This is a genomic window from Rhizobium sp. BT04 (assembly GCF_030053135.1).
Classification (GTDB): Bacteria; Pseudomonadota; Alphaproteobacteria; order Rhizobiales; family Rhizobiaceae; genus Rhizobium; species Rhizobium binxianense.
Genome location: NZ_CP125650.1, coordinates 230,686 through 346,028, shown reverse-complemented (window position 1 = coordinate 346,028; position 115,343 = coordinate 230,686). Strand labels below are relative to the sequence as shown.

Here is a 115,343-nt window from a genome sequence, read left to right as displayed (position 1 = left end):
GCGTCGCGATAGGTCTCGATGATCGGGTCGTTCCAGGCCAAGCCCTGCAGTGAGCGCCGCCAAGGGATTGACGGTATCTGCGCGAAGGCTTTTGTCCCCGGTAGGCCGCTGGCGAGCAGGCCTGCTGCAATGACGCCACCCTGAACGATGACATGTCTGCGTGTGATGCTCATCTTACTCTCCCTTGGATTTGAATTGTCCTTCGCCAAGATTAATGCCGCTTTTAGGCCGGTTCCGCGCCGTCTGGGCGCGGGAGCAGTGGGCAATTCGCACCACCATAGAGCTTGCGTTGGCTCTTTCTGAGTTTCGGTGAATCGGCGGCACGAGAAATGAAGCAAGCGACGTGCCACTCGAAAATGCAGCGTAAAATGCGAGCTAAAAACGCTACTACCGATCGTATTCCTGCATTCCAGTTGGAATCCAGATTCCGGAAAACTTAGTATCGCATTCCATGATCGTTCGAGCGACGGCTTGCCGACCAGCCACGGCAAGCACGTTCGGTTGCGAAAACCTCAAATGATCAAGCTGAAACAGTTGTTCAGACCGGTGAGAGGGCCCAAGATGCTGAAAACGCCCTGTGCGACGATAGAGAAGCACGCATCTCGAACAGGCTTTCCCTATCGGACCCCCAGCAATGACGGAGCCGTAGCCCGCTCGCTCTCAAATTCAAAGCTGCGAAGCAGGCACCACTCCGTGGCTTGACGGGTGCGTAGAGCAGAGCGGGACAAACCGATTGTCGTGATCTCGACAAATGCGACAAAGGGCGGCGGCTGTCCGACATTTGCGAGAATAGCGGCGGGAACTCCGCGCGGGAACAACGGGCTCACCAAGTGATCCCACTTTCAGTCCCATTGTGCCCACTCATTCGGGCTTACTGTCGGACCCTATCGAGACCTCGCCGCAGCTGCGAAGCCCCACTCATATCCGTTTGAATTTGGCATCAAGGCTTGACGCTTGCCGTCCACACGGGGCAATTCGGGCAGTGTATTAGCCTGCTGTCCCGCTCGTTTCCTGACCCGACATCACAGCGGGGCAGGCTGATTTGGGGATCATCGCTCATTTGGGCCATGGTCTCAAGCGTCATATACCTGGCGCGTTGAACGGCCCATTCATCATTCTGTTCGAGCAGCAATGCACCGACGAGACGGACGATGGCTTCGTCGTTCGGAAAGATGCCGACGACCTCGGTGCGTCGCTTGATTTCGCCGTTGAGACGCTCAATTGGATTCGTCGAGTGCAGCTTTGCCCGGTGCTCTTTGGGGAAGGTCATGTAGGCGAGCACGTCCTCTTCAGCGTCGTCCATGATGGTGGCAAGCTTCGGCACTTTCGGCCTGATTTGATCGGCGACACTGCGCCATTGTGCGCTTGCTGCCTCCGGGGTCTCCTGGGCAAAGGCCGTCGCGATGAAGGCGGATACGACCCGCCTGCCGCTCTTTCCAGCATGCGCGAGCACGTTCCTCATGAAGTGAACCCGGCACCTTTGCCAAGTGGCATTGAGAACCTTGGAAACGGCGGCCTTGATGCCCTCATGTGCATCAGAGACAACCAACTTCACCCCGCGTAGACCGCGGCGCGTTAGCCTGCGCAGGAATTCCGTCCAGATCGGTTCGGCCTCCGAGGTGCCAACTTCCATACCCAGGACCTCGCGCCGACCGTCGTTATTGACGCCGACCGCGATAATGACGGCGACTGAGACGATGCGGCCGCCACGCCGGACCTTGAGATAGGTCGCATCCACCACAGGTCGTCGACAGAACGAGTCGAGATTCCCTGGATATACGCTTCCTGGATAACGGCCGTCAGAGCTTTCTCTGCCATGCGGCGCGGTTCAAGGAAGCTCGGAAAGTAGCTGCCTTTGCGCAGCTTCGGAATGCGAAGCTCGACGGTGCCAGCCCGCGTCTCCCAATCGCGGTCACGGTAGCCATTGCGTTGAGTGAGCCGCATGGGGTTCTTCACACCGAAGTCAGCACCCGTGGCCGAGCCGACCTCCAACTCCATCAGCCGCTCGGCGGCAAAGCCAATCATCTCACGCAACAAATCTGCATCGGCACTCTTCTCAACAAGCGAACGCACGTTCATCATGTCATTGGTCATCGGTGATCTTTCCGTCAGGTTGGTCTTGAACAACCCGACCCTAGCGGAAAACACTGATGGCCGCCCGCAAAGCCGATCACCCGCTACAGCGCAACGAGAAGCGCGCGGGCGCTCGGCTTTACTCCCTACCGTCAGCTACACCAGGTGCTGGGACACGATCCGCGTTGCCGGTTGCTCACACCGCGCCACTTGGCGTATTCAAAACCGCCGAGGCTCTAATCGCCGCTGGATGAAAGTTCAGTGGCAGGTCACGCAGGCTCAAGACCCTCAAGGGCCTCACACTACGAGTTCGTCTGCAAGACATAGACTTCGCAGCCTGAACGTTTCACCCTCGATCCGCTCCATGAAAATGCCGGGACTGAACAACGACGGCTGAGTGCAGGCATCAAGACTTAAGTCTGTCGTAAAGCAGACAAAGCGAATACAAACGTGGTGCGAACTGTCGGCTATTGGCTGACACGAAGATGCAGAACCCTCGACGTGCTGGAGGTGCCCCAGGCACCTGCTATCATCGCAGGTTGGGGCCAAGGCTGGCCTGCTCTGATCCCCGGTAGTGGGCGGGGTACACCCTGCCGATTTCAATGAAGCTACGCCTTTTTTCCCGGCTGATCTCGTCCACCGTTCAAAGGCCCAACCGCCACGTCAGCAGCGTTTAGGCGAATATACGCTCCAGCATCTCTCTTAACTGCAGCGCTTCGCCGCCATCTGAGGTTTCGCGACCGCACGCGCTTGCCATGGCAGGTCCCGCAATCCGTCGCCCAAAGCCGTTATGGATGCAATACGAAATTTCCCGGCAATCTGGACATCTGCCGCGTGAGACCTGGAATGCAATATTCGAGTTCTGGTGCCTATTCAGCTCCCATTCGTGCTGCATGTCCGAGTGGCACGTCCCTTGCTTCACTTCATGCTACTGATTCACCGCAGAGAGCGAGGATGAACTGACGTAAACTCTATTTCTATCGCCCCAGTCGCTTTGTCGGAGATGGGTCACGAGCCGCATCGACGGGGCAGGAAGGCCTCAGATCGGGATTTAGCCCCAACGAAGCTGAAACCAGGGAGGCGCTCGGCCGTGCTGGCCTTCGCGCCAAGGGCCGGCGAATTCTCCTGCGATATCGTGGCGCGGATGCACTCTGAGCCTCGAGAGGTAAGTGCTACCCTGCTCGTCAACGAGACGCCATGAGCGTGCGGCGTCACGGAAACATATGGCACGGATTTTTTCCACGGTAAACGTCCGTACTTTCGAAAGCTGGCAATGGTGAATCCTTCAACATACTCTGCGCAACTCGCCGACGGCACTATCTCGGTTCACGTGGATCGAAGCCTTGTACCCCCCATCGAGATGTTCGGCTTCGGGCAGCGAATCAACCCGAACCGCTCGTTTCTGTTTGTTTCCAAGGTTCTTGGTCGATTCCTGCCGATCCGCCCTTCGGTCATGGGAAATGCATTCGACCTCCTTGCACGTCAGATTCCTGCCGATATTCCTGGTCCGGTTTTGTTCATCGGAATAGCCGAAGCGGGCATTGGCCTTGGTGCGGGTGTCCATCGGCGGTTCCGCGAACTCACTGGTCGCGGCGATGCAATATATATCTGCTCCACTCGCCATGATCTTAAACTGCCGCTGCTGTGCGAATTTGAGGAAGAGCATAGCCATGCCCCGCGGCACCTCCTGCACGAACCATGCGAGGCAAGGCTCCGCGACTTGGTTCATGGTGCGACCGGCTTGGTACTCGTTGACGATGAGGCTTCGACAGGTAAGACATTTGCCAACATCTTCGCTGCCCTTCCTGCAAAAATTCGTTTGAAGCTGAAGCACACAGTCCTACTTACGCTTACCGACTGGTCAGAAGGCGCTGCCCGCGCGGAGATCACGGGAACAGTCAGTGAGGCTACTATCGTTTCCGGACGGTACAGTTGGACTCCGCGTGGGGATTTCACGGCAGCTACTCCGCAGGTCCCTTCCTGTGACCGTCCTAAGCGGCCCGAGGTCTGTCCCGACGTCGCTCGAGACTGGGCGCGTCTCGGCGTCGTCGATCACTTGCAGGGTCTCAATGCAAACGCTGCCGATGACGGGATTACCCTCGTACTCGGAACGGGCGAACACGTGTGGCAGCCCTTCCTGCTTGCGGAGCGCTTGGAAAAGGAGGGCGCTGAGGTTTTCTATTCATCCGTGACGCGTTCTCCCCTGTCGAAAGGCCACGCGATCGGTTCAGTACTTTCGTTCTCCGACAACTACGGCGGAACGGTTCCACATTACCTCTACAACGTCGATCCAGCGCTGTACTCGAAAATTATACTCTGCTCGGAGACAGGCCCGGAAAATGTCTGTGCCAGCCTGATGTCCGCACTGGGCGATCCCATTGTCCTTTCAGACGTAGAAGGTGAATGAAGCCGCCTTAGGCCATGCGGTCTGCCGCTTCGAAATCGGCTCACTCGATCGGACATTTCCGCCAGTCCACAGCGACACAACACTGCTGTCGCGTTACCTAAGGACATCACTCCCATGGGGGATACCTATGACAGCATCGCCTCCCCTGCCACACTAGGCTCCTACGCCGAATACGACGTGACGCTCCTTCTCAAGAGAGTGGATATTCAGCCTACTGACACGGCCACGAGGGAAGAGGCCATCCAATCCGGGCGGCGGCATTACTCGGAAATGATTTCCGCCGAGATGGCCCCGACCCGCGAATACATGGAGCTGTTTGCTAAGGCCATGGCCACTGGTGGCCCGCGCATGGGCGCCGAGACGGCACGCCTCGCCCTCGCGATCGTGCAGTCGGTCGAGGGTCCTATTACCCTTGTCAGTTTGGTCCGCGCCGGCGTGCCCTTCGGCATCCTTCTCAAGAGGGCCATCGCCTTACTCGGCCGGGACGTCGGACACTACGGGTTGTCGATCATTCGCGACAAGGGCGTTGACGACGAGGCTATGCGCCACATTCTTGCCAGGCGTCCTGTCGAGAGCATCGTCTTCGTAGATAGCTGGACGGGCAAAGGAGCAATTGCGAACCAACTCGAAAAGAGCTTCAAGGACTACTCAGACCGGCCTGCGCGGCTAGTTGTATTGGCCGACCCCTGCGGCTGCGCATGGCTCGCCGCATCGGGCGACGACTGGCTTATTCCCTCCGGAATGCTAGGATGCACCGTATCCGGGCTTATCAGCCGCTCGATCCTCAACGCTGCCCTCGTCGGTCCCGGTGACTTCCACGCCTGCGTCCAGTGGGATAATCTCGCGGAACACGATATTTCCCGATCATTCGTGGATGGTATGTGGAATGATGTCTCCACTGTGATTGCAACCGAAATCCCGAGCGTCTGGAGTATCGAGACCCGCCGGGCGCATCGCGATGCCGCCGCCGCTGCCGTCGCCTGGGTGATGGGGGAGGACGCCGTAACGAACATCAACCGAGTAAAGCCGGGCATTGCGGAGGCGACCAGAGCCATCCTGCGACGTGTGCCGGAAAAGGTGTACGTCTCGTCGCCAACCGATCCAGAACTCGCGGCCCTCATGTACCTGATCGACAACAAAGGCGTCCCGTATGTCGTCTCCCCTAGAAAGATCGCCCCCTACCGCGCCGTCACGCTGATCCGGCACGTCTCCTAATCTCCACGTATGTCTACTTACGAGCTCGGCGCGCAGGTCAAGGAAACTGAGATGTGACAAATTCCGTATCGTAAAATTCATTGCCAATGGAGAATCCGCGAAAGCTCACATCTGGCAATCGATCAGATATTTAACCAGTCGCATTTTGGAGTACGCATATGAAGCCCATTGCTCTGGTGGACCTCGACGACACCTTGTTTCAAACCAAGAAAAAGATACCGGAGATTGCGGAAGCCGATCTGGTATTGGCGTCCAAATCCATTAATGGAAGCAACTCCTATATGACGAAGATTCAAGCTGCCTTTGTCGAGTGGCTGCTCGTCTCCACGGAGGCCATCCCGGTTACGGCGCGCGGCTCTGAGGCTCTTTCGCGCGTTACGATCGCGTTTGAAAGCTACTCAATCGTATCGAACGGTGCCGTCATCCTCAAAAAGGACGGCAAGCCTGACGCCGAATGGCATGAGGTCGTCGCAAGGGAGCTCCGGCCGCTTGCCGGCTTTTTCGATAAGCTCCTCGATGAGGGCAGGACCAAGGCGAGGGAACTTGGCGTCCACATCCGGTGCTGGTCGGTGATGGAAGCTGATCTCGCGACATATGTTGTCTTCAAAGAGATTGACGGAGACGGCTCACGCCTTGAAGAGATTGTGCCGATCATTCGAGAAAAACGGGGTTGGGTTCGACACCACAACGGCAATAACCTTGCGCTAGTTCCGCCTGCGATCTCAAAACGGGTGGCCTCACAATTTCTGCTCAAAAAGCTTCGGACGGAGCATCCAGGTCGCCCAGTGATCGGCTACGGTGACAGTGTGAGCGACTTCTCCTACCTGTCCCTCTGCGACTGGTGGGGCGCTCCGGGTAACTCTCAAATGACAGACCTTGTCGTTTCCGCTGTTGCGCGTGAGAGATAGGTGACACGCGTACTGCGAACGTGGTGATATGTGAGGAGGGTGCAGGAATGATCCTGCACCTCCAGTCTTTCAGTAGAAACTTCCTATGGGTAAAACGCCGCGCCATATCGCGGTAAGAACCATGGCAAGCGCGGCGAGGATCGCGAGATTCCCGTCGGCTTTTACCACGAGTACGTAGAGCTTGTATTTCAGCATGATATGACCTTTCGATGAGCTCATTAGGAACTGCCGTCTCGACGGTTCGTGCCTTACTTGCGCAGAGCGAAATTTCGCGCCCATGATCCTCTCGGCGTCGATCCGCCGGAAATGGTCGACGATGGGTTGATCGTCATAGACCATGGCCGCGCTCTTGACGCAGCCGAACATCATGGCCTTCAAAGACGCGACCGGGCCCTCGCCCGCAGCCGGCGCTGGAGATAGGAAAACTTGGTTGCTTGCCACACGCGTCCTGTCGATCTTATAAAAACGCAACGTTAGCCGAAGCGGGATCCATTTGGGATCCACGGCAACCAGCCGCCGGTCTCCCGCTCGAAACAGCAGCACATCGGCGCGCATGTCCGGCGTGAACCGTTTGCCGAACCAGCCAAGATCTTCGAGCACACCATCGAACGATGCCCCGTCGATTGGCGACTGTCTATCCATTCAAGCGGCCAGTGCGGCTGCTCGGCGTCACGCTTTCAACGCTGACGACCTCCGATCGGCAATGCACGACCCCAGTCCCAACTTGATCTCGGGCTCTGACGGCCCATCGCCCCGAAATAGAAAAGCCTGCCGCGGGAGGAGGTGCGGCAGGCTTTCCTAAAAGAACCGAACGGCGACCTGGGAGGAGGAGTGCCGCTGTTCCCACAGACGTCCCTTTGGGAGGAGGAGTGGGCCGTCTAAACTTCGAAGCGTTGCGGGAGGAAGCATCGCTTCGATGAAAATAGCAATACTCGGGCCAGCGCCATGAAGCCAGCGTCTATGTTGCACTGCAGCTATGCACCCGCCGCAACAATCGGCAGGACATCGAGCATTCCTACCCCTGATTTTGTCGGCGGCTCTGCCGCTGTTACAGAGTGGAACCGCTACAACGTCAATTTCGATATCGAAAGCCCCAAGAAGGCCGTGACAGTTCGCGGCGGCCCTGCCGTCATGGAAAGTAGCGCCGCTGGAGACGGTGGCCGGCAGCTAAGCTGGATCGGTGCGGTTCGCGACAGTCATTAGGGGACACCCGGTGACAGACAGTATGAAGTGGCAGTCGCTCCCAGAAGCGCAAGATGTTCTGCGGGTATGTTTTCACCGTTAAGACCCGGCTGTACAATCCCGATCCGGTACTCGATGAACTTGCGTCGGGCAGCCTTTCGAAGCGTGGCCAAGTCATTCAGGCTGCCTCGAATGAAACGGGCCCGGCCCTTAAGATGTGATGTTTCTCTCACGGTCAGGTGGTTGATGAGGTTCTTCAAGCTCCATGTCCCCTTCACCCCCTTCTGTGCTTGACCGCAAACGAGGTAAAGATCGTCCGCCCGGCGCCCCATTACTGCCTGCGAGTATTTCAGATGCCAGAGAAGTACGGTGACGGTATCGTCCGTCTCCTCGATCGCCACGACGTCCGCGCTCTCCCAGGTGTCATCGTCATCTCTTCCGGGAGAGTGGGCAGACAATCCTCGCAATGGGCGTTCCGCTGATCGCACCTCCTTTGGTTTTCTGACCACTTTACCGCCCGAAGCGTGACCTCTCGCTTTTGAGGCAAGTGTCCGAGCGTAAAGCGAAGCTATTGAATCTTGTAAAGAATTCGGTTGCGCAGCGGGCGGATTCCCGCTATCTTTTTCGATAGGGCAGTACGCGCTGCCCTGGGGTGTGGAAACCCCTACACGTGGTTGATGCCGGCCGTAACGGCATCACACTCCTTGACCTTCGGTCGAGGAGCCTGTGGCGTATGTCCAGGTTCCTCGGAACTAAAGGCCACAGGACCGTCGTGTACGGTTTCCAACTCCCCGATCAGTGGGTTTAGCGAGTTTTCAGCGGGGGCGCACCGCGTGAAACTCTCCATCGGGGTGTCCACCATGAAGCGCTATGCAGCAGCACAGGTCCGGACTTCGAGGCCTGCGCAAGCCGAACAGTCGAATGTAGCGCGCGAGTTGGTGCATCCAGTTGATCGGCATGTCGGACAGCAAATCCGTATCCGCCGAATGCAGTCGAATGTATCCCTAGGGGATCTCGGCGCCGGCATCGGGGTCAGTTTGCAGCAGGTACAAAAATATGAAAGCGGTAAGAACCGCGTCAGCGCTTCGATGCTCTACGAGCTTGCCAATTGCCTCAAGATCCCTGTTTCGAGGTTTTTCGAAGGTCTTCCAGATCCCGAAACCACTCAGGGCCAGCAAATCATAACAGAGATCGATGAGAAGATTGCCTACATTTCCACGGCGGAGGGACGGCGTCTGATAGACGACGTTTTGCTCCTTTCTCCGCGTGTGCGCAGCCGGGTCGTTGCCCTCGTCAGCTCGATTGTCGATGAAGAGATGGAAGAACAGAAGCCGGTTGGTTCATCTGCTGGTTCTTAGCTCCCTACCGGTCGATTTTCTCCGCTGCTTCAAGCGAAAATTCGACGCGCAATACCGCCTTCTGTGCTCGCGAAAAATCGGCGGCGACGTGTTCTGCCCGCTCTTGCGCGGCGCGCCGGGCGGCTTTGTGTTGCGCAAGCGATAGGCCGGCATCGGCTTCATGGCTGCGCAATACGGATTGTCGCATCAGCGCGTCCTGAAGCTCGGCGGCGGCGATGACACCACTCTTGCGCAATACGTCGACGACAGGATTGCCGGCGGCCCGGCTTGCCGCGATGTCGAGCGCTTCGGAGGCTTTCGTTTCCCGCTCCCGCGCGCTTTCGGCATCCGCCCGCGCCTCGGAGAGGCTGCGGGAAAGATTGTCCGCCCGCAGGCTGCGGATCTGCAGCAACTGCCTGAGAGATTTCAACGCCTTCATATCAGCCGCTCAGGCACCGTTGTTCGTCGTCAGGATTTCCAGCTGGCCGCCCTTGATGACCTTGATGCTGTCGGCTTGCTGCCGGCTCAGCACGTCTTCGACGGCCTTGGTGAAGACGGCGGGCCCGCGCACCAGCACCAAGCCGCTGGCGGGATCTTCACGCAGCGCATCGTCCGGCAGCAGCGGGAACAGCGCGCGAATGGCGTTTTGCTCGGTCTTCCAGCTGCGGCCGCCGCGATCGAGGACAACGGTGGAGACCTCCTGCTTCGGCGCGATGATGATGCGGCTGCCGTCATAGGCGACGAAGAGATTGCTGGCATCGCCAAGCTTGACAAAGGCCTTGGCTCCGCTTTCCCGGACGGACCAGTGCTCGACCTTGCCGCTCAGCGTCCCGACTGTCGTGACCGGGATGCCGGACATGAAGGACAGCGTCTGGACGACATCGCCAAGCGGCAGGGAGACGACATCCAGGCGCACCTCCCGCTCGCTGGCGCCGGCCGGTGGAGGAAAGGAGGCCAGCAGTCCGATAGCGGCCATGTAAACAAAACGCGCAAACATCTGAGTTTACCTCACGATCCGGATATCGCCCGACAACTAATGAACGAATGAAGGCAGGGCTGCGAAATCCAATCTATTAATAATTATCTGATCTACTGTTGCAGATCATCGGTCCGCTGGGAACAGGACGGATATCCATTTCGCGCATTTGTTGTACATATCGCGAATTAATAACTTTTTAACATAAGCTATTGAATTCGATCTTGAATTCTGCAAGGCTCTGGCCGCCAAAACCATGCAAGGAGTTCAAGACATGGCTAGTACTTCGACACTTGATGCGGGCATCGGCTCGGCGATTTCCGCCTTCAAGTCGGCCCAGAACGAAGCGACCGAGCAGAGCCTGAAGGTTGCAACCGAAATCACCAAGATCAACGGCGTCGCAAACGCCATCAAGAAGATCGGCCCAGGCTGATTGAAACAATGGCGAGACGGGTTCGCCCGTCTCGCTTCCCCGCTCTCGAAGACAATAAAAGCCGCTCGACGGACGGTTCGGGAACAAGATGGTTATGGATCTAGATTCCTCTTCGCCGACATTCAGAGGTAACGCCGGCAACGCTGCGTCAGGCAGCGGCGGACCGGTCTTGCGCATCACGCGTGCCGGGCGCAGCTCCAATCTGCCGCTGACGGCGGAGCGGCAGGTGGTCGGCGGCAGCGCCGATTGCGACCTGATCATCCTCGGCGCCAAACCAGAACCCGCCTTTACCATCAGTTTGCAGCGCTCCCGCGGCTCCGACACGGTGTCGTTGACCGCGCTGCGGGATGACGTCGTGATCAACGGTCGTTCCATCCCACGCGATCGGACGATGACCCTTACGAAGAGGCAGACCATCTCCTTCGACGGCACGGCCTGCGAACTCGAAGGTCTCGGCGCCGGGCGCGTGCGGTTCGCGCCACGCCGGATTGCGGCTGCCGGCCTTCTCGGGCTGGCGGCGTTGCTTTTGCTGGCCGGGCTTTACAACAGCGATGCGCCGGCTCACGAAGCCCCGCTCGTCAGGGTTTCCGCCGCGCCGGAACCGGCGCCGTCATCGGCGGCAATTGCTGCCGAAATCCGCCAGGTCATTCGTATGGCTCAGCTTCCCCAAGATCTGAGCATCGTCGCCACCGCCGACGAGATTCGCATCGGCGAAGGATCGCGCCCTCTCTGCCTGCCCGACAAGGCCAAGCTGCGCAGCATCATCGCCTCGATGAGCCGGCGCGGTTCCGTTTCCATCGTCGATCTCACCGCCCTCTCTTCCGGTCTCGACGGCTTCGTCGCCGCCGCCGGCTATACGCCCGTCAGATTCATCATCGGCTCCGACGGCCGCCGCTACGAGGAAGGCGATGTCGTTTCGAGCGGCTGGCGGATCAAGGAGATCGGCAAAGACCAGATGACCGTTTCCCGCGACAGTGAGGACGATACGGTCAATTTCGCCCCCGCCGGCAGTGCCGAGCCGAAGCTCGCCGAAATTTCCAGCAGCGAACAAGAATAGGCGATGGCGTCGGAAGCCGGATCATGAAGGTAAGGTCATCCGCCATCGCCATGCTTGCGCAACGCACCGATATGCTGCTTGCGGTGTTTTTCGCCTCCGTCGTGACGATGCTGGTGCTGCCGCTTCCGACAATCGTTCTGGACGTGCTGATCGCTTTCAATCTCTCCTTCGCTTTCGTGGTGCTGATCACCACGACCTATCTGAAGAGCGTGCTTGAAATCTCGACCTTTCCCGCGGTCATTCTGATCGGCACGCTGTTCCGCCTGGCCTTGACGATTTCCTCGACCCGGCTCGTGCTGGCGGACGCCGATGCCGGCGAGATCATCATGGCCTTCGGCGATTTCGTCGTTGCGGGAAATGTCGTCGTCGGGCTGATCATTTTCCTGATCGTGGCGCTGGTGCAGTTCATCGTGGTGACGAAGGGCGCCGAGCGCATCGCCGAGGTCGGCGCGCGTTTCACGCTCGACGCCATGCCCGGCAAGCAGCTCGCCATCGACAGCGACCTGCGTAACGGCCATATCACCACGGAAGCCGCGCAGAAGCGCCGGTCGCGCCTCGAACAGGAGAGCCAGTTCTTCGGGGCGATGGACGGCGCGATGCGCTTCGTCAAGGGCGATGCGGTCGCAGGATTGGTGATCGTCGCCGTCAATCTCATCGGCGGCCTGGCGATCGGTATCTTCCAGAAGGGCCTGAGCTTCGCCGAGGCCGCCCATCTCTATACGCTGCTGTCGATCGGCGACGGTCTGGTGTCGCAGATTCCGTCCATTCTGATGGCAGTCTCGGCCGGTATCGTCGTGACCCGCGTGTCCGATGACGGCAACGGCAGTCTCGGCAGCGATATCGGCCGCGAACTCTTCCGGGAGCCCCGTGCATTGGCGATTGCGGCGGCGCTGACGATCTGCGCGGGCTTCGTGCCGGGATTTCCCACAGGCGTGCTCGGCGCGATCGGCCTGTGTCTGGCGGGCCTTGCCTTCATGGTGCATCGCCGGCGCGCCGGCCCAGCCGCGGCCGGATCGGCAAATGCCGTGGAAAGCGCCAATTCCTATCCGCTCGACAGGACGAAATATGGCGATCCCGTCATCGCCACCGTCGCGGTGGAAACGCTGGCGCGGCTTGAGGCGATGCGACTCGGCGAAATGCTGGACGGGCGGATCCGCATGGCGGCGCGCGCCGTCGGCGTCTCCGTGACGGTGCCGACGTTCAACGCCGATCCCCGCATGGCCGAGGATCTGATCCACCTTCAGGTCGAAAACGTGCCCGCCGGTCTCGTCAGCTGCGGTCCCGAACGGACGGCCGAACAGATTGCCGACGACATCGTGCGCATCGTCCGCCGCCATATCGGCGCCCTGTTCAGCGTCGACGACGCGGCACAATGGCTGGGCAGCCTCGAACCGCGTCTCGGCAAACTGGCGATCGACGTCGCCACCCAGGTGCCGCTGATGCTGACGGTCGCGGTCGTCAGACGCCTGCTGGATTCCGGCGTGACGCTTTCCCAGCCGCGCGGACTGCTGGAAGTGATGCTGCACGCCGGCACCGATCACGCGCCGGATGCCCTGGCCGAAATGGCGCGCGCCGCGCTGGTCAAGCAGATCGCCTTCGGGCTTCTCGACCGGCGCGGATTGCTGCCGGCGCTGGTGCTTCCCGCCGAATGGGACCACTTCATCCGCTCCTATGACGCCGCTGGAGCGACCGAGAAGATCGAGATAGCCGAAAGGCTGCGCCTGCTGGCCGAGAAAGCCAGGCAGGCTCTCGAGGACGCCAACGAGCGGGGATACGATCCCATCATCATCGTGCCGGGCGAGTGGCGCCTGCTCACCCAGACGCTGATGATCCACCACAACTGCCGCATTCCGGTGCTGGCGGCGGAGGAGATCGACAGGGATATAACGATCGAAACCATCGGAGAGATCGGGCAAATCCGGAACGCTGCCGGCTCCAAACAAAGGCCGGGCTGATAGAGCAAGTGAAGTAGACGAGACCAACTGGGGATGAATGCAATGTGTGGCGTAGATGGACAAAGGCCCATAGACTTCGACAGAACCTCCCGTTTCGACCTTGAGTCCGATTGCCTTGGCGGCAGCAATAGGGCCGACACGGATTTCACCGCCATCCGAACCCGCAAGGTCTCGCCCTTCGAAGATTTCTCCGGCAACCCGCCGACGCTGACCTCCTATGTGCCGAAGTCGCGGGAAACGTCGGAAAACGGCATGGATTCCGACCCCAAGGATCTGCTGCGCAAGCACATCAACTGGCAATCCCACTCCAAGAAGGTGGATCCATCCGACGAGAAACAGGCCACGACTTTGCAGACCACGACGGAAAAACCCGACCTCTCGAAAGAGGGCAGCGTCATCGTCGTCAACGAGCCGATCGTCGTGGATGGCGGCGTGTTCGACGGCAAGGGCGCGACCTATACGGCCTCGTCCAAGCTCGGCGATGGCGGCCAGTCCGAAACCCAATCGCCGCTGTTCATTCTCAAGAACGGCGCGACGCTCAAGAATGTCAATCTCGGCGAGAATGGCGCCGACGGAATCCACGTCTATGGCGGCGCGACGCTCGAAAACGTCAATTGGCAGAATGTCGGCGAGGATGCGCTGACGGTAAAAAGCGCCGGCGACGTCACTATTGTCGGTGGCTCCGCCAAGGGCGCGACCGACAAGATCTTCCAGATCAATGCCGACACGAGGTTCTATCTGAAGGATTTCGTCGCTGACGGCTTTACCACGCTCGTGCGCACCAACGGCGGCAAGCAGATCGACGCCGACGTCACCATCGACGGCGGGGCGTTCTCCCACGGCAGCAACGTCTTCCGCACCGACAGCTCACTTGCCAGCGTGACGTTCCTCTCCGATATCACGCTGGACGATGTGAAGAACTGGACGCGTGTAGGTGACAACCAATCGGGCGTCTGAGACGCCCGACCACCGGAACCGCAAAGCGAAGATCAAGCGGGCGGCTTAGGCTCCCGCTTTTCATTGCCGGCCTGGTCCTTGCCTGCGCGGCGGGCTGCTGCGCATTTCCGCGCCGATTTGCCGGCGCGCCGATTTCAGCTTCGGGTCGCCCTGGGTATCCTTGTATTCGCGCCGCGCCTCGGTCTTGGTCATGCGGTGTTCGTGCCTGAACAACGCGCGCGAAATGCGGATATCGAAAAACGCCGCGGCCACCATGATGCCGGCGGCAATGACGAGGATCGAGCCGAGGAGATGGGCTGTCGCGGAGAGCGTGCATGCTTCTCCGCAAAGAGGCGACCAGAAGATGCTGTTGAGGAAATAGAGGATCGCACCGCCGCCGGCGGTGGCGAGCAGGACAAACTTGACGAGCCCCTTGACGAACTCGGCGATGCTCGCGAGCGAAAAAAGCCTCTTGATGCCCTCGAACGGATTGAGCCGGGTGAAATCGAAGCTCATATGTTTGAACGATACGGGAAACCCCTGCCCGTCGAGGATCGACACCAGGATGGTCGCGGCAAGACCCGTGGCAAGCGGCAGCCAGATGAGATCGAGCAGCGCCACGCCGGTTTCGCTCAAGCCGACAGTGACGGCGTCGGAGAGGTCGGCCCGTCCGGCGGACTGCAGGCCGCTATCGAAACTGCGGGTGAAATCCTCGAGGATAGCAGGCAAGCCCCAGGTGACGTAGACGGCGATGGCAAGGACGGAGATCGCAACCGGGATTTCCTTCGAGCGGGGAACCTGGCCCTCGCGCCGGAGCCGATCGAGCTTCACCCGGCTCGGCGGCAGGGGTTTTTCCTCGGTATCGTCATTTTTGGCCATGGGTCACCTCCAGCATGGCTTTCACCTCGTTGAATCCGTCGATCCAGAGATCGTGGAAATAGCTGGAGATAAAGGCCGTGTAGATGACGAGAATGACCACGACCGCGAAGTTCTTGATGGCCGGCAGGCTATCGTTCAGCGGGAATTGTTTCGACGAGCGGCCAACGAAGGCCAGCGACAATTCGAGCGCGCAGGTGACGATCATGAACGGGGCGGCAAGCAATCCGGCCGCTTTGAACAGCCGGCCGAATACACCGAGGATCATGTCGAGCGGATCGTCGGGCATGGCGGGCATGAGCTTGAAGAGCGGCCAGAACTCGAACGACTTGTAGAAAATCGCGACCAGATCGATGATGCCGCCGGCGCTGACGAAAAGCACCAGGGCGATCGACATCATCAGCGAACCGAGCGGCGCGGTTTCCAGCGCGTTGATCTGGTCGAAGAGATTGGCGGCATTGGCGCCGCGATAGACATCGGTCATATCACCCGCCGCCTGGGCCGCCCAAAAGGGAATGCCGAGCCCCATGCCGATAAGCGCCCCGAAGCAAAGTTCCTTCATCGAAAGGGCGGCCAGATCGAACCAGGACGTATCTCCGAGAGCCAGCACCGAATAGGCGAAGGCGACGGAGGGCGCCGAAAGGCCGATTGCCAGGCCGAAACGCAGAATGCCGACGATGCTGAACAGCGAGAAGATCGGGAAGATCAGCAGGATCCCGAGCGCGCGGGCGGCGCCGAGCATCGCCGCGGCCGGTGCCGCGACCTCGATGCCGACGATCGGAAGATGATCCGGCCCCATCCGCCCCGCCTCACTGAACCATGGTCGGGAAGTCGTTCAGGATATGAACGGAATGTTCGATCAGCGGCGTTGCCAGCACCCGGCCGAACAGCAGCAGGGTGATGGAGATCACGAAAATCTTGACGATCTGCGCGATGGTCTGCTCCTGGATTTGCGTTGCCGCCTGGAAAATGGCGATGATCAGCCCGAGAAGCGCGGCCAGGCCTAGAATGGGGCCGGCCAAGGCGAAGGTCGCCATGACGGACATGCCGATTTCGGCTGCGACCTGGTCTTCACCCATGACGGCAGGCCTTTCGCGTGGGCGCGGCAGGCGCTCGAACCGGGGCTTTCGTCAAGGCGCGATGCTCACTGCGCATAGGACAGCACCAGACCTTCCAGCAATCGCCGCCAGCCGTCGATCGAGACGAACAGCAGCAGCTTCAGCGGTGTCGACACCACGGTCGGGGACATCATCTGCATGCCGAGCGCCACCAGAATGGCGGAGACGGCGAAGTCGATCATCAGGAAGGGCAGATAGATCAGAAATCCGATTTCAAAGGCCCGCGTCAGTTCCGAAACGAGGAAGCTCGGCGTCAGCACGGTGATATCGTCGGAGGCAATGGGGGTTGCCGGCGCGTTTGCCCAGATCTTCTGCGACGCCTGCACGAAAAAGTCGCGCACCTCGGCGTCGGAAAATTTCAGCATGAAATCCTTCAGCGGCGCTGCCACTTTGATCATGCCGTCCGCCATGCCACTGACCGTGCCGAAATCGCCGCTATGGGCGAGCAGCAATTGCCAGCTGTTTTGCAGCACCGGGTTCATCACGAAGGCCGAGAGCACGATGGCAATCGCAAAGACCAGGAGATTCGGCGGCGTCTGCTGGATGCCGATCGCATTGCGCACGATCAGCAGGACGACTGAAATCTTGGTGAAGGAGGTTGCGATCACGGCAATGACCGGCAGCATCGAGATCGCCGCCATTGCCGCGAGGCTCTGGGCAAGAGGAAAGCTCTGTTCCATCAGTCGTGCAGCGCCGTGACGCGAACGGCGCTCAACCCATCCACGGAAATGATTTCGCCCCGTCCGATAATGCGGCCCTGGGCGATGATATCGACGGCGTCCGACAATGGCCTGTCGAGGTTGAACACATAGCCCTCGCCGATCGTCTCGAGTGTGCGCAGCGGCAACTCCAGCCGTCCGGCATCGAAGACCAGCTTGATCGGGATGCTGTCGACAGGCGACGGACGCGGCTCGCCCTGCAATTCCTGATCGACGGTGTCATTCGTCATGAAATGCCTCATTGGTCCGGTTGGCGTCGACAGGAGCGGCTCGGTGAGGACCGCGCCTTTGTCCGAGCGCATGCAGGTTGCAAGGTAACGTTCACCCGTGATCGCGACCACGGTCTCCGGTGCCCCCCCATCGATGACGATGCCGTCCCCCAATCGCAGGGATTTGATCTGACCGACCGACAGCACGGCATAACCGCGCCGGATGTTGACCGCCGTCGTCAGGGCATTGAGCGTGCGGCGCGGTAGGCGGCTTGCCCAGCCGACGAGGCCGGCAAGGAAGGTTTCATCGAAACGGCCGCTCAAGGGCAGGCTCATGCCGCTCCAGCCGATTTCGAAGCCGAAATTGCCGCTAAAATCCGGCTCCGGCTGCGCGCCGATCTCCAGCAGCGAAAGGCCGATGCCGATCTTGTTCTCGATTGCCTCGAAGGCCTCGGCGAACTGATGTTCCACCACCGCCGCCTTTTCATGCGGTGACAGTTTTTCCCAGAGGAGCAGCGGTTCAAGCCTTTCGGCCAGCAACCACAATGCGCCGGCCGACGCAATCAGCGTCTGCTCCCGTTCGCCGACGCGGCAGAGAATGCCGACTGGATCGGCAATCCGCGCGGCTGCGATATCGGGGGACAGCGGGCGAACGGAAAGCGTCTGCTCCCGGACCGGAATTTGCCAGGCGGCGCGCATCGTCGTGCCGGAACGGGAAAAGAAGCTCCCGGCCATCGATGAGCGGGGCCATGCGGGCGCGGCGATATTCATCGGACAAGCTCCTCGAGCGCTTCGACGATCGCGCCGAACGGCTGCGGCTTGCCCTGGCCGTCAAACAGGAAGCGCTGGATGAGCCCGTGTTTGGCGACGGCCTCGTCGACGGCTGCGTCGCGCCCCTGGCGATATTCGCCGACGCGGATCAGCAGTTCCACCTCGTCATAGAGGGCAAGCAGGGCGCGCAGCCTGTCGGCTGCCTGGCGATGGCTCTCGCTCACCACTGCGCTCATCGTCCGGCTTCGGCTGGCCAGCACATCGATCGCCGGAAAATTGCCTGCCTTGGCAATCTTGTCGGAGAGCACGATATGGCCGTCCAGCAGCGATCTGGTTTCTTCGGCAATCGGATCGTCTTGCTCTTCGCCTTCGACGAGCACCGTATAGAAAGCCGTCATCATGCCGTTTGCGCTGTTGCCGGCACGCTCGAAGATTTGCGGCAGGACGGCGAATACGGAAGGCGGAAAGCCGCGCCGCACCGGCGGTTCGCCGGCGGCAAGCCCCACTTCGCGCAAGGCGCGGGCCATGCGGGTGACGCTGTCGATGACGAGCAGCACGTGTTTTCCCTGCTCGCGAAAATATTCGGCGATCGCCGTTGCCGTCATCACCGCCTTGAACCGCTCCAGCGCCGGGCGGTCGGATGTGGCGACAACCAGCGTCACATTCGAGGGGACGCCTTCCGGCATGTTGCCGGCAACGAATTCGCCGACCTCGCGTCCGCGTTCGCCCACCAGGGCGCAGACGATCACATCGGCCTTGTTGTTGGCGACGATCTGGGACACCAGCGTCGACTTGCCGGCGCCAGGCGCGCCGAAAATACCGATGCGCTGGCCCTGCCCGCAGGTCAGCAATCCGTCCAGGGCGGCAATTCCCGAGGTGAACGGCTGGCGGATGGGACGGCGCGACAAGGGGTTGACCGGCTGGCCGTAGAGCGGCTGCAGGAAACGCGCGTCCTCGCCGGCCGGATTGGCGGAGGGACGCAGGACGTTGCCGTGCGCATCGACGATCGCGCCGAGCAGGAAGTTGCCGACAGAGATCGCCGGCTCCCGGCCGGTCGGGACGATTTCCGTGCGCTGGGAGATGCCGCGGGTTTCGCCGTGAAGCGAGAGAAGTGCCGTCTCGCCGTCGATACCGACGACATCGGCGAGGCCGATGCGGCCCCTGCCCGGCTCATGCAGTTCGCAGAGCTCGCCGATCCGAACCGAGGGGATGAGCGCCCGCACCAGCAGGCCCGAAACACTCGTCACGCGGCCGCTCTGCCGTCGCACGTCCGTCTGTTCGAGCGTCCGCTCCATGCGAAGCAATGCGTCAGCCATGGACGAGGGCCTCGATCACGGTGGCGAGCTGGTCTTTCAAGCCGATCTGGCTTCGTCCCGCCGATGTCTCCAGGACGATCTCGCCGGCAGACATCAGCGGATCCGTTTCGATAGTGATGCGATGATCGATATCCGCAATTGCCTGGGCGATCATGGCGGCATCCTCGGGGGCGACATGGAGGGCGATCTCCTGGGCCTCTGCGGTCTGGGATATGGCGTGGCGGACCAATCGCCTGGTGCGTTCGTCGGCCTCCATCGATCCGAGGATCAATCCGACCGATTTCAGAACCACCGCCTCGACCCAGCTGTCGAGATTGGCAATCTCCTGTTCGGCTTTTCCGAGCGAGGCGGCAAGCCGTGCGGCGGCATCACGAACGCCCTGTTCGAACCCGTCGCGATAGCCGTTTTGGGCGGCCTGCTCGCTGGCGGCTGCAAGTGTGGCCTGGGATTGGGCGGCGTCCTGGCGGGCAGCCGCCAGAATTTGCGCCGCCTCCCTGATCTGGCCGAAGTTTTCCGCCGGAATGATGCGGTCGTGGCGTGCAAATCCCGAGCTCATCGTCCGGCGCCTTCCTGTGTGGAGGCGACCTCGTCGACGGCGGCCGTCGCCAGAACGAGCGCCGGGCTCTTCAACAGGGAAGCCGAGCCGTTTTCGGCCATGTCGCGCCAGCCCGCCCACCGCCATGCCGCAGAGATCCGATATTCGTCTGCCAGAAGCGTCAGCATCGACCAGCCATCGGCCTCGACGACATGCCTTGCCTGCTCGCTCAACAGATCAAGCGGCGGCGTTGCCGTGGAAAGATTGATGTGGCCGAGGGCGAATGCGACCGCTTCCTCGCCGTAGGCGGCCCTGAGCCTCGCAAGGGTCGGGCGATCGACCGCGGGGCAGAAGGCTGCGAGATGATAGGCGAAGCCCGCCCGGAACGCGGCCTTTGCGAGTCCGTCCGCGTCCATGGAAATCAGGCGGCGGGCGCCGTCGGCAAATGTGGCGGGGTCGCCATGGGCTTCTGCGATCTCCGTGAAAAGCCGCCGGTGCAGCCGCCGCGACAGGGTAGACCCATCGGCAAGGAGCGGCGCGGTCCCATCCCATCGGGCGGCCGTCAGCATATCCGCGGAAAGCAGCGCTGCCCTGCGGATCCTCGCCGCATCCGAGATCGCCTCGCCGTCCGAACGCGGCGTGCGCATGCTCAGCGCTCCTTCCGCTGCGGCAACAGCAGCAGCAGGCATGCCCCGATGGCGAGGATAATTGCGCCGATCACGGCCAGATTGGGGGCCTTGAAAGCCGAGAGAGCGCTTTGCACCATCGAGAATGGCGCTGCGGCGGGTGCCGGCGTCACGGTTGCCGCCGGGGCCGATGCTGCCGTTGCCGGCGGGGCCGCCGGCGCGCCGACCTCCGACCAGGGGCTGACCACCACCGAGACATCTTCGTAAGAGAGATCACGGATGCTGTTGACCAGAACGGACCGGCTTTTCATGTCGATCTCGTTGAGATTGGCGCCGGGGCGATATTGCAACACGGCCGCCGCCCTCGCCTTTTCCTTGATGAGCCCGCGGCCGTTTTCCTCCGGCAGCACCACATGGACGCGCGCCGTCGCCACGCCGTCAAGCCCCGAAAGCGTTTCGGCAAGCTGCTGCTCGATGGCGTAGCTCATCCGGGCTTTTTGTTCGTAAGGCGTCACAAGGAAGCCGTTGCCGGGAAAGAGTTCGGCGACATTTCCGAACGACTGACGCGGCAGACCGGCGCCCGCCAGCAACTCGATCGCCCGGGCATGATCGGCTGATTCAGCGGCGATCGCATAGGTCCCGCCCTTTTCGCTCCTCATGGTGACGGAGATGCCGGCGCGTTCGAGCAGGACCTGAGCATCCAGCGCATCGCGCTGATCGAGTCCCGTCAGCACGTCCTGGCTGCAGGCGGCGAGGAACAGGCAGAGGGCGAGCATGGCGGCCTTCGGAAGGACTTTGCGCGCGGGCGAAGTGATCGGTGATCTCGCAAGGGCCGATGTGATCATGATATTCACTGGCCCTGCGTCAGCCGTTTGGACGACGACATCACCGACTGGGTGAGTGACGACAGCAGCGTCGTGCCGGTCGCGAATTGCTGTGATTTCTCCAGCCGGTCGATCGATGTCGTGATGTCTTCGATCTTCGGGCCGCTGTGATCCTTGTCCGCGGCAAATCGCACCAGCGGCGTCTCCGGCTGGCCGTTCCCGGCCACCGGCATGAAGAATGCCGACAGCCGGTCGAGAATGCTGGAGGGCCTGGTATTGCCTTCCGGTGAATAGGAGGGCGGGACGGCGTCGGACTCAGGCGCGATCTTGCGGCCCTGGATGTTGGGAATGGAGGTGAGTTCGGTTGGCCGAAGGCCGGCGAAATCCGCCGGCTGCAGCCCGATCCGCTCCGCCACGATCTCCGAGGTCTTCAGCACATTGCCTGTCGATACGCCATCAACGGGCGGCGTAAAGGCGCGGCCGGTAAGTTCTTCTCCGCTCATTGCAATTCCTCAACTCGGTACACGTCAACTGCAAACGATGAACGGGAACGCTACTCGTCGCTGCCTTCGTCGATCGCCTCCTTGGCGAAATTGAAAAGCGAATTGTTCAGCATCAGGGTGTTGGAAATCATGCCTGGCAGAAACGCGTCCACGGCAGCGGAGAGTATCTCGCTCTCGCTGTTCGGATCGACCTTTTTCGTCGTGCTGCCGGTGGTGTCCTTGGAATCTGTCTTATCAGTCGTCAGCTCCACCGAGACAGGGTTTGCAGGCGCCAGGTTCAGGTCGGAATTCACTGCATCTACGGCCATATGAGCACTTCCATCAAGGAGTTATCAAAATGAATGCATGATTTGATATGGATAAAAAAACGGCCGGTCAATTGTTTAAACTTAACCGATGGTTAATTTTCGGAAATTACAATCGCTTTGACAACTTTCTCGACCTTTATATTAAAATTGAACGTTTTTATCCATAAAGCGCAGCAGATATCCAGATTGCGCATGAAATTCATACTTAAATTTATTGCTATCAAATATTCACAGGCCCGACCGCCTCTACGCCAACCGGGCCTGTGAGTACCCAGATATTTGGTGTTGCGAAAGCGTCCCGGATCAGCCCACCGCCGTACCGCGGCGCTTCTCGATATCGGCGATGATCGCGTCCCAGTTCTCAGGGGTCAGCTCGCGCTGTTCCGGGTCGCGGGGCGCGGGGGCGACGCCGCCCTTGGCGCCGACGCGCTGACCTGTTTTGGCGTAGATGCCGACCGTGTCGTTGACAGTGCGCTTAAGCATGTCGTTCATCATGTCGGTCTGCTTGTGGAAGGCTTTTTCCTGCTTGATGCTCTGGTAGATGGCAAAGCCCGCCCAGGCCGCCCAGGACACCGCGCCGGCGATCGCGAAGGCGAGCGAGAAGCCGCCGGAGACGAGCGCTACCGTTGCGCCCGTGCGCCCGAGGAAGGTGGAATTCACCAGCATATTGGCAACGCCTGCGATGCCCTCGATCGCGCCGACCGTGTCCGCCGCGGTTCCGATACCCATGAAGATGAGATCGACCGGATCGCCCTTGCCACTGGTGAGCCCCTGCAGGAACTGGTAATATTCCACCGGCAGCCAAGCGACGCCGGCAACGGCGCCAACCGTCGTCCCGGTATTCTTGAAAAAGGCGGAGAGCACGCTGCGCTGCGCCCGCGCCAGCTCGTCGGAAACGCCGACGAGTGAACTGATCCCATCCAGCAGCGAAAAATTCGAGGCTTTGATCGCCGAGCCGAGCGCACTGCCCATGTGCGCGAGAGCGCCAAGGGCGTGCAGAACCACGATGCCGATGCTGTCCCAGGTCGGGCTCGTCATGTTGAGGCCGGCATAGATGGAGCGGGATGCGGTAAGCACCGACATCACGCCGGAAGAGAGCGCCGCCTTGTATTTGACAGGATCGACCCCTGCCGGCGCCGCCGTCGCGGTCTTGTCGATCAGCTTGGCAAGGTCGGCCTTGATCGTTTCGACGCTGCCGCCCGGTCGCATCGTCGCCCAAAGCGCGGTGAAGATCGTCGTGAAATTGGTCTTGTATTGCGCCATGGCATCGGCATTGCCCTTGAACAGGGTTTCCGCCAGCGCGTCGAGGCTCGGGGCGATGATCCTCTTGATCGCCTCTTCGGCGGTCTTGCCGTCGACGATGATTGGATCGATCACATCCGTGCCGGGCATCAGCGTCTTCATCAGGCCTGACATGGAAAGTCCCATGTCCTTGAGGCTCGATGTCAGATATTCGCTGTCGATATAGGGCAGATCGAGACTTTGGATGGTCTTGCTCCAGCCATTGTCCTTGGTGGCGAACATGCGCTCGGCGATCCAGGCGTCGCCCCCGCTGCCGGCGAAGAAGCGCCCGCCGTCTGAGCCGTTGGCGGCAATGCCCTTGCCGGCCAGCCCGGTGCCGATCATGATTGCCGCCATGACGTCGTTGAACGAATAGCTGGCGAGATTGCTGGAGGGCAGCGGCGAGACGCTCTTGTCCCACTCGGCATTGGCCGGCAACTTCGAGACCAGGCTGGCGCCCATGACGAGCCCTTCCAGCGCGGTCTGCACCGCATGGCGGTAGCCCAAGACCTCCTTGCCGCCGGGTGCGCTCAGGCGCGACGTCAGGCGCTCCAGATTGCCGGCGAGATCGCCGATGCCGATTTCTCCGGCGCCTACCTTGTCGAGCAGCGGACCGAGAAGCGCCTTGACGTCGGCCTTGAACTGATCGCGCACCTCGGGGCTGTCTGACCCGTAAAACTGGTTGGCCATCGCCTGGATGGTCGGGTTGAACAGGTGGGTGATATTGTTGGGAACGGTGCTGCCGAATTCGGAAGCGGCAACCTTTTTCAAACCGTCGAGGTCGATCTTGAGATCGGGGAACAGGCTCCCGCCGAGCCCGAGCGACTGGTCGAAATCCACAACCGGCAGGATGGAGCCGAGCCCCTTCAGTTCCCGCTCGGTCTTGTTGCCGGCCAGTCCCATGCGGATCAGGCCATCGAGCGCCGTCGTCGGATCGGAGATCGTCGGCAGCACGTTCTTGTCGAAGAATTCGGCATAGGTCTTGTCGGCAATCGCCGAGCGCTGCTTTACGAAATCGTCGGGAAGCACCATGGAATAGAAGCCGAGGGCGGCATTATATTCCTTGAGAATGGTGGTGACGTCCTTGCCGGATTTGAGACCGTCATTCAGCAGGCCGCCATTGACGATGTCGCGCTCAAAGGCATCCTCGACCTTCGTACGCAGGTCCTTCATCTTCTCGTCACGCGTTATCGTGTCGTTGATGATCTCGGAAGCGTCCTTGTTCGTATCGGCCGGCGCCACGCGATAACCGGAGAAGATCAGCTTGAAGGCCTTCAGCGCCTTCTCCGTCATCAGCGAGTTGACGTCGGGGTCCGAGCCCAGGATGGCGATCGACTTGTCGAGATCCTTCAGGATCTCCTGGTCGTTGTAGATGCCGCGCTGGTTGTCGCCGAGGCTGTCCTTGTATTGGCCGAAGGTCGCCTTGGTCTGAAGCAGATCGAGATACATGATCAGTTTCTGCTCGGCAGTGTAATTGTGAGGGTTTTTGACGACGTCGATGCTCTCGAAGGATTTGTCCTTGTCCTTCAGCCCTTCCATGAAGCCCTGATTGATCTCGCTCATGAAATCGGAATTGAACAGGAGATCGATGACCGGCTGGATCGGCGCGGTAGGGCGGGACGTGCCATTCGACGTGGCGGCCAGCGAAACGAACTTCGGACTGCTCGTCTGCGCCGATATAGAGGAGAAAATCGTCAGGGCTGCCGTCGTGGTCCCGTCAGAGGCAAAAGGCGATGCCTTCTTGACCGTGGTGCTCGTGGTTTTGCCCTGGCTCGTGGAATTTTCGGACTTTGGATCGGAATTGGCGTTTAGCCGGAGAAATGAAACCGTATCGATATCCGAAGATGCTGGTGCGATCGATGACATGCGTTCCCTTTGATTTTCTTTTTCCGCTTTTCGCGGATGACGTCGTTTACCTTACGTTAGGCATAAGATCGACCTTTGCGTGATAATTCAAGCCCGATCGGACATCGCGGTTGCATAAAATGCAGCGGCCTCGCGCCTGGAGATCAAAAATCACATTTTTACCGAGGGGTCGCAGGGTATTTCCCAGGCTGTGGCGGTCATCGTTGCCGCCCCTCTGCCTCTACCAGATGAATGACGGGTCTGGCCCAAATTCGAGATGCACGGACTCGCCGGTGTAGCGTTCAAGCTTCTCGTTCAGCTGCTTTTCCATTTTGTCGAGCTTCTTCACGCCATTGGCCATATCCCACAGACCAAGCGCCAGCCCGACGGCCGAGGCAACGAGGCCGGTGACCAGTCCGGCCGCGGCAAGGCCGGTTTTGGCGGCGCTGCTGAAGATGGTCACGACTTCCGGCGCCACCGTTCCGAGTCCGGAAAAGGCACGGGACATGGCATTGGTCAGATAAAGCATCGCCTCGGAGAAACCGATCAGCGCGTTGCCGGTACCGGCAATGCCGCCGATTATTTCGAGCGCGCCCTTGGCGCGGTCGCCGGCCTTCATCGACCGCGACGCCGAATAGAAGCCGAGGCCGGCCATGGCGAGGCCGCCGGCCGCGCCGAGGATCTTGCCTGCCGCTTCCATCGTCTTCGGCGAGAAGTTCATCGAGATCCCCTTGCCCCAGCTGCCAGGCTGATTGCCGAAGGCGCTGAACGGTTTGCCGGCAACGTCGAGGTTCTTGCCGAGCCCCTCCATCGTCATGCCGACGATCTGTGTCGCCGAGCCGACCGCAGCGGCGATATCGGCCGGCGTCCACTTGCCGCCGACACCGAGGCCGTGCGCCACCAGCACGCTCGACATCGTCAGCATCTGCACGGCGTGCATCAGACCGGCCTTGTACACTTCGGCATCGATGCCGGCAGGTGTACGGGTCTGGCGCGGCAGGTCGAGCGAATCCTTGAAGGAGGCAAGCGCGTCGTCGAGCTTCATACCGCCGCGCACCATGCGCAGAACGCCGTCGACGTCGCGCGCTATATCCTGCGCCAGGTTCTGCTTCAGCGTCTCGCCGCCATCTGCCGGGCCGTTTTTGCTGATGAAATCCTCGGCGAAGGTGTTTGCCAACTGGCTGATGGCGTCATTCGTTGCGCCGGGCACAAATGTGTCATCCGGACCCGACAGCAGCGGCTCGAGATCGACACCCTGGCCGTCGCCGATATAATGTTCCTTGACGATGTTCGAGAAGGTGACGTTCGCGGCGTCGAGATGCGCGTCGATATAATCCTGGGGCAGGAGATCGACGAGCGTGTTGAGTTCGGAATAATAATCCTTCAGGGCATCTTCGAAGCTCTTGCCGGCGCTCAGCGCCCGGTCGATCGCCTTGCCGCCGCCGATATCGATCAGATAGGCGTCTTCGATGTTGGTGAGCAGATCGGAATTCTCCGGGCTTTGCAGATATTCCTTCATGCCGCTCGCGAAGATATCCGAGAGATGCTGCTGCGTCGCCGGATCGGCCGTCAGCTTTTCGATCCGCGCATCGAGGTCCTTGCCGACGCGCTCGCCATCGGGCACGCTGTCGCCATACTGGTTCATATAGCCATTGAACTGCTGTTTGATCTCGATGAGATCGTAGAGCACCGTCGCCTTCTGTTCCGGCGTCAGCTGGTCGAGGTGGTCCATGTTGTCGGGCGCGACGAAATTCCGGTTCACGTCCTTCACGGCGTCGCCGAGAATGCCGTATTTGAGTTCGTCGAGCTTCTTCAGCGTCGGCTCATAGGCGGTCGACGGAGCGTAGCCGCGCAGCACCTTGCTTTCCAGGATGTCGTTCTCGTCGATCGGGCGCTCCACGACCGGCTCGATGGCATCCGAGCCCGACATGACAAGGTCCATCTTCTTGAGGCTCGATGTCAGATAGTCGCTGTCGATATAGGGCAGATCGAGATTTTGGACGGTCTTGCTCCAGCCATTGTCCGTGGTGGCGAACATACGCTCGGCGATCCAGGCGTCACCGCCGCTGCCGGCGAAGAAGCGCCCGCGATCTGAGCCGTTGGCCGCAATGCCCTTGCCGGCCAGCCCGGTGCCGATCATGATTGCCGCCATGACGTCGTTGAACGAATAGCTGGCGAGATTGCTGGAGGGTAGCGGCGAGACGCTCTTGTCCCACTCGGCATTGGCCGGGAGCTTCGAGACCAGGCTGGCGCCCATGACGAGCCCTTCGAGCGCGGTCTGTACCGCGTGGCGGTAACCCCAGACTTCCTTGCCGCCGGGAGCGCTCAGACGCGAGGTCAGGCGCTCCAGAAGGCCGCCAAGATCAGCCTGACTGACCTCTCCGGCGCCTACCTTGTCGAGCAGCGGACCGAGAAGCGCCTTGACGTCGGCCTTGAACTGATCGCGCACCGCGGGGCTGTCTCCCCCGTAAAACTGCTTGGCCATCGCCTGGATGGTCGGGTTGAACAGGTGGGTGATGTTGTTGGGAACGGTGCTGCCGAATTCGGAAGCGGCAACCTTTTTCAAACCGTCCAGGTCGATCTTGAGATCGTTGCCCGGGTCGGTTTCGGGCGTGCTCACCTTTGCATCGACCAGGATCGCGGTGGCGCCGCTTTTGCTCTGGGTAAACCCGACGAAGCCCCGCGCAGCGGAGATGTCGAGTGCCTGCCCGTTGCCGCTCGGCGCGATCTTGCGTATTTCGCCGGCGTCGATGGTTTTTGTCGATGCAGAACGGCCAGTCACGTCTTTCTGGTCGAGGTCCACGACCAGGGTTTCGACCTCTTTCGATCCGCTGCCAACACGTTCCAACATGATTTCGTCACTCCTGATCGACGGCCGCACCCTGAACGGAGGCCCGGAAAGCCTCGTTAGGTCAGAAGTTTTTCAGTGATATGACAAATGGGTGCTATCGGAGCGGCAAAATTGAACCATTGACCCCCACATAGCGCTTCCAAATTATACCGCAGTACAAATGCTGGTGACACCGCAGTCGCCAAGGTGCGGCGCAATAGAGCACGCTACCGTAGGGAATGCGCTCACGAGACAGATCAAAGTCGGTCCTCGGGCTCGGTTTTCAGACTGCATTGTCCGGCAAATCGGTATAAGCCGTCCTCTCGAACAAATCAGGGGACAACATGGAAACCGTGGAAATCAGCAGCCGCAGCGACTTCGGCCTTTGGGCAATTGAGCGGGCGCGGGAAATCGTAACGTCCGAGGGAACTGCTTTTGCGATGGCCGCTCGCGATATGGACGACGAGGCGCTTGCAAACGCTGCAGCCGCGCTAGGCAAGGCCATCAGCGATGCGATGGTGGAAGTGTTTGACGGCCTGATAGATGAATCGTGATTGTGAAGAGACAGCGGGTCACTGACCGATAAAAATTGGTCAGCACCGTCCGGGCTCGCCGTCTTCCCCTCTCATTGCAAACTGTCAGAAACTTGCATATAATTCTGACAAGAGAAATGCCATGCAAAAGCTGACATAGCAAATCATGGGACATGCTGAACGACTGCCGGAAGGACCGCGCTTTCGGCAAAGAGTTTTTTGCATCTCGGAAATCGAGCCGCCCTGGATCAGGCTCTGTCGCGCCTGGCCGAGCGTGGCGAGCTCGTCCGGGCGGGCCGTGGTATCTATATGCGGCCCGTCAAAAGTCGCTTTGGCAGTCGGCCGCCGACGGTCGAACAGGCCGTAGAGGCGGTGGCGCAGCAGCGCGGTGAGGTCATCGTCTCGATGGCGCCGCCGCGGCAAATGCCCTGGGCCTGACCTCCCAGGTCCCGGTCCGCTCCGTCTACCTGACATCCGGCCGTAGCCGGACGATGACCCTTGGACAGCAGACGGTCGAGCTCAAGCACGTGCCGCGCTGGCAATTGGCCTTGGCCGATCGACCTGCTGGCGTGGCGGTCCGCGCACTTGCATGGCTTGGGCCGGAAAGGGCCGATGAAGCACTGTCGCGGATCAAGCGAAAGCTGCCGCCAGACGCGTTCGGCGAGCTGGTGGCGGCGGCTCCGCAGTTTCCGACCTGGCTTGCAAGAAGCGTAGGAAAGGCTGCGCATCGCTGATCTGTTTCTGACCTTGTCAAAGGATAACCGACGCGAAGCCTTGGCGGTGGCGGCCGACCGCACCGGACGGCCCATTCATCTCCTCGAAAAGGATGTCTGGGTCGTCTGGACGCTGCAGACGCTCTTTTCGTCCAAGCTCGGTGAGCATCTCGTCTTCAAGGGCGGCACCTCGCTTTCGAAAGCCTACGGTGTCATCAAAAGGTTCTCCGAGGATGTCGACCTGACCTACGATATCCGCGCCCTGGCGCCGGACTTGGTTGGCGACAATGACGAAGCACTGCCGAAAACCCGCAGCGAGGAGAAACACTGGACCAGCGAGGTGCGAAAGCGGCTTCCGGTCTGGGTGGCGGGCTCGGTGGAGCCGGTTATGGCGCGTTGCGCGTTCAATCTCTTCCGGCGGCAATCCGCCTCGAGGACGATACGCTCTACCTCGACTATGAAGCGGTGAGCAGCGGATCCGGCTATGTCGCCCCGAGCGTCATGCTCGAATTCGGAGCGCGGTCGACCGGCGAGCCGGCCAGTATCCGTCGACTGTGACGCGTCGGGCCAGGTTGATGGTGTCGAATTTCCGAAAGCGAGTCCCCGCGTCATGCACGCGGAGCGGACGTTGTGGGAGAAAGCGACCGCCATCCATGTCTTCTGCCTGCAGGAGCGCCTTCGCGGCGATCGTTTTGCCCGCCACTGGCATGATGTCGTCCGGCTGGACGATGCTGGTTTCGCCGACAAAGCATCCGCGGATCGGCAACTCGCCAATGCCGTGGCGAAACACAAATCCATGTTTTTTGCGGAAAAGGCGGCCGACCGCTCGCCCATCGACTACGCCGCAGCCGTCAACGGCAATCTGGTTCTGACGCCATCCGGAGAAGGTCTGCGTGCGCTCGGCGAGGATTACGCGCGCATGGTCGACGACGGCCTGCTGCTCGGCGATTCCGAGCCGTTCGAGCACCTGATCGAGCGATGCACGCAAATTCAGGCGCATGCCAACAAAAGCGACGCGTCAAAATAAGCAATTGCCGGCCCACAGCCGCACCCTGCCCATTACTGTGAGTGCCCTGTCACCGACGCGGTTTGGCTTCGCGCCAATTATAAGGCGTTTGCTCGTGGCAGGCACCCTTGATGTGATGAGAGTGAAGCTCGGACCCGGTTATTCCGGCTCCGGCCTCGGCGAGGATGTGGCCAAATACCGCACGGGTGCGGGTTCGTTTGAGGAAAGTTGCGCCACGTAAAATGAAGATCCGGTGTGTTTGCAGTGAAGGCATTCAAATTCCCAATTTCAATCTCGCCGGAAGCCCGAGCAAGCTCAAAATCGCTGACGCGAGAATCGACACGGATGTTCCACTTGCCGCAACGGCACGTTCTCGCGCCAAGTGCCGTCCTCCCACTGGCGCGCCGCACGCTTGATTGGCTCTATTCCCGCAGGGGGGGTCGACAAGACGAAGGTCACTTCTTGGCGTCCAGCGGATCGACGTCGCCTTTCATCAGGAAGGCCGCAATCTCGACAGGGCCAGCGCGCGCGGGCGTGACGATGATTTTTGCCATCGCCTTGTCTGAATGAAGATGCGTCGAAGCCGGCTGTGCTGCCGCAGCGATAGGCGCGCGGTGGCGGCGTGAATCGCCAAGTTGCCGCAACGGCCAGCACGAGGAACTCGACCAACGTCTCGGCGGCGAAATAGCGGAAGGTGCATTCCGGTAAACCACGGCGATCGAAACTTAAATCCGTCGCAATCTTCTCGACACTCACGTAGCATGAGCCTCGCGAACAAACGCCGCCACGCCACTATGGCAATTTCACTTCTCCTCCTCGGGATGAAATGGGACCATTCCTGAGGCGCTCTATTCCATCTCGAATACGGAGGATCCGGCATGCCTACGGTGTTGTTCAGACACGACCTCGCTTAACGATGTACTGAAGATTGCAGTCTACACGAAGCACGTTGCAGGCAGTGCTATGAAGTGTTCGCGGAAGATGGTTCGAGGTCTCGTCGGACGCTCTGTCGCGGCGAGCGCGGGACGTGTCTGATGCCCTCGATTTCAGTGAAGAACCATATTTCACGTGTTGCCCACCTGCCGACAACTTCCACCATCGCAAAAATGCACGTCCGCCTACCGAAGCTGAACGCTAACGATCCCCAAATGAGCTCAAAGATCACCTGTCGGCGGCGGCGGCGGAATTGGACTGATGAGGTGAGGGCACAGATTCTTGCCCACAACGTTCTTCAACTCGGCCCAATCCGGCGATATGTTCCCTCATCCTGGTTTCAGGCATGCCTTCAAGGCCCTGTCGGCTCGACACTTGGATTTTACAGGCGCCTGGCTGCTGGCCGACTGCCGCGCCCATTCCGTGATGATAAAAGTATTGTGCCGTGTTGGGTTCTTCACAAATATGTCCAGCACCCGACGTAGTTCTCTGCTCGGAAGCGGTTGAGGTCTGCGCCTTGACGCCGAAGATGGCCCTCTACAAGTTGGGTGACAATGTCCCGAGAGTTCTGCTCGCATTGGTTAGACGGGCAGGCTGGCTCTTTTATGCGTAGCGGCGATCTCGATGAGATTCAGCGTCAATCAGGATGAGACTCGCGCCGGGGTGTGACGGAGTGAGGGCGTAGCCCGATCGTAGTCATACCCCGGCGTGGCGCAGATTTTCGGCGTCTCATGATCGCGGTCGGTCCGGTACATTTGCGGTTTTCTGGATTGGAGAACCAGTTTGTGCCGGGTCGCCATTTAACCGATCATCAGATGAGACTCTTCATGAAGTACCGACAAACGCATTCCGTAGAGGTCGCCGCGTCAAAAGCGTCGATCAGCCGAGCCACGGCATACCGCCTCGACAAGGAGGTACAACTGCCTTCTCAGAGCAAAGCGCCGCGCGGACGCCGCCGCCCTGATCCCTTAGAGCTGATATTCGAGACCGAAGTCGTCCCGCTCCTGAAGGCCGCACCCGGTATCCGTGCCGTCGCTGTCTACAACGAGATGCTGCGCCGACATCCAGAACTCTCTGAAGGTATCCGCCGCACGCTTGAACGACGCATTCGGTCGTGGCGTGCTGTCCATGGCGAAGCGCAGGGGGTCATCTTCCGCCAAACGCACGAGCCAGGCCGGTTGGGCCTTTCGGATTTTACCGACGCCAGCGGTCTTGGTGTGACCATCGCCGGCCAGCCGCTTGATCACCTGTTCTATCACTTCCGGCTTGTCTGGTCGGGCTTCGAACATGCCCATGTCATTCTCGGCGGCGAAAGCTTTGTCGCGCTGGCTGAAGGGCTTCAAAATGCCCTGTGGTCCGTGGGAGGTACGCCGCTTTATCATCGAAGCGACAGCCTGTCGGCGGCATTCCGCAACCTCGACGCCGATGCCAAGGTCGATCTCACCCACCGATACGATCAGCTTTGCTCCCATTATCGAATGACGCCGACGCGCAACAACAAAGGCGTCGCGCATGAGAACGGCTCTATCGAAAGCTCCCATGGCCATCTCAAGAACTCTGTTCATGACGCCCTGCTGATGCGGGGGGCCAAGGAATTCGACGACCTCAGTTCTTACCGCGCCTTTGTCGATGACATCGTCAGCCGTCGCAACGCTGCCCATGGCAAGCGCATTGATGCTGAGCGATCCCATCTGCAGGCGCTGCCCGAGCGCCGGACCACGGACTTCGAAGAGATTGTCGTTACGGTGTCCCGGACGGGCGGCTTCACCTTGCGCAAGGTCTTCTACACCGTGCCATCCCGCCTGATCGGCCACAGGTTAAGAGTTCGCCTGTTCGACGATCGGCTGGATGTCTTTGTCGGCGGTACGCATCTGATGACGTTGCGCCGAGGACGCGGCCATCCCGACGGCCGACACGACCAGGTCGTCAACTACCACCACGTCATCCATTCCCTGCGCAAAAAGCCGATGGCGCTCCGCGGCCTCGTTTATCGCGACAAGCTCTTCCCGCGTCAGGAATATCGCAAGGCCTTCGAAGCCCTCATCGAGCATCTTCCCGACAAGCAGGCTTGCAAGATCACCGTCGAACTCCTGGCGCTCGCGCATGACCGTGGTTGCGAACGCGAACTTGCCGAAGAATTGGCCAGGATACTCGATGCTGGTGACTTACCCAATCTGGCTACCATGCGAGCGCTCTTCGGTCCGGATCCAGCCAAGCTGCCGACCGTTCATGTGCAACTCGCATCGCTCAACGGTTATGAGGCCCTGATCGGGACGGGAGAAGCGGCATGAAGAACGCCCACGTTATCGATGAAGCACGCCTCGGCATCATGCTCAACGAGCTCCGGCTGCCGACGATCAAAATGCTGTGGCCACGATTTGCCGAAGAGGCGGACCGGGAAGGATGGCCGGCAGCTCGCTTCCTGTCGGCTATTGCCGAGCACGAGCTGGCAGAGCGTGCCAATCGCAGGATTGAACGGCATCTCGCCGAAGCGCACCTGCCGCCCGGAAAGACCTTAGACAGCTTCGCCTTTGACGCTGTACCCATGATCTCGAAGGCGCAGGTCATGGCAATCACCGCCGGCGACAGCTGGCTTGCCAAGGGAGCTAACATCCTCATGTTCGGTCCGCCCGGCGGAGGAAAGAGCCATCTTGCTGCTGCCATCGGCCTTGCGCTGATCGAGAACGGATGGCGGGTCCTGTTCACCCGGACCACCGATCTTGTGCAGAAGCTTCAGGTCGCCCGAAGGGAACTGCAGCTTGAGTCTGCCATCGACAAACTCAACAGGTACGACTTGCTCATCCTCGATGACCTCGCCTACGTCACCAAGGACCAGGCGGAAACAAGCGTGCTATTCGAGCTGATCTCGGCACGATACGAGCACCGGTCGATCCTGATCACCGCCAACCAGCCGTTCGGAGAGTGGAACCGGGTCTTTCCCGACCCTGCCATGACACTCGCAGCAGTCGACCGGCTCGTGCACCATGCCACGATCTTCGAGATGAACGTCGAAAGCTATCGCCGCAGAACTGCGCTTGAGGAAAAACGCCAGCGCGGCCGACCGGCCTCGTTTGCGACAATCAGGACATCAACGCTGTCTGTCGCGGAGCGGCAATCAGAAAACGACGAAGAACTTGTCAGCGGCAATCAGCATGATAATTTGATCCCGACCGCGACCTAAGAATCTCATCCAGATTGTCGCAAGCGTCTCATCCTGATTGCCGCGCTATTAGCTATTTTGCATCGATGGGCAGGCTCAAGGTTCTCTTGGAAGTCAGCATTTAGCTGCCTCACCATGGCGTTGAATAGGCTGAGTCGACCAAAGTGCTGCGCCCATTACCGAAGATTGCGATGAGGCATCAGCGTCCTTCAGCAATCTTGCCAAAGAATGCAGGCTTGCGAGATCGACGTGCGGAACCGCCAGGCTGCGCCAACAACCACTCATTGATCGGTCGAACATCCACGATGGGACCTCAAGAAGTCGACCAGAAGAAGAACCAGAAAGGCTGCAGCGGAAATATGCTTCCCTTTGGACACCGCCTCATGCACGTGAACGGGTTGCCCGGACCAGGGATGCCACGGATACAAAAGCTCGCGAACCTCGGTCCCGTGGGTGTTCTGTCGTCGTGTTGTACAACCATTTCCGGCCGCACTCATCGCTCGGATACCAGACCCCGGCCGAGGCTCCACATCTAATCGCCGCCGGATGAAAATTCAGTGGCAGGTCACTTCTTCCATCCCTTGGTGTCCACCTATTTTGGTGGACACCTCATGCCAAAGCTCACTCAATTGCAGAAGGTGCGGGGAAAATCGCGCTTACGATCGTTCAGAAAACATTGCCTGTTTTTGGAGGCGCAGGCGGTGTTTCGCCATGCCATTAACCAAGTACCGGTTTTGAGGCATTCTCTCACTCAACTCACCCAGCTTCACCGCCAAAACTGCATACGTTGGAACTCGACCACTGCCCAATGTGGTCATTGATTTGCGGCCCATTCAGAGCGCCAAGACAGCGCCCTTTTGCGTGACAGTTAAACTCAAACGGATGTCGGTGGCCGAGAACCCAGCCATCACTGCAAATTCCCCCGCCTCTATCCGCCAACGCCGCTCGGTCGTGTCGAAGAAGGCAAATGTTCGGGCGTCAAGTATGAAACGCAACCTTCGTTTCTCACCGGGTTCCAGGGCAATTTTCGAGAAGGCTTTCAGCTCTTTAACCGGTCTGGGTATAGATGCTTCAACATCGCCGACATAGATTTGCACCACTGCCGAACCTGGCCGCTCGCTGATGTTGGTCAATTCCAGTGTCACTGTCACCGCGCCGGCAGCGTCTGGTAGCCCTACCGTCAGGTCCGACATCGCAAAGCTTGAATAACCGAGACCATGACCGAACGGGAACAGCGGCTTAATGCCGTGGCGGTCGTAGTGCCGATAACCGACGAACACACCTTCGTCATATCGCACATGGCCGTCCTTACCTGGATAGACCGCGTCATCCTCAGTATGTGTGGGGTTGTCAGCCCAGCGCACGGGGAAGGTCTGTGCCAGTCGGCCCGAGGGCTCGGCCTTGCCGAGGAGCACATCGGCGATCGCGTTGCCAGCCTCCTGTCCGGGATACCAGCATTGCAGTACTGCACGAGCACCGGAAAGCCAGGGCATTTCCACCGGTCCACCGGTTTGTAGTACGACGATCGTGTTCGGATTGGCCGCAATTACCGCCTCAACAAGCTGGTTCTGCAGACCGGGAAGTGCAATACCGCGAAGATCGGAGCCCTCGGTATCCCAGTCGCCCGTTCTGCCCACGAAGACTACCGCATGATCAGCCTTTGCCGCGACGGCTGCTGCCTCGGCAATCTCCGCTTCGGCCGAAAATCTGCCTATTCCTACCCGAATTGCGGCGATATAGAGGTTGACGTGGTCGTGCCGGGCGTACTCGGCGACGACCTCGTATGTACGGCCGGCTTCGAGCGTGATTTCACCCACGACCTCTTCGCAGCCTTCTTCAAAGAATGTGGTACCACGTATCCAGGAAGCCCAAGCGTCCACCACAAGTCTGCCGTCCACATAGACCCGGCCAAGCCCGGCCGAGGTTAGTCCGACGCGATAGACGCCGGCTTCCGAGGCTGTGAAGATGGTGCGCATTCTAGCCGAAAAGCGAAGGGGATCGACAAAGCCCTCGGCCACGGGGGGCAACCATACACCAAGGCTCGACGGTTCCTCGACGACCTTCACCGGTTCGCCAGCTAGCTCCCTTCCTTGGAAAAACTCGAAGGTTGTGGGGTTTTCGATTAGCGGCTGAAACCGATAATTGTTGCAGCCCTGAGCGTAGCACAGATTCTCCTCACCCAGCGCGTCCACCAGCCCCTGCCACGGACTGATGACATAGTGAGGGTTCAACTGCGCCGAGCCGCCTCCCATCACCTGCGCGACCTTGGCATTGGGTCCAATGATGGCGACCATACCTTGCTGAGCCAATGGCAGGATCCCGTCATTCTGTAGCAGAACTGCGCTTTCCGCTCCCGCGCGCCTGATCAATGCCCTATGTTTCGGTTGATCAATGGCGTACTCCTTAAACTCGCGATGATCGTTGATAGCGCCGGTGCGTTCCATCAAAGTCAGGATATTGCGCACACAGGCGCGGATCGTCTCGACACTAACCTCGCCGCCTTCGACCGCAGCCAGTAGCTTGGAGCCGCGATCGCGAGTCGGGCCCGGCATCTCCAGATCCAGCCCGGCATTCACGGTGGGTGCGGTCGAACGCGAGCCGAACCAGTCCGACATCACCACGCCGTTAAAACCCCAGTCACCGCGCAGAACCTCGTTCAACAGCCAATGGCTTTCCGCCGTGTAAGTACCGTTTAGCTTGTTATACGAAGACATCACGGCCCAGACCTTTGCCCGCTTCACCGCCGTCTCAAAGGGTATCAGGTAGACTTCGCGCAGCGTGCGTTCATCGATATCTGAAGAGATGGTTGTACGTTCAATCTCGGACTCGTTGCCGACGAAATGTTTTATCGTGGCACCGACTTTCGTGGACTGCAGACCTTCGATATAGCCGACTGCAAGTTCCGCCGTCAGGATCGGATCCTCAGAGAAGCACTCAAAGTTGCGGCCGTTTGTGACGCTACGCTGGATGTTAACGGTGGGGGCTAACGAGACGTGGGCACCTTTTGAAAGAACCTCGTCACCTAGGGCACTGCCGATTTCCTTGGCTAGATCCGGGTTCCAACTCGCTCCGATGGCGATGCCCACCGGGAAAGCCGCTGCAGTCACACCTCCGACAAAAGACCCCGCCCCGCGGGCGCCGTTGGGGCCGTCGGTCAAGCGCAATCTCCCTATCCCTAGGCGGTCGATGGGCGGTAAAGACCAGAACGTATCGCCGGAAAGTAGCGAGACCTGCTCCGCCAAGGTCATATTATCGAGCAATGCTTTCTTATCAATCATCTTCTCTGCTTCTTGAATCTCAATACTTACCTGTCCCAGATCAACATCTCAAGATGCATATCGGGGAAGCTGGTGATCTCGGCGCCATGGAGCCGTCCATCCATAAAAAGGACGCCCGTTTGTTCATCAAGGCGTCGCGTCCCGCCGTCGCGAGGACGACGACATGTTCGAAGCCTTCACATAGCCGAGATGCGGTCACCGCTTTCCATTGAAAACAAGGAACATCGCGGCAATCGATTTCAGCAGTGAAAGTTGTGCCGGCTGCGGCAGCGCCGGTTCTGTTACGGAGTTATTCCTCCGCAAGTTTGTGAGACAGTTCGAACCTTAGCAAGCTTTATCAGACAATCTGTTGACAGACAACCTCGGTCGCGCAGCTTTCGTGTCGTCATTGATGATTCGATGCTTCCCTCGGAGGCGGATCCCGATTGATGAAGTTTCTTCACCGCCTATGGACAAGGATCGACCACAATGGACAGGCTGTTGTCCCGTTTCCGGCTACAGAGTAATCATTTTCGTACTGTCTTTCATAATCAGCATTTGCGCGGTGGGGTTTTCGGGGCACTACGCCGCGGGTCTCCTACAAGGCCGCCTGGAAACCTCGAGCGAGGTGATGCAGGTGCTCTCGGGTTTCCGTGACGTCTCCGCCTCGTCCGTCTGCATCGCCCTCACGCCGTGCTTGAATCCTCCCTACATATGCAGGCATTCCCGGTTGATATCGATCCAGATTGTCTGAGAGCTACCAGTATTCGTTGATCCTGCCGTTATAGCTTTGCCTGCTCGTCTGCACAAATTTAGATATCGAGAGATCAAAAACGGGCGCCTGGAGGAGAGCCGTGGCAGTACCGCATTCGTACCGGCTGGTCGTGTCAGACAGCCGAAGACTTGCGGATTCTCTACCATCATGGATGGCCTCGGCTCAGAGAGGGATCGGAGGCTGTCACGTATTTTTTTCCGCTTTCGGCATGTTAAAGGATGCCAGGCGATCTTGCTGCCAATTATTTTTCTGGCTGCGAGCGACCGCTTTCTGCCGGCACTCAAATTCCCCTGGTGAAGCAGGGCTATCGCATATGAGCGATGATAGAGATGAGGAACTGATCGTCCCACCCTGCCTTCTTGATCTTTCGACGAATGGAGGCCTTATCTGGATGGGCCCGGATGAGGTTGAGGGCAATCTTTCGTAACAGAGCAATGTTTGCCGGTCCGTGATCCTTACGGTTTCTGGCGGCATCCTCGCGGAACTGGACGTCGAGCACCCAGTGCAGTTTGTTTTCGATCTGCCAATGAGTTCTGGTTACCTCGATCAGGGCGGCAGCCGACATGACGGTGGAGAGCAGGAAGTAGCGGACATGGCTGGTCAGACGGCCATCGGCATGACGGCTTGTGGCCTCGACGGAGCCGATGGCCTGCAGGCCGGGGAAGTCGATGTCATTGACGGCGACGATGCAGGCACGGCGTCTTTCGCAGCGGTCATGGTCATTCTCGGCGGCGGTCTGGACGCCGAGTGGCTCGACGTCGTCCAGACGAGCAATCGTCTGTGCCAGGAGGCCGGGCTGATTGGCCTTCAACGCCAGGGCATAGTCGCCGCCGGCGGAAAGGATGGCATGAGCGGTATCGGCGCGGCAATGCAGGGCATCGGCGGTGACGATGGCACCTTCCAGCGACAAAAGCGCAAGCGCATCAAGCGCCCCTTGGACCTCGTTGCGGCCCGGCGCGGTCTGTTGGCCGATGACCAGGCCGCAACCGGCAGCCCAGACCTTGACGAGGGGCAGCGGCGTCGCCTCGTACCGCCTTGCCGTCGACCGCCACCACGCCTTCCATGCCCTTTGCAAAGGCTTCGGTAAAGCGGCTTCGAAGGCAACCTGATTGAGGCAGCGGAAAACGGTGGAGAAGGTGCCATGGCCGGCGATGCCATAGGGCAGCGGCACGATCGTCTTGAGCCACTTCTTTTTGGAAACGCCGGATCGGCCATGTCGGCGCAGCTTTCGGCGCCGCAAACGATCGCGGCAATGGCAATGAACAGGATCGACATCAGCGGATGACGTGTGTTGCGCCCCGAGGGTCGGGCAGATCTTTAAAACAGGTGGCAAATCGATTCATCCGTACCTCCAAATTATCGGAGAGTTCTTGAGTCGATTTGCCTCAACAAAACAACTCCTTACCATCCATATGCGATTCTCCTGCCTGGTGAAGCTGTCTCGTCTGGCCGTCACTTCAATCGCCCGCAACCGGCGCCTTAAGGTAGTCGAGAAACGTCCGGAGAGCGGACGGCACCTGTCGATGCGAAACGTAGTATGCATGAAAACCCGGCCCGGTAGAGGTCCAGTCCGGCAGCACGACTTCGAGTGAACCGGCCGCAAGTTTGTCCTCGACCCGGGCCTGCAGGCAATAAAAGAGACCGCCTCCCTCCTCCGCCATGCGGATAGATAGTTCCGAATCTCCGAGCGTGAGAAGTCCCGGAACGTCGAGAGAAACCATGCGATCGCCGTCGCCAAGTTCCCATTTGCAGAGGTGATCCGTACCGGTTCGGATCCGGATGCACTCGTGCGTCAAGAGATCTTCCGGCCGCGCGGGCCGCCCTCGTTCGTTGAGATAGGCCGGAGAACCGACTACGATCCATTCGAGTTCGGATGTCAGACGCGACGCGATCATCCCCTCGGGAACCGTTCCCCCATAACGGATGCCCGCGTCAAAACCTTCGGCGACCATATCGATGAAGCGATCCTCGACGCTGACTTCGACCTCGACATCTGGGTAGCTCTTGCGAAAACTGTGCAGTCGAGGAGCGATCAGCAGCTCGGCGGCGTCACGCAGGGTGGTCACTCTCACTCTGCCCGTAGGCCCGCTCCTGAAACTGTCTAGGAGATCCATCGCAGCTTGAATGCCGAGGAAACGGGGCTCCAGTTCGGCAAGCAGCACTTCGCCGGCGGCGGTGAGACTGATGCTCCTGCTTGTCCGATGAAACAGACGGACGCCCAGACGGGCCTCCAAACCCCTGATCGAGTGGCTGAGGGCAGACCCGGAAACGCCGCGAAGCGCGGCGGCCTTTCGGAACCCCCCCGCACGCGCGATCGCGACGAAAGTTTCAAGGTCGGCCAGATCGGCCCGCGTTGATACCATGAGTTATGGATACTCGCACTTGTACTGAAAAAGATCGCCCTTGCCGGCGCCGACCTTGCTTCAGGCCGGCCGGCACCTTCAATCCTTATTTAACTGGCCCTGTATTTGGTATGTGATGGCCGAGGAAGCAGTCAAAAATTTGACCTAGTGATCCATGTTGGATCCTGCGAAGGACGGCGGAGATGGCCGGTCGCTGAAAAACGAAAACGTCCGGGATTAGATCGTCATGCAATGAAGATCTTCGTGTCCACAGCCACGAGAGACGGCACCGGTTGGTTCCGCGAGGCGGTCTAACAGTCCCGGAGGTTCTAGTTCTGAGCTCTCGAAAACGCGGGCTACCAGTCCTGCCGGGTTGGATGGACGAAATGTCGTTGATCGTGATCTCCGGGGGCTGGTCTAGTGCATAGACCACGGCTTCAGCCACCGACGACGGCGGAATACCCTGCTTGTTGAGCTCTCCGGCGATCTTTCTGCCCGTCTCGTCATGAACCTTGTCGGCCCAGCCGGTATCGATCACGCCAGGGCTGATCATAGACACTTGGATCCCGCTACCCACGCCCACCTCCTTCCTGAGGCTTTCGGTAATACCGCGTATGAAGAACTTCGTGGCTCCGTAAACCCCTGCCGCCTCGCCGACATGAACGCCGGCGATAGAGCTCATATTCAGGATGCGGCCGGACCGGCGCTCCAACATCGACGGCAGCACCGCGGCGATCGCATGCAGATAGCCACGCAGGTTGGTATCGATCATCTTGTTCCAATCGCCGACGGCGGCATCCTTCCAATAGGAAAAGAGCATGAGGCCGGCATTGTTGACCAATATATCGACCGGGCCGTACGTCGTTGTGGCGAACGCGACGAGGGCCTTGGTACTCTCAAAATCCGTGGCATCAGCAACCTTGTAGCTGGCAATACCTCCCGAACCGGTGATGTCTTCGACGATCTGACTGAGGCGTTCCTCATTGCGGCCGGCAAGGACGACGCGCGCACCTTTTTCCGCCAATCCTCTGGCGGTCGCCGCTCCAATGCCCGAGGAAGCCCCTGTGACGATGGCGACCTTGTTTTTCAGATGTGACATGACGTGCTCCTTCACTGCGGTTGGGTCAATTCGGCTTGCCGCGCGGCTTTGACGGGCTCGGGGGTCGTCCGGTTTTCCAACACCTGCCGCTTGGTTTTCTGATCTCCGCCGACGATATGGTCGATGCCGTTCATGAGGGCCTCGAAGCCCTGCTTGGCGACGAGCGTCTTGTCGTTTTTTTGTTGGCCACCGAGCTTCGTACCGCCCATTCCAGCGTTCGCGTGGAAGTCGCTGTTGGTGGCGCCCGGAAGGAGTGCCGTCACCGTGACCCCGGTCGAGCGCAACTCCTCGCGCAGAGATTCCGCGAACATGTAACCGAATGCCTTCGACGGGCCGTAAACGGTTTCGTATGGCGTGGGCAGGGTCGCCGAAACCGAGGAGGTGATGAGAATCCTGCCGCGGCCGTTCTTGACCATATGTTGGACGACGCGTTTGGCCATATGGACGGTCCCGGTTACATTGATCGCAAGCAGGCGAAGCTCATCCTCGAGATCGTTATCGACAAAGGCGCCGCCAATACCGATACCGACGTTCAGAGCCGCGGCTTCCAAGGGGCGCCCCAGCCCCTGCGTAAAGGTCCAGAACCTCTCGACGCCATCGTACGTCGAGGCATCCGCTTTGAACGGATATGCTTCGGCATCAAGGCTTCGTAGCGCATCGGCGGCCTCGTTCACCTTGTCGCTTGAGCCTGAAATGGCGACATCGAATCCATTCTTGGCGAATTGTTTGGCAAGCTCGAAGCCTATTCCAGATGAGCCGCCCGTGATCATTGCGAGTGGTTTATTCCCTGTCATGATTTCACTCCTTTGGTTTGGTCAGCACCACGATCGTCTCGAGGCGCTGGTGACCAAATGCCCGTGGAGCCGATTGGTTACATGAGCAAAATTGATCGGGGCGGCGAGTGAAAATCATCCACCGATCTGGCAGGGACCAGGAGTGCGTTACCTTTTTGGTCCCGTCCGCGGTCGAACTGGCCAGGCATTCCCTACGTCACGAAGGCCCTTGAGTGAACACGGCTCATCGGTGCGTGCGATCCCGCTCACTTCAAGTAGCCGTCGCGCTACCCTATTCTTATAGTGCGATCGAACGGTCGTTCGCAGCCCGCGGATATGATCCGACGACCCAAGCGCCCGAGTAGCGTTGATGGACTTCTCTGCGCTGGTGCCATCGGCCGGCACGCTTCTCGGAGAAAAATTCCACGGCGACGGCTTGTCCGGCACACCTTCCAGCGGTGACGGTCCAATGACGGGAAAGACAAAAAATGAGCGAGAGAATGAACAGCGTCGTTGCTCCTGGCCGCGTTGCGGTCATCACGGGAGCTGCGAAGGGCATCGGCTTGGCAATCGCGAGGGCTCTCGCGGCCCGCGGCATGAAGCTCGCGCTGCTGGATCTCGACGCCGACGCACTTGAGGATGTTACTTCGACACTCGACACGGACATCCTGATCGTGAGCGGCGACGTATCAGATTTGTCGGCACTGACCAGGTTGCGGGACGAAACGATTTCGCGGTTTGGCGACGTGGCCGTCCTAGTAAACAACGCGGGCATAACGCAAGGAGCCGGCCCTTGGGACAATCCTGCAAAGTGGCGACGCCAGATCGATGTAAACTTCGGAGGTGTTCTGGCCGCGCAACACGTCTTCGTGCCCTACATGATCGAAGCCGGTCGCCAGTCGGCCGTTGTCAACCTCGGCTCCAAGGAAGGTATTACGACTCCTCCAGGTAACGCCGCATATTCGGTGGCAAAGGCAGCTGTCAAAGTCCTGACCGAACAGCTGTCGCACGAGCTTCTGAAGGAGACGGGAGGTCGTGTTTCGGCTCATCTCCTCGTCCCTGGCTACACGTGGACACCCATGAACATCGCACTCAAGCCGCAGGGCATTGCGAAACCCGATGAGGCATGGACCGCAGAGCAACTGGTGGAATACTTCCTGGTCCGTCTGCTCGACGAGAATTTTTACATCATCTGTCCGGATAACGCGGTTACGTCTGCGATCGATGCCAGAAGGATCCGCTGGGCGGCCGACGACATGATCCTGAACCGGCCGGCGCTTTCACGCTGGCACCCCGACTGGATGGATAAATTCGCAGCCTGGTTGAAGTCAGGTCACTGACGGTGGAATGTTTGTAGAGGAGAGTAATCCAATGCCCAGACCCTATGTAATCTGTCACATGATGTCGCCGCTGGATGGCCGATTGATCGTCAATGATTGGGCCGAGGCAACCGGCCATTCGGTCGATGAGCTCGTGAAGATCTATGACGGCCTGCATGAGAAGATCGGTGCCGACGCCTGGCTTTCGGGAAGAGCGACGGGAGAAGAGTTCGCGGACGCCGTCGACCGCCCCTATCAAGCAACCGGCACAGCCGCGCGACCGATCCATATCGCCAACCCGGACGCCGGCGAGTTCGCTGTCATCGTGGATAAGGACGGTCGGCTACGCTGGGACAAGAGCGACATTGAGGGAGCTCACCTTGTGGTCCTGACAGGATCTGACGTGGATGATGCTTACCTGGCGGGCCTCACCCAGGCTGGCGTTTCCTATATCGTCTCGGAGAAAGATGGCGTCGATCTGAAAAACGCGCTTGACCTTCTTGGAACCGAGTTCGGTGTGAAGCGCTTGATGCTGGAAGGCGGGGCGCAAACCAATGGCCATTTCTTGAAGGCGGGTCTTGTTGACGAGGTCAGCCTGGTCATCTTCCCTGCGATCGGAGGCAAGTCGAATACACCGGCCATATTCGAGGGCGGCGAGGATGGGCTTGCCGGCAGGGCGAGGCTCACGTTTATCAGCGCCGAAGCCGCTGGCCTCGGCTCCGTGCATCTGAGATATCGCGTTGGACGTCCATAAGAGACGTCCATAGGAGAAGATTGTGGAAGGGCTCCCTCCTGCCGTCGTCGAAATGATCGTCGAGGAGCAGGGCGCGATACTCCTGAGCAAGCAACCTTGTTTCGAGATCATCGCGCAGCGCAGAGAGCCGGAAGAACTGGCGTAGTCTGCCCGTGGTGTCTCTCCGATTAGGCGGTGTGATGAACGGTATGTGACGCCGACATTAATGCCCGCGGCGGTGACCGCGATATGAGCGTCAAGGCGTTGCTCGAGTGCAGCTCGACAAACAAACAAGGTGAGACGCGTATTGCCGCACGTAACGATGCTCCCCACAAAAATGTCGGGCCTACTACACCTGCTGTCAGGTTTGTCAGGTGCGCGCCATGGTGCTGTTCCGCCCGACTTCCTACCGCGCTCTCGTGGAAGTCCTTGAAGCATAGGCACAAGATTCCTTCTGAGGCTCGATCCGGCCAGAGTGGCATGAGTCTTGAAACTTTCTCGTCGCGCGGCGGCAGCTGTCTTCTCCCGAGAAAGCGCGCGAGTCAAAGTCGAATTGCAGGTGAACGCATGGTGACGCAGTAGAACTTTGTGGATGCGGTTCGACCCGGGGAGAACAAAACTCCGGGCAGAGGTTTGGGAGGGTTGTTTGTCTGTGTCTGACAAAATTGCGATCTTCGGTATGGCGAGCGTTTTTTCGGTCACCCATGCGCTATTCGCAGTCGCTCAAGAGGCCAGGGCCGTGACTAACCCCCTGGCCTATATGCTGCAACCTATCACAAAATCCCAGGGGATGCTGAAAACCTTCGAACAAAGCCGGGAGACATTTCCGGGCGAGGTTCTGCTCGATATGAACGCTACCTATCTCGACCGACAGATCTACAATCCGGCCACGGCGCGCTACGACCACGTTAAACTGCGCGGCTATCAAGACGCCCGCCAGACCGGCTTATCCGGTGCCGACACGCCATTGGTTGGACCGACCATCGATCTACGGCCCGGTCAGACGGTGCGGGTAACGCTTCACAACCTGTTCCCTCAGGATTCCACCTGCGGCATCGGCGGTGGCAGTGCCAATACCCCCCATTGCTTCAACGGTACCAACCTGCATTCGCACGGTCTCTGGGTAAATCCGTCTGGCAATGGCGATAATGTGCTGATCTCAATCCGTCCCGGCGTTTCGTTCCAATATGAATACAACATCGCCGTTGAGCATCCCGCCGGCACCTTCTGGTATCACCCACACCTACACGGATCAACCGCATTGCAGGTGTCGAGTGGCATGTCCGGGGCGTTGATCATCCGTGGCGATCGCATGCCGACACCGACCGAGACTGGCGATATCGACCGCCTATTGAAGCAGCCGGGCGGCTCCGATATCGCCGAACGGGTTTTGGTGCTACAGCAGATTCAATATGCTTGCACCGATAACAATGGCGACATCACTTATGATTGCCAGCCAGGACAGGTGGGCGGCATCGAAAGCTACGATCAGTTCGGACCTGGCAGTTGGCCGGCTTCGGGCCGCTTCACCAGCGTCAACGGCCAGGTGCTTGGTCAGTTGGCATTAGCGGAGGCTGGCTCGGTCGAGCGGTGGCGGATGATACACGCCGGGGTTCGCGACACCATCAATTTCGAAATCCGGCGCAAGACCGGGACGACCGCGTTCCGCACGCTTGCGGCAGCGGACACCGACAGATGGATCGATCAGAATTGCGGCAAGGATACTATTCCGTATGGGGTGGTGGCCCAGGACGGGCTGACAATGGCGCAGGTGCAGATGCGGCAGCAAGCGATCCTGCAACCGGGCTACCGCGTTGACGCGCTGGTGGTGTTGCCAGGAGCGGGTGACTACTGCATCATCGATGGCGCCGCACCGGCAGCGGCCAGCGTCAACCAGGAGGCTCCAAGCCGACGGCTTCTCGGCATAGTCACTGCAGTAGGCGGCCATGCCGTCAATGGCGAGATCGGCACCTATCTGCAGGATTGGCTGATTTCGGCGGCTGAGCGCACGATGTCACAGAATGTCGCCGGCAAGGTTATCGATGACCTCAAGAACGAGATGTCGCTCTCAAGCTTTATTCCCCATCCGGACATCGACGCGGGCGAGGTCACCGGCGAGCAGCAACTGGTGTTTAACATCGATGTGAAACAGCCGGGTGCCACCTTCTTCGAGGTTGACGGCAAACCTTATGATCCCAACCGCATCGACCGGACGTTGCCGCTGAGCGGAGTCGACGAATGGACGCTCCGCTCGGATTTCGTCAGCCACCCATTCCATATCCATGTCAATCCGTTTCAGATCATCAAAATTGTCGATGCGGCCGGCAACGATGTCAGCGCGCTTGGCGCCGATGACGACGGCGATCCGCAATATCCAGGCTTGAAAAATGTCTGGAAGGACACGCTGTGGATCAAGAATCCCGGCACCGATCCGTCGGCGCGCTACACGATCACCGTGCGGACGCACTACCAGCGCTATATCGGCGAGTTCGTTCTGCATTGCCACATCCTCGATCATGAGGACCAGGGCATGATGCAGAACATCAGGATCACCCTGCCGGACGGCCAGGGTGGCACCGTTTCCGGCCATCATTAGGGCGTCGATCGCCATTGGGAGGAACTATGAGCTTCACTGGCACTTGGAGTTATCGCAGCCTGATCAACAATCCCGATTTATCGGTTGATTTCAATGCACTGGAATTTGGCCAGGGAACGCTGGTGCTGACCGAGTTGGCTCGGCGCAAGGTCGGCGGAACCATTGGTGGGCCCGGGTGGTCGCTGGAATTGACCGGTACGGTGCGTCCGGGAGACCCTGTCGAGCTGCAATTCACTGGAAAGGGCGATGTGGCCGGCGAGACCTGGATCTACAGCTATCGCGGCTACATCGTGCCGAACTGGCCGAATGGCGTCGATCAAAGGGACGCCATTGTCGGTAGCATCGTCCGCGACGTCCCGCATTCGCATGGGGTCGCCGCAGCCGGCTACGTTGCCTCCTGGTATGCCGTGCGACAGTGATGCTCCAGCATTTGCCGCAGCTCGAAGACATTCGGATCAACATTCACCGGCCAGGGTCTGGGTCGACGGACCGATGCCTCACATTTGAACCGCGTGCTCTGGCGGTTCAGCGGGATGTGCTGCCCGAACTTGTCGAACACGATCGTCGCCAGCAACTGAGGGCCGATGAAGCCGCGCGGGCGTCGCATGGAACGGTGCGGGAGCCTGACTGATCGCCTCGCAATCGCGGCAGGTAAATTTCTCGCGCACCGTCTCGATCACCTTGAATCGGCGCGGGATATCCTCCAGCGTTTCCGTCACATCCTCGCCCAGCTTCGACAGCCGCGAGCCGCCACAGCAGGCACATGCCGTCGGCGCTTCGATGACGATGCGTGCGCGCTCGACGTCTTTGGGCGACGCCTTGCGCACTGGACGCTTGCGGGCGAAGGCGCGCACGGACTGCGTTCTGGCCGCGGCCTCTTGGACGCTCAGTTCGTCCTCGGCGGCCTACGCCACGAGCTCTTCGAGCTGCAAATTCCAACTGATCGATCAGCCGCTGCGTGCGCTCGCGGCGCGGCCCGTGCTTCTCGCGCTCCAGCTTGCCGATCAGCAACTGCAAATGCACGTTGAGCGCCTCAATGCTCGACAGCCGCGCCTTCGCGTTGGCCGCGTCCGCCTCAGCTTGCAGCCGCGCAGCACGTTCGGCCAGCAGCGCCGGATGAGCGCTGGCAAGGTCCGATGGCAGGGTAAGCGGCGGCAATGTCATAACGACATTGAATCAGATTTCTCAACAATCTCAATGCAAAAATTGAGTCAAACCCGGCTGGGGCGCCAGGTTTCCTGCCGTGCGCGCCAGTCAATTCCCTCCAGCGACAACGCATGTTGATGCCCCTCCTGGTGAGGCTGAATGATTCTCAGATCGAGTTGATGAATGGTACGGTTGCGAAGGTCGCGAACCGCGTTGACGACCGCTGGGGAATTTTGGAACAAATATGCTCCGGTTGATTGCTGGTCGATGAGCAGGCGCTTCCGCCTGATTTGAACGTAAATCCAATTGACGGGAATATCGAGCCTGGCGGCAAGTTGTACGGCGCTGAGCAAACTAGGTTCGTGTGTCCATCTGTTGCGCTGTGCCTTTACCTAGATGCCCGCTGCAAGGCGGAGGCGTTGCACAGTGATTGGCAAAACCTTCTCCTCACAATTGGGCGAATGGTGTCCTTCGCGCGTCAGTATTTCAGGCTTCGACATATCCCTGTGTCGCAGACACGGGTATCAGCAAGGTCGATCCACCACGATGTTCAACCTCATACGACGGCGCGAAGTTGCCGCCTCTACGTCCCACCTCACGCATCACATTAAAGGAGCGTCCAAATAACGGATGGCTCGGATCCAGCACCTCGATCTTGTCCGGTGATGATTCGTCAGACTCACAAGCAGGGATATTTCTGTAGACCTTCGAGCAGATAACCGAGCTGCGCCGGTGTGATCACCACCGTGCCGTCAGCGGCTGACGGCCAGATGAAGCGGCCGCGCTCCAGCTTCTTCGTGAACAGACAAGCGCCCTGGCCGTCACGCTAGATAAACCTTCCTCGCTCCAATTTTTTCGTGAACAGGCAGGCCCCCTGGCCATCGTGCCAAACGACCTTGATCAGATCGCCGCGTTTGCCCCAAGGCGGCGCATCCTCGGATGCTTACTTTTGTCCGGAAAGCTTGCCGTTTTGGCCGCATTGAACTCATCAAATAAGGATTTGCGCCGCGCGGACGAGCACGCGGCGCTTTTATTCGGCAGGGAAAGCAGCTTCGTCTAAGCCTTTGGCCATATTCGATGAATTCTTGCTCCACAATCTCTGACGGGCCAGCGCCGGCAGGGCAGAGGAGATTAATCCTTCAAGAGGCTTTTGTTCTCAGTCGTCGGCACGTACTGGAAAGTGTCTTGTCCTTGCTCAATGGCCGGACCGGAGCCGCCTTCGTAAGCGAGGTTCCAGCTCGTGACTATCTCAGTGTTGTTGCCGTTGACCTGTGCGTAGCCGGTCCATCCGGTTGCGGAATTGCAGTTCTCCGTCGAATTGTTCCAGCCGACCGAAAATGCGATGAACGTCCCGTTTACCCTTCCTGTTAGCGGATAGGGCGAGTTCTGGCATCCGGTGCCCTGGGCTCTGTTTACATATTGGCCGGAGACATTTCCGAACGAGTCGACTTGAATGATCATCGTCGAGCCGGACTGGTTCTGCCAACTGCTGGAAGCCGATGCGATGCTTGAAAAATCCTTGAAGTTGCTTGCATCGAAAGCAAGAGCTGAGGTTGCTACAGCAAACACAAGTGCTGCAACTGCATTAGTACGGATCATGGTTTTTCCTCCTGATGTGCGCCGACCGTCGGCGATCGTACCGAAGGTTGCATATAAACTCGTAATAATCAATCAATCCGAGTAGCAATTTCCCGGGTTGAGAAAACCGAAAGACGGGCCGCGCGTTGCGTGGCGCGGCCCGAGAACGAGCATCAGGAGTGAAGACTTACACGATGCAAATTACGAACGGGATAGCGCAACGCTAATATCTTGACCATCATTGGAACGGACAAACTGCATGGCCGCAACCCCGAGAGCTACCTCACGGACGTCCTAACCCAGATCAAAGATTAACCGGTAGATAGGCTTGAAGACCTGTTGCCGTGGAATATGCTTCCGACGGTCTCCACTGCGCAAAAGGCCGCCTGATGGCTCGTTCGATGCATATCTGCACGATCGAAGACGTGGCCACCATGACCGGCGAGAACCTCGAACTGCTCAGAGAGATCGTATCCATCCGAGCAGGGCCGCGGGATTTTGGGCGCCGCGCGTAGTAACGTCGGTTCATGGAGATCGGATCGAACTGCACGGAGATCGGGTGAGAATCGGCGCCGACGGTACGCCATCACTTGACCGCGACAGACCCGATCATCCGCCAACACTTGCCGATCGTGCATGAGGCGATGCATCACGTCACCCATATGAGCGTGCGCAACCGCGGCACCTTCGGCGGCAGCGTCGCGCATGCGGATCCAGCGACCGAGATGCCGATGATGACACGGTTCCTCGGTGGGACGGTCATCGCCTCCTCTCAGCGCGGCAGACGCGAAATACCTGCAGCCGATTTTTTTGTCGGATCGCTGGTCAACTCGTTGGAACCGGACGAGTTTGTAATTCGCGTCGAGCTCGACGCGATGAGACCGGATGCCGGATGGGGATTTGAGGAGTTTGCAAAACGCCACGGGGACTTCGCACTCGCTTGCTTTGCGACGACGCTGCATTGTGTAGATGGCAGGGCGTCTGACGTTCGCGTTGGCATGATGGGCGTTGGTGAAACCCCGCTGCGGCTTGAAGAGATCGAGGGCATCATCGAGGGGACGGATGTTTCCGAGCCGGCTCTCGATACGGTGGCGGATCGCCTGGCTGGAATCCTCACGCCCAACACGGATATCCATGCCTCTGCAGATTACCGCAGGCATCTCTCAGGCGTCCTTGCCAAACGGGCCCGTCGCGCCGCCTGGAGCCGCGCGAACCACGAAAGGCTTCAAGCAAGATGAGTGAGAAGACGATCACCGTCAGCGTCAACGAAGCGTATATGACGCGCACGATCGAAGCACGAACGCTGCTGAGCCACTTCCTGCGCCAGGATCCTTTGCCTGACCGGAACCCATGTCGGGTGCGAACATGGCGTTTGCGGTGCCTGCACCGTCATTCTCGATGGAAGGAGCGCACGCTCCTGTCTGATGCTTGCAGTGCAGGCAGACGGAAGCGAAATCGAAACCATGGCCAGGGAAGCGTCGATACTCGGACGAATCCAAGAAGCGTTCCGCCAGCATCATGGCCTGCAATGCGAATTTGTAGGCCCAGTTTCATCGTTGGCGATCATCGACCTTCTTCGCCACCATCCGCTGGAAACCGATGATAAGATCAGGGAAGCGCTCTCAGGAAACATCTGTCGTTGTACGGGCTATGAAAACATCGTCAACGCCGTCCGCGAACTGGCTAGCAAGAGAGGACCTTTAAGATGAAGATGCATTTTCTCGAGGCCGGCCGCCTTCGTATGCGCCGGTCCATCTACGTCCCTGGGGCGCTGAAGGAAGAAGCGATTGAATTGCCGGTTCACGCCACCCTGATGCGCCATCCCCAAGGCAACGCGCTGTTCGATAGCGGATGCAATCCAGAGGCCGCCATCGATCCAGGCGCGCGATGGGGTGGGTTAAGCAAGGTTATGACCCCGATCTTTTCGCCAGAGCGGACGGTCGTTCATCAGTTGAAGACTCTTGCTCTCGATCCCGAGGACATAGATGTTGTGATCTGTTCACATCTGCATCCCGATCATTGCGGCTGCAACGCGTACTTTCGGCGCGCAACGATCCTCTGCCACGAAGCGGAGGCGCAGGCCGCCACGGCAAGCGGTGCAGAAAATCAAGGCTATCTTCGAGGAGAATGGGACCAGCCCCAGGGTTTCCAGACCTTCAATGCCGAGCATGACGTCTTTGGCGACGGGCGCATCGTCTTGCTGCCCATGCCGGGTCATACCCCCGGAATGACCGTCGCCCGTGTCGAGCTGGAAAAAGATGGTTCATTTATACTCGCTTCAGATGCTGCCCCGCTCCAGGCGAGCGTCGACACCGGTATCGCTCCGAGAAATACTTGGAACATCGAACTCGCCGCAGAGGCACTCGCTCGCCTGAAAGCTCTTCGGGAGCGGGGAGCTTCTATCATTTTCGGCCACGACGACGCGCAATGGCAAGAGTTGCGAAAGGGTGTGGAGTTCTACGAATGAGCCAGCAGGACCATTCCGTCGAGCTGCGGCCCAAACTTGTCGGCAAGCGGGACAAGCGCACCGAAGATCCACGTCTGCTGACGGGTGTTGGTCAGTATGTCGATGACATGGCGCCGCGGTATGTTGCATATCGCATTGCGACGCTCCGACCAGCCACATGCCCGAATCCTGAACATCGATGTCGGCGATGCGTTCTCGGTGCCCGGCGTCGTCGCGATCTATAACGCGAGCGACCTGGAAGGAGAGATCAAACCTGCCATACCGACCTCGCGTATGCCTGGTTATTACGCCACCCCCATATGGCCACTTGCACGCGGGAAAAGGTGGCCGTTCTATCGGATCGTGTCCCAGTACGTGGCGTAGGTGACGGTAGGGAGTAAAGCCGAGCGCCCGCGCGCTTCTCGTTGCGCTGTAGCGGGTGATCGGCTTTGCGGGCGGCCATCAGTGTTTTTCCGCTAGGGTCGGGTTGTTCAAGACCAACCTGACGGAAAGATCACCGAGGACCAATGACATGATGAACGTGCGCTCCCTTGTTGAGAAGAGTGCCGATGCAGATTTGTTGCGTGAGATGATCGGTCTTGCTGCCGAGCGGCTGATGGAGCTGGAAGTAGGCTCGGCTACGGGTGCAGACTTCGGTGTGAAGAACTCGATGCGGCTCGCACAACGCAATGGCTACCGTGACATCGGGAGACGCGGGCTGGCACCGTCGAGCTTCGCATTCCGAAGCTGCGCAAAGGCAGCTACTTTCCGAGCTTCCTTGAACCGCGCCGCATGGCAGAGAAAGCTCTGACGGCCGTTATCCAGGAAGCGTATATCCAGGGAATCTCGACTCGTTCTGTCGACGACTTGGTCAAGGCCATGGGTATGAGCGGCATCTCCAAAAGCCAGGTGAGCAGCCTAACATCGGGACGAACGCAATCTGCGGGGCGAAGGTGGCTGCGACGGCCATCCTCATCAGCGGCTGGAGATAGATCAGATAACCGCCCACGGTGACAAGGATGCCGATCTGGAGTAGCGGCTCGGAGATGCTGGTCCCAACGAAACTGCCCACCGGTTCCGCTTCCGCAAAGACGATCGACAGCTCAACCCCCTCGAGCGTGGATTCCGATGGCGGCGTCTCGGCCCGATGCAGAACGCGCGCCCCGAGCCAAAGCGTGCTTTTTTCGCCCACCCAGCTTCTTTAGAGGTTGGAGGTGAATTTATCGCGCCCTTCAACACTGCGACCGCGAGATAGAGGGAGACGAGAAAGAGAAGAGACCGGTATGACGCTTGCTCGGTCGCCTCATTGACGATCCGGCGCTGGAGTTCGAGAGGCGCCGCGCCGATAACGAAAAGAGCCAGGGACAGCCCTGCGACCAACGCCTGATGACGCCTTCCCATCAGCCAGATGAAGCCGAATAGTTCGGAGAGCATCGAATCCGTCGCGCCATTTGCGGGACGCGGCCGGACAATTAAATCCTGGAGGGCCAGATGTTCATCGCGCACTCACGGGTCAGAGAGAGCGCTCGACGCGCCCGGTTCGGGAGTCGTCGGATGGCCTCACCAGTAGGACGCTCACGACCGTCCCCACCATGAGGATCAGGATGACGAGGAGAAACCTCGACGCGACGGCGTCTGCGATGACCCTGACAAACATGACGGAAACTCCAGGGACGATTTCATAGTTTGAGAGAGCTCACCATGCGGTAGCCAGGGTGATGTTGTTTACCACGCCGCCGACGCCGCGGATGCTTTCCGCCGCCACCCTGGCCGCCGAGCATTCCAGCTCCGTCTCGACCTCTCCCCTCAGGGTCACTGCCCCGTCGGAGACGGTCGCATTGACGATGGGGAACCTTATTTCGAACTCGGTTTCCAGGCGGCCACGAACGGCCGTCCCTAGGGCCTCGTCGCCGGAAGCAGTACACTGCCGTCGAACATCGAGAAGCGCTCGCATCAAGTCGTGACGGCTGATTATGCCGGCGAGTCTGCCGTTCGGTGTTTGATGTCGTGGGCCTGCAGGAGTTCTGCGAGCTGGCTCGCGGTTGCGCTCGGGGCGGCGCTGACGACGGGCGTCGACATCACGTCCTTGACGCGCCAGCTTCGGGCCTTCACATAGTCCGCCAGTGCATCTTCGCGGTCGCGCGTATGCGGTACCGCCCGTCTCGCCCAGGATGACGCCACCCGGCGCAGCAGGTCTCCCCGGTGACGATGCCGGTGAGCCGCCCTTCGCCATCGATGACGGGCACCGCGCCGATCTTGCTGGCGTTGACGATCTCGACGGCTTCCCTGACGTTGTGTCCCTCGTCGAGCGTCGTCACGGGGTCGTCATGATGTCTCTAGCAAGCATCGCGCTGTCTCCTTTTCGATCGGACAATTACGGAGCCAACTTGTTGAGCGCATTGACGTGGATCAAGGCAGACACGAAGCCGCGGGAGGCATTCTTCACGCGTCGTCGTCTCTGAAGCCTTCCGACGAAGTGCGGCGTCAGGCTCGCCCGCATTGCAACTTATTGAGGATCGAGGCGTTACGGTTCGGTCTCGTCCTCGCGCGGCGTACCAAATTCTTCCCGCGCCGTCGCAAGGAGTCTTATGCAGCAACCCGTCAAGCTGGTATCCGTCGGCACCGCCGTTCCGCCACATGTCATCGACCAGCGTGACGCGGCGCGAGCCTCGCACACCGCGTTCTCATCGCGATTTGGCGATTTCGAAAAGCTGGCAAGGGTGTTCGAAACCTCGGGAATTCGGCGCCGCTATGCCGTCCGGCCGATCGAGTGGTATCTCGAGACGTCGGGATGGCCCGAACGAAACCTCGCTCATATCGAGGGCGCGGGTGCAATGTTCGTCGCCGCCGCCAGCAAGGCTCTCGTGTCGGCGGGCATTGCAGCAGGCGATGTCGACACGATCGTAACCGTCTCCTCGACTGGTATTGCGACACCTAGTCTGGAAGCGAGGGTAAGCCGAGAACTGGGCTTCCGGGACGATGTCGAACGGGTTCCCGTGTTTGGCCTCGGCTGTGCCGGCGGAGTCTCTGGGCTTTCAATCGGGTCACGGCTGGCGGCATCCCGGCCAGGCTCAGTCGTGCTGGTGGTCGCCGTCGAGACCTGCACGTTGGCATTTCGCATGGACAAGCTTACGAAGGCGAACATCGTGGCGACCGCCCTCTTCGGCGACGGGGCCGCCGCCTGCGTGGTGCGTGCTAGTGAGACCGGTCTGGCCGAGGTCGAACTTGCAGGCCAGCATACGTGGCCCGACACGCTAGACATCATGGGATGGAGCGTCGATCCGGAGGGTCTGGGCGTGATCTTCGATCGTGCGATACCACCGTTCGCCGAAACTCATGTGCTGAAGGGCGTAACGTCCATACTCGCCCGATCAGATCTTGCTCCTGCCGACGTTGACCGGTTTGCGTGCCACCCCGGTGGATCAAAGGTTATCACCGCCTTGGAATCGGCGCTTAAACTAAGCCAGGGAACCCTCGACCAGGAACGTGAGGTTCTCTCGGACTATGGGAACATGTCCTCGCCAACCGCGCTGTTCGTACTCGAGAAGCTTCTTGCGCAAGGACTACCCAGGAGAACTGTCCTGACGGCGATGGGACCGGGCTTCACCCTTAGCTGCCTCTCGTTGACGGCTGCAGCATGACCCGGCGATCATTCTCCAGGACGTTTTAAGATCGCATCGTTTGCAGAACGAACAGGACTCGAAACAGGTAGCTGACGCTGCAAAGGCTGCGATTGCCGTGGGACACCCCAAGTCGAAGGCGAGGTTGCCACCTCGCACTCGAATCCTTTCTCCTGCGTGCCGGCGTAGCTGCGGCAGTATGGCTGGTGGTAGTCGCTACCCAATCCGGTCCTCTGTCGCACTAGGAGGAGCGTGCCCAGCGCCAATTCTGGATTTCCGGCAAGTCTTCTCCACGCTCCCGCACGAACGCCCGGTGCTCGTCGAGCTTTGCATGCAAGGCTGCCGTCACATCTGGCACCTTTTCGGCGAGGCCGGGCACGCGCGCGATCGGTCGCGATGTCTATCTGCGTGTATCTGAACCATGCGATCCAGCCATGGCACTGAATGTGCATCGGCAAACAAAAGCGGATTTACAACCAACGTTGTCAGATACGTCTCCCCCAAGCGGCATTGATGTCTCGGAGGCCAGTGTCTCTCGATTACGCCTGTCATCGATCGCCGACCTCGGCAGGCCACAAGGAGTGGGAAACTTTGATCTCCTACGCACTTTGCTCATCGCTTCCCATTCCTAGCTGCATTGAAGCGTATCTGGGGCAGAGTGACTTCAAATAGGCGCTTCAGCGGAGTCCACCGACCGAGGCACTGGATGTTCGCAACCAACTGCCGCTTTTCCGGAAGATGATGAGTTAAGGTGGCAGGAAACGGAATAAGACTGGTTGACGAGAAGCCCGGGAAAAACAACAGAAACTGGTTCGAAAGTTTTTGTTCGTTCATCAGCGCTTTTTGTTGGATTGTGAGAGCACGGATCCTGCCAACTGCTTGATAGCAGTGCTGTATTTCGTGCTCGATAGAACCTGCGAAGCCTTGTCCTCCATCGCAGCTCCTGTCTGCTTTGAGGTGCCCGCCTGCAAGGGCTCTGTTGCAAGATCGACTTCGACTATGTCGGGATGTACCCCGGCGATCCGCCCCGGCAGCTACGTCCTCATTTCCGTGACCGACACCGGCACCGGAATGACGTCCGATGTGATGGAGAGGGCTTTCGACCGTTCTTCACCGCGAAACCGACGGGCTCGGGAACGGGGCTTGGGCTGAGCATGGTCTACGGTTTCGCAAAGCAATCCGCAGGGCACCTGCAGCTCTACAGCGAACTTGGCGAAGGGACGACGGTGCGCCTCTTTCTTCCACGCGCCGACGCCGGAAAGGATTCTCATCCGAACGAGCAGCGGGCTGAGGAAGCCCCGCCTCGGGGCACGGAAACTATCCCGGTGGTCGAGGACGACGCGAGAGTTCGCCGAGTGACGGTCAGCCGCCTGCAGACGCTTGCCTACTTCGTGATCGAAGCTACGAACGGGATCGACGCGTTGAAGGAGCTGGAGGCGGGGCATGACGTAGCGCTCCTGTTCAGTGATGTGGCCATGCCGGGAATGAACGACGACGAACTGGCCCGGAATGTCCGGGAGCGCTGGCCGAGGGTGAAAATTCTCCTGACGTCGGGCTTTTCTGAACCCCATGCCGCGGAAAAGGAGATCGAAGCGGGCGCCGGCTGGCTGAAGAAGCCGTACACTGCATCGGAGATGTCGACCCGTCTCAGGCTGCTGCTCGCCGCGAGGCCTAATAGCGATTCTGCTCGACAGCAGGATTTCAATTTAGAAAAATCAAACCCGAACCTCAATCGCGCTGCCGTTGCGGGGACTCATATCTTTCTTCGCGGAAGATCCCAGCCTACGTCGCCACCCAAGGTCGCTCTCCAACAACAACAATGGTCGCCTTGTGCTCGCGACGGAGGCTCTGCAACGGGTGGTGCGGAATTTCATTCCGAAGACGAGATCTGCGCGCAAGTCGATCAAGGAAATTGGGCTCTATGCGAAGGGCGCTCAGCGGCGCCCTTGCTGCTGAGTGTGGGCAGAGCAGTAACGTCTAGCCAATCCCGATATTCGATCACCCGACCGTCAGTCGGTCGTCGAGAGTGCTGATCCCTGGAGCGGACCATGCAGCGCGCTCCGCCGCCTGCCGTTCCGACCAGGTCTTCACCTTGCCGGAGAGGATTACCTTTCTGCCTTGGACGTCGATTCTGATTGCATCGGCCTCAAGAGCGGCGTCGCGTTGGAAAGCATCCTCGATGCGTTTCTTGACATCCACCGCCGTAATATGCGGCTTCAGCTCCACTAGGTTGGACACCCCTACTACGCCGGCGAGATGCCGCACGGCGTCGTAGGCAGCGTTCTTTTGATATTGCCACTCGACCTCTCCCCGCAAGGTGATCCACCCTTTGAGGACCCGCACCTGCACCGAATCCTTTGGCACGGAAACGTTCCAGTCGAGCATTTTGACAGCTCGCCGGGCGATGTCGTCGTCGTCTGTTTCCTTCGGCCCGAAAATCCGGACCTCGATATCGGCAGCTATTCCGCGCACGCCCTTGACGCGACTAACCACGCGCTCTGCGGCGTCTTTCTCCGCGTAGGTGCGCGCGTGACCAGTCAGTGTGACGATCCCGCTTTCGACCGCGACGCCGATATCAGCCGCGTCGATACTGGGCTCGAATTCCATTTCGTCGAGAATGTTCTGTCTGAGTTGAATGTCGTTCATGACAACCTCCTTCAGGTTTGCGACGTGCCGATCGTGACAGCGCCGCAGATTTTCGTCGTTGATCTTCATCAAGCACGAGAGCGACCTTGGAATTTCAGCGGACAGAACACGGTCTGCGGGCTGCTACTGGGTCTGCACGTCAGCGGCCACGAAGAGGCGGTGGCCGTTCCTCACGACGGTGATGAGAGCACGGGCATGCTCCTTCACGAGTATTGAGAGGAGTTGCCCGACGTCCGTCACCGGCTGCTGGTCGAGAGCGACGATAACGTCGTCCGGCTGCAGGCCGGCCTGTGCCGCGACCGAACCCTCGGCGACGACGACGACGCGGGCGCCGGGACCATCGGGAGAGTTCGCCATCTCGGCGTCGGCGAGAGGGCCGCGGCCGATATGAATGGTACGCGGAGCAGCCGGTTCGGCAACCGGTGCGTCGGACACCACGGGAAATGCTTCTATCCTTCGGCTCGCGCGGTCGATCTGGAAGGACGGCTTGGACTGCAACGGTAGCGATCCCACAAGCCTTCGAACGTCGGACGCGCCGCGCACCGTCCTTCCGTCGACCATCCGAATGACGTCGCCCGGCTGAATTCCTGCATTTGCCGCCGGTGAACCCGGAAGGACTTCGCTGACCAGCGCGCCCGCCCCTTCATCGATGCCGAACGCCTTTGCGAGACCGGGCGTCAGGTCCTGCGTTAAAATTCCCACCTCGCCGCGTACCAACTTGCCGGTCAGGATGAGCTGCCGCATCACGATGCCGACAGTCTCGGCTGGGACCGCAAAACCGATGCCGATGCTTCCTCCGGCGGGGCCGATGATCGCGCTATTGATCCCGACCACGACGCCGTCCTCGCTTACAAGCGCGCCGCCCGAATTGCCGGGATTGGTCGACGCGTCCGTCTGAATGAATCCTTCGTACCCCTCCGATCCCACGGCACGGCGCCCAAGCGCGCTTACGATGCCCATCGTCGCGGTCTGGCCCAGGCCGAAGGGATTCCCGATCGCCACGACGACGTCGCCGACGTGAAGCGAGGACGCGCTTCCAAACTCGGCTTGAACAAGATGATCAGGTGGAATTTGAACGACAGCGACATCCGTCTCGGGATCGGCGCCGACAAGTTTCGCTTGGAAGCGTCGGCCGTCGGAGAGCGCCACCTCGATTTTTGAGGCGCTTGCTATGACATGCTGGTTGGTGACGATGTAGCCGTGGACCTCGTCGATGACGACACCCGATCCGGCCGATTGGAAGCTGTGCTCTGCCGGCGCAGCGTCGTCAGGTAGTCCGAAGAACTTTCTGTAGAAGGGATCAGCAAGCGTTGCATCCGCGTCGTCGAGTTCCCTGCCCTGCACCGAGATGCTGACGACGCTCGGCACGACACGCTGGAGCATCGGCGCGAGCGACAGGCTGTCTGCAACGGCTGGAGCCGACAATAGGCTCTCACCTGCGATGAAGAGCGCCGCCAAGGCGAGCAACGAACGCGACATCTCTGATCTCCTTGCGGAAGCGCCGCCGGTTGTCGGCGGACGTCTTGACGAAGAAGCTTTTGTGTAGCGCAAGCAAAGCGCATTGATCCTTGTCAAGGGGAACATCGGCTACGGACCGATCACGGCGGCTCCAGAGACACGGCCTGCGCGCAGATCGTCGAGAGCCTCGTTCGCATGCTCGAGGGGGTAGACGCTGGTGAAGCATCTGACCCCTGCCGCCTTCCCGATCGAGAAGAATTCCGCCCCGTCGCTCCGCGTCAGGTTCGCCACCGAGACGACCCGCCGCTCGCCCCAGAGCAGACGATAGGGCATGCTCGGAATGTCTGACATGTCGATGCCGCCGCAGACCACCGTTCCGCCCTTCCGCACCACGTCGAGCGCCATTGGCACGAGCTCGCCGGCCGGCGCGAAGATGATGGCGGCGTCGAGCGGCACCGGCGGCTTTTCACCGGAAAACCCGGCCCAGACGGCGCCAAGATCAAGCGTGAACTTCCGTCCGGCCTCGTCACCGGGAAGCACAAACGCATAGACGCTCTGGCCTCGATGCTTGCACACCTGCACGAGAATGTGGGCGGCCGCGCCGAACCCATAGATGCCGATCGTCCTCCCCTCGCCCGCCATCTTCAGGGATTGCCACCCGATGAGGCCCGCGCAGAGAAGAGGCGCGGTCGCCACCGGGTCCGCATCTTCAGGCAGTTCGAACGCGTAGCCCGCCTCGGCCGCCGCATGGGCCGCAAAGCCGCCGTCGATTGTGTACCCGTGAAGCCAGGATCGTTGCACAGGTTCTCGCGACCCTCTCGGCAATATGCGCAGTGCCCGCAGGTATGGCCCAGCCAAGGTACCCCGACTTTTTGACCGACAAGGCGACGAGGAAGGCCCTCGCCCGTTGCGATCACGGTTCCGACAATCTCATGCCCTGGAACGAGAGGAAGCTTTGGCTGGGAGAGGTCTCCTTCGCAGACGTGAAGGTCCGTCCGGCAGACGCCGCAGGCCACAGTCGTATCGCCACCTTCCCCACCTTGGCTTGATCCCGGTCAAACATCCGGATTGATGCTCGTCAAAGACAAACGCCCGGGGACAGATAGGCTCCTGGACACAGCGCCACGACCTCATCCAAAGGAGACGGACATGCGCGAACAAGAAAAGACCGGCAAGACAGAAACGAACGCTGCCACGACCATTCCTCCCGTCGAGCGAACGTCCGCAGACCTTGTTCTCGGACGTCGGGACGAGGATCGCTGGGAAGTGACGGCGGCGACGCCGCGAGGCCAGGCATGGGCGAGAGATCACTTCTGCTGCGCCCTGCGGCAATCCTTCACGGGCACCATGTGTCTCGACATCATGAGCGCCGATCGGCTTCTCAAGGAAGCGCATGACGACGGACTGACGACCGAGTTCGTTAGCCTGTCTGGCAAGGACATATACTGACATGTTCGCCACGGCGCCATCGGCCGAGGATCCCGGCAACGCATGCTCCACCTCGTCGAAACGGCCCACGCGCAGATCGCGCCCAACGGAAGCCTCCACCTCGTTCACGCGGTGGAGGGCCTGCCCTCGTCGGCCTCGCCGAACGATTGGGCGGTTGAGGTGATGGGAGCCTCCGAGACCAGGCTTTCGGAAGCCCCGCGGTCGACCGAGACTCCTGCTTCTATACACGTCCGAGCGGGCAACCCGTCGCAGCTCATCGTCGCCATCGCAAAGGAGATGCCGCCGATCTCGCCGTGATCGCCTCTCGCCGCGACGACGTGCTCGACCGCGTCTTCGCCTCGGTCGTGGACCACGTCGTGCAGCGCGCACCATGCACCGTGCTCGTCTTGCGAACCATCCGATGAGCCGCGGGCTTCACACGACCGTCTTCGCTTCAGCCTCGTTGGCCTGACCGGCGGCGACGTCGCGACACATTTCGGCGGCGTGCGACAACGTTCGTGACCCGGCCTCACACAGTCGCGCCACCTCTCTAGGATACTCCTCCAGCTCGCCCTCGACATAGTCCGAAAGAACCTCGACCGCATCACCGTGGTCGATACTGCGGGCAAGTCGAGTCGGAAATTCAAAGCATCGAAGCCCTCGCCGGGCGGCGGACGCCGTCAAATCCGCAGTGACCGCGGCCGACCGGCAAAGATCTCGTCTTGAATCAGAGCGCCCGCGCGAAACGCGGGTGCGAGGTGAAATTAGATGTGGCGCTTGGATATAGGCCGCGTAGATATGGCATGTGGTGCTCCGATTGTGGGATGCGGGTTCGGCTCGAGCATCGACGGTCATTCCGTTCTGACTGCACTGCGTCCCGACACGGCCGTGACGGCAATGCCGTAGAAGACATGAGGAGAGCCATCGGGCATGGGGAACTCCTGGGGCTTCATAGAGCCGATTTCCCACCAGTCCGAATACTTTTGGAGAAGACCACGCGTGGAGCCGTTCGCTTTGTCGCGCCTCGCTGTCAGGAAATTCCTCGAACCTGCCTTCGACGACGATGCTCGTCCACCCGCCGGCGCTCGAACGCTGCTCGATGTGTAGGCAGACCTTGTCGTTCCCCGCATCCAGTCGAGCTTTTTGCCGGGCATGGTGAAGCTATAGGCGACGCCGTTGGAAAAGGCGAAATAGATCGCCGCCACGTAGAGCTGCCCATCCTTGCAGCATGCCAGATGACCGAAACGCTCGTTCTCCAGGATGCGGTAGCACTCACCGGGGTTGATCTCCGTCAGATTGATCGTCATGGCCGTATCCTCCAGCTTCGATGAAGGCGCGATTATAGGAGCTTCATTGCGCCGCGGCCTTGACCAAGCGCAATGCGAACTCTCTCAGCGGCATGCATCATGACGGAAGTTTAACCTCAGGAGGCAAGCATGAAGCCGCAGTTCCATCTCCCGTTGTCGACCTATCCCGACGCGAGTTCCTTCGCCATAATCGACAATGCTATCGGCCTCGCTAGGCAGAATGACGCCCATCTCGTCGCCAGTATTCCACAAGTCCGGATCCCCCAGGTCCATCCGCCCTTTCCCACCGTTATCGATGTCGAGACATGGCGGGGACAAGCAGAACGGTATAGCCGGGACAGCGGGACTTCGCTGCGGGGACACATCGCCGACGCTATTTCGGAAACTGGCTTCGAGGTGCGAATCCACGGATTCGAGGTCAGGGAACCGTTCGTCTATGAACGCTTTTCTGAAATTGCCAAGTGCTACGACCTTTCCATCGTCGAAGCCTCGGAGCTCTCCCGGCAACTCTCCGAAACGCTGCTATTCGGAAGCGGCCGTCCGCTCGTGCTATTTCCAGCCACCAGCGTCTACTCTCGTGTGGACACGATCGCCGTCGCCTGGGACGGCAGCGCCACCGCAGCGCGCGCCCTTTCCAGCGCACGGGTCTTCATCGAACGCGCGATCAAGGTGCAGGTCATCTCGATCACCGACGACAAGGAGATCGACGAGGCGAACCGCGCCCTCCTGATCTCTTCGTTGAAGCATTCGGGACTCGACGTGGATGACGTATCGATCCAGGCAGGCGGCGAGACCGCGACAGGCGCCATCCAATCGGCCGCGCTGGAACGAAAGGCGGACCTTCTGGTCGCGGGCGGATTTGGCCATTCGCGGCTTCGTGAGTTCATCCTCGGCGGCGTCACTCGAGAACTTCTCGTCAAGGCCGAGCTACTAGTGCTTCTCGCCCATTAGAGGGCGCGAAGGGCGTTAGAATGACCGCGACGTCGATGGCCTCCTGAAGCAATGCCCCGCCGACTGGCGGAAGGTATTGAAGCCGGTCTTCGAGCGTGATCGTGCCAGCCGGCGTGCCGTCAAACACTACCTTGACACGCATTGCGCTGCCTGACCCGTTAGGCCCGGACGGCGGCGCCTCTGCGAAATAGGCGTCTCCTCCGACGCCGACGCGCACGCCATCGACGATTCCGGATCCCGCGGTCTCGGTCACCTCCGATGGGCGGCTCACTACCAACCCACGTCTATGCGCCTCGTCCACCAGCGCGCGTCCGACCACATGGCCCGACGCCTGGTCCAGCGAGGCGGCCAGCCGCAGGATCCTGTTAGGATGCTCCGATCCCTCGATGTGGCCGACTTCGGGCTGTCCCGCGGTGAGCGTCCCCGTCTTGTCGAACACCGCCACGGTGGCCTGGACGAGTGCCTCGAGAGGTCCCGCACCCTTCACCAGAACGCCCTCCTTCGCAAGTGCGACGGGTACGGCCAGGATCAACGGACAGGGCGTGGCGACGACCAGCACGGCCACGATCCTTGACAGGTCTCCGGACATGAACGCCGAGACGCCTGCAATCGCTACCGTGGCGAACAAGAACCACACCGAGAACCGGTCGGCCAGTCGCATCAGCTTCGCCTTGGAGCGCCTCGATGCTTCCACGAGCCTCACTATTCCGGTATTCCGGCATAGGTGCTGTCTCGGCGCGACTTAGAACGCGGATTTCGATCACGTCCCCCTCGTTCGTAGCGCCACTTGAAATGTTGCCATCCCTCGCGATGCGCACCCTTAAGGGCTCTCCGGTCAGGACCGCCTGGTCGATCGTCGCGACTTCGCTGACGAGAGCCCCGTCGGCCGGTACGACGTCGCCCTTGCGTATCAGGAGCACGTCGCCGACCGCGATCTTCTCGATTGACCCCCTTGCTATGTAGATCAGCGCTTCGCCTGCCCGGCGCTGGCCGGGGCCAGATCTGAGACCGTGCGATGCAGATATTCGGCACAGGACCCCGCAGGACCATATTCATCTTCATTGTCTTCACGACTTCGAATCAAATCAACTGCTTAGCCTTGAAAGACGGCCTATTCTCCAAACGGAAGTTCAATTTCTTCGCCGTTTCTTTTTCCGCCCTCGGTCAGGACCGTGTTGAGCCGCTCGGCATCTTGTGCTGGCAGCATTCCCGCCCCGGTTCGAATACCTTCTCGCCATGTAGGCCCGCGCCTCCATGCTTCGTTGTAGACGAGCGCCAAGTCAGTAGATCGCCTTGTCTGCTGCAGCGCTTCGAAGAGCAGCGCAGCTTGTCGGATGTCCTTCTCACGCTTCGCCGGCCCCTGCCCGTCCGTGTTTCGGCGGCTGGCGACTATTAGCTTGTGGACGGCATACCGGGACGGATCAGGGACGACGACCGGAACACCGCTTCGGTGGAGCAGCATTGTCCTGACGGGTTCCCTTATGAGGAAGTCGAGAAAGCGCAGTGGATCCGCGCTGGCGCCACCAAGAGCGGGCATCTTCGCCGGCTGATCGATGTAGTCATCCGAACCACGGTTCGACGTCAGGAACTCAACCCTGTAGCCGTCGGCATTCTGAAACGCTGACGAGACCGCGGCTCCCGATCGATGTGGAACTGGACGAAAGCTGGCGTCGACGCCCTGCAGCAACTCAAGGATCGAAGGCAGACTATCTTCGACCTCCCGACTGATGGCATAGTCCTGGGCGATGTCAGCATCGCCGGTCAGGATCGCAGCCATGGGAAGACGGACACCGAGCAGTCCTGAATAGCACTGAAAGGCCACCGTGCCTATGAGAATACCCCGGAGCCGAAAGAGACCGCCATCGGCAAGAGCCTCGACGATATCGCCCGACATGGCGTCAGGGGCGATCATCCCGCCTTCGCGGGTCAGGGTATTTACCAAGCGCCTGCGAGCGCGTAGATCGTCCTTGTCCCGCTTATGATCAGCTACGCGCTGTGCGATAACCGGATCATCAGCGGAACCGACGTAACGACGTTTCGTACCACCATGTCCATCCGGGATGTCGAAATACCAGTACTTGCGCCCCTTGATGTTTGCCGGGGTGAACCGACCCTCCGGAGGGAAATCGGCCGTCCAAGCGGCGTCGAGCGAGCGCTGACCGAGCTCAGCGAGCATCGTCTGATACATGAGGTCGATGGACTTCATAGCTCGACTCCAGGGTTATACTGTTTTTCAAAAACAGTATAACCGTCGTGAGGATAGGTCGCAAGATAGGATGCCGCCTCTATCGCCTTGAAAGGACACCTGCAACAAGCTTAAAAGGCAGGCAGCGCGTCACGCTCATGGTTCAAACCGCTCCAGCATTTTTCTCAACTGCGCGTTTTGCAACGTTAGCTTTCTGGCCAGCTGATCCCTGAGCATCCTGATCTAGTCATCGAGGCTCATCCCGTTTGCAGTTTGGATAAATTGGGGATCGTTTGCAATCGCCACCGCTTCCTTGCTGCGGCTCCTTTGCTCGCGCGGTGCGACTCGGCAATTCGCTTGAGCCTAGCGGCATCATTCGCAGCGGTGACGTCGAAACCAGTACCACCTGATATAGCGGGATCAGCGACCTCCACGATTTCGGCAACTTCGCCGTCGACCTTGTCGTGGACATCGTTTTCGGCTTCTTCGGATTGCACTGGCACTGCGGAGATTGCAGCGGCTTCATCGTGACGAGGTGGCTCCTCGCTTGCCGGTCGAGCAGCGCTGGTCAGGCTGTCCTCGGCAGGCGTTTCAGTCGGACCAGAACTAGGCAACGCCTCCGGCGAAACCTTCTCGGTCGAGCCGTTTTTTCGCTTTTGTTCGCGTCCCGGTGAGATCAGTCGGGCAAGGAATTTCCAGGGAGACGCCATCTATCCGACCTCGCGTGTTATCCCGCAAGCAGGCAGTGTGTTTTACTTCTGGCAACAGCATCCACCGCCGCCAAAATGTGTATCTTGATAAGCATGGAAATGCGCCCGGCGGTTGACCGGCTGCCTTTATCAATCGAGCTTCAGCCGTTTGCGCAGATCGGCATTTTCAGCGCGAAGTTTTTCAGCCAGAAGCTTGCGCAGCCGTTGATTTTCCTCTTCCAACTGCAATAGGTCTGCCATCTCATCGATCGCGGTCATCGGCGCGGCAGGCGCCGGCTGCACAGCCTTTGGAGCGCGGCGCACCGGTGCGCGTTTGGCACTCGCCGCAGCTTCGACCACCTTTGTCTTGCGCCCTCTCCTCTTCACACCACCGGCGCCGGCCAGAGCAGCTGCTGGCTCTGCCGTAGTGTCAGCTGACGCGGTTTCGAGTGTCGCGGCTTTCTTGGCCCTGGGTTTGCGCTGTTTCTTCGGCGTAATTGGCGTTTCGACAACGGCCGGCACATCGGCACTGGTTGCAGTATCAGTCTCGTCGGCCATGCTCGTCTCCTGTGTATCTGATGCAGTTGTCGACGGCTCAAGAGGCGGTGTCAACAACGACTCAGCCTGATCTGGTTTTGGTAGAGAAATTTCGCTGTTGGATTTGCCACTCTGAGAGCTATCCGACAGAAACGGCATTGCCTCTTTGTCTAGGTCGCGAGCGACGGATTTTAGGTCCACGTTGCCCCAGATCGAGTTCGACCTAGTATCGAGTTTTCGTCTGCCGCTTTTGTACTCGACGGCAAAACTGCGTTGCACTTTTTTCAATATAAAAGCCCTTGAAAATTCACGGGATGATTTGGTGATGGGGTGGTATATCCGAAATAACGATTACCGGACTGCCCGTCTATAGCCACGCTCAAATGTCCACCTCACCTTTCCAGGAGCAGAATTCGTGGCCAGTCGAATGGGGGATGAGACGGGTGAGGCTACATTGGCCCTGAACGAAGTCAAACCGTACTGATTCAAAAGTTGCACGTGGGCAACTTATCGGCGAGCTTCCTTGTTGTGCATCGCCGGAGTTTTAAAAGATTTTCCGCCAACCCCGACGCGGTCTATGTAGCGCATCCAGAGCGCCGGCGTTGCCAGCGCGCACGGGCGAAGGCCCGATCGATCGGCACCACCGTCGTCACGCATGAACTGCCGAACCCTCAATCGAAGAAGCAATGCGCCTGTCAACCTTGTCTTTCTTTGCTCGCCTGCCGGGCCAGTTCCCTTCGATCCATTATGCGATCATTTTAGCTCAGACCGTGAACATCCTTGCAACACGGCGTCCACGAGGCTCCTTGAACAACGGATCGCTTCGGACGGCCGCCTCGGCGCCACCCACCACGTGGATGGTCGGCATCCGAAACCCTGCACCGAAGCAGACTCAGAGCGAAGTCGTGGTGGCCGCTTTGCGCCCCCATTCCGGTCGTTCAGGCATTTCAGCCCTGTCTCCGAAACCAGACATACCTGCAGTCAGCCAAGGTACCATTTGGGATAGTCTCTTGGTCGGTCGAGGACTTCTTTTGCCCATGGAAAACCAGACGTCGCTACTTGGGACGAGCGACCCACTACCATTCTGCAAGGACGATGTCAGACTTTGACTTAACCATTTCTACAATCGCGTTGAGACAGCGCCTGCGCCTTTGTTTGGTGCGTTCTTTGTTCTTTGCCGTTAGTCCGGACGGCGCTAAGCTCTGATCATGAGCGTCAGTCCCGAAGTAAGCACCACACCATCCACCTCACTTGCGTCCTCCGGCAAGAGCCAGCGCGACAATTTCACCGAGCCGACCAAGCGTCTGTTGGCCCAGCGTGTTGGTTGGCTCTGCTCCAACCCGGAATGCACCAAACCAACTGTCGGCCCGCAAAAAGGCGGTCCAGGCACGATGAACATCGGTGTGGCGGCGCACATCACGGCCGCCTCGGAGGGCTTTGCCCGTTACGACGCCCGCCTGACCCCGGAAGAACGGAAAGCCCCGGGATAATGGAATCTGGCTTTGTAGCGACCATGCCCACCAGATCGACCATGACGAAAAGGCATTCCCGGTCGAATTGCTTCACAAATGGAAGAAGGACGCGGAAGAAAGGGCGTTTGAACAACTGCTAACAGGTGGCCGCGCCCGCGTGGAGCCTATGGGCACCGAACTCGCGGATGCGCTTGGATATCTCCGCAAGCAGTTTGGCCTTCCACGGAGCGAAGATTTGCCAGCCCTGTTAGAAAAGGTGCGCTCGGCAGCTCAGCGCCACATCGAGACATTCGCTCAGCAGGGCCCCGCCCATGCCGTTTCGCTCTATCTGACATCTGCCTCATCGCGGGGAAAGTCATTCACGCACGTCGAAATGGCCGCAGCACTCCGGTCGTGTGGCGTTCTGGACCTCGTGGCGGAGCCGGGTCAGGGAAAGTCGACCACGTTGGTGCAGCTCGGTGCCAGACTTTTGGAAAGCGGGCCTTTACCGCTGCTGGTCCCGCTCGCAGAAGTCGGCCAGAGCGTGGACGACCTCTTTTCATGGGTAGTTGGTCGTCAGGCATTTGCAGGCATCCGGTCAGAGCATCTCAAGTTTCTCTCAGCGCACGGTGAAATTGCGTTCCTATTGGACGGCTGGAACGAGGTGACACCGGTTGCGCGGCTAGCCCTTATCAAGACCATGCGGGCGCTCAGGCGTGAATTTCCGCTTCTGGTCATCTGCATTACCACGCGCCCACAGGCCGCGGCGGTGCCCTTTGTTGCGCGGACGGTTCACGTCGAGTCGCTCTCCGACGAGCAGCAGGAAGACCTGGCATCCCGGCATGGAAGTGTTGCTCAGGACTTGCTCGACCGTGTGCGCAGAACGTCAGGCGTCCGCGACCTTGCCCGGATCCCGTTTTACCTCCAAGTCCTCCTGCAGGTTGGAGACGCCGGCGCCCTTCCCACCACCAAGGAAAGCACCATCTCGCTGCTGGTAAAACAGCATGAAGATATTCCCGAACGTGCCGAGCAACTTCGACAAAGCATGCTGGGGCAACACAGGCGTTATCTGGGTGACCTGGCCGTCGCCATGATGCAGGCGCGGACTACGGCGCTGGATGACACGGCAGCACGACAGTCCCTACGAGCAAGCAACACAAAATTGTTGACCGAGGGGCTGGTCCAGAACGCCCCGGAACCTGCAAGCGTCTTGGAGACCCTTGTCGCCACGCACGTGTTGGTGCACGGCGAAGGCGACACCTACGCCTTCCAGCATCAGCAATTTCAGGAATGGTATGCCGCCGGGCATGTCGAGGCAATGATGCGTGACCTTCCTAAGGACGCAGGCCTCGAAAGCAGTTTTGCCCAAGAGCTTCTCGACGACCGGCTCTGGGAAGAAGCAATTCTCTTCGCCTGTGAACGCCTTGCAGAGGATGAATCTGGTGTCGCTATCGTCGCCCGAGCGGCGAGACTCGCTATGTCTGTCGGACCGATGCTTGCGGCCGAAATTGTGTACCGGACAGGAGACGCAGTTTGGAGCTTGGTCTCACACGAGGTGCAAGCTTTTGCACGCTCATGGCACCAAGCCGATCAGGTGGACTTGGCGGTCGGATTCATGATGAAGACGGGCCGTGGTGACTTTGCCGACCTGGTTTGGCCGCTTGTTTCCAACTCAAGCGACCAAATCCAAAGCGAAGCTCTCAACATTGGCGATCGTATCCGACCAAGCGTTTTCGGGGGCTACCTGCAAAGTGACTACGATCACCTGCAGGAGCGGGTCCGGGAGAGGCTTGTTTCGGGGCTCATCTTCGGCGGGGGTATTGAAGCTCTCGAAACCGCGTTCGACCTCGCGAAGCGAGACCCCAGCGTCGAGGTGAAGTCAAAAGCAGTGGAAGCATTCCTTTTCCGAGGCGCACCCAGACAGGCGACAGCAGTGCTATATGGCGCTGACAATGAAGTTTGGCGACGCGTTGCCGAGCGGGACTATTTCGACGGACTGACCGCCCCGCCCGCCCTGACGCGTTTGCGAGCGCTGCAGGATGAGGACACCGGCGCAATGGCAAGCCCCGCCCGTAACCTCGCTCGCTCTATCCGCAAAGCCCAAAGCTCGGGGGAGGTCGCCGATCTTGACGCTATCCTGCGCAACGAAAAACTGGACCTAAGGGCGGACCAGACCGCTGCCTTCCATCAGGTCGCTAGCGCGTTTCCCGAAGTCGTTGCCGCGGCAATGACGGACCGTATTTTGACCGGCTCTCCATTGCCATTCCGGGTGCAAGAATACCTGTCGCCCCAGCCAGTCAGCGAGGCGCCAGAACTCGCGACCATCGTCATTGATAGCCAGGAGATAGATGAGCGGACCGGCGGCGCACTCTTCCTCTCAGGACCCGGTATCGTTGCGAGGATGATAAGCGAATTCCTCGAGCTCAAGCCCAAAATTTATGCGAACGGGATGCCGTCGTCTGCGACGTACGCTCCCCTGGGACTGCTTCGAGACAAGATATCAGGTACGCGCCCCGACGTGTTCGTCGAGGCAGTCGTGTCGTTCTCGGCCATACAAGACCACGGCGATATCGAGGCCCTCGCAGACCTTATCACCGCCCACGGCAAACACGGCACGAATGAGCCAATGGACGATGTTCCAGCTGAGGGCCGCCTCAAGCTCGTTGAAGCGCTGAACGGCTGGGCGGACTGCCTCATGCGTTCGGGCCCACCGTCACGCCACGATATGGCCAAAATTGTGGATGCCATGCGGCGCGTGCCGGACTCATCACAAATGAAGTGGGTCTCAGAATTCCTGCTAGAAGACCTCAAGCAGCGGGATGCACTTAAAGAGTTGGCCAAGGGCGGGCGCAACCAAGAGGCGCTGAACGAGTGGCGCACCAGTCATGCACTTTCGTACCGGCAGGCACTTTACGAGATTGGCACTGACGACGCCTATGAAGTTGCAAAATCGCTCCTGCGTCATCCTGAGTTTGGCCATGACGCGGCGATTGCGCTCCGGCTCATCGCCATGCCGACTCTCCTCGACAAACGGGCAAATGTCTGGCCCGATCTGGATCGCGCTCAGGCTGCACGTGAAAGAAGGTCAAAGCAATCCGACCTGTCACTTGATGCGGCCGAGATTATACTCGACGTCGCGGAAGAATTGGCAGCATCCGAACCGCTCTACGGACGTGCCGTGGCATTGGCCGCAATTGCCGTCGTCATGCCGCATATAGTCCGGCCAGAGTTGATGTCGAAGGTTGCCGGCTTGGAGGTGACGTCTCACACCAAGCTCGACTTCTTCAACGGCATGATTGTGGGCGGGCTGCTGCCTTCGGCCGACCTGGTCCTCCAGGAGTTCCGCAAGGTCTTGGCCGAAAAGGAGAACAGGTGGTGGGACGACCAGACGTCGTACGCGATCTCCAGTTGGCTAAAAGTACTTCCGAACACCGACCGCCCGACGTCTGTTTTCGACGCCTTAGCGCTGGTTCCTGAAAAGAACCTTCCGCGGTGGCAGATCAGGGATATCCTGCCTCAGCTCAGGCTTTTGGGCGTCGAAACCAAAGCGGGCATGTTGCGAGAGTTTGCCCTCAGGTTTCCCGACATGCTGTCGGAGCATGAGTGGTTCGGCCAAGTGCAAAAGCTAGGGTTCCGCCGCGCGATGGACCTGCTTCTTGAAGGGGTCGAGGGACACCTCGGAAAGGGCTTTGACCTCAGGACAGGCCATTTCCTACTGCCTGAACAGCTTGCGTACGCCATGGCGGACAACGATATGCCCTATCTCTTCGAAAAACTAGCCGCGGCCCGCTCCGACGGAGCAAAGGAGCTGGTTTTCTCGGTCCTTCTGAAAACTTCTTCCGTCGAAGGTCTGATGGCCGCGGCACAATCCTCGGTGGGTCGGCAAACTATACGCCGGCAAGGCGCGCGCGGTGTACAGGACATGATCTATAGCAGAGAGCCGCATAGCCCTGACGGGACGTCGTACGAGCTTAGGCCGCTCAATGCTTCCGAGGTTAGACGGCAGTTGTTCGCGTTGACCGTTTCTCCCGACAAGGATCAAGCGGCGTTCGCGGTGGACTACTTGACCCGCATTGACATGATCCGCCAGGAAGATGGGGCCATCCTGGACGAGCCGAGACATCCTAATATTCAGAGTGGTCGGCCCTGGCCCCAGGTGGCTCCCCCGCATTGAAGCACAAGGGCTCCGCGCCGGCGCAAGCTATCGACAGTGCGCACCGGCCACATGAACTACGGCGGATGCCAAAGTCCGTTCTCGATAACCCGCCGGCGAAGAGCTGTCGGTCTGCTTCCGGCCCCAATTAAGACACTCGTCCTTATCCTTCGCCTTGAACGGAATCGAACCCTCGGACCGGGGAAACGCGCTTCTCCAGTACCACCCCGGATTCTGATGGCACCACATTATTGCTTTGATGCATTCGGCGCCTCGTGGGGCCAAAACAATGCTAGAACGCCGACACCTGCGTGCCTATAGTTGAGTCATCGCTTGCAGGGCAGTCGTGTCTGCGAGGAGGGTAAGGGCTGTGGAGGATAACATGCTCGATATTCGCCAACTTCGCAGCGGTCCTTGCCGCACTGGTTGCGGTCTGGACTGATGGCCGCTTTCTTTGGGAGCGACGTCAGAAGCGCTTGCGTCTGGAAAACCACTTGCGTGATGAGGGGCATAATGATGCGGCCAACGAACGGTCCTCCATCTCGGCATATCTGAGGCGGAAATCGTCGATGCGGCGTTCCGCAGCAACGTCATTCGTCGTCTGGTTTCCGTAGAAGGCTCCTTCTCGTGTATGAGACCGGCGATCTCGAAGAGGACGACTTTCCGCCGCGCAAGGTTCTAGCGCCCCTGCCCTCCGGTAGAGGTGGAGAGCAGCGGCACAGGGCGAGCACACATCGACCGTGATAGAGGATTCTCCACATTTACCCGACGGACCTCTGCGAGCGTTGGAGACTTAGGCTCGTCTAAATGCCTCTAAGAAGGCTGAGGAGACCATAGTTCGGTGTATTGTTCGCCCTAAACGGAATGTCGACCCGAATGCCATCCTCTTCGTTTCGGGAAAGGAACATGCCGCCGGCCTCCAAGACCTCGATCGCGATGTCGCCAAGCCCGTCAAACTCACTCGCGCTCTCCCATTGCCCCAGGCGTTCCCACAGCTCGGCATAAGCGGCTTCAAGCCGCGCGAAGTAGTCAGCAAACCAATGATCGGAAAGGGCGTCTGCGAGACCTTGCTGATCTGAGACCATGATGCCTAAGCCGTGCATCGTGCCGATTAGGTACGATGCCCATTTTATCAGGTTTGCGTAAAGCGGAGGCACTTCCAACAGGACACGATCAATATCGCCGTGCGTGCGATATGCGCTAATAAACCCATTAGCAGCAGCGTCAGTGTCGGCGAGCGCCGTCAAGAACGTCTGGCGGTAACCGTCGATCGGATTTAGACCGAAACCAGCACTCAGCCGGGTAGCTCCATACTCCTGGAAGCAGGCATCAATCACTTCCTCTCTATATTGCTCAATGTAGTCGGCATATCGATGGCGCAGTATCCGCCCTGGTAGGGCCTGATCAAGGGCCGTATGCACTTCAACGTGGCCGCATTCATGGGCAATCGTGTGCACAGCCGACGCAAAGAACTCGCTTTCGGGGTCTGCGATATGCCAGACGTAGTTCACGTCGAAAATCAAATGGGTTTTTAGCAATCCATCTCGCAAAACGGCGGGGGCCATTGCCACTCCGATAACACCGTCCTCTATTGTAGACGCCGTGAGTGGTCGAAGTCCCTCCAAACCCCGATCAATCTGAAGTAGCGTTTCGTGATAGGTGCCAGTAATTGTCACTCCATCAAGATCGGTTAGATTGATGTGTTGCCCGATCACCTGTAGAGAACCGATGAACGCGTGGCCAAAGCCGCGTGCATGGTCTTCATCTTCGAAAGGGCCGCTTACGCTCAGATTAGTTGCAAGTGGATAAGTTGACTGGATCTCGTTAGCCGTGGCGCAAACCTCAATTTCTTCTTCGCCAAGTTCATCGCTCATCCAAAGCCCCGTACGAGAATCACTGCATCAACAAAATCGTATTGTAGAACGTCTTTTAACAAAAGAACTTCAGTTGATCGCCGCGAGAACGATGATTTGCGAACCGCGATGACCTCAAGAGATTGGCCGACTGTCTAAATCTATGGTGCCACATCGCAGTGTCTTTGGATCGGCCCCCGCTGATGCGACGTCTCACCGCGCTGAAGTTCTATGGTCTGGCCTACGCAGCAAGATCAGTGGTCACGACCGGCTTGGAGGCTGTCGACGACTTCCTGGTGATCATGGCTCAGCCCGGCGGCGCCAGGAAAACAATGGAACAGCATGTGTTGCCGGTGGTTGCCGAAAGCCAATTGACTGACATGATTCTCCCCACCCGGAGCATGTATGCGATCGTCTTGGCTTGGTGCGGAGAATTCGGCATGGCGCGGCGGGAACTCGCCGCATTGAGGGAATACGCAATGGATGGGCCACAATCCGAGATGCTAAAAACTCGGGCTAAACATGTCGAAGCTGTCATCGCCGGAACGGTCAGGCTGGAACGGCAAGTGCCGCCGCCGGGATCCTTGGCAAAGATACTGGGGCGAGGGCCCGCCGGACAGCGAAAATTGGGCAGAAACGAAAAGTGCGAGTGTGGATCCGGCCTGAAATACAAAAATGCTGCGGGCATGTAACCACCCATCACTTAACGGGATCTTATGCCTCTGCGACGATCTCGGTTGTCAGAATCGTCTCGACCGCCGCATAGAGATCAACCGCGGCATTAGCCGCACGGATAGTCACGATCAATGAGTAGCGCGCCTGCTGGTTGTATCGATCCAGATACGGTTTTTCCTTCCACCAGCCGCCGACTGGAAAGATACCGATGGCGTCACGCTCCGCAAGGTCGACCGCCGTCCCCCGCCAGAAATCCGAATGCAACGACCCGCTGTCGCGGAATGTTCCCAACAGCCAGCCTTCGCCGACGCTGACGGGCGCACCTTCTTCCTCGCTTCGCGCAGCTTGATTGATGCGCGCCCGGAACTCGCCGACTGTTTCCGTTGCCGTTTTCATCTGGAAGCGCAATCCGTGCGAGGCGTATCTGTGGCGTCTCGTCCAGCCTCGCTCGCCGGGATTCGGCTCGATGAAATAAGATAGCGTGACACGGACCTCGACAGGCGCAGCGCCCAAAGCCAGCAAGTCCTCCTTTGGCCAAGGTAGCTTATGGAGCTTCATATCTCTCATTTTGACCGATCCGGTACCTTCACGTTGGAAGGGTCGAATGTCGTCCTCGATCATCAAGGTCAAATCGTTGTTGGCTGAAAGTAGCGCCCGGCCGAGATCAGGCACCCCATAACCATACCGGCGGAGAAGCGCCTGCAACTGCGTTTTGTTGCCGTGGCAGTTCGTGATGCGGGCGGCCATCGCCGGTGTCCATTCAGCGGAATGGACAAGCAAAGCACGGACGGTCTCTGGCCAGAGCCCCGGCCTACCCACCATAATCTCTGCTGCTAGTTTCGCAGCTTGAGCGGTCGCGGAGCTCGTATCTCCAATCGTAGAGAAGTAGCGGTTTTCTGGACGGAAATGCGTTGTCAGGATGCGAAGATCATCAATCGGCTCACCCGGATTCACGCCATCATACGCCAGGTTCCCGCCCTCCATGACGATATCTGGCTTGACCGGCCACTGGCGATCCCAACTGACGGAGGTCCTGCTCGCGGGTGAGAGTTCTCCAGCTGGCGCAATCGGGGTGTATCCGGCAAAAGCCGCATCGATAACATCAACCTTGTTGGTGAAAGCCCCGATGGTGATTGCGTTCCATGCCTGCGCTGGATCGTCTAGCGGCTCGATGTCGTTGCGAACAAACAGATCGGCCGGCGTTAGATCGATGCGTATGTTTCCGGCCGATATCAGGATCAACCGCTGCGCATCGGTTTCGAAGCACAGCTGGTCGATGGATGAAGACCAGGACGAGGCCCGTCCACGCGACGGGGTCGTGCTGGTTATGGCGGTCGTAATGACGCGGCTTCTGTGCGGCGCCTGAATTTCGGCTCGAGCGATCGCCTCGCCGGTAATCGCGCCGTAAAGATCAGGCTGATTTTCGTCTGCGCCGCCGGGCGGCAGTATTCTAATACTCTCCAGCCGATATCGCATATCGAAGGGATCCTGAGCGGCCAGCGGATCGATCAGATCGTTGTAAAGTGCGACCCCGGCCATGCGCGTGCCATGCCCCTGCCACGCGGTCGTGTCGTCGGCACCCCAGTCGGGATTGATTGTGTGCCAATCATCGACCGATAATACTGGCTCGATCAGGGGATGCGTGCGACGCACTCCACTGTCCAATAGACATATCGCAACGTCATTAGCGGTTTCAGCGACCTGAACACGATCAGCGAGATCGTCGTTCCAGGCTCTTTGCTCGGCGCCTCCAAGACCTATAAAAAACGCCGGAGTATCTTTTGCTCGACGCAATTCAGCAATCGTATCGCTACGTGCGACCACACGATCCATGGTCACCGAGCTCGCAAGCGCTAAGACAACTTCGCGCTCTGGGAACCGGATGGCATGCTGGCGCATCTGTATTTCCAAGGCGGCAGCTATGGCTTCAAACCGCTCGCGCCGACCTTCGCGCAGCCAGACTTCCCACCACACCGCCACGTCCTCGTGGAGCGGAAATAGCGCTTCCTCATCGGTGAAGAGGGAACGCGCCGATGCCAGCTGAGCAGTTTCGATCCTGGAGATCAAAGGCTCATTTCGCGGTCGTCCTTTGTCGGTGTCCGTCGTTCGATATTGCTCAATCTTATTTAGGAAGTAGTTTTTTGCGCGCTCCGGGACAAACACCGAAGCCTTGACAATACCACCCTCCCCTTCTAGCTCGCGGACGGCGACAACCTCCATTTTCTGTTGTCTGTTTGCGAGTTGGTCAATTCCCGCCCCCTCGGAAGAAGGGAGATCGAACTCGAGATAGAATCCACGCGTTTCAAACGCTGTCACTCCGGGCGCGGCGAGTTGCTGCTCAGCCGCCGCGACGGCACCTCCCACGGCGAGCGCCAAAGCCTGGGCATGGGCCTGTCTATTGCGCAGAGGTAGCGCCGGTGGGTCGATTTTCCGGTTAGGGCGCCGGTATGGCTCTACCGCGCCGTTATCTTTAAGCAGAAAATGCGGGCGATTGCGTGGTCCGATTGCCATTATGGCCTGTTGCTCGCATCCATGGCTTCGGCGGCGGTGCGGCGCTCGGCAATCGCGTTAAGTATGCTATCAGGGGTTATTGTGTCCGTATTGTCCAGAATGACGGACTTGGCGGCGTCATCAGCCACACGAGAAATCTCCGCCGGGGAAAGACCTTGGGCGGCGGCAGCGACTTCTGTCCATGATATGTCGGACATTGCGAAGCGATCGAGCCTGTTACGAAGGATCGCTTCGATGAGCGATACATCCGGAAGCGCATATTCAATGACATCGTCGAAACGACGGAAAAGAGCACGATCCAACAGTTCAGGATGATTGGTCGCTGCGACGATCAAGGCGTGGCTTTCATCCTGTTCCACAAACTGTAGGAAGGAATTGAGTACACGTCTGATTTCTCCCACGTCCTGCCTGTCCCCCCTCCTTGCTCCGATCGCATCGAACTCATCGAAGAGATATACGCCGCGGGTTGCGGTCATTGCGTCAAAAACCAGACGCAACTTTGACGCGGTCTCGCCCATGAACTTGGTGATCAGACCGTCCAGGAGGATGGTAAATAAGGGAAGGTGAAGTTCCCCGGCCAACGCACTCGCCGTCATCGTCTTGCCGGCCCCCGGCGGACCGACTAGCAAGATCTTACGTCGCGGCTGGAGTCCGTGGCTACGCAGGTTTGCCTGCTGTCGCTGTTCGGCCAAAATACGATCGAGACGCAGGCGAAGCGGGCGGGCAAGGACCATGTCTGCCAGACGGATGTCGGGATAACGGGCGCTCAGTAGACCGGCGAGCTCACCTTTCGGCTGCACGAGTGCGACCGCTCCACCCGGTCGACGCATGCTCGGCTCTCGCGTCTTCGCTGTATCGACGAGATCCTTGACTTCCTGCGCCAGCTTGCCATGTCCTTGCCGCGCCTCATGGGCAGCCAACTGCAGAGCGGTCGACAGGAATCTCTCCTCATCGCCGGCGATGTGGCTTTTTAAAAGGGTCACGATGTGGCGAGACGTGGTCATTGTTGATTTGCCGTTTCGTTCTGCTTTTGGACTATCAGCTGCAGCGCAATTTGCAACGCAATTCCCGAATAGATAACAATTCAATCCGTTACTATACCGTTCCGAAAATTAATCGGTAGTCTACCGACCCATCCTCAGCAGCATCCGATTTGGCGGAAGCTGCCGGCGTTTGCATCTCGTTAACCATATGAGCCAGCAATGTTCTTTTCTGTCACGGAAGCCAATATGGCAGTACATTCCGTCACTCTTAATGATGTTCCAGGCCACACCTGGCTTCCGATAAGTAATGCTTATCGGAAGCGATTGCTATAACGCCGCAAATCAGCGATGTCGGTCGTCCTGGATCGGCGGATTCGCCCGGAAATCCGGGCATTTAGGGCAATTTCGCCCGGGATGACCGGACTCTCAATCGCAAAATTCGACGGCCGCCGTCGGCACACATGGCCGGTCCTCATTTCCGGAATTGAGCGCCGGCGCCCTTCAGCAGGCTTCTCCGCCCGCAGCCATCACCAAAGCCGCTGTTTTTCCAGCATTTCCGCCCTGGAAGCCCGCTGACGCGCATTTGCCACCGCGGACGCTCCGTTGCTCGTCCGCGGTAGCATTTTGAGTCTGACGGGCCGCTATTCAATGGCTAAAACACGCTTGCAACTGTTCGATTTCTAACGCATGCCTTATCTGTACAAACTACTTCGAGACAGGGCCGTTACAAGCGCGATGGCAAAGCCACAAACATTTGACAACCAACAATCTCCCAAGCGGCTGATCGGTTATGCCCGGGTGTCGACGGATGAACAGGTCCACGATGCCCAGTTGGACGAGCTGCGTGCAGCCGGCTGCGATCGGATCCATCAGGAGCATGGTTCCGGAGCATCGCGGGCTCGACCGGTGCTGACGCGATTACTCGCTGAACTTAGCGCCGGCGACGTCCTCATTGTCGTGCGCCTCGATCGACTGGCCCGATCCGTCAGTCATCTCTTGTCGGTGATCGAGGACCTCGAGGCCCGCGGCGTGCATTTCCGGTCGATCCGCGATCCAATCGATACGTCGACCCCGCAGGGCATGTTTTCCCTTCAGGTCCTCGGCGCCGTCGCGCAGCTCGAGCGGGCGCTAATCGCTGAGCGTACCAAAGCCGGCATTAAGGCGGCGAAGGCACGCGGCAAGCTTCCTGGAAATCCCGGTCTGCGAGAACGACGGCCGGAGGCGATCAAGGCAATCTCGCAGGCACGGGAGAAGCTCTATCTCGATGAACTCATTGCATCGGCGCAGACGTGGCTGCCGATGGTGCGTCAACTCCGGCCGCAGCACAGTTGGGACAATGTCGTGCGGGTTCTCAATCGCCGTGGCCACGACTGGACCGTCGAACGCCTTCGTCGCGCTGTTCATCGCATGGTACGCGAAAAGCTCGCGGAGAAGGAACTCCTTGCTCGATCCCCTCGCCGGGCTCCCGAAGACTATCTGATGAAGCTGGTGGCGGCAATTGCCATTGCCGATCCCAACCTGTCGCTGCGCGACATTGCCGCGCAACTGGACCAGATGGGAGAACGGCCTGTGCGCAGCGGCAAGAACTGGCAACCGTCCTCGGTGCGGGTCCTGCTGGACGAAGCCCACCGATTTGGCCTCATTCGCCGTTGAGGGCATGGTTCATCCGACGCCCGATGGCAGAGAGTCTTTTCTTGTCGCTATTCGACTGCATAGCCGTCAGGTCCGGCCTTTGGGGATCTGTAGCGCCAGGACCGCTAGTCGCTATCGCTCCGCGGTTTCAGCTCAGCGCCTACATCCTCGCCGCGGAGCCGGCTTCCTCCGCCTGCTCGCCCCCTCCCCCGGAACGTGCTGAAGGCTTCAGCCGCGGTGATTATGATCCGCAGAGGCGCGCGGGCCATGACCCTCGGCGGCGCGGGTAAAAGCAGAGGACAGCCGCTCCCCTCGCTACCAAAAAGCCGTCTCGGCTGCACGACGAATTCGGGCGCGAGCCGGAACTCAGTCAGACAGTATTTGTTTCTTTTACAATCCGTCCGCGTTTCGGCGTTCTTTCAAGGATGCTCGACAATTTGATTGAGCCATTTGTCCGCGCCGCCAGCTATATTTCCTACAAGAATGATTACGGCCGAAGATCTGCAAACATTCGTTTTACGACCAGCAAATTTCGACTGTCCTCGAAGCCTGGGAGGTCTTCGTCCTGAAGCATCCTGCGGAGACCGCCGTTAAGATTACAAAGCAATGTCTCCTTTCAGTCGTGACAAACACCGCGATTGTTCGTTCGAACACGAAGCCGCTCAATCGGCTCCGTGCATCAACTGACCTTACTACACCAGCCGCATAGAAGGGCTGTCGGCCATTCTACCCGGGCAACCATGACCAATGCCCTTAGAACGTCATGTACGATCAAAAATGACCGCCAAGACCCCGCGACCCATGGCGGCGACAGGACGGTACCTATCTCTACACAACCGATCTTGTGAGAGGTGGCGCGAGGAGCGGGTCATGCGCCGTCCATAGTAGCGCCCGAAAATGTCGCTTCTTTTCAGAGTGTTGTAGCTGTGGTCAGCTGACCACCGGAAAAGCAGCTGTTGGCAGTGCGTCCCACCCCAAAAGACTTGCTGGCCCACGACAGCAGAGTCTGGCGAAAAACCTCGATCAGTGGACCCGCTGACCTAGCACTCAATCCTCTCCGGCAGCGACTAGATGTGGAGCCTCAACAGGTTGTCCTGGGTAAGAGCGAGCCTAGTGATTGGTGGTTTTGAGTTTAGACTTCCGTGAGGCCTGTGCCAATTGTAGCGATGAAGCCATCGTGGCAGTTCGGCGGCGCGCATGTCCGAGTTGGGATAGGCGACGGCGTAGGCCCACTCTCTGAGGGCGGTCTGGATGAAGCGTTCGGCCTTTCCGTTGGTTTTAGGCGTATATGGTCTGGTGCGAACGTGCTTGAGGCCGTTGTCGCGACAAGCTTGGCCGAATGGCTTTGATGTGTAGCAGGGACCATTGTCGGTCATGACGCGCTCGACCGCGATCCCGAGGCTGGCATAATAGGCCAATGCCGCCTTCAAGAAGGCCACGGCGCTTTCTTTCGTCTCGTCCGGCAATATCTGTGAGAAAGCGATGCGAGAGGCATCGTCGATGGCCACATGAACGCATTCCCAACCGGCGCCCCAACTCTTGCCTCTGCGCGAACTCTGGCGAGTGCGATCGCCGGTGATGCGGTGGCCGACCTCATGAAACCGGCCGAGCTTCTTGATGTCGATATGAATCATCTCGCCGGGAGCCTGGCGTTCATAACGACGCACAGGCTCGGCCGGCTCGATATCCTTGAGGCGGGAGTGGCCTGCGCGCTTGAGAACCCGGCTCACCGTCGCTGCAGATACACCGGTTTCGATTTCGCGATGTGCTTGCCAGTCAGGCGCTGGCGGCGAAGCGTGATGATGCGCTCCGCCAGCGCCTGACTGGTCTGCCGGGGCATGGCATGAGGTCGGGAGGAACGATCGAGCATCGCCTCTCGACCACCGGCCTTGAAACGCTCGACCCAACGGGCGACGATCTTGGCCGCGACGCCATAGGCCTGTGCTGCCTGAGCCTGGGTCAGATGCCCTTCGATAACAGCAAGCGCCATTTGTTCCCGGCGCAACGGCGTCAGTCGGGCATTCTTATGAATGTTCATTCGCGGCGATCCTTCCGACTCGAGGTGTGATAGCTCCAGTCTCCTAAATCCGCTTTGAATGGACAACCTCCCGAAAGCTCACATCTAGAGCCTGCGCGCTCCGAGTACGCCAAGTGGCGGAAACGCGAAGCTTTCATCTCGCGCAGCGTTGGAGCCGGTTGCGGCAATGGTATCTGCATCACGTGCCCGGGTCTGGTCCGAGCGATGAGTGCGGCCGGAAGTGGTTGTAATCGTCGGCCCAGCAATGGCGCTTCGGGCATAATCGCAGCCGAGGAACAGGCTTTGGTTGACCATCTCGTCCCGCATCCGGCCGTTGAAGCTCTCGACATTAGCGTTTTGCATCGGCTTCCCGGCGTGATGCCGTGCGACTCGACACTATGATCCTTCGACCTGGCAAGGATGGCATTCGAGGTGAATTCCGTGCCGTTGTCGGAGACGATCATCCCCGGTTTGCCGCGCCGTTCGATGAGGACCGACAGTTCGCGAGCGACGCGACGACGCAAGATCGAGGTGCACGGGATCGCCGCCAGGCATTCGCGGGTCACGTCTTCGACGAAGTTGAGCACGCGAAACCGCCTTCCGCAAGCGAACTGGTCGTGAACGAGATTCAGCGAGCTTCGGGCATTGGCCTTCGCTTCGACCAGGATCGGGCCACGCGTGCCGACAGCGTGCCGCCCCGGCTTTTCTGCTTGCGAACGGAAAGTCCTTCTTCGCGATAGAGCCCGTAGATGCGGTCGACCCCAACGGCGCTCCCCCCCCGCCGAAGCCGCCGGTCGCCGGTCGCCGGTCGCCGGTCGCCGGTCGCCGGTCGCCGGTCGCCGGTCGCCGGTCGCCGAAACGCCATCGCTCATTGGCGAGGTCGCGCAATAGGGCGACTTCTTTATGATGTGGGCGCACCTGCCCGACCAACGCTTCGATCTTTTGTCGCGCGTCATGCATGACCATGCACTCATCGGCGGCTCTAAACTGCGTGATGTCGTAGAGACAGTTCGGTTCTGCGACACCCAAACGATCGAGCTGCGCGAGCGCGCCGACCGTCCGGCGCGGCAGGCAACGTTGTGCCTGCGCTTCGGCCAGGCGACGATCAGGCAACCGCAAAACCTGCGCGAAGAAGGGCTGCCCGACGGGGTTAGGCTCAGTTGGGTCGAGGTCGTCGAACCGGACGCACCCGACGGTGTCGAGCCCTTGCATTGGCTGCTCTTGACCACCCATGCGCTCTCCAGTGCGACTGACGCCTGGCAGATCGTCGCTTGGTACAAGCAGCGCTGGATGATCGAGCAGTTCTTCCGGGTGATGAAGACGCAGGGCTTCAAGATCGAGGACAGCCAATTGCAGTTAGCGCCGCGGCTGGAAAAGCTCGTCGCCATCGCCGCCAAGGCCGCGGCAATCGTCCTCCAACTCGTGCAGGACCGCAGTGGCGGCGATCCTCACCCGGCAAGCCTGGCAGTCAGTCCCCACGAGATCAACACGCTCGCCGCCCTCGAAAGCCGCTTCAAGGGCAAGACCAAGCTGCAATCCAATCCCCATCCCAAAGCTTCGCTCGCCTGGGCCGCTTGGATCATCGCCAAACTCGGCGGCTGGAACGGCTATGCCTCCTCCAAGCCGCCTGGACCCATCACCTTCTTCAACGGACTCAAATACTGTGCCGATGGCTGGGCCTTGCGAGATAGGTATATGCCTCAGTCGTTCGGTGGAGAAATGTTCCACTGGATCATTTGCTTTTGGTCACGAACAAAATCCAGCGACCAGCGGGCAGAGCCTTCGCGTTGGCCAGGATCGGTGCGCGCGCGCCTGCAAGTTCGCTTACGGAAGGGGGTTTCGCGTGCTCAACATCGTCGATGACGCGACGCGAGAATGCCTCGCGGCGATCCCCGGACACCTCGATCTCCGGTCGTCGCCTCGCTCGAAACTCGCAATGATCTCTCCGACAACGGCACCAAACTCACCTCGAATGCCATTCTTGCCTGGTCAAAAGACCATAGGGTCGAGTGGCTCATTGCGTCACCTCGCCCAAGATAGCGGTTGATGAATTCTCCCAGTGTTGTGGAAGTGCCGCCGCGAATCAGCCCCGTAGATTCCGGCGCTGCGGATGGCAGCAGGTACTTGTTCCTATTGCGTCCTATCCATGCGGCGCCATCGCCCACTCGCGATTAGCCGGCACAGCCGGCCGCCTTGCGATTTGCCGCGCCGGTGCCAATGAATTGATGAAAGGCGGCTGCCATTTCGTGCGAAGACTTCGCTCCTGGTCTTGTTCGTGCGCGACCTTGGGCGCGTTCGTATTGAGATCACGGTCTACTGTTCCCCTAAGAGGCGTCATTTGGCTCGGGAGCCAGACGGTAACCGGCACAATGCCTGCGACAAGCCGCCTTTGAAAGTTGGTGTTTTCCAAGGGGTTAGCTTGGTGGTCAGCTGACCACAACCGAAATCCTCAACGGCAGGAATAACGATCAGCCGCACTTACCCAGCCCTCAAACCGCCTTGCCCGTTGGCCTTCAACAACGCCATTATCATCGGGCCAAGCGAGAATTCACCGCGCTCACTTCGGCGCGTTAGATCCCGCAGATAGCCTCCAGGAGAGTTGATGAAGTTAGCCCTTTCCAGGATGCACGCAATTGCCACCGCAGCATTCTCCGGTCCTAGCGCCTCGCAGGCATCCTGGTAGGCGGAAGGGCTTACCCCCAGCATAGATCGAACCACCACAGCGGCAGACATCAGATCTCGCCAGCTCCCCACGCCGCGCGGTGCATAGTCGCTGATCATCGGGCACGCCTTGAGCACCAATCCCAAGGGGAACGCCCTTTGCGATTCATTCTTCGGCTGATGGCTCAAGCTCGCCTTTGCCCCCTGCTCCTTTTCGGAGCGTGGTTCAGATTCATTTACGGATTCGGGTTTTGAATTCTGTATGTGCTGCTCGATATGAGCAGCATTGGTGCTAATTTTTTCAGCATTCTCGAGGTTTTCCAAACGATTAAGCACTTCCTCACGGAGCATCTCCATTTCATTGAGAACGCTAGTGACCCCTTCAAGGGTCGGAACGCGCGGAATTCTGCTCGCGAGCGCAATGTAGATGTCCTCGGTCGTCTTCCAATCGCCGTCGGCGCCCTCGACCATTGCAGCAGTAATAAGTTTGCGAACATCCCGCCGGCAAATTGTAAGGCTCTCTTTGGCTTTCCTGAGCGAGGCTCTCTCGGCCGCCACTCTTTGCGCCAACATCGCCAACTCTTCCGATCGCGCCAGGAGGGGCGACAGGTCGAAGCCAAAAGCATTCTCGATCTGGCCATCGTCGCCCTTGCGGGCGAAGCGCTTGCCATTGGCGCTATCCTTACGGGCGATCAACCCCGACTCCACCAGAATGGCAATATGCCGCCGCAACGTTGCGCCCGCCATTGCATGCGCCCGAAGCGCCAGTTGGGCATTCGAGGGGAAGACAATCAATTGTGCATCCTGACGCAACTCATTGTCAGGATAAAAACTCAAAAGTGCGTCAAGAACAGCCAGACTGTTCGACTGGATCTTGAGCAGTTCCATCGCGGCGGAAGCGTCTCTCAACACTTTCCACTTATCGGCAGCTTTTCCATGCTTGATTTCCATTGCCGCCTGGCGCCGCACGAGCGCAAGCGTCATTGGCCGCCGCCCGAACGGCGTCGCTACATTCCCCGACTGCATTGTCTCTCACCTTTCAGCAGGCAAAGGAAATTCGCTCACCAAAACGGCGCCAAAGACTCTTGACGAGGATTCGAGGAAATGCGATTCTGTTCTTGCTACAGAGACAGAAGGGCTTCCACGACGGCGACGTTGAGGGAGCTCTTTTCTTTTGCGGGTTACACTCCCTGTTTCCGTTGATGCTTTGCGCGATGCTCCTGGTAAAGCGCCGGCAAATGCTCGAGTACGAAAGCCGCGAAATCCGGCGTGGCTTTCCTGTCAATGGTAATTTCTAGCTTGCTCTTGCTCTGCGTGACCTGCGCAAGCCTGTCGCCATCGGGGGTCGACAGGACGTCTGGCAACCCGCGCGCAGTCCGACGCGGTTTCAGATGGTCGATCACTGCCTTGAACCGTTCCGACGACGGCAGCGCCTGCACCTCCTCCGAGGCAGCATATTTCGCAGCGCCTGCCGGAGGCGATGCTTTCTCAACCAGCTCTGCCAATTGCTGCCAACTTGGGCGTCCAACGCCTGGAGCGGCGCCGATGGCATCGATCAATTCAGAGGGGAGGGCGTCAACAAGCAGGAGCATCTTCGACAAGTTGCTTTTATCGATTGACATAGCCGCGATGACGATTTCTCGTGGAAACTGCTTGTTTAGCTTGTGTGCGAAACGTGCCTTTTCGATGAAGGTGAGGTCTTCGCGCTCATTGTTTTCCTGACCCTGTGCGACAACCAACTGCTCGTCCGTCAAGTCTCGAACAACCGCCTTGACCGGCAGTCCTAGCTCCGAAACGGCGCGCAGCCGGCGATGTCCAAAGGCAACTTGGTAGTGCGCGGGTTTAACGGGATGAGGTCTCACAAGGATTGGGACCTGCTGTCCTTGCTCGCGGATGGATGCAAGAAGTCCTTCGATATCACCTTGCATGCGATCCTGAACGAAGGACGGCTCGATTGACGACGCGTTCAGTTCAACCACGGCCTGACCTTCGGCGAGACGCCGCTCGATCTCCTCGGCACGACCAAGACGATCATTTTGCTCGCGCAACGCGTTACCGATGTTTGCAGTCAGCTTCGTCGCTGGATCTCGTTCTTTTCTGGTCACGCCGAGAAGCGGCATGGAGCGAGTCTTTGCCGCTCTGTGTTCAGCAGCTGATGAGCTGTCGGGCGCGTCCGTGGTGACGTCAAGGAGGTGCTTCCGACTCATGTGGTTCTACCCCATGCTTTTTTGATTAGAGTTTCGATCTCGTCGTTGACGGCGTTCATCGCCTCTAAGGCCCGATCATAGGTCGAGCGCGTGAACTGTCCGCGCTCAACCTCAAAGAGGGTTTGATTCGTCAGGCCAGCGTCCGAAACGGCGGTCGTCTTGAGCATCGGAAAATTGAGGACATTTTCGCCAAAGATCGAACGCAGATAGCCCACCATCTGGTTCTGCGGGCCATCGCTCGGTTCAAAACGAGTGACGAGGTAGCGCATCCAATTGAACTTGAACTGGGCGCCTGCGTTCTCGATTTCCCGAAGGAGATTCGAGGTCATCGCCAGAAACTGGTTCATCGACATTACATCCAACATCTGGGGATGGACGGTGACGAGGATCGAGGTTGCGGCGGTCAGAGCTGAAAGCGTGAGATAGCCAAGTTGGGGAGGGCAATCGATAACGACGACATCGTAGTTGTCCGCGATGTCTTCGATGACCTGACTGATCCGACCGTAAAAAAGCGTGTCACCTTCCTTCCGGTTCATAAGCGCGCGCGGGGTATCGTGCTCAAACTCCATCAGTTCAAGATTGCCAGGAATTAGATGAAGATCCGGGATGTACGTTCCTCGGACAACCTGCTCGATTGGGACCTGCTCGTCATCATACCGGATGGCGCCATAGAGTGTTTCGTTCGGACCAACGTCAGTTTCTGGCTGACTGCCGAAGAGTGCGGAAAGGCTTGCTTGGGGATCAAGATCAATCGCGAGAATCCGGTAGCCACGCATTGCCAGGTACTGTGCCAGATGCGCGGCTGTCGTCGTCTTGCCCGAGCCGCCTTTGAAATTCATCACCGAGACGACTTGAAGCTGCTCCCCCGTGCGACGATGGGGCAGGTAGCGCCGGTTCCCGCGGCCAATCAGGTCCAGGTGCTTACGGATTGAATGAATATCTTCGATCGTGAACGTGCGTCGACCGCCAGGGCTCATACTAACGTGCAGTTCAGGCATTTCCGAAGCAGTTTGTCTAAGATAAGACTCACCGATGCCAAGCAATTTTGAGGCTTCTGACGGTGCAAAGGATCGAATGCCCTTTTCGGACGTCGGCGGGAAGACCTTGAGATGATGTGCTTGAAGTTGGCTGGAGAGAGCGTCAGCATGACGCTCCATCAATGCGGTCAACCCTTCGACGACCGGCGCTGTTTTTGCTGCGGTTTTCGCCATCTCAAAATCCATTTCCTGCAAGTGGCGGAACTTTTCGCGAAACCGCTAAAGTTCCGCCACTAGCTATTAGAGCCGATTCTGCATTTTGAGCAAGGGGTTTTAGGTTAACGAAAGGCTAACGTGGATAAACCCGGAACGTAGAGTAAATGGATTTTTCCGTTTATATCCTGCAGCTTAGCAAGACCGCGGTACCGATTGGTCATGGTGTGTTTTATTGTGAATCCTACAAATGTGCCCCGGCGATTTAGACGAAAAGCAGAAGACCTCGGCAAAGTCGGTGATCCCCTTGCCGCGACTCACTCGCACAAAACCGTAAGCATTCGACAACGGACGCCCGATTCCAATTCGTGCAGAGTTCCCGGCGCCTAACGGCGGCGGAGAAATTCATGCAGGTATTCGCGATCTCGACACCAAAAATTTACTACGAAGCGTAGCTGCTTCAGGACGATCATAGGCTACGTGCGAGGATCTTTTCCACTCGCACTTGGGATGTAGAAGTAGTCGACGAGTGCGAGGCAGATGGGGTTGACGCTCTCGCCCCGACTGCCATCCTGGATGTCACCGCGGCTGGACCACTTGCAGGATGTGCACGCGATTTGTCTGCGATGGGACCGACCATGCTGGTAGACGTATTTCCGTCTCTGCTCCCGAAGGGTCGCCTGAACGCCAATCCCCTGATGGTCTAGAGTTCTCGCTTTTGCGTCGACACCTCGAAGAGTGGAGGGGAGGGGAGGGGAGATGGTTCCGTTCACGAGGCAACGCTGACCTTGTTCGCCGGCATCGTAGAATGGTGCCTGGGAGGTGGTCTCAGCGAAGTCGTTGCGGTAACGGATATCAGGTTCGAGCGAACTCTTGCTAGCGTCGAATGGCCTCTCCCGCGCTTGGGGCAGCCAGAGAAGATCGTTGCCACCACCGCCATCGCAGGCACGCGTCCAGCAAACGCTGAGACCTTTCTGATGTTGCGGCCGCCCAACTACCGATCTAGTTGCCGTCATCCTTCTCGGTGCGACTCGGATTGTTGGTCTGTTCGGTTCGAACCGGTGCGCCACGAAGGATGAAGCTTTGGACGATGTGGCGATAGGCTCTTAGGAGGGTTCGCGCGGGCAGATGAGGGAAGGCGACATGGCATCTTCGCAGAGATGAGGATGCATCGAAGAACGGGCTGGTAAACCGCGGCTCGTGTTTGAGGCTGGTGGCATTGACGCGGCCCAAGCGCTCCACTCTACCTTCAATAGTTTCGTCGCTCCTTGCGCAAGGGAACACTTCTGCCGCTTGAAACGTCCTTTGCCGTTTGCGCCGACGATATCTCCGAGAAGCTTGTCAAGACCCAGGACATAAGCAAGCCCGCCAGCAAGGCACGTGATTTCATCAGCTTTCTGACTGCCGCCTGTGGTTGTTGGCTAGATTCTGGATGCAAGTAAGTGTACATATTAGGATAGTCGGTGTGTCGGGGAGCGAGAGGTCTCGTATGGAGGTTCGTGGACTCGTAATTACTTGCCCCCGCAAGGTTGAAGAATGGACATTGTCGGTTCCACTCGCCGTATCGTCCGAAGTCGGTGTGCGGATAGAGTTGTGTGGACTCTGCACACCGGAGCAACGCGTTTATCGGGGCGCCAAGCCGACTTACCCCTATTGGGGCGGGCACGAGTTGTCAGGCACGATCGTGTCTCTGCCGGACGATGTACCGGATGGCCTGCGCGTAGGAGACCGCGTTGCGGTGCTTTTAATGCGCAGATGCGGCCAATGTCGTGCCTGCCGCCTCGGACTGGACAACCACTGTGCATATTTAAATCCTAAAGCGAGAGGAGGGGTGCCGCAGGGGCCGGGGGGATTGGCCAATTTTGTGGGCGTACCCGCCTATCAGGTTTTTTCCGTACCTTCCTTTTTGGCTCCCGAGCGTGCCGCGTTAGTTGAACCTGTCGCCTGCGTGGCACGCGGCATAAATAGGGCGCGTGCAAAGGCTGGAGACACTGTGGCCGTCATCGGCGGAGGCACGATGGGCCTTCTCCATTCGATACTTCTGACAACCAAAGGATGCGACGTTTACCTTTTCGATGACGACGTGGCAACGCATGGGCCTGTGATGTCGACCGGCGCCCATGCAACGGGGTCAGTTCATTCTCTGTCTGATCCGAAACTCGTCGAGAAATTAACGGATGGCTGGGGCTTCGACTGCATCTTTTGCACGCGCTTCGGTGTCAGAGGCATTCAGGGGGCCATAGCTGCGGCGTCACGCGGTGCCAGGATTGTACTCTACCAATCGATTCCGACGTCCGATTTGTTATCGGTAGGCGCTAACTTTCTGCATTACCGGGAAATTGAACTGATCGGCACCATAGCCCAAAGCGCGGACGACGTGAGAAATGCCATCCGAACCATCGTTGAACACGCCGCACGCTTCGACGTGCTGCAGGTCAATCTTTGGCCCTCGTCAAACGCCCAAGAGGCATTCGAGCAGGCGCTCGATCCACGTGTTAATCGCGTGATGCTAGATTTCAGGTAATGCTTCTCAGCGTGCCTGCAGCGCGCCTGCAATTTCGTTGCCGATCGAGACTACTTCGACACTGTCGGGGAAATTGTCGGTACGTCCGACGCTGTCGGTCACAACGATGCGGTCGATCTGAGACCGTCCCCAGTTTTCGTTCAGCGACGGCGTGAATATGGCATGGGCTGCGGCAAGGGTTATCTTGCGAGCGCCTGCCGCTTTGAGATGTGCGGCGGCTGAAAAAGCCGTCTGACCACTGTTGATTTCGTCGTCAATCAGGATGATCGTCCGGCCAGCAACGTCCCCCAGAATCTCGACGCTCTCCCGAAAGTCATCATCGTCTCTGCGGTGCTTGCGCATGACAGCGAATGGGCAGCCGAGCAGGGCCGCCAAGTGCTCAGCTCGCTTCGCTCCGCCGAAATCCGGTGAAACGACCATGTCGCCATCGACGGCCGCAGAACCGAGATGGCGAACTAGGGCGGGAGCGAACTGAAGATTGACGACAGGACAGGCAAATGCGGCGCACAGCTGAGGAACATGGAGTTCGAAAGTTATCAGCCGATCTATACCGAGAGTTTCGATAATCCCCGCAAGGATTCGCACCGGTACAGGTCCGCCGTCGAAGGCAGGGCGATCCGAACGCGAATATGGGAGGTAGGGAAGAACAGCGGTAATCGTGCGGGGACCCCGCGCCCGCACGGCACCAAGCGCTAGGAACAACTCGAAAAGACGATCATGAACGCTGTCAGGAAATGTTTGCACGACCACCACATTTCCGCCAAGCCCGCCGTCGCGCGGAGTGACAGCCATCTGGCCATTGCTGAACACCTGCGTGTTTAGGATCGTTATTCCTGACCGCGTGAGGGCCCGATGGACTGTTGACGCAAACTTTGCAGAGGTTTCGGTTGCTGCGATACGAAGGTCGTTCGCCGCAGGATCTGTACGATATGGTGACTCGGGCGCCATATTTACGCCAGCTCAAGATCGTTAACAGTGGGAATAGACAGCAGTTTGGGCAACACGTCGCCCCAATCATGTTGAAGTGGTACCTCGGTTTGATCAGGTCGAATGAGCTCTAGGAACTCGGACGGTATGTCTATCCCACAGATGCGCTTCATCTGCGTCAGGACGAAATATAACGCCGGCCTCATCTCGTATTTGTAACCTATCGCAGCGACCTCCGCCCAGCTAATATTCGCCATTTCTTTGTGTAGAACCGCATGAAGATCGCCGAACATCAATAGTCGAAGCGAATTATAAAGGAAGGCCTCGTGATAAAGCCTGGCCGAAAGGAACCAGACGGCGCCAGTCGCGGATTGGACCTGCAATATGCGGCCTAGACCGTTTGCAAGACGCACGCCTGACCATATGTCTTCGACATCGATGCCGACGGAGAGATTTACATGCATATCAATGAAGATGGGCATGTGCAGCTTCTTCGCGGAATCGATGTATCCCTTTACGTGGCGGTAGCGCAGCTGGCGTGGCACCGCGGGACCAGGGAACGGAGATTCAACGGATTCTATCCTTACAAACACCGGCAAGGAATAACTTTCGCGGAAGGTTTCGTCATCGAGTTCCTTTCGTTCCGGATGCCAGTTGCCATTTGAAGGGTCGAAAATACCGTGCCGGTAGCCGAGATCGAACATGAGCCGCTGCACGCGCTGCGCGTCAGCGGGCTTGACCATGATGTCGAGATCGGTCATCGGCCGTAGGAGTGGATCGGGATAGTGGAGAAGCGCGAGATCTGGTCCCTTCACCAGGAACCAGGCGATGCCGGCCCGATCCAGCGCATCCATGATTTCTGGCAGATTGCGAAATTCGAGTGCGGACCTGACCTTTGACATGACAGTCCAGCACTGAACGTAATGCGCCGCCTCAGTAGGCAATAGTGTCAACAAATCGAGGCGGCGCAAGTGATTCTCAAGCAGCGGCACCGTCCGATTATGCTCGGCGCGCCATACCACATAGGGCCAGTTGACAGGCTCCTTGCAGAGACGGACCAAACGCTCTTCATCCTCGGGTCGTAGGTAGGCCCGGCAGGTGATCAGCAAAATAGAGTCTTCTGGTGACAACCGAAGCATCGCGGAGACTCCTGATACGGCTGCGTGATTTATTTCGAACTTTCCGGGCTGCCGAATTCGGCTAGTGTCTGCCTCAGGTCGGCGAACTGTTGTTCGAAGGAAGCGAAACTCTGGTCGACGTTTTGTCCAAGCAACTGTTCAAGGCTGAGCGTTTCTTCAGCGCGTTCCTCTTGTCCAGACATAAGCTTGTAAACCGAACTTACCGGCAGCAATCGCGACAAGAGTTCACCACCGCGGCCCGTCTGGGCGCTGTCCCGAATTTGCCGGATGCAACTTTCGGCAAGCAATCCGTCAATCACGATTACCAGCTTGCCATCCTCTTCGTCAACGGCGTAGCCAAACAGTCGGGAACTAGCCATTGCCGCTACCTCTGAACCTTCTTGAGGTCTTCCACTTCACTGCGTATCTGCAGCAATTGTGCCTGAGCCGAGAGAAGTTTGGCGAATGCGGCGGTAACCGCCTTTGCCGATTGTGTGTCGGAACCAGTCATCCTAACCGGTCCTCGCCCAATGCGGCGTCCTACAAGACCTGAATCGGCGGCGCGCGGCCAATTGGCTTTGCCAAATTTCTTCGAGGCGGTTATATCAACGTAGTAGTCTTGTAGTTCGCCGTTAGCAGCGAGTGAGCCGGATTTCGACCGTTGCGATCTGCGTGACACCTTTAGCGATTGCTCTAATTTTACAAGGCCAGCCGTCAATTGCTGAGCTTGGTCATCCAAACCCGCCTGCAGCCGGGCGAGTCCTTCCGCGAGACGAGAAATCACCTGGGCTTGCTGGGCGGCTGCTTTGTTGCCGGATCGTATCGCGTTGTTCGCAAGTGTGTGCGCCACACCCGCCGCACCTCGGAAAGCTCTGCTCATCCTCAATCCTCCACGTTATTTTTGTTGACCTGGTTAAATTACGTCGTCGACACAGCAATTATTACGTCGCGCCTCCTGCGTTAGTGAGTGTGTTGCGCAGCAGCCGCGATTTCCTCCGAGAAGTTATAGACAGGAGCTTCGGCGGCGGGCCGACGCTCTTTCGCTATAACTCCGCGGCGGTAGGTGGAATCTTTCGTCGGGTCCACCAGGGCGTACTCCGGAAAACCTCCGTTATTGTAAAGTTCCTGGCACAGCGGATAGGGCGCGTCCTTTTCACCATAGTGCGACCAGCTACTCATCTTGCAGACGCCGCGACAGACTGGATAAAACACGCAGTTGCCGCAGACGCCCTTAACCTCGCCACTCACCACCTCGCGTAGCTCATGGAAGAACGGGCTGTTGCGCCAGATTTCCATCAAGGGCATTTCGAAGGCATTGCCGGCGATCATTTCCGGATCATCGTAGGAGGCACTGCACATCGAAACTTGTCCGTTCGACAGTATGCCCAGTACGTTGTCGCCCCAACCGCAAGTATGCACGCCGTTCAGATACTTGAGAGGCATCAGAGCCGGCGGCAGAGTCATGTATGCAGCGCCACTCTCAAAATGGGGAGATTTCAAAAGATCGCCTATCAGTAGCTTGCATTCCTCCAAGCTTATCGCATTGTCCTCATGGCTGCGCGCGTTGCCCATCGGATGTATGTTGAGCAGCGTCCGATGCTTCTTGATGCCCCAGCCGAGCACCAAATCTATAATCGAAATCACCTTGTCATAGTTGTTGCGATAGGCAGTCGTCGTTACCACCGTAGAGATGTCAGTTTTTCCAAGCCGCTGCAGGACAATCGCAGTCTTGGCGAACGCACCCGATTTTGCTCTGAAAGCGTCGTGCGCCTCTGGGTCGAAATGGTCGAGGCTGATGAAGACCGTCAAATTGGGGAGCCTACTTAGCTGCTCGATCGTGAACTCGTCAAAGAGGGTTCCATTCGTCTCGAAAATCAGCTCCTTCAGCCCACAGGATGCGAGATATTCCATGACTGCCATGAATTCCTTGTGAACCATCGGTTCACCCCCGGAAACCTTAACCTTGCGCAGCCCATTGGGTAGTGCTTGCTCGATCAGTCCTTGGATCGCCTCCAGGTTGAAATCAATGCCCTTGGCCTTGGGCCCGACGCCTGCGATATAACAGTGGTGGCATCCCAAATTGCACTTGCGGGTTAGAAACAGATAGATCGTTTTAATTTCGTTTTCCGAGACGACTCGTTTCGAAAGTTCACTTGTGACGAGGGCCTGTAGCGTCTGACTGGCTACATGCACGTCCTGCGGTGTCGAAAGCCAATCAGGGGTATTCATGCGCTTGCCTCCTTACGTCTATGTTGCTGCGCTAGCACGTCATCGCACTGATCACTGGTGCGTCGTCCAATTGACGCCTGCCTTTCAAAACTTCGATTTCGAGTATGAATGCGTATCCGGCGATCTCTCCGCCTTGGGACTTGACAAAATTCCCAGTCGCCCGAGCAGTGCCACCCGTCGCTAGAAGGTCATCAGCAATCAGGCATCGCAGGCCGTCACCGATGAGGCCGGCAGTTACCTCCAGGGTTCCGGAGCAGTATTCACAGCTGTATTCAAATGAGAGGACGTCCCCCGGCAGTTTACCGGGTTTCCTTACCATGATGAAACCGCAACCGAGCCTATCAGCCAATGAGGCGCCCAAGATGAAACCACGCGCATCAACCGCCAAAATGGCATCGATTTCTGTTCCCGACACTTGGCTTGCGACGGTAGAAACGACTTCGCCCAATGCACCTCTACCAGCCAGCATAGGCGCTATATCCTTGAACAAGATCCCGCCTATCGGAAAGTTAGGAAATTCTCGTAATGCTTCTACACCGGATTGGTTAATCCGTGACGCCCCGCTATTTGGAACAGCTACAATCATTTTACTATCCCCCACATGTAACCATCTAAGAGCCTCGTAAGGTGCGATGGCCTCGCGCACTTTGTGGCCAGCCACCAGATGAGGCCCTGGCAAGCTTATCTGCGGCGGCCGCCGCCGCGCCTACCACGTTCCTCCGGGCCGGCACGGGTCCGCTCTCTGACCAGATCACGCCGGAATTCGCCAGCGCCGCGAACAGATGAAACATCAGTCGGCCGCATAATGTTGTCTCCTCGAAAGCGGCTCCGATCATGATTCGTCCAGCCCTGATCTTAGTGCCGAGTCAACTTTACGTCGCTTTGGGGTTCGTCAGGACCTTGTCAAAAGCATCCTTGACCGGCTTTGAGATTTCCTCCACCGCCCTGCTTGAGAGCTCCCGGACTTCCTTGGCGTGCTGCAAACTTGTCTCAACGCGCTTGCGGAAAAAGGTCGACTGCTGTTCGAGGATCTGCGACGGCGAATTCGCGCCCAGCAAAGCTTGCAAATGTGAGAAGCCGGCCTCGGCGTCGGCTTGCAGTGCAGCGATCGTCTTCCACCACAATTCGTTGCCGAATAGACTTGTCGTTTCGAGGATCGGAGGCAGCATTTTCTGTGTCGCTTCAGCGCCGGACGCAAATTTCAAAAGAGCCTCTGTCACCTGCTTGTTCCCCTTTTCAACGGATGCGCCGAACTGATCTGGCACCTTGAGCGACGATGACCCCGGGTTTTCGATCGTTTCAAAGGATCTTTCGGAAATCTTGGTCATTGCATTTTCCTTCTCTTTGAGTTGGTTGCAAGCTGTGACATCGGGATTGACCCCTTCCGCCGGCGGACTATGCATGGCCGCTTTGGTAGAACGCGGATCCGATGACGAACGGTCAGGTGGCCTCCGTTCCGTTCGTTTCATGAACCGGCATCATGCAGACTGCTTTCTGCCGCTTGTAACCAGGGATCAGCAAACACCATGCCAACTGCTCCGACGCGCCAAGAAGATGATTTTCGTTTATCGATGGGCGGGTTGAGGGCAGGTTGATGTGTATTTGGCGGAGAGACCGGCGAACAAAACGTTCCAGTCACGACAAATCTGACAAAAGTGGCGAATGCCCGACATTTGCGAAAAATGTCGACGGTTGCGCTGGGGACAAGGGAATTCACGCGGACTTCAAATCGCGCCAAGGATCATGTGCCTGTTCGTGGCTAAGGGGCGTTACTCGACTTCTCGTGAACGTCCCTGGCGGTCTTATCAACCCTTGTCCTGGTTCCTGCTTTGCACCACCTTCCGCTTGGAGCCATGAAGAGGGTCGTTGTTTCGATAATTTGAGGATGGGCTGCTTGGCGATTTGTTCGTAGCCCAGCTCGGGTCCATACGTCTCGGTACGGTTCGCCTGCCTATCCTGTTCACGGCACTTTCGAACCTAAGACCGAACGTCATCAGAGCGATCGCTGTGATGCGCAACATATTTCATTTGGTACGACGTTTGCTGGTGATCGGTGACGCTGGTTGACCATAGGCTCTGATGCCGATCTCGTCGGACAAGGACGCAATTGAAGTCAACTACGGAGGTTTTCGGGACCTGACACGATGATTGGTTCGGTGCATGCGGAACGCTTGGCGGCACGAGGATGACACCGAAAAGTACGTGGGGTCAAATCAATGGAGTGAAAAATGAAAAAGTATGTTTGCGAATTCTTCGGGACCTTCACACTTGTCTTCCTCGGCTGCGGCACATTGCTTTATATGCGTCAAGAGGTGGGCCTGTTGGGTGTCGCTTTAGCCTTCGGGACGACCGTGGTTGCAATGGCCTACACGATTGGCCCAGTCTCGGGCGCGCATCTCAATCCGGCGGTCAGCCTGGGTTTCCTCGTGTCGCGCCGATTGAGAGTGTGGGACTTTCTCGCGTATGTCTCCGCCCAATGTGCAGGAGCTATCGCGGCGGCAGGCACGCTCTACCTTATCGCTATGAACAAGGTCGGCGGTTACGATATCACCCTAGAAGGTTTCGCCCAAACCGGCTGGGTAGTCTACGGATGGAGAGCTGCGTTCCTATTCGAGTTTATCGCCACGTTCCTGTTCGTAACTGTATTCCTCAAATGCACGGCTGGACGCGGCGCTGTTGCACGATTGGCGATTGGACTTGCCTTAGTTGCGATCCACCTTGGCGGTATCACCGTTTCGGGTTCTTCTGTGAATCCAGCACGATCGATCGGCCCAGCACTTTTCGCAGGAGGGGCGGCACTCTCTCAACTCTGGCTTTATATATGTGCGCCAATGCTCGGCGCTATTGCGGCCGGCCTTCTTCAGCTCAGGGGGATCGTCGCGTCAAGCGAGCCGCAAAGTCTGCGCCAATTTGAATCGCGCGAAATGACCAGCGACATATCCAGCCCGGTTTCATTCTTTCGCCACCGAAGGAGAGGTATCCCAAAAAGGGAAAGCCACTGATCGAGGAGGGGGTCTCGACCTTGACAGGGGAGCGCATCCCCAGACACTGGCCGTTGCATCCCGCATATCTTGACGCTTACTGCGATCTTCCTACGGATTGGGACCACGGTCGTCTCTGACGTATCGACAAACGTCGCATACGGATCGACAATGGCAGCCCAACGTCCAGCTATCATTGGCGGCGATCCAAAACGGCGGCGATCGCGGCCAAAGCCTCGTGTATCGCGATACTCACCGACCTTCCGCTCAAGGTTGTCAAGGGTCCGCGATACTCATCCATACCGCAGATGCGTGTCATTAGGAGCATGAATTTTACAATGGTGAGGCTGCCATATAGGACACGTTGGGCGGCGGATCTAATGGAGCAAATCTCCAGCGTCTGGGGGGTTGCGCTGGGGTGCCGATCCACACCCAAGCGCCGGTAGGTGATAGACGATACCCACAGCGGCTAGGAGCCATTGAATCGGCAATATGTTCTTTTGATACGGTGTCGCGCAAGTTTGGCATGGAGAATCATATGCAATCGCAACAATAGCCGAGTGCAGAGTCAAGCAGCGCTACTTGCATACGCGCAAATGTCCGTTAGAAGATTTCGACGACGTGGCAGCCCAAGCAGTTGCGCGGCAGCGAGTTTAGGCGGGGCGTACGTTGCGGCGAAAAACAGCCAATGGACACGCCGAAAACGGCTACTGGGCCTAAGTCGCCACGGTCGCCCTGTGAACTTGGAACCCAGGCAAATTGTATGACCGTTGGCCGTCGTTCAGCATGCCGAAGTCGGAGCGCTGATCGGAAGCTGGATTAGCCTGCATGATGAACGAGAGGTTGGAAAATGCCGCTTTCAAAGGCTCCCGTAGGCATCGTGAGATGTTGAGAATGCGAGCAAGAATTGTAGGTGGAAAGACAGTGCCTGAGGCGCCAGAGGCCGACGATCGCGATCTAGCTTTAGACTTCGCCAAAGGAATACTCATTGTCTTGGTGATTTTCGGTCACCTGATACAATATATCTTTTACGAGGGTGATGGCTTCTGGGATTCGGCATGCTTCAAATCGATCTACATGTTTCACATGCCTCTCTTTATGGCGATAAGCGGATATCTCTCTAGATCAGGGCTACTAGGCAAATCGTTCAGGCAAGCCATCGGTGATCGCGCGCTGCAGCTCCTGGTGCCGACGCTGTTCTGGTGCACCCTTTTGGAGGCAGTCAAATTGCTCATGTTTCCCCGGCCGCCGGACGCACCTGGCAACCTGTTGCAATTCATGCACGATTTCGTCGGCACATACTGGTTCATCTGGGCTGCGTTTGCTTCTTTTCTTTTGGTCAAACTTATTTCGATCTTCAACTCCGGGTCGGCACGCTCTTTGCTTGTCTCATCCATACTGGTCGCAGTTGCCCCCGTGACGTTTTCTATATTCCCTCTCATAAAGTACACCTATCCCTTTTTCTGCATGGGATTTTCATTTGCGCAGTCGAGAGATTGGTGGACGAGCATAATGCGGTATCATAAGCCACTCCTGATGATGTCCGCCTCTATCGCGGCTAGCTTGTGCTTCATGGCGTGGCGCGAGGACACCTATGTCTACAACAATCTCGCCTTAATCCAGGATCTGCAGTCGGCAAAAGATATCCTTCTGATGTTTTTTGGCTCGACAGTGGCCTCTGCAGTGATGATCGAGATTCTGCTTCAATCCTGGAAAATTGGACGCTCGAACCGGGTGGTTCGCTTTATCGCCGTGGAAGTGGGGCAGAGCACGCTCGTGTTGTACCTGGTGCAGGCTACGGTATTCCGTCTCATGGATTTGATACAATACGGAGAACAATGGGCTCCCACAATGAGGTCTGGCGCGGCGGGAATTCTCGGGACGATGATCATTGCCGTAGCACTAGCAGTTCGCTGGAGCGTGCGCGACATTCCCTATCTGTCCCAGCTCATGCTTGGAACGCCACCCCGCCTCGTTCGTTTGCCGAGCAATCCTGCGAATAACTAGCGGTGTTCAATTCTCAACCTAAACTTCGTCAGCAAGCAAGCATGCCAAGGCACGCGTTAAGGGGCCCATTTTTAAAGGATCCTTTTGCACGAAGATCGGCTGAGGTCCGACTGATGTGCCAATCACGTATCGAGAATCCGCAAACCCCTCGCGCCCAATGCTCCGCGACGACGCGGGCGCTTGACCCCCAGGGTATCGACTCCACCCTCTTTGAGGTTGCCAAAGATTCGGTTTGCTTCGCACTTGTTTGGGGTCCGCTTGCCGCCAGGTCCCGTTGTCCCTGCTAAAATCGCGAGCGTTCGCTAAGGTACCAGAAACGCTTTTCCGGCCTGTGCTAAGCAATGACCGGAAACAGCGAGTATCGCCTCAGCGGTCACACCGAGGCAGCACTGCTCCATGACGGCCGCTGCCACAGTCATCCTCTTGCCGGCGCCGACGGTACCGGCCAGCTAGGTCGTGCCGGCAGCATGATCCCCCGGGTGCCGTGTTCTGGTGCGGATAGAGAGTGAACGCGGCCGACGCACGCCGGCAACTTAAGATACACGCCGCCGAGGCGCCCAGGGGCTGGTTGTTGAAACGGTCCTAAAACCTTGCGGCCGGTCGATCCGGTGGGCATCGGACCAGGACCCGGCCCTGAAGGGCCATCTGATCTTCGTGAGCTTCCCCTTTGCCGGCTACGTCTAACAGCCGTTCACTGTGGAAATTCAGAGCGTTGTTGAGCTGTCGCCGGCGTCGCGGGGGCCTATGCCGCTTTCCATTTGCCCGCGGCATTCCCCCAAATGACGGCGCTAACTGTCGAGGAAGGGAGCTCCAGCCAGTGATGCATGCGGGTCTCGGAGTCCATCACTGGGAGGCGCTGTGATCGCCAAGCAAAGAAGATCGACCGGCTGCACCTCGGCAAGCGGCCGGACATTGCGCCCAATCCGCGAATTGAGAGCGGAGCGGCTTCGGCGGGTGTCATTTGTTGCTGACGTGGCCGGAGAATAGGCTTCCGCCGCTGCACCGGGATGCCATTTCTTCGATCCCCACCGCGTCTTGTCCGGTTCACGACAACGTTGTCCTCGATCAATTCTTCATGGGCTAGCTAAGAAGCTGGAAACAATACAGATGCCGTGTTCCGAACCTCAGCGGAGGAGACTGGCATGAGTCTTGAACTCCCAGAACTACGCGGCGGGCAATCGCCTGGTGGAACGTGTGGCGTCCGGTCGAAGTCGATTTGAACCTTGAAGGGAAAATACATGGCAGGTCTGCATCAGTTCGCACGGAAAAGGGGGGATCGGCAAGTACACGGCCTCTCAAGATACTCTCACTGTCCTTGTCGACCTCGAAAAGCTGATTCCACCCCCCGCCTGATCCTCAATTCGAAAGCCCGAGACACGGTTTTACACCTGGCGGCGAATAGGTTGGTTGAGGGTGGAGTTCGCGGCGAAACCTACCGCCACTGGACTATCGCGACGGGAATCTCGCTTGTGAAGCGCTTTTCGTCAAGCCCGCCAGCGTTGCCCGCCGCTTGCCGTTGTTGTTGCGGCCGCCCCGTTTCGAGGGGCCATGTCATTCGTCCGGGCCAAGTTGCGTCGCCACAGGTCCCATCTGCCGCACCATTTTAAGGGATGGTGTTACCGGAAGCGGGTGTGGCCCTTAGTCAAACCGCATCCAACACTCAGGAGGATTTTAACTGATGTCAAACGTCACCCCTGTCCCCAACAATGCTCGATTAGATGAGAAAGATGCTCTCGCCACGCCTTTCATTAAGTGCCTCTTGCGTCTGATGCGTGCTCAAGACACCTTTGAATTGTGGCAAGAGAAATCGGACACCGATTTGCTCTGTGATTTCATCGTGACGAGGCAGCAGCGTAGGGCGATTCCTCTCATCGGGGGACCTGACCTAGAGGTGCAGTGGCGGCTTGAGATCTTCTATGCCGCCGTAGCACTTGCTATAGAGGAGCAGTCCGGACTGATGGCGTCACCGGTGTTGACTGTGAACCATGAGGGATTCGGTCGGATATTACTCACGGCGGGGCGGCTCGTAGTACTCTCGAAGACGCTCCGCGACGTACATCGATTTGGCTTCGACAACCTCCAAAAGCTCGCCGAGGCGGGAACTGGCCTGGTCGATAATGGCTTAACAACAATTAAGACCTATTCAGATGTAGCGCGCGTTTAAGTGCGGTTGAAACGGCTCATATAGGGCGGAATTCTTCGCTAATCTGCCCAGCAATCAAGCAATCCGGGGGTGTGCCCTAGCGTTCTTGGCGCGGGGGGGGGGGGCGACATGGAGGAACCTGCATGACAGTGCGTTCACTACTCACTACGGCTCCTCTTTGGCTCCGGCGTATCTCACAAGCACTGATCAAGCGACGTGTATTGGCTGCGCCCCTTGTTTTCTGGTCTGCCAGTGTTCGGCAGGAAGGTAGGTGGTTGGCCTTCAAATGACCTGTCACTGAATTTTCATCCGGCGGCGATTAGAGCCTCGGCGGTCTTGAAACGCTCCCAAACGTTGGACCACCGGATGCTAGAGTTTTCCGGCTTCATTCAGGGAGGCGGGCTGGTTGCGCCTCCCGAATTCACCAACGAGATCGGCACCTTGTTGCCGATCGCACCATGAGGTCTTTCCTCATTGTACAACACGACGACAGAACACCCACGGGACCGAGGTTCGCGAGCTTCTGTATCCGTGGCATCCCTGGTCCGGACGGCTTGTTCACGTGCATGAGGCGGTGTCTAAAGGGACGCATATTTTCCGCTGCAGCCTTTCTGGTTCTTCTTCTGGTCGACTTCTTGAGGTCCCGTCGTGGATGTTCGACCGATCAGTGAGTGGTTGTTGGCGCAGCCTGGCGGTCCCGCACGTCGATCTCGCAAGCCTGCATTCTTTGGCAAGATTGCTGAAGGACGCTGATGCCTCATCGCAATCTTCGGTAATGGGCGCAGCATTGGTCTCTCACGAAACGAGTCGGAGAGATGTTCATGCCTCGCCAGCCCATGACATGCCAGTTCGATCTGTTCTCGGCCCCGCAGCGGGGGAAGACGGCAGGGACGCCGCAATGGTCGGAGTTGCCGGAGGAGACCCGCCAAGCGTTGACGGTGCTCATCGTGCGGCTGTTCGTCGATCACGCAAAGTGCGGACATGCCTGCCAACAGAAGGAGGCCGGTCATGATGCATGAGAAGATCGCGCCGCATCATCTGGAGCGGAAGGCCATCCTCTATGTTCGGCAGTCCTCGGCTCACCAGGTTCTGCACAATCGAGAGAGCAGCGCCCTCCAGTACGCCATGCGCGACCGTCTGGCAGCGCTTGGATGGTCACATATAGAGACGGTGGATGACGACCTTGGTCGTTCGGCCGCCGGCGGCGTGACCCGCGCTGGATTTGATCGGATGGTGGCGGAAGTCTGCCTTGGCAAGGTAGGCGCCGTGGCCGCGCGTGAGGTATCGCGCTTCGCCCGGAACAGCCGCGATTGGCAGCAACTCATCGAGATGTGCCGCGTTGTTGATACCGTCCTGGTCGACCAGGAAGCAGTTTATGCGCCCCGCCAGGGCAACGACCGCCTGCTCTTGGGTTTGAAGGGCAGCCTCAACGAGTATGAACTCGATCTCTTGCGTCAGCGTTCCCTTTCCGCCCGCTATGAGAAGGCTCGCCGCGGTGAACTCGTCGTCACTGTTCCGGCCGGCTTCGTAAAGGCCGGTGACAGGATCGAGAAGGATCCCAATCGGCGCATCCAGGAAGCCATCGCACTCGTCTTCGACAAGGTCACCGAACTCGGGAGTGCCCGGCAGGCCTTGCTATGGTTCCTTGAGCAGGGATTGGACCTGCCCGTCAGGTGCGCCAACGGTGACGTCATCTGGCGCAGGCCAAATTATGCCACCATCCACCGGATGATTGCGAACCCGATCTACGGCGGCGCTTATGCTTATGGTAAGAGTCGTTCCGTACCAGGATACGATGGCCGATCTGGAATTCGCCGCAAGGCGCGTGATGAATGGCTGGCGCTGATCCCGGATGCGCACGAAGGTTACATCAGTTGGGAACGGGCGGAGGAGATCCGCAAGATGGTCAGCGACAATGTACCGGCCAGTCGCCATCATGGAGCGCCGAAGCATGGCGGCGCTCTGCTTGCCGGCCTGTTCCGCTGCAAAAGGTGCGGCCGGAAGCTGACGGTTCGTTACACAGGAGCCAACCATAACATCCCGCGCTATTCCTGTTGGCGAGGGTTGCTCGACAACGGCGAACCACGTTGCATCGCCTTCGGCGGTCTGCGGGTCGATGACGCGATCGAAGAGGCACTTCTCGGCGTGGTCGAGCCAGGAGCCATTGCCGCCGCCGTCGAGGCGGAACGCAATATGGCCAACCAACGCGATCAGGTTCAGGATGCCCTGATGCGCGACCTCGAGGCAGCACGCTATGTAGCCGACCGGGCATTCCGGCAATATGACGCGGCTGATCCGGAGAATAGGCTGGTGACGTCGGAGCTGGAAGCACGCTGGAACAAGGCGCTGACTGGCGTCGGTGAGATCGAGGCCAAGATTGCCAAACATCGGACAGTTACGCCGCATCCGTTCCCCATGTCCGCATCACAGGTAACCGCACTTGCGGGAAACCTTCGCGCCGTCTGGACGGCGCCGACAACCGATGCAAGGCTGAAGAAGCGCATCGTGCGCACGCTCATCAATGAAGTGGTCGCCGATCTCGATGATGGAACCTCTGAGATCGTCCTCGTCATTCATTGGGTTGGAGGCGTCCACACCGAACTGCGCCTGCCGAAGCGACACCGTGGCCAAAGAAATGCGACCCCTGACGACATTGTCGACGCTGTGAAACAGCTCGTCTTGATCGCCAATGATGATGTGATTGCCGGTGTCCTCAATCGCAACGGACTGACGACCGGCAATGGCAATCGCTGGACACGGGAGCGGGTCACCGCGCTGAGGTCATATCGCAAGATTCCGGTCTTCCGTCCGCAGATCGACGGGGTTGAGCCATGGCTTAATCTGGGCGGTGCGGCGAAGTTACTCGGGATATCGCCAAAGACGCTGCGTCTGGCGGCCGAGGCTGGCGATATTAAGGGGGCTCATCCGCTACCCGATGGCCCATGGATCTTCAGCCGTTCCAAACTCGCGACCCCGCAAGCACGTCAGATTCTCGATCGTGTACGGAAGAACCCTCGCCACCCCGCGGGATCGCCTCCAGATCAGGAAAATCTATTCCTTTCGATGACATAGGAAGATGGGAGTTATGAAACAGGATTGTAGTATCTACGCCAATCCTCCATCTTTTCGCGGGCATCCGCAAGGGTCAGGAACCAATGCTGGTTCAGGCATTCTGCACGGAAGCGGCCATTGAACGCTTCGATGAAAGCATTATCAGTCGGCTTGCCGGGGCGTGAGAAGTCCAACGTCACACCCTTGGAATAGGCCCGCAGGTCCAAGTCGCGCGACACGAACTCGGTCCCTTGGTCGACACGGATCGTTTTCGGATAGCCGGCTTTTTGGCACACCCGTTCAAGGGTTTGCACAACGTCTTCGCCTCTATAGCTATGACGTGGATCAAGCACCGGCACGTAGCGCGAGAAGGTGTCGACCACCGTCAGCACGCGCAGTTTCTTACCCGTTGCGAGTTGGTCGTGAACGAAGTCCATCGCCCACGTTCCGATCACCGCCGCTTCAAGTTCACAGCCGACAATGTTGCCATGCTGCTTAACCGTGACGTTCACAACCGTTTTCAATCCTCGAGCCGACAGGGCCTACACGGATCACGACCTTGGCGCCCGCCATAATCGAGCGTAAGGGCCATCAGTTCTCACTAGGTCAGCGTGCTTTCCCTCCTCAATGACCCGCCCCTTGTCCAGGACCACAATATTGTCCGCCCCACGAACGGTGCTCAACCGATGAGTGATGACTATGATGGTCTTCCCAGCGCGAGACAGATCCTCAACAACCCGCAGCACAAATTCTTCGGCTGCCGAGTCCAGAGAGGAGGTCGCTTCGTCAAGGATTAGAACGTCGGGATCCCGGTACAGGGCCCGAGCCAATGCGAGGCGCTGCTTCTCACCTCCGGAGAGGCGAACCCCGTTCTCGCCCAGATGGGCCTGGAACCGCCCGGGCCAGCGCTCGATGCACTCCCGCAGTCCTATTCGATCACAGATGCGTACGATCTTATCGAACTCCGGTTCGAACTCGCCCAGGGCGATGTTCTCGATCACGGAACCGGAGAAGACGTCTATCGATTGCGGTACTGCAGCCATGACCTTGTGCAGTGATGCGCTCGAGAAATCCTGGAGGGCATATTGGCCGATCCGAATGCATCCATCCTCAAGCTGGTAGACATTCTGCAGCAGAGCCGCAAGGGTGCTTTTGCCCGAGCCGCTCTCACCCACGACGGCCGTCAACTCTCCTTGGCGAAAGGAGACGCTTAGATCGCTGAAAACCTCCGCCTGCGCGCCATAGCGGAATGTGACGTTCTCCAGGCGAATATCTCCGAGATCGGTCTTCGTAGCATCGATGCCGCTGCTGCTTGCCGACTCCAGTTCAAAGATCTCGAAAAGTCTATCCGCCGCGATAAACGCGTCTTGAACGATCCGGTTGGTCTGGATCAGGCGGGCGACCGGCCGGGTGATATAGCCAAGCAACGTATAGCAGGACAGCAATTCGCCGGGCGTGACGGCCTGTTCGAGCGCAAGCGTGGTTCCAAACCACATCAGCACGATGGTGAACAGGACCGACAGCAACGTCGAGGCGTTGTCGCCGCAGATTGAGATCAGCCCGGAGCTGTAGACGGAATGCAGCATCTTTACGAAGCGGGTCTCCATTTTGAAGTTTGCGAAGCTCTCGACGCCGGAAGTCTTAATGGTGGAGACAGCTCCGAGTGATTCTACCAGTTGCGCCTCGAGTTTGGCGTCATTTTCCATGATGACTCGTTGGAGATTTCGATTCATCCGATTGATGGCCCAATATACCAGGATGTACATTGGAATGGCGAGCGCCACGATCAAAGCAATATTCCAGGAATAGATGAACATCATTCCGAACGAGAACAGTATCATTAAAATGTCAACAAACATGTTTATCGAAACGTCGTTCAGGAAGCTCCTGATTTTCACAGCGTCGTTCATGCGCGACACGATTTCTCCCATGCGCATGCTATCGAAGAACTTCTGGGGCAGGGCCAGGATGTGATTGTAATAGCCGAGGATCAAGCATACGTCGATCTTCTGCCCCGTCTGCAGGACGAGTCGGCCTCTTAGGAGGTTGATCAGGATCTGTATCGCTAGGATCAGCAGCATTGCGATGCTCATCAAGTTGAGCAGGTTGCGGTTTCCCGCTGGGATCACGTGATCAACGATCTTCTGAACGTAGATCGCCGTCGAGAGACTGAGGACGGTCGTCACAAGAGCGCCGACGAGAGCCTGCGCCATCACCGTGCGGTGTGGCGCGAGTAGGCGGGCGAATCGGGCGAGGGGCGACGTGGTCTCGTCTCGACGATTGAATGTGTCTGCCGGAACCAGCAAAACCAGAACGCCGGTCCATTGCTCCATGAATTCCTGATGCGGCACTTTGCAGATTTCGCCCAAGGCCGGGTCCATGACGATGACCCACTTGGCGTCGATCGCATGGACCACTACGAAATGGTGCAGGTCCTCCTTGACGACGTGCGCGATAGCGGGCTTGGGGATCTTGTACAGGCTGTCGAAGCCACCTTTGACGCCTTTCGCGATGAAGCCCAGCTTCTGCGCCGCTTCCGTGAGCCCCAGCACACTCGTACCGGAGCGGTCGGTCGACGCATACTGGCGGATGCGCGCCAATGGCAACTTGTAGCCATAGAAGGCTGCGACAGATGCGAGGCTGGCGGCGCCGCAATCCGTGATGTCACGCTGTTTGAACTTAATGGCCTTACTCGACATGGAGGCTCGCTGGCTGTTGGGACAATATTAGCGCCCCGCCAGCATCGGGTTGAGCCAATCGTCTGCCTCGTCGTAGAGCAGTTGCAGGAGAGTGCGATTGGCCAACAGAAAGCGAGCCCGCACGGTCATGCCTTTCTTCAGGTGGCCGATGGCCCCGCTTTTCAGCGCGAGTTCGCTGCGAGAGAGCGCGCACTGGACCTTGAAGACCGGGTTCCCGTCATGCAGAGTGAAGTCCTGCGCCACCTCGACCACCCTTGCTTTGATGACACCCCATTGGTTGTAGTTAAAGGCATCCACTTGGAGCCGCACCGGCTGACCAGGCTGCACAAAGCCAATGTCGTTGGGGGAGACGTAGATTTCCGCCACCAGATCGTCGTTCGGCGAGATCCAACCAACGGTTTGCCCGCTCTGCACGTAGCTTCCGTGCGCGAGGCCGGAGAACTGCTCGAGAGCACCCGATACTGGGGCGCGGATGCGGTGCAGGTCCCGTTCGTGCTCGAGCTGATGCAAGGTGGCCGTGAGTTCCTTTAAGCGCAGGTTAGCATCAAGGAGCTTCTGGTTCCAATCAGCGGTTTTGCGTCGCACGAGGATCTCGCCTTGGACCTCGATATTTTGGAGAGCGAAAGCCTTCTCGTCAACGGTCTTCGCGGGCGCCGCAGCAGCCGAGACAAGTCGCTTTGCGCGGTCGAGTTCCGCCGCGGCGTTACTGCGCGCATTTTGGTTCTCGCGCAGCAAGTTGAGAAAATGCACCCTTTCAGCCGTCGCGGATTCGGTTTGGAGGGGGGGCGAGACGCTGAGCCTTGCGCCGGAAGAAATCAGCGTTTGGAAGTCATGGGCAAGATCGCTCTTGGCATGAATGTCGGCTAAAACCCCGCTGAGCTTTTCCTCGATTACATGATCGTCAAAGGCGATTATTTCCTTCCCCTTAGCAACGACATCGTTCTCAAAGGCAAGGACACGGGAGATGCGTCCGGAGACGGGCGCTATCAGGGGCGTCTTCTCCACGATCGGGCGAATAGTACCGACACTCTGCATGGAGACCGGGATGGTAACGAGTGGCAGTGAGCCAAATGCCGCGGCGACGAAGAGCAAGATCGCCCTATAAATGCTCAAGGATCGTCCTGATCGTCGCGCCAGTATGCTTTCTGCGGTGCAGCTGGCCGTTTCAGCAGAAAGGGGAACTGCTAGTCTGTAGTCACTAGGAGCCATCGAGAGCCAGCTCGCTTATCAACCAAACAAGTGTCCGTAACGTCGCAAAAACAAGTAAACCCAAAAATACCAACCTCCGGAGGTTTCAGCTGCTTCTTGAGGGGTTAATTCGGTTACACGATAGGCTGCCATGTTGTTCATCATTGGTGTCTCCGTTCAGAGCTGGATTGAGAAGATGCCAAGGTCCCCGTTGGGAGCTCCTAGCGGCGCGCAACAAAAAGGTTCAAGATTCGTGCCAATGCAGAAGGAGCGAAAAGCATCAGAAAACTGTTCTGTATGTTATTCAATGGCTGCCCTAGAGCGCCGAGACGTGCCAAACCGCACATCACGCTGTCGCAAGCACGACAAACCGAGTAGGGTTCTGAATGAACGTCCTGAACAGGATCGACAGCTCCAAAGTTCGGTGGCGACGGTACAGTTGAGACTCGGCGCTCAGTAAGCGCGCCCCCATCCGCGTAGCCCCCATCGAGTTTGCCGTCGATTTTTGTTGCTGCTGATTCACTCTGAAACCTGGTGAATTGTTGGTGGCCCTCCGCACGATAGTGGGCGCGGATGCGCCGCTTGGTGCCGCGGGCCGTCGCCTTGCGCTGTGGCGGCAAATAATAGGCCGTCGCTCGAAGCCGGAGTGCCCATGGATCGGTAACCCCGCCTGCGCCTCGACCACCCTGGCTAGCGCCCGGTCGTAGGCTTCGCTCTCGACATGCCACTGTCGAACACGGATTAACACCCACAAGGTGTGGGTGTCTGTGGCATCGGCCATCATGCGCAGGCCAAAGCTAGTCTCTTCTGCGAGGATGACGTTCATCGCAGGGCGCTCCTGTACGCAGATGACTGAATGCTTCGCAGAAGCCAGTCGCAGCATCCACGTCTGGACGTCGCCTTCGCAATCGAGCCGCCCGGAATCGTAACAGCCCGAGCTGGCGCGGCCAAGCTCGCGTAACCGGATGTCGAGGTGAGCTTGAGATTTGCCAGCTATCCTCCTGTCGCAACGGCCCCGCGAGACGATCGCTGTCGGCCACAGCCTGGGCCGGAACAAGTGCAGGTCTGAGATCGCCATAGCGTCGGGACCCGCCCAAGCATTGCCCAATAGGTCTCGTGTTTCTTTTCGCATCCGGTGGATCTTTTACTTGACACATCCGGCCATAGCATCTGCCAATAGGGACAAGGCCACGCCCTGGTAAACGTGAAATACGGCAGGATGCTAGGCCTTCAGGCCTACAGCCAGGTCTCGGATCGATACGGGTCGATCCGTCTGTCGTCCTCGTCGATCAGACGCTTGAGCCATTCCAGCGCCGCGATGGCGGACCCGATGTGCTGCATTGTTCCGGAATTCGAGCAGGCTCAGCAGCCTCGGCAACATGCGTGGATAATGAAATGCCGTAGGAGGAACGTGGCACCGCCTGGGCTCGCTGCTTAGGAACCGCCAGTCTTGTATTTGCGGACCAGAGCCGAAAGTATCGCCTGTTCGGCAATTTCGGCACCGCTCCGTCGAGGGCCTTGATCGCGGACCCGGCGATGCGAGCCAAAAGGCGCTCCTCGCTGGCCCCTTTTCAATTTCTTGGCGATCGAGGCGACGACCCTACGTTCCCATTCGCCACCATCTTGTGCACTTTGATCTGAACCCTTCAAACTGGACCAGTTTTGGTTAGAGTTTTCCGGTGCATTTTCCTGGCTGGGAAAGGGACCAGAAGACGATGAAAGCGTCGCAGTTTTCGGACGCTCAGAAGGCGTTCATTCTGAAGCAAGGTGATGAAGGCGTGTCGGTTGCTGAAATCTGCAGGAAGGCGGGGATCAGCCAGGCGACTTATTTCAACTGGAAGAAAAAATACGCGGGCATGCTGCCACCGGAGATGAAGAGGCTGAAACAGCTCGAGGACGAGAATTCGCGCCTGAAGAAGATCGTCGCGGATCTGACGCTGGACCGCGAGATGTTGCAGGATGTCATCCGCCGAAAGCTCTAAGGCCTGCTCGGAAGCGGGAGATGGTGAAAGGCATGTGCTGCGATTGGGCGATCTCGATCCGACGTGCTTGTGGAGCGTTGAACTTCGATCGATCAACTCACCACTATACCTCTCGCCGTGCTGATCAGGCCGGTCTGGAACGTCGTATTCGCGAGATCTGCGAGATCCGTGTGCGGTACGGCTGTAAGCATCCGGTGAAGGACGCAGGTCAGGCCGCTTGAGCATCCAGCGCCGTCGGCGTCCAGTTCCACGGAAGCAATTGTTCCAGTTTGCTCGTCGGCGTGTCAGCGATGTTGGCGAGGACATCAGCAAGCCAGGCTTGCGGATCGATGTCGTTGAGCTTTGCGCTCATGATCAGCGTCGCCATGAAGGCTGCGCGATCAGCACCACGATCCGATCCGGCGAAGAGCCATGACTTCCTTCCGAGAGCAAAGCCTCGCAGCGCCCGCTCGGCTGCATTGTTCGTCAGGCAAATTCTCCCATCTTCCAGGAATGACGTGAAGCCGTCCCAACGCTTCAGCATGTAATCGATAGCCTCGGCGACAGGAGAACTGCGCGACAGCTTTGCCCGCTCGGTCCGCATCCAGTCCTCGAGTTCTTTGACGAGTGAGAGGCTGTCGATGCGACGGCGCTGCAGGCGTTCGTCGGCGGCAAGCCCGTTGATCTCCCGCTCGATGTCGAACAGGGCATCGATCCGTTTGACAGCCTCCAGCGCCAGCGGCGAGATCGGCATGGCACGGCTGCCGCGTTTGGCATTCGTGGCAATGTCAGCGAGCACAAAGAACTTGCGGCGTGAGTGCGCCCAGCACAGTGCCTGCGTCAGCGGATCGGGATCGCGGTCAACCTTGAACAGGGGATTGTAGCCGCCATAAGCATCCGCTTGCAGAATGCCGGTAAAGGTCTTCAGGTGGCGCTCGGGATGCTCCTGCCGCCGGTCCCGCGACGCATAGTAAAGAGCTGCCGGTGGTGACTGCCCGCTGAACGGTCGGTCATCCCGGACATATGTCCAGATGCGCCCCGTATCGGTTTTGCCTTTCGCCAGGATCGGCACGGTGGTGTCGTCGCCATGCAGCCGCTCGGCGGCCAGAACATGCGCCTCGATCAACGAATGAATGGGCTTCAGCGCCGCCGCGCAAGCACCGACCTGGTCGGCCAGTGTCGATAAGCTGAGGTCGATCCCCTCTCGGCCATAGCGCTCGCTCTGGCGGTTCAGCGGTTGATGCTGGGCGAACTTCTCAAACAGGATCATCGCCAGCAGGTTCGGCCCGGCAAAACCGCGCGGCGTCACATGGAAAGGTGCGGGCGGCTGAGTGATCTTCTCGCATTCGCGGCAGGAGAACTTCTCCCGCACAGTCTGGATGACTTTCCACTGGCGCGGGATCACCTCCAGCGTCTCGGTGATGTCCTCGCCGAGCTTCGACAGCCTGGCGGAACCGCAGCAGCGGCAACTCGTCGGGGCGGCGATGACGACGCGCTCGCGCGGCAGGTGTTCGGGAAACGGCTTCCGTGATGGACGCTTTCGCTCGAACGCCCGGACTGTAGAAGCCTTGGCAGCAATCTCCGCCGCCAGTTCGTCTTCACCAGCGTCGGCTTCGAGTTCCTCGAGTTGCAGCTCCATCTGCTCGAGAAGTCGCGCCTTGCGCTCGGACCGGCTGCCGTAAAGTTCACGGCGAACCTTCTCGATCTCCAGCTTCAACCGCGCGATCAGCGCTTCTGAATGTGACACGAGCGCCTTGGCACTGGCGGCTTCCGCCTCGGCTTTCATACGCCAGGCACGCTCTTGCGCCAGCAGTGCAAGCGCACTGGCAAGATCGTCAGGAAGCTGTTCGGCCGCATCGTTCATGGTAGGATGGAATCATATTCGACCCAGCCATTCCAGTGCTTTTGCTCATCCTGCCGACGTCGGTCGCCAGGTTTTTTGCGGCATCCGCCAGTCTATACCTTCCAGCAGATAACCGAGCTGCGCCGGTGTGATCACCACCGATCCATCTGCCGCCGACGGCCAGACGAAGCGTCCGCGTTCAAGCTTCTTCGTAAACAGGCAGGCTCCCTGGCCGTCATGCCAGATGACCTTGATCAGGCCACCACCGCGACCGCGGAACACGAACAGGTGTCCGCACATCGGATCGCGCTTCAGCGTCTCCTGCACCATCAGCGATAGGCCGGGGAAGCCTTTGCGCATGTCCGTATGGCCTGTCGCCAGCCAGACCTTCACACCACTCGGAACCGGGATCATCTCCGTTCCAGCACGACATCGAGAATACGGCCCAGCGCCTCGGTATCGATGTCGCTGTCCACGCGAATACGACGGCCCCGACCCAGCTCAATCGTCACATCGCTACGCTTCCGGCGGGACTGCGATGGGGCAGGCGGCCCCGAGGGAATGGGCGTGGCTGGAGGCGCGGCCTCGGATAGGATCACCGGCACCAACGTGCTCGCCGTTTCCGTCTTCGGCTCCTCGATTTGGCAAAGCTCCTTGCGCCAACGGAAAAGCTGGCTGACATGGATACCGGCCGCACGGGCAATCTCGGAAAGCACCGCATCTGGCTCAAAGCAGGCCGCAACAAGCCGCTCTTTGTCTTCCCGAGACCAGCGCCGTCGGCGCTCGACAGACGTGATCACTTCAATCGGATGCTTCGTCATAGGACTACTCCTAGTGTTTGCACTAGGACTTCCGATGTTCGTCTCAACCTCGCAAGACGGCCCTCACCGGGCGCTTACGTACGGCTATCGCCGCGTGCATGTGCTGTTGGAACGCGAGGGTTGGGGCACCAACATCAAGCGAACCTACCGCATTTACAGGGACTTGGGGCTACAGTTGCGGAACAAGACACCGAAGCGGGGGGTAAAAGCCAAGCTTCGCGAGGATCGGCACATGGCCGTCGGACCCAACGACGTCTGGGCGATGGACTTCGTTCACGACCAACTCGCAACGGGTAAGAAACTGCGCGTGCTGACGGTGGTCGACACCTTCTCGCGCTACGTGCCGGTGCTTGATCCACGTCATAGCTATAGAGGCGAAGACGTTGTGCAAACCCTTGAACGGGTGTGCCAAAAAGCCGGCTATCCGAAAACGATCCGTGTCGACCAAGGGACCGAGTTCGTGTCGCGCGACTTGGACCTGTGGGCCTATTCCAAGGGTGTGACGTTGGACTTCTCACGCCCCGGCAAGCCGACTGATAATGCTTTCATCGAAGCGTTCAATGGCCGCTTCCGTGCAGAATGCCTGAACCAGCATTGGTTCCTGACCCTTGCGGATGCCCGCGAAAAGATGGAGGATTGGCGTAGATACTACAATGAGGAAAGACCTCATGGTGCGATCGGCAACAAGGTGCCGATCTCGTTGGTGAATTCGGGAGGCGCAACCAGCCCGCCTCCCTGAATGAAGCCGGAAAACTCTAGCATCCGGTGGTCCAACGTTTGGGAGCGGTTCAGAAATTCTCAGTGGCAGGTCAGACGCCGGATGAAAATTCAGTGGCAGGTCACACTGTCTCGACCAAGAGATGGAGGACCGCGTCAGCGGTTTCCGCCTCGCCTAAAAAGATAGCGTAAATGCCAAGGTGATAAGGCTGAGGATGCCGCCGAACTTCCCGCGCAGTTTCTTGGCCGAAACGACGATACAGCCGCTCCCCCTAGCAGCGCCTGCACCGGCCGTCAGGCCGGTTAAGCGAAGCGGGTTACCTCGATGAAG

Annotated in this window: 89 protein-coding genes and 26 pseudogenes (1 of these 115 running past the window's edge); 52 read left to right on the top strand and 63 right to left on the bottom strand. The window is 58.8% G+C overall.

All coding sequences use genetic code 11. From position 1 onward, the window contains the following. Positions 1 to 491: the 5' portion of a tyrosinase family protein gene (locus tag QMO82_RS05010; RefSeq protein WP_011053333.1), read on the bottom strand. It extends 1,339 nt beyond the left edge of the window; 491 of the gene's 1,830 nt are visible here — the first part of the coding sequence; the start codon lies at positions 489 to 491; the stop codon falls past the left edge of the window. Between the two features lie 449 nt (positions 492 to 940). Continuing rightward, positions 941 to 2,094 (bottom strand): annotated as a pseudogene (locus tag QMO82_RS05005) (IS256 family transposase). A gap of 251 nt (positions 2,095 to 2,345) precedes the next feature. Between QMO82_RS05005 and QMO82_RS05000 the strand changes: the two are divergent. The 4 genes and pseudogenes from QMO82_RS05000 to QMO82_RS04985 form a co-directional block, all read left to right on the top strand. After that, positions 2,346 to 2,470: pseudogene (locus tag QMO82_RS05000) on the top strand (IS481 family transposase); the annotation flags it as partial. A gap of 876 nt (positions 2,471 to 3,346) precedes the next feature. Beyond that, complete coding sequence (locus QMO82_RS04995; RefSeq protein ID WP_011053330.1) at positions 3,347 to 4,480, top strand: phosphoribosyltransferase domain-containing protein; 1,134 nt, start codon at positions 3,347 to 3,349, stop codon at positions 4,478 to 4,480. A gap of 114 nt (positions 4,481 to 4,594) precedes the next feature. Continuing rightward, a complete protein-coding gene (locus QMO82_RS04990) occupies positions 4,595 to 5,695 on the top strand; it encodes a cysteine protease StiP domain-containing protein (protein WP_004675992.1) in 1,101 nt (366 codons plus the stop codon). A 158-nt stretch (positions 5,696 to 5,853) separates the two neighbouring features. Continuing rightward, the gene (locus QMO82_RS04985; RefSeq protein ID WP_004675991.1) at positions 5,854 to 6,603 is read left to right on the top strand and encodes a hypothetical protein; all 750 of its coding nucleotides are present in this window, start codon (positions 5,854 to 5,856) and stop codon (positions 6,601 to 6,603) included. 270 nt (positions 6,604 to 6,873) lie between these two features. Here the strand turns inward: QMO82_RS04985 and QMO82_RS33760 are convergent. After that, positions 6,874 to 7,212, bottom strand: a pseudogene (locus QMO82_RS33760) (DUF4334 domain-containing protein); the annotation flags it as partial. Between the two features lie 14 nt (positions 7,213 to 7,226). Here QMO82_RS33760 and QMO82_RS04975 point away from each other — a divergent pair. Together QMO82_RS04975 and QMO82_RS04970 are read left to right on the top strand one after the other, a co-directional pair. Next, a pseudogene (locus tag QMO82_RS04975) lies at positions 7,227 to 7,344 on the top strand (DNA polymerase IV); the annotation flags it as partial. Between the two features lie 204 nt (positions 7,345 to 7,548). Continuing rightward, entirely contained in the window at positions 7,549 to 7,806 is a 258-nt protein-coding gene (locus QMO82_RS04970; RefSeq protein WP_018447059.1) for a hypothetical protein, read from the top strand. Here the strand turns inward: QMO82_RS04970 and QMO82_RS04965 are convergent. After that, entirely contained in the window at positions 7,803 to 8,186 is a 384-nt protein-coding gene (locus tag QMO82_RS04965) for a hypothetical protein (RefSeq protein ID WP_008534295.1), read from the bottom strand. The two genes, QMO82_RS04970 and QMO82_RS04965, sit on opposite strands and share 4 nt — an antisense overlap. A 459-nt stretch (positions 8,187 to 8,645) precedes the next feature. Between QMO82_RS04965 and QMO82_RS04960 the strand changes: the two genes are divergently transcribed. Then, a complete protein-coding gene (locus QMO82_RS04960; RefSeq protein WP_029875506.1) occupies positions 8,646 to 9,143 on the top strand; it encodes a helix-turn-helix domain-containing protein in 498 nt (165 codons plus the stop codon). A 4-nt stretch (positions 9,144 to 9,147) separates the two neighbouring features. On the opposite strand, the gene QMO82_RS04955 is transcribed toward QMO82_RS04960, so the two are convergent. Then, positions 9,148 to 9,561, bottom strand: coding sequence for a hypothetical protein (locus tag QMO82_RS04955; RefSeq protein WP_008534291.1), 414 nt, complete (start codon positions 9,559 to 9,561; stop codon positions 9,148 to 9,150). Positions 9,562 to 9,570: 9 nt separating this feature from the next. Beyond that, positions 9,571 to 10,119: a hypothetical protein gene (locus tag QMO82_RS04950; protein ID WP_008534289.1), complete on the bottom strand. Its 549-nt coding sequence runs from the start codon at positions 10,117 to 10,119 to the stop codon at positions 9,571 to 9,573. A 253-nt stretch (positions 10,120 to 10,372) separates the two neighbouring features. On the opposite strand from QMO82_RS04950, the gene QMO82_RS04945 reads away from it, so the two are divergent. From QMO82_RS04945 to QMO82_RS04930, 4 genes are all read left to right on the top strand, one after another. Then, entirely contained in the window at positions 10,373 to 10,531 is a 159-nt protein-coding gene (locus QMO82_RS04945; RefSeq protein WP_004672595.1) for a hypothetical protein, read from the top strand. 169 nt (positions 10,532 to 10,700) lie between these two features. Then, complete coding sequence (locus tag QMO82_RS04940) at positions 10,701 to 11,588, top strand: hypothetical protein (RefSeq protein ID WP_225881490.1); 888 nt, start codon at positions 10,701 to 10,703, stop codon at positions 11,586 to 11,588. A 23-nt stretch (positions 11,589 to 11,611) separates the two neighbouring features. Next, a complete protein-coding gene (locus tag QMO82_RS04935; RefSeq protein WP_008534277.1) occupies positions 11,612 to 13,543 on the top strand; it encodes a flagellar biosynthesis protein FlhA in 1,932 nt (643 codons plus the stop codon). 42 nt (positions 13,544 to 13,585) lie between these two features. Further along, positions 13,586 to 14,500 carry a pectate lyase gene (locus QMO82_RS04930; protein WP_008534276.1) on the top strand — a complete coding sequence of 305 codons (915 nt, stop codon included), beginning with the start codon at positions 13,586 to 13,588 and terminating at the stop codon, positions 14,498 to 14,500. A 60-nt stretch (positions 14,501 to 14,560) separates the two neighbouring features. Here the strand turns inward: QMO82_RS04930 and QMO82_RS04925 are convergent, their stop codons facing one another. The 12 genes from QMO82_RS04925 to QMO82_RS04870 all read right to left on the bottom strand — a co-directional run bounded on the left by QMO82_RS04925 (position 14,561) and on the right by QMO82_RS04870 (position 25,128). Beyond that, positions 14,561 to 15,358 carry an EscU/YscU/HrcU family type III secretion system export apparatus switch protein gene (locus tag QMO82_RS04925; protein WP_029875508.1) on the bottom strand — a complete coding sequence of 266 codons (798 nt, stop codon included), beginning with the start codon at positions 15,356 to 15,358 and terminating at the stop codon, positions 14,561 to 14,563. Then, the gene (locus tag QMO82_RS04920; RefSeq protein WP_029875509.1) at positions 15,345 to 16,154 is read right to left on the bottom strand and encodes an EscT/YscT/HrcT family type III secretion system export apparatus protein; all 810 of its coding nucleotides are present in this window, start codon (positions 16,152 to 16,154) and stop codon (positions 15,345 to 15,347) included. The genes QMO82_RS04925 and QMO82_RS04920 overlap by 14 nt, the downstream gene beginning before the upstream one ends. A gap of 10 nt (positions 16,155 to 16,164) precedes the next feature. Beyond that, positions 16,165 to 16,434 carry a flagellar biosynthetic protein FliQ gene (locus QMO82_RS04915; protein ID WP_004672590.1) on the bottom strand — a complete coding sequence of 90 codons (270 nt, stop codon included), beginning with the start codon at positions 16,432 to 16,434 and terminating at the stop codon, positions 16,165 to 16,167. Positions 16,435 to 16,499: 65 nt separating this feature from the next. Then, entirely contained in the window at positions 16,500 to 17,153 is a 654-nt protein-coding gene (gene sctR, locus QMO82_RS04910) for a type III secretion system export apparatus subunit SctR (RefSeq protein WP_008534263.1), read from the bottom strand. After that, on the bottom strand, positions 17,153 to 18,172 hold the full coding sequence (locus QMO82_RS04905; RefSeq protein ID WP_029875510.1) for a FliM/FliN family flagellar motor switch protein: 1,020 nt from the start codon (positions 18,170 to 18,172) through the stop codon (positions 17,153 to 17,155). The genes sctR and QMO82_RS04905 overlap by 1 nt, the downstream gene beginning before the upstream one ends. Next, positions 18,169 to 19,488, bottom strand: a complete 1,320-nt coding sequence (locus QMO82_RS04900; protein ID WP_029875511.1) for a FliI/YscN family ATPase — start codon at positions 19,486 to 19,488, stop codon at positions 18,169 to 18,171. The genes QMO82_RS04905 and QMO82_RS04900 overlap by 4 nt, the downstream gene beginning before the upstream one ends. After that, positions 19,481 to 20,044 (bottom strand): type III secretion system stator protein SctL, encoded by a 564-nt coding sequence (sctL, locus tag QMO82_RS04895; protein ID WP_004672586.1) that lies wholly within the window; start codon positions 20,042 to 20,044, stop codon positions 19,481 to 19,483. Before sctL ends, QMO82_RS04900 begins: the two co-directional genes overlap by 8 nt. Continuing rightward, the gene (locus QMO82_RS04890) at positions 20,041 to 20,670 is read right to left on the bottom strand and encodes a hypothetical protein (RefSeq protein WP_008534242.1); all 630 of its coding nucleotides are present in this window, start codon (positions 20,668 to 20,670) and stop codon (positions 20,041 to 20,043) included. The genes sctL and QMO82_RS04890 overlap by 4 nt, the downstream gene beginning before the upstream one ends. A 2-nt stretch (positions 20,671 to 20,672) precedes the next feature. Beyond that, a complete protein-coding gene (sctJ, locus tag QMO82_RS04885) occupies positions 20,673 to 21,503 on the bottom strand; it encodes a type III secretion system inner membrane ring lipoprotein SctJ (protein ID WP_032984874.1) in 831 nt (276 codons plus the stop codon). Further along, positions 21,500 to 21,976: a hypothetical protein gene (locus QMO82_RS04880; protein ID WP_004672583.1), complete on the bottom strand. Its 477-nt coding sequence runs from the start codon at positions 21,974 to 21,976 to the stop codon at positions 21,500 to 21,502. The genes sctJ and QMO82_RS04880 overlap by 4 nt, the downstream gene beginning before the upstream one ends. Positions 21,977 to 22,026: 50 nt before the next feature. Beyond that, positions 22,027 to 22,284: a hypothetical protein gene (locus QMO82_RS04875; RefSeq protein WP_004672582.1), complete on the bottom strand. Its 258-nt coding sequence runs from the start codon at positions 22,282 to 22,284 to the stop codon at positions 22,027 to 22,029. A 303-nt stretch (positions 22,285 to 22,587) separates the two neighbouring features. After that, positions 22,588 to 25,128, bottom strand: a complete 2,541-nt coding sequence (locus QMO82_RS04870; protein WP_004672581.1) for a hypothetical protein — start codon at positions 25,126 to 25,128, stop codon at positions 22,588 to 22,590. A gap of 25 nt (positions 25,129 to 25,153) precedes the next feature. On the opposite strand from QMO82_RS04870, the gene QMO82_RS04865 reads away from it, so the two are divergent. Continuing rightward, the gene (locus QMO82_RS04865) at positions 25,154 to 25,444 is read left to right on the top strand and encodes a hypothetical protein (protein ID WP_004672580.1); all 291 of its coding nucleotides are present in this window, start codon (positions 25,154 to 25,156) and stop codon (positions 25,442 to 25,444) included. Between the two features lie 207 nt (positions 25,445 to 25,651). On the opposite strand, the gene QMO82_RS04860 is transcribed toward QMO82_RS04865, so the two are convergent. Then, positions 25,652 to 28,261, bottom strand: a complete 2,610-nt coding sequence (locus QMO82_RS04860; RefSeq protein WP_011053319.1) for a hypothetical protein — start codon at positions 28,259 to 28,261, stop codon at positions 25,652 to 25,654. 323 nt (positions 28,262 to 28,584) lie between these two features. Between QMO82_RS04860 and QMO82_RS04855 the strand changes: the two genes are divergently transcribed. From QMO82_RS04855 to istB, 6 genes and pseudogenes are all read left to right on the top strand, one after another. After that, complete coding sequence (locus QMO82_RS04855) at positions 28,585 to 28,794, top strand: hypothetical protein (protein WP_004672578.1); 210 nt, start codon at positions 28,585 to 28,587, stop codon at positions 28,792 to 28,794. Positions 28,795 to 28,939: 145 nt separating this feature from the next. Beyond that, positions 28,940 to 29,507, top strand: a pseudogene (locus tag QMO82_RS04850) (DUF6088 family protein). Then, positions 29,500 to 30,513 (top strand): annotated as a pseudogene (locus QMO82_RS04845) (nucleotidyl transferase AbiEii/AbiGii toxin family protein). Before QMO82_RS04850 ends, QMO82_RS04845 begins: the two co-directional pseudogenes overlap by 8 nt. A gap of 94 nt (positions 30,514 to 30,607) precedes the next feature. Then, positions 30,608 to 30,733, top strand: coding sequence for a hypothetical protein (locus QMO82_RS04840; RefSeq protein WP_257784634.1), 126 nt, complete (start codon positions 30,608 to 30,610; stop codon positions 30,731 to 30,733). Between the two features lie 1,507 nt (positions 30,734 to 32,240). After that, positions 32,241 to 33,716, top strand: coding sequence for an IS21-like element ISRel5 family transposase (gene istA, locus QMO82_RS04835; RefSeq protein ID WP_080574729.1), 1,476 nt, complete (start codon positions 32,241 to 32,243; stop codon positions 33,714 to 33,716). After that, complete coding sequence (istB, locus tag QMO82_RS04830; protein ID WP_004672573.1) at positions 33,713 to 34,606, top strand: IS21-like element ISRel5 family helper ATPase IstB; 894 nt, start codon at positions 33,713 to 33,715, stop codon at positions 34,604 to 34,606. The genes istA and istB overlap by 4 nt, the downstream gene beginning before the upstream one ends. 812 nt (positions 34,607 to 35,418) lie before the next feature. On the opposite strand, the gene QMO82_RS04825 is transcribed toward istB, so the two are convergent. The 5 genes and pseudogenes from QMO82_RS04825 to QMO82_RS04800 form a co-directional block, all read right to left on the bottom strand. After that, on the bottom strand, positions 35,419 to 37,863 hold the full coding sequence (locus QMO82_RS04825; protein ID WP_004674391.1) for a glycoside hydrolase family 3 protein: 2,445 nt from the start codon (positions 37,861 to 37,863) through the stop codon (positions 35,419 to 35,421). A 1,058-nt stretch (positions 37,864 to 38,921) separates the two neighbouring features. After that, positions 38,922 to 39,788, bottom strand: coding sequence for an ISAs1 family transposase (locus tag QMO82_RS04820; RefSeq protein WP_237353332.1), 867 nt, complete (start codon positions 39,786 to 39,788; stop codon positions 38,922 to 38,924). A gap of 286 nt (positions 39,789 to 40,074) precedes the next feature. Next, positions 40,075 to 40,980: a LysR family transcriptional regulator gene (locus tag QMO82_RS04815; protein ID WP_004674388.1), complete on the bottom strand. Its 906-nt coding sequence runs from the start codon at positions 40,978 to 40,980 to the stop codon at positions 40,075 to 40,077. Positions 40,981 to 41,315: 335 nt separating this feature from the next. Next, positions 41,316 to 42,058, bottom strand: a pseudogene (locus QMO82_RS04805) (SDR family oxidoreductase). Between the two features lie 11 nt (positions 42,059 to 42,069). Next, positions 42,070 to 42,852, bottom strand: a complete 783-nt coding sequence (locus QMO82_RS04800) for an SDR family oxidoreductase (RefSeq protein ID WP_011053310.1) — start codon at positions 42,850 to 42,852, stop codon at positions 42,070 to 42,072. Positions 42,853 to 43,319: 467 nt separating this feature from the next. Between QMO82_RS04800 and QMO82_RS04795 the strand changes: the two genes are divergently transcribed. The 5 genes from QMO82_RS04795 (at position 43,320) to QMO82_RS04775 (ending at position 47,898) form a co-directional block, all read left to right on the top strand. Next, on the top strand, positions 43,320 to 44,171 hold the full coding sequence (locus QMO82_RS04795; protein ID WP_009991591.1) for an SDR family oxidoreductase: 852 nt from the start codon (positions 43,320 to 43,322) through the stop codon (positions 44,169 to 44,171). 82 nt (positions 44,172 to 44,253) lie between these two features. Then, positions 44,254 to 44,904, top strand: a complete 651-nt coding sequence (locus tag QMO82_RS04790) for a RibD family protein (RefSeq protein ID WP_237355102.1) — start codon at positions 44,254 to 44,256, stop codon at positions 44,902 to 44,904. 22 nt (positions 44,905 to 44,926) lie between these two features. After that, positions 44,927 to 45,049, top strand: coding sequence for a hypothetical protein (locus tag QMO82_RS04785; protein ID WP_009982859.1), 123 nt, complete (start codon positions 44,927 to 44,929; stop codon positions 45,047 to 45,049). 480 nt (positions 45,050 to 45,529) lie between these two features. After that, positions 45,530 to 47,479, top strand: coding sequence for a multicopper oxidase family protein (locus QMO82_RS04780; RefSeq protein ID WP_018446454.1), 1,950 nt, complete (start codon positions 45,530 to 45,532; stop codon positions 47,477 to 47,479). A gap of 26 nt (positions 47,480 to 47,505) precedes the next feature. Next, positions 47,506 to 47,898 (top strand): hypothetical protein, encoded by a 393-nt coding sequence (locus QMO82_RS04775; protein ID WP_004674379.1) that lies wholly within the window; start codon positions 47,506 to 47,508, stop codon positions 47,896 to 47,898. 77 nt (positions 47,899 to 47,975) lie between these two features. On the opposite strand, the pseudogene QMO82_RS04770 reads toward QMO82_RS04775, so the two are convergent. From QMO82_RS04770 to QMO82_RS04755, 4 genes and pseudogenes are all read right to left on the bottom strand, one after another. After that, positions 47,976 to 48,643, bottom strand: a pseudogene (locus QMO82_RS04770) (IS66 family transposase zinc-finger binding domain-containing protein); the annotation flags it as partial. Between the two features lie 47 nt (positions 48,644 to 48,690). Further along, positions 48,691 to 48,978: a hypothetical protein gene (locus QMO82_RS04765; RefSeq protein ID WP_008534161.1), complete on the bottom strand. Its 288-nt coding sequence runs from the start codon at positions 48,976 to 48,978 to the stop codon at positions 48,691 to 48,693. A 326-nt stretch (positions 48,979 to 49,304) separates the two neighbouring features. Beyond that, positions 49,305 to 49,532, bottom strand: a pseudogene (tnpB, locus tag QMO82_RS04760) (IS66 family insertion sequence element accessory protein TnpB); the annotation flags it as partial. Between the two features lie 224 nt (positions 49,533 to 49,756). Continuing rightward, complete coding sequence (locus QMO82_RS04755; protein WP_004674376.1) at positions 49,757 to 50,224, bottom strand: avidin/streptavidin family protein; 468 nt, start codon at positions 50,222 to 50,224, stop codon at positions 49,757 to 49,759. A 183-nt stretch (positions 50,225 to 50,407) separates the two neighbouring features. On the opposite strand from QMO82_RS04755, the pseudogene QMO82_RS04750 reads away from it, so the two are divergent. The 6 genes and pseudogenes from QMO82_RS04750 to QMO82_RS04725 form a co-directional block, all read left to right on the top strand. Continuing rightward, positions 50,408 to 50,515, top strand: a pseudogene (locus QMO82_RS04750) (transposase domain-containing protein); the annotation flags it as partial. Positions 50,516 to 50,793: 278 nt separating this feature from the next. Then, entirely contained in the window at positions 50,794 to 51,441 is a 648-nt protein-coding gene (locus QMO82_RS04745) for a xanthine dehydrogenase family protein subunit M (RefSeq protein WP_029875513.1), read from the top strand. Positions 51,442 to 51,627: 186 nt separating this feature from the next. After that, the gene (locus QMO82_RS04740; protein ID WP_004674373.1) at positions 51,628 to 51,912 is read left to right on the top strand and encodes a (2Fe-2S)-binding protein; all 285 of its coding nucleotides are present in this window, start codon (positions 51,628 to 51,630) and stop codon (positions 51,910 to 51,912) included. Continuing rightward, positions 51,909 to 52,670 carry an N-acyl homoserine lactonase family protein gene (locus QMO82_RS04735; RefSeq protein WP_004674371.1) on the top strand — a complete coding sequence of 254 codons (762 nt, stop codon included), beginning with the start codon at positions 51,909 to 51,911 and terminating at the stop codon, positions 52,668 to 52,670. Before QMO82_RS04740 ends, QMO82_RS04735 begins: the two co-directional genes overlap by 4 nt. Beyond that, positions 52,667 to 52,991, top strand: a pseudogene (locus tag QMO82_RS04730) (xanthine dehydrogenase family protein molybdopterin-binding subunit); the annotation flags it as partial. The gene QMO82_RS04735 and the pseudogene QMO82_RS04730, both read left to right, overlap by 4 nt. A gap of 190 nt (positions 52,992 to 53,181) precedes the next feature. Further along, positions 53,182 to 53,564 (top strand): annotated as a pseudogene (locus tag QMO82_RS04725) (transposase); the annotation flags it as partial. 598 nt (positions 53,565 to 54,162) lie between these two features. Here the strand turns inward: QMO82_RS04725 and QMO82_RS04720 are convergent. The 3 genes from QMO82_RS04720 to QMO82_RS04710 all read right to left on the bottom strand — a co-directional run bounded on the left by QMO82_RS04720 (position 54,163) and on the right by QMO82_RS04710 (position 54,967). After that, a complete protein-coding gene (locus QMO82_RS04720) occupies positions 54,163 to 54,306 on the bottom strand; it encodes a hypothetical protein (protein ID WP_164517822.1) in 144 nt (47 codons plus the stop codon). A 39-nt stretch (positions 54,307 to 54,345) separates the two neighbouring features. Next, positions 54,346 to 54,603: a BON domain-containing protein gene (locus QMO82_RS04715; protein WP_029875514.1), complete on the bottom strand. Its 258-nt coding sequence runs from the start codon at positions 54,601 to 54,603 to the stop codon at positions 54,346 to 54,348. Between the two features lie 154 nt (positions 54,604 to 54,757). Then, positions 54,758 to 54,967: a CBS domain-containing protein gene (locus QMO82_RS04710; protein ID WP_008534154.1), complete on the bottom strand. Its 210-nt coding sequence runs from the start codon at positions 54,965 to 54,967 to the stop codon at positions 54,758 to 54,760. A 270-nt stretch (positions 54,968 to 55,237) separates the two neighbouring features. On the opposite strand from QMO82_RS04710, the gene QMO82_RS04705 reads away from it, so the two are divergent. Beyond that, a complete protein-coding gene (locus QMO82_RS04705) occupies positions 55,238 to 56,290 on the top strand; it encodes a type III polyketide synthase (protein ID WP_008534153.1) in 1,053 nt (350 codons plus the stop codon). Between the two features lie 220 nt (positions 56,291 to 56,510). Here the strand turns inward: QMO82_RS04705 and QMO82_RS04700 are convergent, their stop codons facing one another. Beyond that, positions 56,511 to 56,648 carry a hypothetical protein gene (locus tag QMO82_RS04700; RefSeq protein WP_257784652.1) on the bottom strand — a complete coding sequence of 46 codons (138 nt, stop codon included), beginning with the start codon at positions 56,646 to 56,648 and terminating at the stop codon, positions 56,511 to 56,513. 775 nt (positions 56,649 to 57,423) lie between these two features. On the opposite strand from QMO82_RS04700, the gene QMO82_RS04695 reads away from it, so the two are divergent. Beyond that, positions 57,424 to 58,302 (top strand): response regulator, encoded by an 879-nt coding sequence (locus QMO82_RS04695; protein WP_029875515.1) that lies wholly within the window; start codon positions 57,424 to 57,426, stop codon positions 58,300 to 58,302. Here the strand turns inward: QMO82_RS04695 and QMO82_RS04690 are convergent. The 3 genes and pseudogenes from QMO82_RS04690 to QMO82_RS04680 form a co-directional block, all read right to left on the bottom strand. Further along, on the bottom strand, positions 58,268 to 58,915 hold the full coding sequence (locus tag QMO82_RS04690; protein ID WP_011053300.1) for a BON domain-containing protein: 648 nt from the start codon (positions 58,913 to 58,915) through the stop codon (positions 58,268 to 58,270). The genes QMO82_RS04695 and QMO82_RS04690 overlap by 35 nt on opposite strands. A gap of 123 nt (positions 58,916 to 59,038) precedes the next feature. Continuing rightward, positions 59,039 to 60,394 (bottom strand): trypsin-like peptidase domain-containing protein, encoded by a 1,356-nt coding sequence (locus tag QMO82_RS04685; protein ID WP_011053299.1) that lies wholly within the window; start codon positions 60,392 to 60,394, stop codon positions 59,039 to 59,041. A 108-nt stretch (positions 60,395 to 60,502) separates the two neighbouring features. Further along, positions 60,503 to 61,386: pseudogene (locus QMO82_RS04680) on the bottom strand (zinc-binding alcohol dehydrogenase family protein); the annotation flags it as partial. A gap of 136 nt (positions 61,387 to 61,522) precedes the next feature. On the opposite strand from QMO82_RS04680, the gene QMO82_RS04675 reads away from it, so the two are divergent. The 3 genes from QMO82_RS04675 to QMO82_RS04665 are packed head-to-tail and all read left to right on the top strand — an operon-like array spanning position 61,523 to position 62,226. Beyond that, the gene (locus QMO82_RS04675; protein ID WP_029875516.1) at positions 61,523 to 61,822 is read left to right on the top strand and encodes a hypothetical protein; all 300 of its coding nucleotides are present in this window, start codon (positions 61,523 to 61,525) and stop codon (positions 61,820 to 61,822) included. Positions 61,823 to 61,864: 42 nt separating this feature from the next. Then, positions 61,865 to 62,119, top strand: a complete 255-nt coding sequence (locus QMO82_RS04670) for a hypothetical protein (RefSeq protein WP_225880286.1) — start codon at positions 61,865 to 61,867, stop codon at positions 62,117 to 62,119. Next, on the top strand, positions 62,116 to 62,226 hold the full coding sequence (locus tag QMO82_RS04665) for a hypothetical protein (RefSeq protein WP_237353325.1): 111 nt from the start codon (positions 62,116 to 62,118) through the stop codon (positions 62,224 to 62,226). Before QMO82_RS04670 ends, QMO82_RS04665 begins: the two co-directional genes overlap by 4 nt. 426 nt (positions 62,227 to 62,652) lie before the next feature. On the opposite strand, the pseudogene QMO82_RS04660 reads toward QMO82_RS04665, so the two are convergent. Next, positions 62,653 to 63,108: pseudogene (locus tag QMO82_RS04660) on the bottom strand (pyridoxamine 5'-phosphate oxidase family protein). 129 nt (positions 63,109 to 63,237) lie between these two features. On the opposite strand from QMO82_RS04660, the gene QMO82_RS04655 reads away from it, so the two are divergent. Then, positions 63,238 to 64,059, top strand: a complete 822-nt coding sequence (locus QMO82_RS04655; protein WP_008534144.1) for a universal stress protein — start codon at positions 63,238 to 63,240, stop codon at positions 64,057 to 64,059. 79 nt (positions 64,060 to 64,138) lie between these two features. On the opposite strand, the pseudogene QMO82_RS04650 reads toward QMO82_RS04655, so the two are convergent. The 4 genes and pseudogenes from QMO82_RS04650 to QMO82_RS04630 all read right to left on the bottom strand — a co-directional run. Beyond that, a pseudogene (locus QMO82_RS04650) lies at positions 64,139 to 65,003 on the bottom strand (HAD-IC family P-type ATPase); the annotation flags it as partial. A gap of 167 nt (positions 65,004 to 65,170) precedes the next feature. After that, positions 65,171 to 66,265, bottom strand: coding sequence for a GSU2403 family nucleotidyltransferase fold protein (locus QMO82_RS04640; RefSeq protein ID WP_011053293.1), 1,095 nt, complete (start codon positions 66,263 to 66,265; stop codon positions 65,171 to 65,173). Between the two features lie 135 nt (positions 66,266 to 66,400). Continuing rightward, a pseudogene (locus QMO82_RS04635) lies at positions 66,401 to 66,954 on the bottom strand (hypothetical protein). 129 nt (positions 66,955 to 67,083) lie between these two features. Further along, positions 67,084 to 67,758 carry a transcriptional regulator gene (locus QMO82_RS04630; protein WP_011053291.1) on the bottom strand — a complete coding sequence of 225 codons (675 nt, stop codon included), beginning with the start codon at positions 67,756 to 67,758 and terminating at the stop codon, positions 67,084 to 67,086. Positions 67,759 to 68,678: 920 nt separating this feature from the next. On the opposite strand from QMO82_RS04630, the gene QMO82_RS04625 reads away from it, so the two are divergent. Next, positions 68,679 to 68,960, top strand: a complete 282-nt coding sequence (locus tag QMO82_RS04625; RefSeq protein WP_155248995.1) for a hypothetical protein — start codon at positions 68,679 to 68,681, stop codon at positions 68,958 to 68,960. Between the two features lie 148 nt (positions 68,961 to 69,108). Further along, entirely contained in the window at positions 69,109 to 73,095 is a 3,987-nt protein-coding gene (locus QMO82_RS04620; protein WP_155248994.1) for an NACHT domain-containing NTPase, read from the top strand. Positions 73,096 to 73,877: 782 nt separating this feature from the next. On the opposite strand, the gene QMO82_RS04615 is transcribed toward QMO82_RS04620, so the two are convergent. Next, on the bottom strand, positions 73,878 to 74,948 hold the full coding sequence (locus QMO82_RS04615; RefSeq protein ID WP_011053288.1) for a hypothetical protein: 1,071 nt from the start codon (positions 74,946 to 74,948) through the stop codon (positions 73,878 to 73,880). 182 nt (positions 74,949 to 75,130) lie between these two features. Here QMO82_RS04615 and QMO82_RS04610 point away from each other — a divergent pair, with 182 nt between their 5' ends. Then, positions 75,131 to 75,619 (top strand): hypothetical protein, encoded by a 489-nt coding sequence (locus QMO82_RS04610; protein WP_155248993.1) that lies wholly within the window; start codon positions 75,131 to 75,133, stop codon positions 75,617 to 75,619. 22 nt (positions 75,620 to 75,641) lie between these two features. On the opposite strand, the gene QMO82_RS04605 is transcribed toward QMO82_RS04610, so the two are convergent. Both QMO82_RS04605 and QMO82_RS04600 read right to left on the bottom strand, forming a co-directional pair. After that, positions 75,642 to 78,113 carry a S8 family peptidase gene (locus QMO82_RS04605; protein WP_183610967.1) on the bottom strand — a complete coding sequence of 824 codons (2,472 nt, stop codon included), beginning with the start codon at positions 78,111 to 78,113 and terminating at the stop codon, positions 75,642 to 75,644. Beyond that, positions 78,113 to 79,117: an AAA family ATPase gene (locus tag QMO82_RS04600; protein ID WP_011053285.1), complete on the bottom strand. Its 1,005-nt coding sequence runs from the start codon at positions 79,115 to 79,117 to the stop codon at positions 78,113 to 78,115. Before QMO82_RS04600 ends, QMO82_RS04605 begins: the two co-directional genes overlap by 1 nt. A gap of 714 nt (positions 79,118 to 79,831) precedes the next feature. Here QMO82_RS04600 and QMO82_RS04595 point away from each other — a divergent pair. Next, positions 79,832 to 80,749: a recombinase family protein gene (locus QMO82_RS04595; protein WP_008534020.1), complete on the top strand. Its 918-nt coding sequence runs from the start codon at positions 79,832 to 79,834 to the stop codon at positions 80,747 to 80,749. Positions 80,750 to 81,795: 1,046 nt separating this feature from the next. On the opposite strand, the pseudogene QMO82_RS04590 reads toward QMO82_RS04595, so the two are convergent. Continuing rightward, positions 81,796 to 82,766: pseudogene (locus tag QMO82_RS04590) on the bottom strand (IS481-like element ISRel2 family transposase). 84 nt (positions 82,767 to 82,850) lie between these two features. Further along, positions 82,851 to 83,645 (bottom strand): annotated as a pseudogene (locus QMO82_RS04585) (integrase core domain-containing protein); the annotation flags it as partial. A gap of 3 nt (positions 83,646 to 83,648) precedes the next feature. Here QMO82_RS04585 and QMO82_RS04580 point away from each other — a divergent pair. Both QMO82_RS04580 and QMO82_RS04575 read left to right on the top strand, forming a co-directional pair. Beyond that, positions 83,649 to 84,608: an IS4 family transposase gene (locus QMO82_RS04580; protein ID WP_029875533.1), complete on the top strand. Its 960-nt coding sequence runs from the start codon at positions 83,649 to 83,651 to the stop codon at positions 84,606 to 84,608. Next, a pseudogene (locus QMO82_RS04575) lies at positions 84,565 to 84,758 on the top strand (IS3 family transposase); the annotation flags it as partial. The gene QMO82_RS04580 and the pseudogene QMO82_RS04575, both read left to right, overlap by 44 nt. A gap of 465 nt (positions 84,759 to 85,223) precedes the next feature. Here the strand turns inward: QMO82_RS04575 and repC are convergent. The 3 genes from repC to repA form a co-directional block, all read right to left on the bottom strand. Then, positions 85,224 to 86,432, bottom strand: coding sequence for a plasmid replication protein RepC (gene repC, locus QMO82_RS04570; RefSeq protein ID WP_016737357.1), 1,209 nt, complete (start codon positions 86,430 to 86,432; stop codon positions 85,224 to 85,226). A 155-nt stretch (positions 86,433 to 86,587) separates the two neighbouring features. After that, positions 86,588 to 87,613: a plasmid partitioning protein RepB gene (gene repB / locus QMO82_RS04565; RefSeq protein WP_004672729.1), complete on the bottom strand. Its 1,026-nt coding sequence runs from the start codon at positions 87,611 to 87,613 to the stop codon at positions 86,588 to 86,590. Next, a complete protein-coding gene (gene repA, locus QMO82_RS04560) occupies positions 87,610 to 88,824 on the bottom strand; it encodes a plasmid partitioning protein RepA (protein ID WP_008534005.1) in 1,215 nt (404 codons plus the stop codon). The genes repB and repA overlap by 4 nt, the downstream gene beginning before the upstream one ends. A 434-nt stretch (positions 88,825 to 89,258) precedes the next feature. Here repA and QMO82_RS04555 point away from each other — a divergent pair. The 3 genes and pseudogenes from QMO82_RS04555 (at position 89,259) to QMO82_RS04545 (ending at position 91,327) form a co-directional block, all read left to right on the top strand. Next, positions 89,259 to 89,882 (top strand): annotated as a pseudogene (locus QMO82_RS04555) (acyl-homoserine-lactone synthase). Positions 89,883 to 90,235: 353 nt separating this feature from the next. Beyond that, positions 90,236 to 90,637, top strand: a pseudogene (locus tag QMO82_RS04550) (alcohol dehydrogenase catalytic domain-containing protein); the annotation flags it as partial. A gap of 18 nt (positions 90,638 to 90,655) precedes the next feature. Then, positions 90,656 to 91,327 (top strand): medium chain dehydrogenase/reductase family protein, encoded by a 672-nt coding sequence (locus tag QMO82_RS04545; RefSeq protein ID WP_237350518.1) that lies wholly within the window; start codon positions 90,656 to 90,658, stop codon positions 91,325 to 91,327. A gap of 6 nt (positions 91,328 to 91,333) precedes the next feature. Here QMO82_RS04545 and prs read toward each other — a convergent pair whose 3' ends face one another. The 7 genes from prs to QMO82_RS04510 form a co-directional block, all read right to left on the bottom strand. Next, positions 91,334 to 92,275 (bottom strand): ribose-phosphate diphosphokinase, encoded by a 942-nt coding sequence (prs, locus tag QMO82_RS04540; protein ID WP_011053499.1) that lies wholly within the window; start codon positions 92,273 to 92,275, stop codon positions 91,334 to 91,336. A gap of 2 nt (positions 92,276 to 92,277) precedes the next feature. After that, positions 92,278 to 93,393: a nucleotidyltransferase family protein gene (locus tag QMO82_RS04535; protein ID WP_004672715.1), complete on the bottom strand. Its 1,116-nt coding sequence runs from the start codon at positions 93,391 to 93,393 to the stop codon at positions 92,278 to 92,280. A gap of 29 nt (positions 93,394 to 93,422) precedes the next feature. Beyond that, complete coding sequence (locus tag QMO82_RS04530) at positions 93,423 to 93,752, bottom strand: hypothetical protein (RefSeq protein WP_004672714.1); 330 nt, start codon at positions 93,750 to 93,752, stop codon at positions 93,423 to 93,425. Between the two features lie 5 nt (positions 93,753 to 93,757). Next, a complete protein-coding gene (locus QMO82_RS04525) occupies positions 93,758 to 94,252 on the bottom strand; it encodes a hypothetical protein (RefSeq protein ID WP_004672713.1) in 495 nt (164 codons plus the stop codon). Positions 94,253 to 94,332: 80 nt separating this feature from the next. Further along, positions 94,333 to 95,601, bottom strand: a complete 1,269-nt coding sequence (locus QMO82_RS04520; protein ID WP_029875532.1) for a radical SAM protein — start codon at positions 95,599 to 95,601, stop codon at positions 94,333 to 94,335. A 31-nt stretch (positions 95,602 to 95,632) separates the two neighbouring features. Beyond that, entirely contained in the window at positions 95,633 to 96,187 is a 555-nt protein-coding gene (locus QMO82_RS04515) for an adenine phosphoribosyltransferase (protein WP_004672710.1), read from the bottom strand. Positions 96,188 to 96,473: 286 nt separating this feature from the next. Then, on the bottom strand, positions 96,474 to 96,929 hold the full coding sequence (locus QMO82_RS04510) for a phasin (protein WP_010029250.1): 456 nt from the start codon (positions 96,927 to 96,929) through the stop codon (positions 96,474 to 96,476). 900 nt (positions 96,930 to 97,829) lie between these two features. Between QMO82_RS04510 and QMO82_RS04505 the strand changes: the two genes are divergently transcribed. The 6 genes and pseudogenes from QMO82_RS04505 (at position 97,830) to QMO82_RS04480 (ending at position 105,804) form a co-directional block, all read left to right on the top strand. Continuing rightward, positions 97,830 to 98,603, top strand: a complete 774-nt coding sequence (locus tag QMO82_RS04505; protein ID WP_004677031.1) for an aquaporin — start codon at positions 97,830 to 97,832, stop codon at positions 98,601 to 98,603. Positions 98,604 to 99,476: 873 nt separating this feature from the next. Next, positions 99,477 to 100,589, top strand: coding sequence for a nodulation factor fucose acetyltransferase NolL (nolL, locus tag QMO82_RS04500; protein WP_309506638.1), 1,113 nt, complete (start codon positions 99,477 to 99,479; stop codon positions 100,587 to 100,589). 1,251 nt (positions 100,590 to 101,840) lie between these two features. Next, positions 101,841 to 101,986: pseudogene (nifH, locus tag QMO82_RS04495) on the top strand (nitrogenase reductase); the annotation flags it as partial. 281 nt (positions 101,987 to 102,267) lie between these two features. Beyond that, on the top strand, positions 102,268 to 102,753 hold the full coding sequence (locus QMO82_RS04490; RefSeq protein WP_004677039.1) for a NifX-associated nitrogen fixation protein: 486 nt from the start codon (positions 102,268 to 102,270) through the stop codon (positions 102,751 to 102,753). A gap of 800 nt (positions 102,754 to 103,553) precedes the next feature. Continuing rightward, on the top strand, positions 103,554 to 103,751 hold the full coding sequence (locus QMO82_RS04485; RefSeq protein ID WP_011053487.1) for a hypothetical protein: 198 nt from the start codon (positions 103,554 to 103,556) through the stop codon (positions 103,749 to 103,751). Continuing rightward, a complete protein-coding gene (locus QMO82_RS04480; protein ID WP_011053488.1) occupies positions 103,741 to 105,804 on the top strand; it encodes a recombinase family protein in 2,064 nt (687 codons plus the stop codon). Before QMO82_RS04485 ends, QMO82_RS04480 begins: the two co-directional genes overlap by 11 nt. Positions 105,805 to 105,827: 23 nt before the next feature. Here QMO82_RS04480 and QMO82_RS04475 read toward each other — a convergent pair. The 5 genes and pseudogenes from QMO82_RS04475 to QMO82_RS04455 form a co-directional block, all read right to left on the bottom strand. Further along, positions 105,828 to 106,226, bottom strand: a pseudogene (locus tag QMO82_RS04475) (DDE-type integrase/transposase/recombinase); the annotation flags it as partial. A gap of 108 nt (positions 106,227 to 106,334) precedes the next feature. Then, the gene (locus QMO82_RS04470; RefSeq protein ID WP_004676279.1) at positions 106,335 to 108,482 is read right to left on the bottom strand and encodes a peptidase domain-containing ABC transporter; all 2,148 of its coding nucleotides are present in this window, start codon (positions 108,480 to 108,482) and stop codon (positions 106,335 to 106,337) included. A 27-nt stretch (positions 108,483 to 108,509) separates the two neighbouring features. Next, positions 108,510 to 109,595, bottom strand: coding sequence for an HlyD family secretion protein (locus QMO82_RS04465; protein WP_008533948.1), 1,086 nt, complete (start codon positions 109,593 to 109,595; stop codon positions 108,510 to 108,512). 114 nt (positions 109,596 to 109,709) lie between these two features. After that, the gene (locus QMO82_RS04460) at positions 109,710 to 109,835 is read right to left on the bottom strand and encodes a hypothetical protein (RefSeq protein WP_004676277.1); all 126 of its coding nucleotides are present in this window, start codon (positions 109,833 to 109,835) and stop codon (positions 109,710 to 109,712) included. Positions 109,836 to 110,297: 462 nt separating this feature from the next. After that, positions 110,298 to 110,560, bottom strand: a pseudogene (locus QMO82_RS04455) (Tn3 family transposase); the annotation flags it as partial. Between the two features lie 825 nt (positions 110,561 to 111,385). Here QMO82_RS04455 and QMO82_RS04450 point away from each other — a divergent pair. Next, positions 111,386 to 111,834, top strand: a pseudogene (locus tag QMO82_RS04450) (IS3-like element ISRel21 family transposase); the annotation flags it as partial. Between the two features lie 26 nt (positions 111,835 to 111,860). On the opposite strand, the gene QMO82_RS04445 reads toward QMO82_RS04450, so the two are convergent. From QMO82_RS04445 to QMO82_RS04435, 3 genes are read right to left on the bottom strand one after another with little or no spacing between them, the layout of a single operon-like run. Then, positions 111,861 to 113,495, bottom strand: a complete 1,635-nt coding sequence (locus QMO82_RS04445) for an IS66 family transposase (protein WP_029875830.1) — start codon at positions 113,493 to 113,495, stop codon at positions 111,861 to 111,863. A 45-nt stretch (positions 113,496 to 113,540) separates the two neighbouring features. Then, positions 113,541 to 113,888 (bottom strand): IS66 family insertion sequence element accessory protein TnpB, encoded by a 348-nt coding sequence (gene tnpB / locus QMO82_RS04440; protein ID WP_008536947.1) that lies wholly within the window; start codon positions 113,886 to 113,888, stop codon positions 113,541 to 113,543. After that, complete coding sequence (locus QMO82_RS04435; RefSeq protein WP_029875829.1) at positions 113,885 to 114,295, bottom strand: transposase; 411 nt, start codon at positions 114,293 to 114,295, stop codon at positions 113,885 to 113,887. Before QMO82_RS04435 ends, tnpB (QMO82_RS04440) begins: the two co-directional genes overlap by 4 nt. A 79-nt stretch (positions 114,296 to 114,374) precedes the next feature. Between QMO82_RS04435 and QMO82_RS04430 the strand changes: the two are divergent. Next, positions 114,375 to 115,034: pseudogene (locus tag QMO82_RS04430) on the top strand (IS3-like element ISRel21 family transposase); the annotation flags it as partial. Between the last annotated feature and the right edge of the window lie 309 nt (positions 115,035 to 115,343).

Coding starts and splice junctions, on each gene's coding strand:
- sctR (WP_008534263.1), bottom strand. CDS start 17,153: ATGGAACAGAGCTTTCCTCTTGCCCAGAGCCTCGCGGCAATGGCGGCG.
- QMO82_RS04900 (WP_029875511.1), bottom strand. CDS start 19,488: ATGGCTGACGCATTGCTTCGCATGGAGCGGACGCTCGAACAGACGGAC.
- QMO82_RS04490 (WP_004677039.1), top strand. CDS start 102,268: ATGTCAAACGTCACCCCTGTCCCCAACAATGCTCGATTAGATGAGAAA.
- QMO82_RS04740 (WP_004674373.1), top strand. CDS start 51,628: ATGCTTGCAGTGCAGGCAGACGGAAGCGAAATCGAAACCATGGCCAGG.
- QMO82_RS04800 (WP_011053310.1), bottom strand. CDS start 42,852: ATGACAGGGAATAAACCACTCGCAATGATCACGGGCGGCTCATCTGGA.
- QMO82_RS04775 (WP_004674379.1), top strand. CDS start 47,506: ATGAGCTTCACTGGCACTTGGAGTTATCGCAGCCTGATCAACAATCCC.
- istA (WP_080574729.1), top strand. CDS start 32,241: ATGAGACTCTTCATGAAGTACCGACAAACGCATTCCGTAGAGGTCGCC.
- QMO82_RS04855 (WP_004672578.1), top strand. CDS start 28,585: ATGGAAACCGTGGAAATCAGCAGCCGCAGCGACTTCGGCCTTTGGGCA.
- QMO82_RS04595 (WP_008534020.1), top strand. CDS start 79,832: ATGGCAAAGCCACAAACATTTGACAACCAACAATCTCCCAAGCGGCTG.
- QMO82_RS04955 (WP_008534291.1), bottom strand. CDS start 9,561: ATGAAGGCGTTGAAATCTCTCAGGCAGTTGCTGCAGATCCGCAGCCTG.
- QMO82_RS04620 (WP_155248994.1), top strand. CDS start 69,109: ATGGGCACCGAACTCGCGGATGCGCTTGGATATCTCCGCAAGCAGTTT.
- QMO82_RS04870 (WP_004672581.1), bottom strand. CDS start 25,128: ATGAGCGAGATCAATCAGGGCTTCATGGAAGGGCTGAAGGACAAGGAC.
- QMO82_RS04720 (WP_164517822.1), bottom strand. CDS start 54,306: ATGTTTGTCAGGGTCATCGCAGACGCCGTCGCGTCGAGGTTTCTCCTC.
- repA (WP_008534005.1), bottom strand. CDS start 88,824: ATGGCGAAAACCGCAGCAAAAACAGCGCCGGTCGTCGAAGGGTTGACC.
- QMO82_RS04640 (WP_011053293.1), bottom strand. CDS start 66,265: ATGAAGTCCATCGACCTCATGTATCAGACGATGCTCGCTGAGCTCGGT.
- QMO82_RS04505 (WP_004677031.1), top strand. CDS start 97,830: ATGAAAAAGTATGTTTGCGAATTCTTCGGGACCTTCACACTTGTCTTC.
- QMO82_RS04960 (WP_029875506.1), top strand. CDS start 8,646: ATGAAGCGCTATGCAGCAGCACAGGTCCGGACTTCGAGGCCTGCGCAA.
- QMO82_RS04445 (WP_029875830.1), bottom strand. CDS start 113,495: ATGAACGATGCGGCCGAACAGCTTCCTGACGATCTTGCCAGTGCGCTT.
- QMO82_RS04520 (WP_029875532.1), bottom strand. CDS start 95,601: ATGAATACCCCTGATTGGCTTTCGACACCGCAGGACGTGCATGTAGCC.
- QMO82_RS04600 (WP_011053285.1), bottom strand. CDS start 79,117: ATGACCACGTCTCGCCACATCGTGACCCTTTTAAAAAGCCACATCGCC.
- QMO82_RS04880 (WP_004672583.1), bottom strand. CDS start 21,976: ATGAGCGGAGAAGAACTTACCGGCCGCGCCTTTACGCCGCCCGTTGAT.
- QMO82_RS04705 (WP_008534153.1), top strand. CDS start 55,238: ATGCAGCAACCCGTCAAGCTGGTATCCGTCGGCACCGCCGTTCCGCCA.
- QMO82_RS04905 (WP_029875510.1), bottom strand. CDS start 18,172: ATGAATATCGCCGCGCCCGCATGGCCCCGCTCATCGATGGCCGGGAGC.
- QMO82_RS04945 (WP_004672595.1), top strand. CDS start 10,373: ATGGCTAGTACTTCGACACTTGATGCGGGCATCGGCTCGGCGATTTCC.
- QMO82_RS04715 (WP_029875514.1), bottom strand. CDS start 54,603: ATGCGAGCGCTTCTCGATGTTCGACGGCAGTGTACTGCTTCCGGCGAC.
- QMO82_RS04925 (WP_029875508.1), bottom strand. CDS start 15,358: ATGGCCAAAAATGACGATACCGAGGAAAAACCCCTGCCGCCGAGCCGG.
- QMO82_RS04735 (WP_004674371.1), top strand. CDS start 51,909: ATGAAGATGCATTTTCTCGAGGCCGGCCGCCTTCGTATGCGCCGGTCC.
- QMO82_RS04865 (WP_004672580.1), top strand. CDS start 25,154: ATGACCGGCTGGATCGGCGCGGTAGGGCGGGACGTGCCATTCGACGTG.
- QMO82_RS04890 (WP_008534242.1), bottom strand. CDS start 20,670: ATGCGCACGCCGCGTTCGGACGGCGAGGCGATCTCGGATGCGGCGAGG.
- QMO82_RS04985 (WP_004675991.1), top strand. CDS start 5,854: ATGAAGCCCATTGCTCTGGTGGACCTCGACGACACCTTGTTTCAAACC.
- QMO82_RS04530 (WP_004672714.1), bottom strand. CDS start 93,752: ATGGCTAGTTCCCGACTGTTTGGCTACGCCGTTGACGAAGAGGATGGC.
- QMO82_RS04825 (WP_004674391.1), bottom strand. CDS start 37,863: ATGATTGATAAGAAAGCATTGCTCGATAATATGACCTTGGCGGAGCAG.
- QMO82_RS04580 (WP_029875533.1), top strand. CDS start 83,649: ATGATGTGGGCGCACCTGCCCGACCAACGCTTCGATCTTTTGTCGCGC.
- QMO82_RS04970 (WP_018447059.1), top strand. CDS start 7,549: ATGAAGCCAGCGTCTATGTTGCACTGCAGCTATGCACCCGCCGCAACA.
- QMO82_RS04610 (WP_155248993.1), top strand. CDS start 75,131: ATGCGACGTCTCACCGCGCTGAAGTTCTATGGTCTGGCCTACGCAGCA.
- repC (WP_016737357.1), bottom strand. CDS start 86,432: ATGCAGTCGGGGAATGTAGCGACGCCGTTCGGGCGGCGGCCAATGACG.
- QMO82_RS04755 (WP_004674376.1), bottom strand. CDS start 50,224: ATGATCCGTACTAATGCAGTTGCAGCACTTGTGTTTGCTGTAGCAACC.
- QMO82_RS04525 (WP_004672713.1), bottom strand. CDS start 94,252: ATGAGCAGAGCTTTCCGAGGTGCGGCGGGTGTGGCGCACACACTTGCG.
- QMO82_RS04625 (WP_155248995.1), top strand. CDS start 68,679: ATGAGCGTCAGTCCCGAAGTAAGCACCACACCATCCACCTCACTTGCG.
- QMO82_RS04460 (WP_004676277.1), bottom strand. CDS start 109,835: ATGATGAACAACATGGCAGCCTATCGTGTAACCGAATTAACCCCTCAA.
- QMO82_RS04875 (WP_004672582.1), bottom strand. CDS start 22,284: ATGGCCGTAGATGCAGTGAATTCCGACCTGAACCTGGCGCCTGCAAAC.
- QMO82_RS04670 (WP_225880286.1), top strand. CDS start 61,865: ATGCTCCACCTCGTCGAAACGGCCCACGCGCAGATCGCGCCCAACGGA.
- QMO82_RS04795 (WP_009991591.1), top strand. CDS start 43,320: ATGAGCGAGAGAATGAACAGCGTCGTTGCTCCTGGCCGCGTTGCGGTC.
- QMO82_RS04655 (WP_008534144.1), top strand. CDS start 63,238: ATGAAGCCGCAGTTCCATCTCCCGTTGTCGACCTATCCCGACGCGAGT.
- istB (WP_004672573.1), top strand. CDS start 33,713: ATGAAGAACGCCCACGTTATCGATGAAGCACGCCTCGGCATCATGCTC.
- prs (WP_011053499.1), bottom strand. CDS start 92,275: ATGGCGCCCGAGTCACCATATCGTACAGATCCTGCGGCGAACGACCTT.
- QMO82_RS04950 (WP_008534289.1), bottom strand. CDS start 10,119: ATGTTTGCGCGTTTTGTTTACATGGCCGCTATCGGACTGCTGGCCTCC.
- QMO82_RS04515 (WP_004672710.1), bottom strand. CDS start 96,187: ATGATTGTAGCTGTTCCAAATAGCGGGGCGTCACGGATTAACCAATCC.
- QMO82_RS04470 (WP_004676279.1), bottom strand. CDS start 108,482: ATGTCGAGTAAGGCCATTAAGTTCAAACAGCGTGACATCACGGATTGC.
- repB (WP_004672729.1), bottom strand. CDS start 87,613: ATGAGTCGGAAGCACCTCCTTGACGTCACCACGGACGCGCCCGACAGC.
- QMO82_RS04995 (WP_011053330.1), top strand. CDS start 3,347: ATGGTGAATCCTTCAACATACTCTGCGCAACTCGCCGACGGCACTATC.
- QMO82_RS04695 (WP_029875515.1), top strand. CDS start 57,424: ATGGTCTACGGTTTCGCAAAGCAATCCGCAGGGCACCTGCAGCTCTAC.
- sctL (WP_004672586.1), bottom strand. CDS start 20,044: ATGAGCTCGGGATTTGCACGCCACGACCGCATCATTCCGGCGGAAAAC.
- QMO82_RS04615 (WP_011053288.1), bottom strand. CDS start 74,948: ATGAGCGATGAACTTGGCGAAGAAGAAATTGAGGTTTGCGCCACGGCT.
- QMO82_RS04685 (WP_011053299.1), bottom strand. CDS start 60,394: ATGTCGCGTTCGTTGCTCGCCTTGGCGGCGCTCTTCATCGCAGGTGAG.
- QMO82_RS04690 (WP_011053300.1), bottom strand. CDS start 58,915: ATGAACGACATTCAACTCAGACAGAACATTCTCGACGAAATGGAATTC.
- QMO82_RS04605 (WP_183610967.1), bottom strand. CDS start 78,113: ATGGCAATCGGACCACGCAATCGCCCGCATTTTCTGCTTAAAGATAAC.
- QMO82_RS04990 (WP_004675992.1), top strand. CDS start 4,595: ATGGGGGATACCTATGACAGCATCGCCTCCCCTGCCACACTAGGCTCC.
- QMO82_RS04480 (WP_011053488.1), top strand. CDS start 103,741: ATGATGCATGAGAAGATCGCGCCGCATCATCTGGAGCGGAAGGCCATC.
- QMO82_RS04860 (WP_011053319.1), bottom strand. CDS start 28,261: ATGTTGGAACGTGTTGGCAGCGGATCGAAAGAGGTCGAAACCCTGGTC.
- QMO82_RS04930 (WP_008534276.1), top strand. CDS start 13,586: ATGTGTGGCGTAGATGGACAAAGGCCCATAGACTTCGACAGAACCTCC.
- QMO82_RS04535 (WP_004672715.1), bottom strand. CDS start 93,393: ATGCTTCGGTTGTCACCAGAAGACTCTATTTTGCTGATCACCTGCCGG.
- QMO82_RS04920 (WP_029875509.1), bottom strand. CDS start 16,154: ATGGGGCCGGATCATCTTCCGATCGTCGGCATCGAGGTCGCGGCACCG.
- QMO82_RS04815 (WP_004674388.1), bottom strand. CDS start 40,980: ATGGTATCAACGCGGGCCGATCTGGCCGACCTTGAAACTTTCGTCGCG.
- QMO82_RS04510 (WP_010029250.1), bottom strand. CDS start 96,929: ATGACCAAGATTTCCGAAAGATCCTTTGAAACGATCGAAAACCCGGGG.
- QMO82_RS04435 (WP_029875829.1), bottom strand. CDS start 114,295: ATGACGAAGCATCCGATTGAAGTGATCACGTCTGTCGAGCGCCGACGG.
- QMO82_RS04485 (WP_011053487.1), top strand. CDS start 103,554: ATGCCTCGCCAGCCCATGACATGCCAGTTCGATCTGTTCTCGGCCCCG.
- QMO82_RS04915 (WP_004672590.1), bottom strand. CDS start 16,434: ATGGGTGAAGACCAGGTCGCAGCCGAAATCGGCATGTCCGTCATGGCG.
- nolL (WP_309506638.1), top strand. CDS start 99,477: ATGCGAGCAAGAATTGTAGGTGGAAAGACAGTGCCTGAGGCGCCAGAG.
- tnpB (WP_008536947.1), bottom strand. CDS start 113,888: ATGATCCCGGTTCCGAGTGGTGTGAAGGTCTGGCTGGCGACAGGCCAT.
- QMO82_RS04935 (WP_008534277.1), top strand. CDS start 11,612: ATGAAGGTAAGGTCATCCGCCATCGCCATGCTTGCGCAACGCACCGAT.
- QMO82_RS04675 (WP_029875516.1), top strand. CDS start 61,523: ATGCGCGAACAAGAAAAGACCGGCAAGACAGAAACGAACGCTGCCACG.